Annotated in this window: 90 protein-coding genes, 1 tRNA gene and 1 pseudogene (1 of these 92 running past the window's edge); 39 read left to right on the top strand and 53 right to left on the bottom strand. The window is 41.9% G+C overall.

The window, feature by feature from the left end; all coding sequences use genetic code 11:
* A protein-coding gene (queC, locus tag HWQ43_RS33030) for a 7-cyano-7-deazaguanine synthase QueC (protein WP_292741507.1) crosses the window boundary here: on the top strand, window positions 1-344 show its 3' portion. Its footprint begins 334 nt before the window's first position; only the last 344 of its 678 coding nucleotides appear in the window; the start codon falls outside the window, past its left edge; its stop codon occupies window positions 342-344.
* 44 nt (window positions 345-388) lie between these two features.
* On the opposite strand, the gene HWQ43_RS33025 is transcribed toward queC, so the two are convergent.
* A complete protein-coding gene (locus HWQ43_RS33025; RefSeq protein WP_292741505.1) occupies window positions 389-1,813 on the bottom strand; it encodes a hemolysin family protein in 1,425 nt (474 codons plus the stop codon).
* 100 nt (window positions 1,814-1,913) lie between these two features.
* Entirely contained in the window at window positions 1,914-2,615 is a 702-nt protein-coding gene (locus tag HWQ43_RS33020) for a hypothetical protein (RefSeq protein WP_099102321.1), read from the bottom strand.
* A 299-nt stretch (window positions 2,616-2,914) separates the two neighbouring features.
* Here HWQ43_RS33020 and HWQ43_RS33015 point away from each other — a divergent pair.
* Window positions 2,915-2,987 (top strand) — tRNA-Ile (locus HWQ43_RS33015).
* A gap of 91 nt (window positions 2,988-3,078) precedes the next feature.
* On the opposite strand, the gene HWQ43_RS33010 is transcribed toward HWQ43_RS33015, so the two are convergent.
* Window positions 3,079-3,510: a hypothetical protein gene (locus HWQ43_RS33010; protein WP_292741501.1), complete on the bottom strand. Its 432-nt coding sequence runs from the start codon at window positions 3,508-3,510 to the stop codon at window positions 3,079-3,081.
* A 106-nt stretch (window positions 3,511-3,616) separates the two neighbouring features.
* Here HWQ43_RS33010 and pyrE point away from each other — a divergent pair, with 106 nt between their 5' ends.
* Window positions 3,617-4,240, top strand: a complete 624-nt coding sequence (gene pyrE, locus HWQ43_RS33005; RefSeq protein ID WP_292741498.1) for an orotate phosphoribosyltransferase — start codon at window positions 3,617-3,619, stop codon at window positions 4,238-4,240.
* A 16-nt stretch (window positions 4,241-4,256) separates the two neighbouring features.
* Complete coding sequence (locus tag HWQ43_RS33000; protein WP_292741495.1) at window positions 4,257-4,586, top strand: hypothetical protein; 330 nt, start codon at window positions 4,257-4,259, stop codon at window positions 4,584-4,586.
* Between the two features lie 480 nt (window positions 4,587-5,066).
* On the opposite strand, the gene HWQ43_RS32995 is transcribed toward HWQ43_RS33000, so the two are convergent.
* Window positions 5,067-6,722: a mechanosensitive ion channel gene (locus HWQ43_RS32995; protein ID WP_292741493.1), complete on the bottom strand. Its 1,656-nt coding sequence runs from the start codon at window positions 6,720-6,722 to the stop codon at window positions 5,067-5,069.
* 236 nt (window positions 6,723-6,958) lie between these two features.
* Between HWQ43_RS32995 and HWQ43_RS32990 the strand changes: the two genes are divergently transcribed.
* Window positions 6,959-7,402 (top strand): SRPBCC family protein, encoded by a 444-nt coding sequence (locus HWQ43_RS32990; protein WP_292741490.1) that lies wholly within the window; start codon window positions 6,959-6,961, stop codon window positions 7,400-7,402.
* Between the two features lie 65 nt (window positions 7,403-7,467).
* On the opposite strand, the gene HWQ43_RS32985 is transcribed toward HWQ43_RS32990, so the two are convergent.
* Window positions 7,468-8,292 (bottom strand): SirB1 family protein, encoded by an 825-nt coding sequence (locus HWQ43_RS32985; RefSeq protein WP_292741488.1) that lies wholly within the window; start codon window positions 8,290-8,292, stop codon window positions 7,468-7,470.
* Between the two features lie 1,117 nt (window positions 8,293-9,409).
* Here HWQ43_RS32985 and atpD point away from each other — a divergent pair.
* From atpD to HWQ43_RS32965, 4 genes are all read left to right on the top strand, one after another.
* The gene (gene atpD, locus HWQ43_RS32980) at window positions 9,410-10,858 is read left to right on the top strand and encodes a F0F1 ATP synthase subunit beta (protein WP_114081954.1); all 1,449 of its coding nucleotides are present in this window, start codon (window positions 9,410-9,412) and stop codon (window positions 10,856-10,858) included.
* 177 nt (window positions 10,859-11,035) lie between these two features.
* Window positions 11,036-11,449 (top strand): ATP synthase F1 subunit epsilon, encoded by a 414-nt coding sequence (gene atpC, locus HWQ43_RS32975; RefSeq protein ID WP_292715968.1) that lies wholly within the window; start codon window positions 11,036-11,038, stop codon window positions 11,447-11,449.
* A 276-nt stretch (window positions 11,450-11,725) separates the two neighbouring features.
* Window positions 11,726-13,831 carry a flotillin family protein gene (locus HWQ43_RS32970; protein ID WP_292741485.1) on the top strand — a complete coding sequence of 702 codons (2,106 nt, stop codon included), beginning with the start codon at window positions 11,726-11,728 and terminating at the stop codon, window positions 13,829-13,831.
* 108 nt (window positions 13,832-13,939) lie between these two features.
* Window positions 13,940-15,721, top strand: a complete 1,782-nt coding sequence (locus tag HWQ43_RS32965) for a serine/threonine-protein kinase (RefSeq protein ID WP_292741482.1) — start codon at window positions 13,940-13,942, stop codon at window positions 15,719-15,721.
* 10 nt (window positions 15,722-15,731) lie between these two features.
* Here the strand turns inward: HWQ43_RS32965 and HWQ43_RS32960 are convergent, their stop codons facing one another.
* On the bottom strand, window positions 15,732-16,031 hold the full coding sequence (locus tag HWQ43_RS32960) for a 30S ribosomal protein PSRP-3 (RefSeq protein WP_013190996.1): 300 nt from the start codon (window positions 16,029-16,031) through the stop codon (window positions 15,732-15,734).
* Between the two features lie 136 nt (window positions 16,032-16,167).
* Between HWQ43_RS32960 and HWQ43_RS32955 the strand changes: the two genes are divergently transcribed.
* Both HWQ43_RS32955 and HWQ43_RS32950 read left to right on the top strand, forming a co-directional pair.
* Complete coding sequence (locus tag HWQ43_RS32955) at window positions 16,168-16,638, top strand: DUF29 domain-containing protein (protein WP_292741475.1); 471 nt, start codon at window positions 16,168-16,170, stop codon at window positions 16,636-16,638.
* Window positions 16,639-16,678: 40 nt separating this feature from the next.
* Window positions 16,679-17,482 (top strand): TIGR01548 family HAD-type hydrolase, encoded by an 804-nt coding sequence (locus HWQ43_RS32950; protein ID WP_292741473.1) that lies wholly within the window; start codon window positions 16,679-16,681, stop codon window positions 17,480-17,482.
* Between the two features lie 26 nt (window positions 17,483-17,508).
* Here the strand turns inward: HWQ43_RS32950 and HWQ43_RS32945 are convergent, their stop codons facing one another.
* Both HWQ43_RS32945 and ruvB read right to left on the bottom strand, forming a co-directional pair.
* Window positions 17,509-18,312 (bottom strand): tetratricopeptide repeat protein, encoded by an 804-nt coding sequence (locus HWQ43_RS32945; protein ID WP_292741470.1) that lies wholly within the window; start codon window positions 18,310-18,312, stop codon window positions 17,509-17,511.
* 116 nt (window positions 18,313-18,428) lie between these two features.
* On the bottom strand, window positions 18,429-19,529 hold the full coding sequence (gene ruvB, locus HWQ43_RS32940; RefSeq protein WP_292741467.1) for a Holliday junction branch migration DNA helicase RuvB: 1,101 nt from the start codon (window positions 19,527-19,529) through the stop codon (window positions 18,429-18,431).
* 188 nt (window positions 19,530-19,717) lie between these two features.
* Here ruvB and hisF point away from each other — a divergent pair, with 188 nt between their 5' ends.
* Window positions 19,718-20,491 carry an imidazole glycerol phosphate synthase subunit HisF gene (gene hisF / locus HWQ43_RS32935; RefSeq protein ID WP_292741463.1) on the top strand — a complete coding sequence of 258 codons (774 nt, stop codon included), beginning with the start codon at window positions 19,718-19,720 and terminating at the stop codon, window positions 20,489-20,491.
* 99 nt (window positions 20,492-20,590) lie between these two features.
* Window positions 20,591-20,782 carry a hypothetical protein gene (locus HWQ43_RS32930; protein WP_094348875.1) on the top strand — a complete coding sequence of 64 codons (192 nt, stop codon included), beginning with the start codon at window positions 20,591-20,593 and terminating at the stop codon, window positions 20,780-20,782.
* 464 nt (window positions 20,783-21,246) lie between these two features.
* Here HWQ43_RS32930 and HWQ43_RS32925 read toward each other — a convergent pair whose 3' ends face one another.
* Window positions 21,247-22,728 (bottom strand): GTP-binding protein, encoded by a 1,482-nt coding sequence (locus tag HWQ43_RS32925; protein ID WP_292741460.1) that lies wholly within the window; start codon window positions 22,726-22,728, stop codon window positions 21,247-21,249.
* Between the two features lie 326 nt (window positions 22,729-23,054).
* Here HWQ43_RS32925 and tpiA point away from each other — a divergent pair, with 326 nt between their 5' ends.
* Complete coding sequence (gene tpiA, locus HWQ43_RS32920; RefSeq protein WP_292741560.1) at window positions 23,055-23,786, top strand: triose-phosphate isomerase; 732 nt, start codon at window positions 23,055-23,057, stop codon at window positions 23,784-23,786.
* Window positions 23,787-23,838: 52 nt separating this feature from the next.
* On the top strand, window positions 23,839-24,699 hold the full coding sequence (folP, locus tag HWQ43_RS32915) for a dihydropteroate synthase (protein WP_292741458.1): 861 nt from the start codon (window positions 23,839-23,841) through the stop codon (window positions 24,697-24,699).
* Here folP and HWQ43_RS32910 read toward each other — a convergent pair.
* Together HWQ43_RS32910 and HWQ43_RS32905 are read right to left on the bottom strand one after the other, a co-directional pair.
* On the bottom strand, window positions 24,696-25,538 hold the full coding sequence (locus HWQ43_RS32910; RefSeq protein ID WP_292741455.1) for an SPFH domain-containing protein: 843 nt from the start codon (window positions 25,536-25,538) through the stop codon (window positions 24,696-24,698). The two genes, folP and HWQ43_RS32910, sit on opposite strands and share 4 nt — an antisense overlap.
* Window positions 25,539-25,609: 71 nt before the next feature.
* Window positions 25,610-25,744: a hypothetical protein gene (locus tag HWQ43_RS32905; RefSeq protein ID WP_292741452.1), complete on the bottom strand. Its 135-nt coding sequence runs from the start codon at window positions 25,742-25,744 to the stop codon at window positions 25,610-25,612.
* Between the two features lie 172 nt (window positions 25,745-25,916).
* On the opposite strand from HWQ43_RS32905, the pseudogene HWQ43_RS32900 reads away from it, so the two are divergent.
* Window positions 25,917-26,261, top strand: a pseudogene (locus tag HWQ43_RS32900) (hypothetical protein).
* Between the two features lie 292 nt (window positions 26,262-26,553).
* Window positions 26,554-26,733 carry a 30S ribosomal protein S21 gene (rpsU, locus tag HWQ43_RS32895; protein WP_069073049.1) on the top strand — a complete coding sequence of 60 codons (180 nt, stop codon included), beginning with the start codon at window positions 26,554-26,556 and terminating at the stop codon, window positions 26,731-26,733.
* 291 nt (window positions 26,734-27,024) lie between these two features.
* On the opposite strand, the gene pth is transcribed toward rpsU, so the two are convergent.
* The 3 genes from pth to psbH all read right to left on the bottom strand — a co-directional run bounded on the left by pth (window position 27,025) and on the right by psbH (window position 28,414).
* On the bottom strand, window positions 27,025-27,666 hold the full coding sequence (gene pth / locus HWQ43_RS32890) for an aminoacyl-tRNA hydrolase (RefSeq protein ID WP_292741449.1): 642 nt from the start codon (window positions 27,664-27,666) through the stop codon (window positions 27,025-27,027).
* Window positions 27,667-27,796: 130 nt separating this feature from the next.
* On the bottom strand, window positions 27,797-28,069 hold the full coding sequence (locus tag HWQ43_RS32885; protein ID WP_292741446.1) for a TatA/E family twin arginine-targeting protein translocase: 273 nt from the start codon (window positions 28,067-28,069) through the stop codon (window positions 27,797-27,799).
* Window positions 28,070-28,210: 141 nt separating this feature from the next.
* A complete protein-coding gene (psbH, locus tag HWQ43_RS32880) occupies window positions 28,211-28,414 on the bottom strand; it encodes a photosystem II reaction center protein PsbH (protein ID WP_094348882.1) in 204 nt (67 codons plus the stop codon).
* Between the two features lie 85 nt (window positions 28,415-28,499).
* Between psbH and psbN the strand changes: the two genes are divergently transcribed.
* Both psbN and HWQ43_RS32870 read left to right on the top strand, forming a co-directional pair.
* Window positions 28,500-28,631, top strand: a complete 132-nt coding sequence (gene psbN, locus HWQ43_RS32875) for a photosystem II reaction center protein PsbN (RefSeq protein WP_012410654.1) — start codon at window positions 28,500-28,502, stop codon at window positions 28,629-28,631.
* On the top strand, window positions 28,615-28,845 hold the full coding sequence (locus HWQ43_RS32870) for a hypothetical protein (protein WP_292741442.1): 231 nt from the start codon (window positions 28,615-28,617) through the stop codon (window positions 28,843-28,845). The genes psbN and HWQ43_RS32870 overlap by 17 nt, the downstream gene beginning before the upstream one ends.
* 440 nt (window positions 28,846-29,285) lie before the next feature.
* Here the strand turns inward: HWQ43_RS32870 and HWQ43_RS32865 are convergent, their stop codons facing one another.
* The 20 genes from HWQ43_RS32865 to HWQ43_RS32770 all read right to left on the bottom strand — a co-directional run bounded on the left by HWQ43_RS32865 (window position 29,286) and on the right by HWQ43_RS32770 (window position 60,697).
* Window positions 29,286-30,587 carry a response regulator gene (locus HWQ43_RS32865; RefSeq protein ID WP_292741439.1) on the bottom strand — a complete coding sequence of 434 codons (1,302 nt, stop codon included), beginning with the start codon at window positions 30,585-30,587 and terminating at the stop codon, window positions 29,286-29,288.
* Entirely contained in the window at window positions 30,584-33,439 is a 2,856-nt protein-coding gene (locus HWQ43_RS32860; protein ID WP_292741436.1) for a CHASE2 domain-containing protein, read from the bottom strand. The genes HWQ43_RS32865 and HWQ43_RS32860 overlap by 4 nt, the downstream gene beginning before the upstream one ends.
* Window positions 33,440-33,584: 145 nt before the next feature.
* Window positions 33,585-34,571 carry a DUF928 domain-containing protein gene (locus HWQ43_RS32855; protein WP_292741433.1) on the bottom strand — a complete coding sequence of 329 codons (987 nt, stop codon included), beginning with the start codon at window positions 34,569-34,571 and terminating at the stop codon, window positions 33,585-33,587.
* A 192-nt stretch (window positions 34,572-34,763) separates the two neighbouring features.
* A complete protein-coding gene (locus HWQ43_RS32850; RefSeq protein WP_292741430.1) occupies window positions 34,764-37,328 on the bottom strand; it encodes a CHAT domain-containing protein in 2,565 nt (854 codons plus the stop codon).
* Window positions 37,329-37,385: 57 nt separating this feature from the next.
* A complete protein-coding gene (locus tag HWQ43_RS32845) occupies window positions 37,386-37,610 on the bottom strand; it encodes a hypothetical protein (protein WP_292741427.1) in 225 nt (74 codons plus the stop codon).
* 383 nt (window positions 37,611-37,993) lie between these two features.
* On the bottom strand, window positions 37,994-40,486 hold the full coding sequence (locus HWQ43_RS32840) for an S-layer family protein (RefSeq protein WP_292741424.1): 2,493 nt from the start codon (window positions 40,484-40,486) through the stop codon (window positions 37,994-37,996).
* Window positions 40,487-40,564: 78 nt separating this feature from the next.
* The gene (locus HWQ43_RS32835; protein ID WP_292741422.1) at window positions 40,565-42,346 is read right to left on the bottom strand and encodes a ShlB/FhaC/HecB family hemolysin secretion/activation protein; all 1,782 of its coding nucleotides are present in this window, start codon (window positions 42,344-42,346) and stop codon (window positions 40,565-40,567) included.
* Window positions 42,347-42,982: 636 nt separating this feature from the next.
* On the bottom strand, window positions 42,983-43,150 hold the full coding sequence (locus tag HWQ43_RS32830) for a CopG family transcriptional regulator (RefSeq protein ID WP_094348841.1): 168 nt from the start codon (window positions 43,148-43,150) through the stop codon (window positions 42,983-42,985).
* A 545-nt stretch (window positions 43,151-43,695) separates the two neighbouring features.
* Window positions 43,696-45,036 (bottom strand): DUF4910 domain-containing protein, encoded by a 1,341-nt coding sequence (locus HWQ43_RS32825; RefSeq protein WP_292741420.1) that lies wholly within the window; start codon window positions 45,034-45,036, stop codon window positions 43,696-43,698.
* 26 nt (window positions 45,037-45,062) lie between these two features.
* Entirely contained in the window at window positions 45,063-45,980 is a 918-nt protein-coding gene (locus HWQ43_RS32820) for an NAD(P)-dependent oxidoreductase (RefSeq protein ID WP_292741418.1), read from the bottom strand.
* Between the two features lie 37 nt (window positions 45,981-46,017).
* A complete protein-coding gene (locus HWQ43_RS32815; protein WP_292741416.1) occupies window positions 46,018-46,902 on the bottom strand; it encodes a hypothetical protein in 885 nt (294 codons plus the stop codon).
* Between the two features lie 161 nt (window positions 46,903-47,063).
* Window positions 47,064-47,621: a dTDP-4-dehydrorhamnose 3,5-epimerase gene (gene rfbC, locus HWQ43_RS32810; RefSeq protein ID WP_292741415.1), complete on the bottom strand. Its 558-nt coding sequence runs from the start codon at window positions 47,619-47,621 to the stop codon at window positions 47,064-47,066.
* Window positions 47,622-47,660: 39 nt separating this feature from the next.
* Window positions 47,661-48,314 (bottom strand): PIG-L deacetylase family protein, encoded by a 654-nt coding sequence (locus HWQ43_RS32805; protein ID WP_292741413.1) that lies wholly within the window; start codon window positions 48,312-48,314, stop codon window positions 47,661-47,663.
* The gene (locus HWQ43_RS32800) at window positions 48,311-49,108 is read right to left on the bottom strand and encodes a sugar phosphate nucleotidyltransferase (protein WP_292741411.1); all 798 of its coding nucleotides are present in this window, start codon (window positions 49,106-49,108) and stop codon (window positions 48,311-48,313) included. Before HWQ43_RS32800 ends, HWQ43_RS32805 begins: the two co-directional genes overlap by 4 nt.
* A 39-nt stretch (window positions 49,109-49,147) precedes the next feature.
* Window positions 49,148-50,413, bottom strand: a complete 1,266-nt coding sequence (locus HWQ43_RS32795; RefSeq protein WP_292741409.1) for a class I SAM-dependent methyltransferase — start codon at window positions 50,411-50,413, stop codon at window positions 49,148-49,150.
* A 19-nt stretch (window positions 50,414-50,432) separates the two neighbouring features.
* Entirely contained in the window at window positions 50,433-51,461 is a 1,029-nt protein-coding gene (locus tag HWQ43_RS32790; RefSeq protein WP_292741407.1) for an NAD(P)-dependent oxidoreductase, read from the bottom strand.
* Window positions 51,462-51,464: 3 nt separating this feature from the next.
* Window positions 51,465-53,450, bottom strand: a complete 1,986-nt coding sequence (locus tag HWQ43_RS32785) for a tetratricopeptide repeat protein (protein ID WP_292741405.1) — start codon at window positions 53,448-53,450, stop codon at window positions 51,465-51,467.
* 207 nt (window positions 53,451-53,657) lie between these two features.
* On the bottom strand, window positions 53,658-55,661 hold the full coding sequence (locus HWQ43_RS32780; protein WP_292741403.1) for a tetratricopeptide repeat protein: 2,004 nt from the start codon (window positions 55,659-55,661) through the stop codon (window positions 53,658-53,660).
* A gap of 383 nt (window positions 55,662-56,044) precedes the next feature.
* A complete protein-coding gene (locus tag HWQ43_RS32775) occupies window positions 56,045-57,307 on the bottom strand; it encodes a calcium-binding protein (RefSeq protein ID WP_292741401.1) in 1,263 nt (420 codons plus the stop codon).
* A 297-nt stretch (window positions 57,308-57,604) separates the two neighbouring features.
* Window positions 57,605-60,697: a tetratricopeptide repeat protein gene (locus tag HWQ43_RS32770; protein WP_292741399.1), complete on the bottom strand. Its 3,093-nt coding sequence runs from the start codon at window positions 60,695-60,697 to the stop codon at window positions 57,605-57,607.
* Window positions 60,698-61,249: 552 nt separating this feature from the next.
* Between HWQ43_RS32770 and HWQ43_RS32765 the strand changes: the two genes are divergently transcribed.
* Window positions 61,250-61,459, top strand: a complete 210-nt coding sequence (locus HWQ43_RS32765; RefSeq protein WP_292741397.1) for a hypothetical protein — start codon at window positions 61,250-61,252, stop codon at window positions 61,457-61,459.
* 458 nt (window positions 61,460-61,917) lie between these two features.
* On the opposite strand, the gene HWQ43_RS32760 is transcribed toward HWQ43_RS32765, so the two are convergent.
* The 4 genes from HWQ43_RS32760 to HWQ43_RS32745 form a co-directional block, all read right to left on the bottom strand.
* On the bottom strand, window positions 61,918-62,706 hold the full coding sequence (locus HWQ43_RS32760) for a peptidylprolyl isomerase (protein ID WP_292741395.1): 789 nt from the start codon (window positions 62,704-62,706) through the stop codon (window positions 61,918-61,920).
* Window positions 62,707-62,840: 134 nt separating this feature from the next.
* Entirely contained in the window at window positions 62,841-64,385 is a 1,545-nt protein-coding gene (locus tag HWQ43_RS32755; protein WP_292741393.1) for an HlyD family efflux transporter periplasmic adaptor subunit, read from the bottom strand.
* A 116-nt stretch (window positions 64,386-64,501) separates the two neighbouring features.
* Entirely contained in the window at window positions 64,502-67,588 is a 3,087-nt protein-coding gene (locus tag HWQ43_RS32750) for a peptidase domain-containing ABC transporter (protein ID WP_292741391.1), read from the bottom strand.
* 1,956 nt (window positions 67,589-69,544) lie between these two features.
* Window positions 69,545-69,694 carry a hypothetical protein gene (locus tag HWQ43_RS32745; protein ID WP_292741389.1) on the bottom strand — a complete coding sequence of 50 codons (150 nt, stop codon included), beginning with the start codon at window positions 69,692-69,694 and terminating at the stop codon, window positions 69,545-69,547.
* A 153-nt stretch (window positions 69,695-69,847) separates the two neighbouring features.
* Between HWQ43_RS32745 and HWQ43_RS32740 the strand changes: the two genes are divergently transcribed.
* The gene (locus HWQ43_RS32740; RefSeq protein WP_292741387.1) at window positions 69,848-71,047 is read left to right on the top strand and encodes an acyl-CoA dehydrogenase family protein; all 1,200 of its coding nucleotides are present in this window, start codon (window positions 69,848-69,850) and stop codon (window positions 71,045-71,047) included.
* 107 nt (window positions 71,048-71,154) lie between these two features.
* On the opposite strand, the gene HWQ43_RS32735 is transcribed toward HWQ43_RS32740, so the two are convergent.
* From HWQ43_RS32735 to ssuD, 6 genes are all read right to left on the bottom strand, one after another.
* On the bottom strand, window positions 71,155-72,105 hold the full coding sequence (locus HWQ43_RS32735) for a D-2-hydroxyacid dehydrogenase (protein ID WP_292741385.1): 951 nt from the start codon (window positions 72,103-72,105) through the stop codon (window positions 71,155-71,157).
* 87 nt (window positions 72,106-72,192) lie between these two features.
* Entirely contained in the window at window positions 72,193-73,140 is a 948-nt protein-coding gene (locus HWQ43_RS32730) for a D-2-hydroxyacid dehydrogenase (protein ID WP_292741383.1), read from the bottom strand.
* A gap of 123 nt (window positions 73,141-73,263) precedes the next feature.
* Window positions 73,264-73,767, bottom strand: coding sequence for a GNAT family N-acetyltransferase (locus tag HWQ43_RS32725; protein ID WP_292741381.1), 504 nt, complete (start codon window positions 73,765-73,767; stop codon window positions 73,264-73,266).
* A gap of 246 nt (window positions 73,768-74,013) precedes the next feature.
* The gene (locus tag HWQ43_RS32720; RefSeq protein ID WP_292741379.1) at window positions 74,014-74,784 is read right to left on the bottom strand and encodes an ATP-binding cassette domain-containing protein; all 771 of its coding nucleotides are present in this window, start codon (window positions 74,782-74,784) and stop codon (window positions 74,014-74,016) included.
* A gap of 116 nt (window positions 74,785-74,900) precedes the next feature.
* On the bottom strand, window positions 74,901-75,728 hold the full coding sequence (gene ssuC / locus HWQ43_RS32715; RefSeq protein WP_292741377.1) for an aliphatic sulfonate ABC transporter permease SsuC: 828 nt from the start codon (window positions 75,726-75,728) through the stop codon (window positions 74,901-74,903).
* Window positions 75,729-75,833: 105 nt separating this feature from the next.
* The gene (gene ssuD / locus HWQ43_RS32710) at window positions 75,834-76,982 is read right to left on the bottom strand and encodes an FMNH2-dependent alkanesulfonate monooxygenase (protein ID WP_292741375.1); all 1,149 of its coding nucleotides are present in this window, start codon (window positions 76,980-76,982) and stop codon (window positions 75,834-75,836) included.
* Between the two features lie 1,339 nt (window positions 76,983-78,321).
* Here ssuD and HWQ43_RS32700 point away from each other — a divergent pair.
* The 4 genes from HWQ43_RS32700 (at window position 78,322) to HWQ43_RS32685 (ending at window position 84,021) form a co-directional block, all read left to right on the top strand.
* Complete coding sequence (locus tag HWQ43_RS32700) at window positions 78,322-80,136, top strand: iron uptake porin (protein WP_292741373.1); 1,815 nt, start codon at window positions 78,322-78,324, stop codon at window positions 80,134-80,136.
* A gap of 531 nt (window positions 80,137-80,667) precedes the next feature.
* Window positions 80,668-82,317 (top strand): FAD-binding protein, encoded by a 1,650-nt coding sequence (locus HWQ43_RS32695; RefSeq protein WP_292741372.1) that lies wholly within the window; start codon window positions 80,668-80,670, stop codon window positions 82,315-82,317.
* The gene (locus HWQ43_RS32690; protein WP_292741371.1) at window positions 82,314-82,643 is read left to right on the top strand and encodes a 4Fe-4S binding protein; all 330 of its coding nucleotides are present in this window, start codon (window positions 82,314-82,316) and stop codon (window positions 82,641-82,643) included. The genes HWQ43_RS32695 and HWQ43_RS32690 overlap by 4 nt, the downstream gene beginning before the upstream one ends.
* 325 nt (window positions 82,644-82,968) lie before the next feature.
* Entirely contained in the window at window positions 82,969-84,021 is a 1,053-nt protein-coding gene (locus HWQ43_RS32685; RefSeq protein WP_292741369.1) for an ABC transporter substrate-binding protein, read from the top strand.
* Here HWQ43_RS32685 and HWQ43_RS32680 read toward each other — a convergent pair.
* Window positions 83,992-84,330: a hypothetical protein gene (locus tag HWQ43_RS32680; protein WP_292741367.1), complete on the bottom strand. Its 339-nt coding sequence runs from the start codon at window positions 84,328-84,330 to the stop codon at window positions 83,992-83,994. The two genes, HWQ43_RS32685 and HWQ43_RS32680, sit on opposite strands and share 30 nt — an antisense overlap.
* Window positions 84,331-84,442: 112 nt before the next feature.
* Between HWQ43_RS32680 and HWQ43_RS32675 the strand changes: the two genes are divergently transcribed.
* The 9 genes from HWQ43_RS32675 (at window position 84,443) to HWQ43_RS32635 (ending at window position 95,906) form a co-directional block, all read left to right on the top strand.
* The gene (locus HWQ43_RS32675) at window positions 84,443-85,924 is read left to right on the top strand and encodes an amidohydrolase family protein (RefSeq protein WP_292741366.1); all 1,482 of its coding nucleotides are present in this window, start codon (window positions 84,443-84,445) and stop codon (window positions 85,922-85,924) included.
* A 101-nt stretch (window positions 85,925-86,025) separates the two neighbouring features.
* Entirely contained in the window at window positions 86,026-87,507 is a 1,482-nt protein-coding gene (locus tag HWQ43_RS32670) for an amidohydrolase family protein (RefSeq protein ID WP_292741364.1), read from the top strand.
* A 179-nt stretch (window positions 87,508-87,686) separates the two neighbouring features.
* Window positions 87,687-88,868, top strand: coding sequence for an acyl-CoA dehydrogenase family protein (locus tag HWQ43_RS32665; protein ID WP_292741362.1), 1,182 nt, complete (start codon window positions 87,687-87,689; stop codon window positions 88,866-88,868).
* Window positions 88,869-89,017: 149 nt separating this feature from the next.
* Window positions 89,018-89,839: a class I SAM-dependent methyltransferase gene (locus HWQ43_RS32660; protein ID WP_292741360.1), complete on the top strand. Its 822-nt coding sequence runs from the start codon at window positions 89,018-89,020 to the stop codon at window positions 89,837-89,839.
* Window positions 89,840-90,352: 513 nt separating this feature from the next.
* Complete coding sequence (locus tag HWQ43_RS32655; RefSeq protein WP_292741358.1) at window positions 90,353-91,354, top strand: aliphatic sulfonate ABC transporter substrate-binding protein; 1,002 nt, start codon at window positions 90,353-90,355, stop codon at window positions 91,352-91,354.
* Between the two features lie 161 nt (window positions 91,355-91,515).
* Window positions 91,516-92,622: an aliphatic sulfonate ABC transporter substrate-binding protein gene (locus HWQ43_RS32650; RefSeq protein ID WP_292741356.1), complete on the top strand. Its 1,107-nt coding sequence runs from the start codon at window positions 91,516-91,518 to the stop codon at window positions 92,620-92,622.
* A gap of 37 nt (window positions 92,623-92,659) precedes the next feature.
* Window positions 92,660-93,064 carry a TauD/TfdA family dioxygenase gene (locus tag HWQ43_RS32645; RefSeq protein ID WP_292741354.1) on the top strand — a complete coding sequence of 135 codons (405 nt, stop codon included), beginning with the start codon at window positions 92,660-92,662 and terminating at the stop codon, window positions 93,062-93,064.
* Between the two features lie 499 nt (window positions 93,065-93,563).
* Window positions 93,564-94,652 (top strand): sulfonate ABC transporter substrate-binding protein, encoded by a 1,089-nt coding sequence (locus HWQ43_RS32640; protein ID WP_292741352.1) that lies wholly within the window; start codon window positions 93,564-93,566, stop codon window positions 94,650-94,652.
* Window positions 94,653-94,865: 213 nt separating this feature from the next.
* Window positions 94,866-95,906 (top strand): aliphatic sulfonate ABC transporter substrate-binding protein, encoded by a 1,041-nt coding sequence (locus HWQ43_RS32635; protein ID WP_292741350.1) that lies wholly within the window; start codon window positions 94,866-94,868, stop codon window positions 95,904-95,906.
* A gap of 317 nt (window positions 95,907-96,223) precedes the next feature.
* On the opposite strand, the gene HWQ43_RS32630 is transcribed toward HWQ43_RS32635, so the two are convergent.
* Both HWQ43_RS32630 and HWQ43_RS32625 read right to left on the bottom strand, forming a co-directional pair.
* Entirely contained in the window at window positions 96,224-99,277 is a 3,054-nt protein-coding gene (locus HWQ43_RS32630) for a PAS domain S-box protein (protein WP_292741348.1), read from the bottom strand.
* Window position 99,278: 1 nt separating this feature from the next.
* Entirely contained in the window at window positions 99,279-99,506 is a 228-nt protein-coding gene (locus HWQ43_RS32625; protein WP_292741346.1) for a helix-turn-helix transcriptional regulator, read from the bottom strand.
* 255 nt (window positions 99,507-99,761) lie between these two features.
* Here HWQ43_RS32625 and HWQ43_RS32620 point away from each other — a divergent pair, with 255 nt between their 5' ends.
* Window positions 99,762-100,046, top strand: a complete 285-nt coding sequence (locus tag HWQ43_RS32620) for a hypothetical protein (RefSeq protein ID WP_292741344.1) — start codon at window positions 99,762-99,764, stop codon at window positions 100,044-100,046.
* A 191-nt stretch (window positions 100,047-100,237) separates the two neighbouring features.
* Window positions 100,238-102,445: a CHASE2 domain-containing serine/threonine-protein kinase gene (locus tag HWQ43_RS32615; protein WP_292741342.1), complete on the top strand. Its 2,208-nt coding sequence runs from the start codon at window positions 100,238-100,240 to the stop codon at window positions 102,443-102,445.
* A 172-nt stretch (window positions 102,446-102,617) separates the two neighbouring features.
* Here HWQ43_RS32615 and HWQ43_RS32610 read toward each other — a convergent pair whose 3' ends face one another.
* Window positions 102,618-104,252 (bottom strand): NB-ARC domain-containing protein, encoded by a 1,635-nt coding sequence (locus tag HWQ43_RS32610; RefSeq protein ID WP_292741340.1) that lies wholly within the window; start codon window positions 104,250-104,252, stop codon window positions 102,618-102,620.
* A 209-nt stretch (window positions 104,253-104,461) separates the two neighbouring features.
* Between HWQ43_RS32610 and HWQ43_RS32605 the strand changes: the two genes are divergently transcribed.
* Window positions 104,462-105,016 carry a hypothetical protein gene (locus tag HWQ43_RS32605; protein ID WP_292741338.1) on the top strand — a complete coding sequence of 185 codons (555 nt, stop codon included), beginning with the start codon at window positions 104,462-104,464 and terminating at the stop codon, window positions 105,014-105,016.
* Between the two features lie 442 nt (window positions 105,017-105,458).
* On the opposite strand, the gene HWQ43_RS32600 is transcribed toward HWQ43_RS32605, so the two are convergent.
* The 3 genes from HWQ43_RS32600 to HWQ43_RS32590 all read right to left on the bottom strand — a co-directional run bounded on the left by HWQ43_RS32600 (window position 105,459) and on the right by HWQ43_RS32590 (window position 109,815).
* Window positions 105,459-106,442, bottom strand: a complete 984-nt coding sequence (locus HWQ43_RS32600) for an RNA polymerase sigma factor, RpoD/SigA family (RefSeq protein WP_292741336.1) — start codon at window positions 106,440-106,442, stop codon at window positions 105,459-105,461.
* Between the two features lie 724 nt (window positions 106,443-107,166).
* On the bottom strand, window positions 107,167-108,897 hold the full coding sequence (locus tag HWQ43_RS32595) for an ATP-binding protein (protein WP_292741558.1): 1,731 nt from the start codon (window positions 108,895-108,897) through the stop codon (window positions 107,167-107,169).
* A gap of 123 nt (window positions 108,898-109,020) precedes the next feature.
* Window positions 109,021-109,815, bottom strand: a complete 795-nt coding sequence (locus HWQ43_RS32590) for a glutathione S-transferase family protein (protein WP_292741334.1) — start codon at window positions 109,813-109,815, stop codon at window positions 109,021-109,023.
* A gap of 724 nt (window positions 109,816-110,539) precedes the next feature.
* Here HWQ43_RS32590 and HWQ43_RS32585 point away from each other — a divergent pair.
* Window positions 110,540-111,373, top strand: coding sequence for a fasciclin domain-containing protein (locus tag HWQ43_RS32585; RefSeq protein ID WP_292741332.1), 834 nt, complete (start codon window positions 110,540-110,542; stop codon window positions 111,371-111,373).
* 76 nt (window positions 111,374-111,449) lie between these two features.
* Here the strand turns inward: HWQ43_RS32585 and HWQ43_RS32580 are convergent, their stop codons facing one another.
* Window positions 111,450-112,370 carry a polysaccharide deacetylase family protein gene (locus HWQ43_RS32580; RefSeq protein WP_292741330.1) on the bottom strand — a complete coding sequence of 307 codons (921 nt, stop codon included), beginning with the start codon at window positions 112,368-112,370 and terminating at the stop codon, window positions 111,450-111,452.
* 693 nt (window positions 112,371-113,063) lie between these two features.
* The gene (gene hemL, locus HWQ43_RS32575; protein WP_292741328.1) at window positions 113,064-114,362 is read right to left on the bottom strand and encodes a glutamate-1-semialdehyde 2,1-aminomutase; all 1,299 of its coding nucleotides are present in this window, start codon (window positions 114,360-114,362) and stop codon (window positions 113,064-113,066) included.
* A 229-nt stretch (window positions 114,363-114,591) separates the two neighbouring features.
* On the opposite strand from hemL, the gene hisIE reads away from it, so the two are divergent.
* Window positions 114,592-115,242: a bifunctional phosphoribosyl-AMP cyclohydrolase/phosphoribosyl-ATP diphosphatase HisIE gene (hisIE, locus tag HWQ43_RS32570; protein ID WP_292741326.1), complete on the top strand. Its 651-nt coding sequence runs from the start codon at window positions 114,592-114,594 to the stop codon at window positions 115,240-115,242.
* The last annotated feature ends 101 nt before the right edge of the window (window positions 115,243-115,343 follow it).

Genomic DNA, 115,343 nt, shown 5'->3' with positions numbered 1-115,343 from the left:
CCGAAGCGATCACAGCAGAGCGTGTCTATATCGGCGTTAATGCCCTAGATTACTCAGGATATCCTGATTGTCGCCCCGACTATATCCAAGCAATGCAGGAAGTTTTTCGCTTGGGAACCAAACAAGGGCGTGAGGGACAACCAATTAATATTGTTGCACCCCTAATCAATCTGAAAAAAACCGAAATCATCCAACTGGGGAACCAATTGGGAGTTCCTTGGGAACTAACTTGGTCTTGCTATGCTGGTGGAGATGTCGCCTGTGGTGTGTGTGATTCTTGTCGCTTACGGCTAGCAGCTTTTGCCGAATTGGGACTTGTCGATCCACTGGTGTATGCACAGTAGAGACATTGGGCATTGGGCATTGGGCATTGGGCATTGGGCATTGATTATTTCCCCTCTGCTCCTCTGCTCCTCTGCTCCTCTGCTCTCCCCTCTTCCTCTAACCGTCGCAGTTGAATTTGATGCAGGCGTGGGCCAACAATCGATACCACGGTGAATTCGAGATTTTGATAACAAAAGATTTCGCCTTTGGCAGGAATTTTCTGTAACTCATACAGCAAAAAGCCCCCTAGTGTTTGGTATTCTCTGGTCAGGGGCAAATTGAGATGCAAAACTTCGTTGAGGTCTTCAAGGTTGATTTGTGCTTGCACCAAAAATTTTTGCTCACCTAACATCTGAATCAGTAAGTCTTCACTGCTTTCAAGGTCGCTGGGATCGCCAATAATTTCGGCAATGACATCTTTGATTGTCACTAGTCCCACAGTACCGCCAAATTCATTCACTACCATGACCATAGCGGGTTTCTCTTGCTGCATCATGGGCAAAAGTTCACTCAAGGGCGTGTGTTCTGGAACAAATCGAGCGGGACGCATCCAAGGTTGGATCTGTGTGTCTAAACTGAGCTTTCCTACTGCCAAAGGTTGTGCCAAATCTTTAAAATAAACAATGCCGCGAACATCATCCAAAGATTCACCAATCACGGGATAGCGAGAGTAACCAGTAGAAGCCATTTCCCTGAGTAATGTCTGGAAGCTAGCATCTTTTGGCAGTGTGATAATACTGGTGCGCGGGATCATCACATCTTGGGCCATGACATCCCCAAACTCAAAGACATTATTGAGCAATTCTCGCTCTGCACGCTGTAACCCAGTAGACCCCCATTCTGTAGAGATGATCAGTTGCAATTCTTCGGGAGTTACAGGCGGTCGCCAGCCTTGACCTGTGTATTGGATGCCAAAAATTCGTAATAAAAAACGAGTGGATTGGTTAAGAATCCAGATGAAGGGGCCAAAAAAACGCACGATCGCTTTTACCGGAGGCCCCAAAAACCTTGCTAGCTGTTCTGAGTACAGCATGGCTAAAGATTTGGGACATAATTCTCCGATCACAATTTGCAAATAGGCAATCAAGAAAAAGGCGATAGGAATTGATAGGGAATGGGCGAGGAAGGTAGTCATCCCACTGGGTAGAGGCCAGGATCTTAGCCAGGCATTCACCAGCACAACAATTGTACTTTCGCCAATCCATCCCAGCGCCAAACTAGAGAGGGTAATACCTAACTGGGTGGTAGATAGCAGTCGGTCAATACTGCGTTGTAACATTTCTACAGCGATCGCTGGAATATCCCCAGCCTTAACTAGCTGGTGAATACGCGATCGCCGCACGCTCACCATCGAAAATTCCGCTGTCACAAAAAAGGCATTTATGGCAATCAGTAGTAGCACTGACAACAACCGCAGCGCCACTTCTATCAAACTTAAATTAGGAAAACCACTCACCGCCAAAGCTCGTGTAAAACTCACGCCCTCCATTTAGGGGGAATAGGGAATAGGGAATGGTAAAAAATAACATATAATCACCAATTCTCAATGCCCAATGCCCAATGCCCAATGCCCAATGCCCAATGCCAATCTACCTTTCTACAGGAATATTCGATGCCTCTAGCTTCAATTGTTGAGCGGGATAATCAGTCAGAGCAAGCGATATTTTCTTGACATCATCAAGTAAAGCTGTAGGAATGCTTACTGTACCTGAAAATGCTGGCCCATTTACAGGCAATTCTGTTGGTAAACCCTCTGTACTTGCACTCAGGGTTCGTCCTTTGTCATCGGTAACATCTAAAAAACTATACAGGAAACGCACAGAATCCTTACCTTTGTTCTGCATTTTCACTTTCAGTAGTAAATCACCACCAGAGTAGCGAGCAGATTGCACAGTCATTGTTACACCCTGACTTTGAGCAGTAACCGGAAAACCTGGTAGGGGCTTTTCTTCAACTACTTCTGGGGGTTTTTCCTCTGGCTTCTGCTTGCTGCTATTGGTTTCTTCATCATCTTCTTCTGGCTTTTCCGATTTAGCGGCTTTGGTCTTACCCTCAATTCGCGCCTTGACAATTTTCAGAATTTCTTCCTCTTTTAATAGCACTAGCCCTCCCTGTTGGGAGTTATTTGCCTTATTGCTGGCAAATTTGGTTGTAGGACGCCCATCTGGTGTAGTCACGCCTTTAAGTGCTGAACTCCCCAGTTCAAAGCCCAAAAACGCGCTCACAGAACCTGCTCCCATCATCAGAATTAACAAAATCAAAGTAAGAAGTACAGTAGAATTTATTTTCATCGCTGACAAGCTATCACAATAGAATGCTGGTCTATTTAAGAATAGTGAAGCTTTTGACCTCAATCCTTAAAGGAACTTAATCAATATTAGTTTGCACTATATCTTCTATGATCAAATTATGTAGTATAAAAATCTAGTAACCTATTGTCCAGTATTCACACGTGGTAAATTTGTGCTATATTCATGGAATTGGCTAAACTCAGTGCTTGAGGTATTTTTCTCACTCTAAAATTAGCAAATGAGGTTGGCCTGAGAGTTGAAGTAATTTTCTCTTAGCAACCCACAATCCAAAACAACAAGCGCCTTTGGCCGATTGGGGAGGCAACGAACTCATAATTCGTCTTCAGGCTGGTTCGATTCCAGCAGGGCGCACTGAATCATCAAAAATGGGCACGGGGCACGGGGCATTGGTCATGGTTTATTCTCCTTGTACCTGCATTTTCCCACTCCCCACTCCCCAATCTTACCGAGATGGTAAAGTTTCAAACCTGAATTCTGTTCCTACTTTAAGTTTGTTGCTATAGCGAGGAGACACGAGCAACGATGTGTCATAAGGATTTGGTAAATCAGGAGTACGAATATAAGGATCGTTGCCAACTTGCTGAGTCAGGGCATCATGATATAAAGTATTAACCAAGTTAGCGTCGCGGGCAATTTCATTTTCTGGGAAGGAACCACCGAAACCAGAACCAGATCCGAAAAATGAGTCTAGCTGACGCTTGAGACCGCCATTTTCGTAGAAATTGCGATCGTGACGAAAATAAGCTCGTTCAAATACATCATTCGTAGTTTCAGAATTTGGTGTTGCCGTTTCGGCAGATGCAATAGAGGGAAAAGCAATACCAGCAGCAAGCAGCACCAATAAACCACTAAAGGTTTTAAATTTTATACGCACGTTTCTGACTCCTCAACTTTTGCTTTGGGCGAATCTTAATTTATGCTGAAGTTCAGAACTCTGATGAGTTCAACCTTTGGTGTAGCACAACTTTTAATGTTTTGTAATGACGTATCCTACTGAAACTCTTACCCACTCTGATATTTGGGCAACCACTTCTGATTTGACCGCTTTACGCCACAAGCTACTAGATTTATTTTGCCAACTTGCTTATCAAGAAGGTGATTTTCTCCTATCTTCTGGGCTACGTAGTTCTTATTACGTCAATAAGACACAGGTAACACTCCATCCTCAAGGCGCTTTAGCAGTCGGACGGTTACTATTTCCTTTATTACCTGTAGATACACAGGCTGTAGGTGGTTTAACAATGGGGGCTGACCCAATTGTGACAGCAGTGAGTATAGTTTCTGTTTATGAAAACCGCCCAATACCAGCACTGATTATTCGCAAGGAAGCCAAGGGTTATGGAACAAGAGCTTATATAGAAGGCCCCAGTTTACCAGAGGGCACAAAAGTAGTAGTTTTGGAAGATGTAGTAACAACTGGGCAATCTGCTCTCAAAGCGGTTGAGCGTCTTAAAGATGCAGGTTATACCGTAAATCAAGTAATTTCACTAGTAGATCGACAACAAGGGGGAGGTGAGTTGTACCAGTCAGCGGGGTTGAAGTTTGAAACTTTGTTTTCGATTCAGGAAGTTCAAGAACGCTATCGACAACTTGCAAATTCATGAACAAAAGGAGATAAACATGCAAGCAAAAGTATCCACAGAACTAACACAAGAAAAAGTCGATAAAGCTGTAAGTGCAATTCTTGAAGTACTAGGAAAGCCAGAAAATGATTTACATCACAAAGCGTTAACAGCTTTTCAAGGTGGCGATCATCAAACTGTCAAGAGACTGTCATCTACCAACTTAACTGATTATTATTGCAAAGCTTTGGGATACCTGGGAGGAGCGCTGAAGCTGACTCCAAACACCGATACGATTTTGGCTGAATCGGCTCGTAGTGCAGCTGAATTTGTGAAAGAAAAAGCATTGCAGCACCTTGGTATTCAGATCGCTGATGCTTTAAATTAGGGAACTCCAAGAAATCAATTATCCAATATTGTGGGGTGGCATAGGTGTCAAATTAAGGCAGAAGCCCAAATGTCAAGCGACCTGACGGCATTGCGTCGGTGTCGCTGACTAAGGGCTTTGACAAGCGGTAATTTTGGGAGAATTGATTATTACTGCGATGGACTACGCCCTGCCTTCTTGCGATGTCTACGAAAGGCTGCGCCTAAGCGTCCTTGCTTTATCCCCAGCTTTCCTTAAGACTAAAGAATTTGTCACTTACACCGCTAAAAATGGTGACTGGGAAAATACGATTAAATTGAGCTTTAAAACTCGGAACTTGAGCTTCAGAACTTGACATTACGAGTTCTCTACTCAAACTCCGAGTTTCTAAGCTCTAACTTTTAACCTTTTAGGTAAAATTGCTGATAGATGTTCTGCACAATTGATGCTTACGTCTGCACTTTCCCAGATTTACAGATGAAATTGCGCCTTCATCAATTTTTAGTTTCTACCTTTGAAAGAGTTTAGCCATTCTTGAACTTGCTCTCTTGCAATATCGCGCCCTCCAAGACCAAAGGCTAGGGCAATAGCAACTGCGATCGCACCTAGTAAAAGTCCAAAGGCTAAATTCACAATATCACTGGCAACTCCAATCTGTTGCAGTGCCATTGCAGAAACTAAGGCAATAATTGCAATCCGCGCCACTTGTCCCAAAATCTGGGCTTGGCGTTCGCCGGAACTGGTAATGATGTTAAAAGCCAGATTTGCCAGGAATAAGCCAACGGCAAAAATCACCAATCCTGCCAAAATCCGCCCGAATACGATCACAATACCAGACACTAATGCTGTCAGGGCTGGAATATTCAAGATATTCACCGCCGCCACCGTGGCAAACAGCATAATCCCCACTAAGGCAACAATGCCTACAATTTCCGATGGAGTGCGGGTTGGAATCGGTGGGGTTGCTGATTCTGTTGAGATGACGATTCGTCTGCTGGGTGTTGTCAGACCCAAAATAGTGAAAATGTTATTAAACCCTAAATTGGTGAGGATACTTGTAACCAAGTCCCCAATAAACCGCCCGACGAAATAGGCAACAATCAAAATCGCCACGGCTGTAAAGATGGCAGGTAGAGCGTTGAGAACCTGTTGCAGCATGGCGATTGCAGGTATTGAGATCGCATCAATTCGCAAGGCATTGAGCGCTGCGATCGCCACAGGGATCAAAATCAAAACATAGACAATTGTGCCAATAATACTCGATAGAGGTTGCACTCCCGCACTTGCAGATAATCCCAACCGACTACCTAAATGGTCAAGACCAGTTGTCGCCAGCAAGTTTGTCACAATCCGCCGTACTACATTAGCGATGAACCAGCCAACTACAGCAATCAAGATCGCCGCTAAAATGTTCGGTAGAATTAGCAGAACTTCTGCAATTAGAGCTTGTACTGGTTGTAGAGCCTGCTGTAGTGTGAGAGCCTCCAAAACTGGGGTGAGAAACAGTAAAAATATAAACCAATACAGAGCATTGCCAATTGTCTCACTCAAAGACAGCTGATTAAGGCTGGGCGCTCTGTCTTCTGGTTCTGGATTCAAACGCTCATCCAGATTAAATGCCTGTAATGAGCGCACAGTGATAATCTTCACAATGGTCGCCAAAAACCAGGCTGCTGCCAAAAGGATTCCGGCACCAACCAACTTTGGCAAAAAGCCAATAAGTTGATTGAGAAAATTATTCAGGGGTTGAGAGGCTATTTCCAGATCCAAGGTCTGTAAAACAGCTACCGCAGTTAACAGGATAATGCTCCAAAAGACCAAGCTAGAGAGTAATTTCTCCACTTGGGGAACATCTTGACGACCTGTTATCCCAGCGGCAATGCGGTTATCTATGTTTGTGCGCTTGAGGATTCCTTGCGTCAGTGCCGCTGCGATCGCTGCAATGAGCCAACCTACTAGTAAAATTGCTACCGCCCCTAAAAGACGAGGTGTAAACAAAATCAACTGTTGTACAATACCTTGCACATCAGCGATTCCTTGATTTACTGCTGGTTGTATTGGTTGCAGGCTGGGCGATGATTGTGCCAAAAATTGCTGCACCCTCGTGGACAAAGCAACTCCTATCACCTGGGTTATTCCTTGCCAAGTTGTGTTCATGGTTTTCGGGAATTAAGCTTAAGTATTCACCGCAAACACTGAGTCAGTGTTTTGCCTATAAATTTACCAGTAAAAACATACATATTTACTCATATTTGATTTAATCTATGGGCATTGGGCATAAGAGGCAGAGGGGCAGAGGGGAAAACTTACTCCAACTGCCCCTTGTCTCCTCATCCCCCATTCCCCAAAATTTTGCGTTACTCTAATTGCAGCAACAGCACCAAAGATGTGGAATGTCCCAAGTTTTGGAACAATCGATTCAAATTAATGCTACAGCTACGGTGGTGGAGCGCTGTATTAGCGATTTAGCTCTTATGCACCGTTGGCTCAACCCCGTTCTCCGTTGCGAACCCGTGGGCGAAGCTTGGAGTACCGATGTCGGCAGTAAAAGTCGTTTTATTATTCAAATTCCTCTAATAAAACCCACCTTGAATAGCGTAGTTGTAGAACGACAACCGGGTTTGGTAGTTTGGGAATTTCAGGGATTTTTCCAAGGGCGCGATCGCTGGGAATGTCAACCCACAGAAAAGGGAACCCTTTTACTCAATCGCTTTGAGTACGATATTCCTAACCCCTTAGTGAGTTGGGGCTTCAACACTTTTGCTGCGTCGTGGACGAAAGAAGATATGCAAGCCCAACTGCGCCGCCTCAAAAGAGTCGCAGAAGAACAAAATTAGTCATTAGTCATTAGTCATTAGTCATTTGTCATTGGCTTACTAAAATTTTCCCTGCTTCCCAGTCTCTACTTGCCTTTACCCAGTTCGGTAAGTAGCCGCCGAATCACAGATGCATCCTCGGCATCAGGAACTTTTGCTAAATAATTTTGTAAGTCGTCTACGGCTTGGGGGTAGTAACCGAGTTGATAGTAGATCAAACCGCGATCGCGCAATTCTAAAGTTAAACCAGGAAACAGCAACAAAATTCGTTCAACCGCTGCCAGCGTTTTTTGTAACTCTTGCTGTTTGAGGTAAATAAATTTTAAATTTGTCAACATCCGAGCCAAAAATTGCCGATTACTGACTACAGCTAAAAATTCTGGTTGCAGCGTCACAGGTTGCTGATAAAGTTGAGATAGGCGTTCCTCGCAATCTTGGGCAAATATTATTTCACCGCCATTGAAAGCATCCACAAAAATTTCTATATCGGGAATATTTGGGCGGATCAAGAAATGTCCTGGCATTCCTACACCCACCATCGGAAAATCAATCCGTCGAGCAACTTCCAGGTAAATCAGCGCTAAGGTAATGGGAATCCCCAGTCGGCGATCGATTACATCATTGAAAAAGCTGTTGCGCGGGTCGTAATAGTCAATTTTATTACCAGAAAAATTTAAATCTTCGTAGAGATACTGATTAATACTTTGAACTATCCGCAAAGGATATCTTGAATCAGGCAGGCGTTCTTGAAGCTCCCATGCCATTGTATCAAGGGCGTTGAGATATTCCTCTGGGTCTAGCTTCGGATATTCTTCTTGTGCAATGTACAAAGCTGCCTTTGCTAGGTCAATTTGCTCGTCAGACTGCTGAATCTCCTGGTAAAAATATTGTCGTGCTGACGAGAAATTCATAAGCTGCTGCTCGGTGTAAGTGTGAGGATAAAGCCGCAGATACGCCCAACTCAGGCATCACGGCTTGGCTAAAAGCTGTTTTTGTATCTATACTTCAGGGTAACTGAAACTTTTTGCCGCAGGCTGGACAAAGCAAGTTTCTTCATCTTATGGATATTCAGAAGCTTTGGAAATGTAGTTTATGGATAGCCTTATATATAATATTTATTTATTGCCGAACTTTTAGCAAATGCTGTGTTGGTGATATCTACTACGATCTGCACTCATGCAAAGCATATCGTGTAATACAAAGATGTATTGCGCGATATAAATTCCTATAAATTTATACAACTTTTATATACTTATTAATTTAGTAGTAGCCGTAACATCGGAATCAAAGCTTTATATACTATGCTTTTGGTAATTTTTCTATTTTATAAGAATACAAATTACTATTATAAATTTTTAGCGAATACCAGTAATAATACTTGTTTTTGCAACTCTATTTATCAATAATACTCATGACTATATGATTTAGCTGAAATCAAGTTAATACTGTGCCAGTAGCCTAATAAATACTGCTTGTATGTGCGATCGCAGCGACAGGCTAAATCTTCGCCAGCTATGGCAGATTTTGTTTAATTTTGCTGGCAAATTTGTGTGCATTTAAATACAACGAGGTTAATTAATGAAGACTTATCACGTTTTACAGTCAACACTTACGCTAGCAACTTGTACTTTGTCAGCTTTAGCCATCTTACCTCTAAATTCAAACGCAAGCAAAAGCAGCAAGTTCACTGCTAATAGAATCCTTAATTTATTGAGCAAAAGCTAGGTATCAAAATCTAGCTTTTTTGTTCTAAGTGTAAATATTTAGTAAATTTAACAGAGTGGCATCTTTCGCTACAGCGTAAAGAGCTAGGGCGATCGCATCTAAAAAATGAGATTAGGGATAAACTAGAGCCTATCCCGTCAATCTAGTCAAGATGGGGACTACAACCATAGCCACCAAACACCTTTTTAAGGAATTACTAAGAGAGTTATGTCCCCGTCCGGTGCTAGAGTGAAAGGTGACATTTCTTATTCTTATGTCTTCTCCGACCTTATCTGAAATCTAGCTTCAATCATTAGGCGCAGCATGGTCACAACCGCAGAAAAAACAAACATTGGTTACATTACCCAAATCATTGGCCCAGTTGTAGACGTTAAATTTCCCGGCGGGAAATTGCCACAAATCTACAACGCCTTGAAAATCAAAGGCACCAACGAAGCTGGACAGGAAATCAACATCACCGTTGAAGTACAGCAACTGCTGGGCGACAACCAGGTGCGGACTGTTGCAATGAGTTCCACCGAAGGCTTAGTGCGCGGTTTTGAAGTCAGCGATACAGGCGCTCCCATTACCGTGCCAGTTGGTAAAGCCACTTTGGGCCGGATTTTCAACGTCCTTGGCGAACCTGTGGATAACAGGGGCCCAGTAAATGCTGAGGCAAGTTTACCCATCCACCGCTCTGCTCCTAAATTCACCGACCTGGAAACCAAACCTTCGGTGTTTGAGACTGGGATTAAAGTTGTTGACCTTCTGACTCCCTATCGACGCGGCGGTAAGATTGGTCTATTCGGCGGTGCTGGTGTTGGTAAGACCGTAATCATGATGGAGTTGATTAACAACATCGCTACCCAGCATGGTGGAGTATCTGTATTTGCTGGCGTGGGTGAGCGCACCCGTGAAGGTAATGACCTTTACAACGAAATGATTGAGTCTGGGGTTATCAATAACGAGAACCTCAACGAATCAAAAATTGCTCTAGTCTACGGTCAAATGAACGAACCACCCGGAGCCAGAATGCGGGTTGGTCTTTCGGGATTGACAGTAGCAGAGTACTTCCGGGATGTGAACAAGCAGGACGTGCTGCTGTTTATTGATAATATCTTCCGGTTTGTACAAGCAGGTTCGGAAGTATCGGCGCTATTAGGTCGGATGCCTTCTGCGGTAGGATATCAGCCCACATTGGGAACCGACGTAGGTGAACTACAAGAGCGGATTACCTCGACTACCGAGGGTTCGATTACCTCCATTCAAGCAGTGTACGTACCAGCGGATGACCTCACCGACCCCGCACCTGCTACCACCTTCGCCCACTTGGACGGAACCACAGTACTATCTCGCGGTTTGGCTGCTAAGGGAATTTATCCCGCAGTTGACCCCCTTGGTTCAACTTCCACCATGCTCCAGCCAAACATTGTAGGTGAAGAACACTACAATACTGCTCGTGCAGTGCAATCAACTCTGCAACGTTACAAAGAACTCCAAGACATTATCGCCATTCTTGGTCTAGATGAATTGTCTGAAGAAGACCGTCTCATCGTAGCGCGGGCCCGGAAAGTTGAGCGTTTCTTGTCTCAGCCGTTCTTTGTGGCAGAAGTATTCACCGGTTCTCCTGGTAAGTACGTGAAGTTGGAAGACACCATCAAAGGGTTCCAAAAAATTCTGTCTGGTGAGTTAGATGCTCTACCAGAACAGGCTTTCTACTTGGTTGGCGATATTAACGAAGCGATTGCCAAAGCTGAAAAAATCAAAGGTTAGTCATTAGTCACTTGTACTGAGCGACTCGCCCTGAGCGCAGTCGTTGGCGCAGCCTCTCGTAGAGAAGGGAGCCGAAGTATTGGTCATTGGTCATTAGTCATTAGTTCAACTGCTAATGACTAATGGCAATTACAAAAGACAAAGGACAAAGGACGAAGGACGAAGGACAAAAGACAAATGACATTAACCGTTCGTGTAATTTCTCCAGATAAAACAGTCTGGGATGCTCCAGCTGAAGAAGTCGTTTTGCCTAGCACTACTGGTCAACTAGGTATCCTAACTGGACACGCACCACTTTTGACCGCTCTAGATACTGGTGTCATGCGAGTTCGTGGCGCTAAAAATCAGAATTGGGAAGCGATCGCTCTTTTGGGTGGCTTTGCCGAAGTCGAAGAAAATGAAGTGACAATTCTGGTTAACGGCGCTGAACGTGGCGACAAAATTAACCTTGATGAAGCTCGTACTGCTTACAACCAAGCAGAAGCACGTCTAAGTCAAGTTTCCGCAGATGATCGCCAAGCCCAAATTCAGGCAACCCAAGCCTTCAAACGCGCCCGCGCTCGGTTTCAAGCTGCTGGCGGTTCGGTTTAATTTAAGTTTATATTTCCATTTTGTAGGTTGGGCAATGTTCAACCTACAAAATGTTTATTCAGAAGAACTCAGGAGCTAGGAGTCAACAGTCAGAATTTAACGTGAATTCTGTACGTATGCTAAAACTCCATCCCTTTACGGATAGAGTATTCTGAATTCTAAATTCTGACTCCTTATTTATTAATTTTAAAAAAAATTACGTCAAGTTTAAGAAATCGAGGCAAGCTTTGGTGGAGTGTTAAATTAACTAATTAGTTGCCCTTTTGGGCACAGATTATGAAAAGCCTTTCATCTTTGCTTGGTACTCGTAAACAAAATAAGGTAGCTCGGTTAGCAGCATCTATCGTAGCAACGTTAGCACTTGCTGGTAGTGTTCACTCTGCCAATGCTACTTCTGTCAAAATAACTACTCCAAAAGAAATCACTTCGGCATCAATCCAGCTAAATCAGACCACACTAAATATTGCTCAGTTACAAACTAGCAGGACTCAATATCAAGCTGCTGGAATTAATCCTGTTGTACTGGTTCCCATTCTACTTGTTGGCGGTTTAGTCATATTCGTCCCCCTATTCTTTGGGGGACTAGTAGTTATTGGCGAACGAGAAGTTGGCATTGTAGTGAGGAAATTTACCCTTTCTGGGCGTGGACTACCCGCCGGCAGTTTGATTGCCCTCAACGGCGAAGCTGGTTTGCAGGCAGATACTTTAGCTCCTGGCTGGCACTGGGGCTATTGGCCTTGGCAGTATTCTGTAAAGAAAGAATCGGTAATTGTCGTTCCCCAAGGGGAAATCGCTTTGATTGTGGCAGCAGATGGTCAACCCAACCCACCAGAGCGGATTTTGGGGAAAATCGTGGGTTGTGACAACTTCCAAGATGCTCGAAAATTCCTCATCGAAGGTGGCGAAAAAGGGCGGCAAATGGGTTTTCTTACGGCTGGTACATACCGGATCAACACTGCCCTATTTAAAGTCATCATGGCATCAAATGCCAGCGCTCATGGCATGAATCCAGAACAGTTGCGGGTATATAGTCTGGCATCTGACAAAGTTGGGATTGTTACTACTTTAGATGGTGTACCAATTTCCGCAGGTGAACTCGCAGGCCCGATAATTGACGGACACGACAACTTTCAAAATGGTCAGAAATTTATTAATGGCGGTGGACGGCGAGGTTTACAAGAGCAGACTTTGCTTTCTGGTTCTTGGAACTTGAACCCTTGGTTTGTCCAGGTTGAGCAAGTGCCGATGACGGAAATTCCCATTGGGTATGTTGGCGTGGTAATTTCTTTCGTGGGTAAAGCACATCAAGATGTCAGTGGTGCAGCTTTCACCCACGGTAACTTGGTGAATCAGGGACATAAGGGTGTGTGGGTCGAACCGCTATATCCTGGTAAGCACCCGATTAATTCCCGGATCATGAAGATTGAACTAGTGCCAACGACCAACATCGTCTTAAACTGGTCAGGTCGGACTGAACGCCACAGCTATGATGCTAAACTGGCTTCTTTAACAGTGCGATCGCGTGATGGGTTTGCCTTTGATTTGGAAGTAGCGCAAATTATCCATGTGGGTGCTTTAGATGCTCCAAAGGTAATTTCTCGCGTTGGTGCTATGCAAAATCTCGTAGACCATGTATTAGAACCTACTATCGGTAATTATTTCCGCAACTCAGCCCAAAACTGTACTGTACTAGACTTTCTCACTGCTCGGAGTGAACGACAAACTGAGGCTGCTGAGTATATTAAAACAGCACTGCGGGCTTATGACGTGCAAGCGATCGACACTCTAATTGGTGATATTCAGCCACCAGCGTCGTTAATGCAGACACAGACAGATCGGAAAATTGCCGAAGAAGAACGCAAGACTTATGAAGTCCAGCAAATGGCGCAAACCCAACGACAGCAGCTTGTTAGGGAAACGGCACTGGCTAATATTCAGCAAGAAATGGTGAAATCGGAGCAGAGTGTGCATATAGCTGACCTCAAAGCCCAAGCCCAAATCAAAGAGGCAAACGGTGAGGCTGAAGGTACAAAACTCCGGGCAATTGCTGAGGCTGAAGGTATCCGAGCCACAGGTAATGCCAAAGCTGAAACCTACCGCGCTGGTGTAGAAGCTCTGGGACCACAAGGTTATACAGCAATGCAACTGATGCAGATTATCGGCGATCGCAATGTCCGTTTGATTCCAGATGTCTTAGTTGGCAGTAATGGCAGCAATAACGGCTTAGTGGATGGGCTACTATCCATGATTTTATGGAATCAAACTGGTAAGGGTGAATTGACACCAACACCTTTGCATCCACAACCAATAGTTAACAAAGGACAACCAACCACAGAAAACGGTCTTCCACCGATAGTTGTGAATTTTCCTGTAGATAAGTAACATCAGAAACATGAGGTAGGGGCATAACTTTGTTGTGCCCTTATAAAAAACAAACGGCAATATCTTTCTGATTGTGGGCAAAATGCCCACCTTGTAGGTAGGGGAATTTTGCTTTTACAAGAACGTTATCGTTTAATCAAGCAGATTGGTAAAGGGGGATTCTGTAAAACCTTCCTTGCTGTAGATGAGGGTCAGTTTCCGCCAATTCCTTGCGTTGTTCAAGAAATCTCGCAGGAATACGAGACATTTAAAACTTTTCAGCAAAAGGCGCAACAGCTAGATGAATTAGGAAAGCATCCGCAAATTCCCGCATTATTAAATTATTTTCAGCATAATGGGCATTTTTATTTAGTGCAGGAGTTTATTGCAGGCACTAATTTAGCTCAGGTGGTTGAAGAAGAAGGCGCTTTTAATGAAACTCAGATTTGGCAACTTTTAGAAGATGTGTTGCCAGTTTTCCAGTTTATTAACGATCGCCACATCATCCACCGCGATATTAAACCCCAAAATATCATCCGTAGATCCCCAATTACTAAGAAGGGAGATTTCGTTATAGTCGATTTTACCACTGCGAAAATCGTCACAGAAATTGATCGGCTAATATTTGAAACCAGTATTGGCAGTCCAGAATACGCTGCACCAGAACAAGCAAAGGGAAAAGCCGTTTTTGCTAGTGATTTATATAGCTTGGGTGTAACTTGTATTTACTTACTTACCCAGATTCCTCCCTTTGATTTATATGATATTGCTAACGATTGCTGGGTTTGGCAACAATATCTTACTACTAAGGTTAGCGATGTCTGGCGACAAGACTCAAAGAGTCTACGCTTGGGGCAAATCCTCGACAAGCTGCTGCAAAAGACTATTAACCACCGCTTTCAATCGGCTGATCAAGTTATGCAAGCAATGGGTATGGAATGTAAAACTCAAAATTTTAAATTACCAAATCCTCCTTGGCGATGCTTGCATACCTTAACTGGGCATTCTGGGACATTGAGTAGTGTGAATACCCTTACCATTAGTCCAGACAGTCACACTTTAGCCAGTGGTAGTGATGACAAAAACATCAAATTATGGGATTTAAATACCAAAAAAGTTTTAGCTAGCTTATCAGGACATTCCCAAGCTGTAAAATCAGTTGCCTTCAGTCCAGATGGTCAAATTCTGGCAACTGCTAGCGATGATAAAACTATCAAATTGTGGCAGGTTGAGACATTGGAGGAAATCTGCACCTTGTTAGGACACGCACACGCTGTAAAATCAGTTGCTTTCAGTCCAGATGGGCAGATTCTCGCTAGTGGTAGCTGGGATAAGACAATCAAACTCTGGAATATCAATACTGGTAAAGAAATTTGCACCATAACTGGACACCAATTACAGGTAAATTCAGTAGCATTTAGTCCCCAAGGACAGCTTTTAGCTAGCGCTAGTTATGACAGAACAATTCGCTTGTGGCAGATAGAAGGTTCCCAGAGAGAAATTCAAAACCGCCCATGCTATAGCTTGTTAAGCACCCTTTCGGGTCATGCATGGGCGGTTTTGACAGTCGCTTTTAGTCCCGATGGGAAAACTTTGGCGACGGGTAGTGATGATAACACTATTAAGTTTTGGGAGGTAAACACTGGTCAGCTAATTTGCACACTTGTAGGCCATTCTTGGTCAGTGGTGGCTGTGGCTTTTACTGCCGATGGCAAAACACTCCTAAGTGCAAGTTGCGACAAAACAGTTAAACTTTGGAGGGTAAGCACAGCAGAAGAGATTGTTACTCTCTCTGGTCATGTAGACTCAGTATCTGCTGTTGCTGTGAGCAAAGTTACACAATTAATTGCAAGCGGCAGCCGGGACAAGACTATCAAACTGTGGCAGCTTGTAGAACAGGACAATAGCTAATTTTGTAATATCAAGCGCTACCTGTAAAGGCAACTTCTGGAAATTTCAATTGAGCTTCTGCCATTGGACGGTTTCTGCCTTCCTCTTGCCAGTAGTTAATCACTTCTGTTGCTTTATTAAGCAACTCGACACGATCCACGTCAGTAATCCAATGTTTGGACTCTAATTCCTTTTTTAACTCTTCCCAGGCGTCATTTCTGGGCCAAAAAAAGTACTTAGTCAAGGGACTGGTGCCTTTGCCTACAACTTGATCGACTGCGAGAGCAACGTTCTCGTCTAACCACAGAATTTTCAAAATAAACTTGGTCAATCACACCTCCGGGAATTTCCGGGCATTATTTAACAAGGATAGCGATCGCTTATTTTAACGCAATACCCTATCAAATGACCAAACAGTGATTGGATTGGGCTAGCATAAGGTGTAGTCGGCGCTAACAAAGATGCTTATGACTGCTCAACTGCCCCAATCTCAAACAACATCTGGTTCAGATTTGTATGAGCAAGACTTTTACCTGTGGATTCAAACCACAGCAGAACTGCTCAAGCAAGGTCGGCTCACAGAACTGGATTTGGAGAATTTGATTGATGAAATTGAAACAATGGGCAGGAGTGAAAAGAAAGCACTGAGAAGCAATTTGGAAGTGGTGCTGATGCACCTCTTGAAGTATAAATATCAAGCCGAGAAGCGCTCTGGTAGTTGGCGAGCAACAATTCGTGAGCATCGCAAACACCTCAGAGAAGCTCTAGAAGAAAGTCCTAGCCTCAAACCCTATTTCTCTGAGGTTTTTGGGCTGTGTTATGACGATGCTAGACTCTTGGCTGCTGATAAAACTGAATTGCATCTAGCTACCTTCCCCGAACAATCTCCCTTCACGCCAGAGCAAACCCTCGACCCCGATTTTTTACCTGAGTCATGAGCGCATTATGATGATTTAAAACTCTTTTGCTTCCTACCCCATGACTCAACCAACTTCTGTAAAAGCGATCGTTGTTTTCGATATTGATGGCGTTGTGCGCGATGTTAGCGGTTCCTATCGCCGAGCGATCGCAGATACCGTAGAACATTTTACCACCCAAGCATATCGTCCAACCCCACTGGATATTGACCAGTTGAAGTCTGAAGGCGTGTGGAATAACGATTGGGAAGCATCGCAGGAATTAATTTACCGCTACTTTGAAACCCAAGAACAGAGCCGAGAACAACTGCAACTAGATTACAGTGCGATCGTTGCTTTTTTTCAATCGCGTTACCGCGGCCCAGATCCAAATAATTTTACAGGGTATATCTGTAATGAACCCTTATTATTACAACCTAGCTATTTAGAACAACTTACCCAAGCAGGGATTGCTTGGGGATTTTTTAGCGGTGCAACTCGTGCTTCCGCTAACTATGTCTTAGAAAAACGCCTGGGTTTGGAATCTCCGGTGTTGATTGCGATGGAAGATGCGCCAGGTAAACCAGACCCCACTGGACTTTTTGCTACAGTTCGTGAGTTAGATAATGAAATTGAGCAAAAATTAGCGATTGTATATGTAGGAGATACGGTAGCAGATATGTATACCGTTGAGAAAGCGCGGAGTTTAGATTTTGCTCGTTCTTGGATTGGTGTAGGGGTTTTACCGCCCCATGTACAGGAAACAGCACCGCGTAGTGATGCTTATGGTGAGACACTAATAGCAGCAGGAGCAGCTGTAGTTTTTCGTAATGTGCAAGAATTAACCCCAAGGCAGATTCAAGAATTGGTAAGTTCATCTAATTAATCTGTATTTTTAGATGAATCCAGCAATTACTGGATTTTCAAGAACTTATCCAAAGCTGTAACTAGGCTGGGAGGCCAACGGCGGATATTTTTTACCCAGTCAATATCTTTGTAGCGGCTATCAAGTCCATAAGCTGCTACCCAGTTACTTTCAGCTTCACCTTGTTCTCCATTTACCCAATATGCAGCTGTGAGGGCGGCACGCACATCAGCAAATTTGGAGTATTTACGGGCGATATTTCGCATCTCGCGGATTGCTTGCTCTTTTTGACCAGTTTCATACAGAGCGAGGGCGTAGTTAGCACGGGCGAAGGCAAAATTTGGGGCTATTTCATTAGATTTTTTGTAGTCTGCGATCGCATCTTCCCATTTTCCTAAACCTGCTGTGGCATTGCCGCGATTGTTATACGCCATCGCATCGTTAGGATCGAGTTCTAAAACATGATTATAATCTGCGATCGCATCGTCCCATTTTCCCATCCCTTCTAACGCCGCCCCCCGATTTAAATATGGATCGGTGACATTTGGCGCTAGTTCTATGGCTTTGTTATAATCTGCCAGCGCCTCTGGTAACTTATTCTGACTCACCCGCGAATTTCCCCGGTTACTCCAGGCCCCTGCATTTGTGGGAAATTGCTCAATAATTTTTGTCCAGTAAGTTTCAGCCGTCGCAAAGTCACCTTGATTCGTCGCTATAAACGCTTGATTTGCCCACTCATCACCTTGTTTTAACTGTTCTTGAGTAATGGGCGGCTGAGATTGTGCCATAACTGGTGTACCCCAGCCAAACACAATTAACAGACTGAGAAAAATACCAATCAACTTAATCATCTAGGTTTACCTAATTTGTCATTTGTCATTTGTCATTGAGCAGAGGAATGGAGTTCAAAGACTCATTTACGAGTATCGATGCCCAATGCCCAATGCCCCATACCCCATGCCTATAATTACAATAATGACAACTGTTCATTAGGCGGCGTGAATCCCAAATGCTTATATGCTGCCTTAGTCGCCATCCTGCCGCGATGAGTTCTAGTTAAATACCCAATCTGCATGAGATAAGGTTCGTACACCTCTTCAATTGTTTGAGTATCTTCACCCGTTGCTGCTGCCATTGTTTCCAACCCCACTGGTCCGCCGTTAAATTGTTCAATGATTACACTCAGCATCTGGCGGTCTGTCCAATCTAAACCGCAGGGATCTACTTGGAATAGTTGCAATGCTTCAGATGCGATGCTTTCATTAATCTCCCCAGATATTTTTACTTCCGCATAATCACGCACCCGCTTAAGTAGCCTATTCGCAATACGTGGAGTTCCGCGTGAACGACGGGCAATTTCTGTGGCTCCATCTTCTGTAACAGGGGTTTTGAGTAATTGAGCGGTTCGCAGTATAATTTGAGTCAATTCATCAACTTCGTAAAATCGCAGTTTTTGAATTAAACCGAAGCGATCGCGCAGTGGTGAAGTTAAAGCACCCACACGCGTTGTAGCTCCCACTAGAGTAAACTTTGACAGCGGCAAACTTCTAATGCGAGCGCTGGAACCCTTACCAATAGTAATATCTAAGCGATAATCTTCCATCGCTGGGTAGAGAATTTCCTCTGTCATCCGCGAGAGGCGATGAATTTCATCGACAAATAAAATATCTCCTGGTTTCATGTTCACCAGTAGCCCGACAATATCCCGTGGACGTTCTAGGGCTGGCGCACTGGTAATTTTGTAATTTACCCCCATTTCCGATGCTAAAATCATTGCCATTGTGGTTTTTCCCAATCCCGGCGGCCCATATAGCAACAAGTGATCCAGTACCTCACCACGAGACTTGGCTGCTTTGATGGCAATATCTAGCACATCCTTTAAATCTTTTTGCCCGATGTAATCAGCAAATCGGTGTGGTCGAATACCTTCTTCTTGCTGTTCTTGCTCATCAATAGCAGCTTCAGGCTTCAAAATATTTTCTGTGGATGGTGCTTTCGCCGACTCTCGACGCTGTTTTGGTTCTCCGTTGGGTTCTGGAGGCTGTTTTTTCGATGAAATTATCGCCATAATTCAGCTATCTATTTTTAAGGGACTAGGGAGTGGGGGAGACAGGGGGGGCAGTGGAGGCAGGGGGAGAAAGAAGAACCAATGCCCAATGCCCCATACTCAATACCCATGAAAATTTTAGTTTGAGAATACCCGCGCCAATTTAAAATTTAAATTCCGGTCAATTACCCAGAAGTACAAAATTTATTATGTTATCTAAAAGAATCTTACCGTGCTTAGATGTGAAGGCGGGACGGGTTGTAAAAGGAGTTAACTTTGTTAATCTCCAAGATGCAGGCGATCCGGTAGAACTGGCCAAGGTTTACAACGAAGCCGGTGCTGATGAATTAGTATTTCTGGATATTACAGCTACTCATGAAGATCGAGCTACAATTATAGATGTGGTGTACCGCACTGCTGAACAGGTCTTTATTCCATTGACTGTAGGTGGTGGCATTCAATCCTTAGAAAATGTTAAAGCTTTGTTACGAGCCGGCGCAGATAAGGTTAGTATTAATTCTGCGGCGGTGCGTGATCCAGACTTGATTAATCGGGCTAGCGATCGCTTTGGTAATCAGTGCATAGTTGTTGCTATTGATGCCAGACGCAGAAATAACCCGGAAAATCCAGGTTGGGATGTGTATGTGCGGGGTGGCAGAGAAAATACAGGCTTAGATGCCCTATTGTGGGCACAAGAAGTTGAAAAACGGGGGGCCGGAGAACTGCTAGTCACAAGTATGGATGCTGATGGAACCCAAGCTGGGTATGACATTGAGATCACACGGGCAATTGCCGATGCTGTAGAAATTCCAGTTATTGCTTCTGGTGGTGCAGGTAATTGTGAACATATCTACACTGCCCTAACTGAAGGCAAAGCTGAAGCCGCATTACTCGCATCACTGTTACATTACGGACAATTAAGCGTAGCAGAAATTAAAAGTTACTTGCGCGATCGCAACGTGCCAGTTAGAACATTATCTTGATCCACCATTTCTCATTTAATGACATCCATCTAAGGTTAGACACACTTCCTGAAAAGGGTGTTAATATTATTTTACAAGTATTAACAAATATTAAGAAATATGCTGCTTCCTATTTTACTTTTTGATGTAGCCCTGGTAGCGTGGTCGCTGCACTTAATGGAAAAAGCCTACGAGAGTAAAGAATTTTCTCTAATGTTAGCTGGTACTTTGGTTGCTCTTGCTGCTGCTGCCATGTTAGTAGTCTACTTTTTGATGGGTCATTGTATGACCTATTTGTTGCAAGTATCCTAGAGAGTGCTGAGTACCAGAGGAGATATTTAAAATTTAGTCTCCTATAAAAAGCTTGACAAAGTAATAATAACTAAGCAATTATATATAGTTTATTTTAAGAGGATGTTTTCAAAGTACTAAAAGTATAATTTTTGCCTTCTAGAGTACGGTAAGTGCAACGAAAAACTAAGGTTTTCGCCATATACTTAAATGCTTGGCTGTGCTAATTATCAGAGCAAAAGACCCTTTTAAAACATCCTCTAAGGGCTTATAGCACAGTTGGTAGCGCACCTGTACATTCACAAATTAGATGCCGCAATCGATTTCAGCGTTTGGGTAAGGATTATGAGTTGTACACAAAGCTAAGTGACGCAATAATTTATGGCTCATTGATTCGTCTGATGGTAAAACGAATGGCACTTTCTTTTCTTGACGAATCAGCTAGCTCTAAGGATAAATATGGCTAACCAAAGCTTATTGATGCATCACTTTTTCAGTTTTACTTTGTGGAGTAATTCATCTTTAATCCGGTTAAGAATTGAAGTCTCATCCAAGTTTGCTAAAATCCGATTAATTACTGCTTTCGGCCCATCAGGCCCCCAAGTTGCGCCATTGGCTAAATAAACTTTGGTAACTTGTCCAATACCGTAAGAAGAAACACCAGCGACTCCTCCTTGGGTAATTGCTACCGATATATAAGGGCCTAGTGCAATGCCACCCGTAGCTGTTGCAGAGATCCCAAGTAAAGTTTTTAATCCACTCAAGCCTAAATTTGCTAACAATTCACTAGCACCGATACCGCCCATACTCAAGGCGATTTTTTGTAGCAATTGTACAGCCCCAGCCTCGGTCATAGAGAAGCCATAGAGTTTAGATAAACCCAAAATCAGAGCAATATCAATTACCACACTACTCAGAATATCTACCACAGTTACAGGATTGAGTGCGATCGCTAATGCTTTAGTCATCACAGCCTTCCAAATCAACTGATTGGCATTCTGTTCCCGAATCATCAGTTTTCGTTCTATCAACTGCTCATTTACAATATCGGCATAAAGCATGGTATTTAGGGCAACCAAGGCTTTACCCTCACGATGCAGAATTTCCAATATTTTCAGCTTCAGTTCCTCGACTTGGGCATTTCCTGTACGCAACTGTATGCCCCTAGTACCATCAGGGCGACGAATCGCCGTCTTCACCAATGGCGATGCCGCAGCCATGACAATTTCTAGAGGTGTGAGTAATTCACGTACCCTTTCATCCCGGATTTTGTGATAAATTGCCATCCGGTCTGCTTCTGGATACTGATCTACTTTGTTAAATACCAGAATGATCGGTTTACCTGCTTCTCGCAACTGCGAAAGGGCGGCGTATTCTAACTTTGTCATATCACCAGATATCACAAACAGAATCAAATCTGCTTGTTTGGCAATCTGTTCAGCTAAAGCGGCGCGGGTTGCACCATCTACTTCGTCTAATCCAGGAGTATCAATTAATTCCACCTTAGATTGACCTACACCAGGAAGAGTTACTCGCAAAGCACGTTCAGTTTCCCCAATCATCTCCTCACTAATACTCCAATTAACTGTTTGAGCAGTACGGGTGACACCGTGCAGTGGCCCAGTTTCAAATACCGTTTGCCCAACCAAAGAATTGAGTAGAGAAGACTTCCCACGTCCCACCATGCCAAAAGTCGCAATCTGCACTACCATGCGGTCTAACTTTCCCAGCATGGTTTCCAAATCAGCAATTTCCCTCTCTAACCCGGTTTTTTCCTGGGGAGTAAGGTCGAGATTAGCTACTAAGTTTCGCAACGCTGTTTGTGCTTGTTTATAGTTCAGTTCCGTCTGAATGTCTTCAAAACTAAAAATAGCACTATCCAGTTCTTCCTCCCAGCTGAGAGAATTTGCGTCAGTGTTAGCGGAATCGCTTTGATGAGGTTCAGGCACGGGCAATGTCGAGGTCATATCAATTTGAGATTTGAAATTTGGGATTTTTAAATTAGCCCTGTCTCTTATCCTAGTTATTTTTAACAGAGGTTTGTGGAGATTAGGGAGCAGCGGAGTAGCACTTCTCTACGAGACGCTGCGCGTGAGCTTGCTTCCACGTTCGCGCAGTGTGCCGTAGGCAAGTGGTACGTCTACGCTCAGTGACCGAGGATAAGTTGCAGTAAGTTTTTCCCCTCCGCCTCTTGTGCCCAATGACCAATGACTAATGACCAATGGCTAACAAAAAGTCATAAACTGAAAAATGCATCTAAATATAACGCGTTAGGATCTTGACTAAATTACCTGTGCGGAAAATCGTTATTGCCGGCAACTGGAAAATGTTCAAAACCCAGTCAGAAACCCAGGAGTTTTTACAAGGATTTCTGCCCCACTTAGAGGAAACCCCCGAAGGGCGAGAAGTGATATTGTGTCCTCCTTTCACTGATTTAAGTGTTTTGTCCAAGACCTTGCACGGTAGCCTCATCCAACTGGGGGCACAAAATATCCATTGGGAAGAATATGGAGCCTATACGGGTGAGATTTCTGGCCCGATGCTGACAGAAAGTGGTGTGCGCTTTGTGATTGTCGGTCATAGCGAACGACGGCAATACTTTGGGGAAACGGACGCCACCGTTAATCTGCGCCTCCGAACTGCTCAAAGGTTTGGTTTGACTCCAATTCTCTGTGTTGGCGAAAGTAAACAACAACGAGATGCGGGAGAAGCTGAATCACTGATTGCTCTCCAACTCGACAAAGCCTTGGTAGATATCGATCAGGATAATTTGGTGATTGCCTATGAACCGATTTGGGCCATTGGTACTGGTGACACTTGTGAAGTAGAGGAAGCTAATCGAATAATTGGCTTAATTCGTAGCAAGTTGACTAATCCAAATGTATCAATTCAATATGGCGGTTCAGTCAAGCCGAATAATATTGATGAGATTATGGCTCAACCAGAAATTGATGGTGTCCTCGTGGGAGGAGCAAGTCTAGAACCTGAGAGTTTCGCTCGGATTGTGAATTTTAAGTCAGTGTGATGTGCTTTTTTCTCGTTCCCATGCAGAGCATGGGAATGCCTAATGTAGATTTATGCCAAGGAACTTGATAATTCGAGGACGCTGTTTCGATTGGGGACAGCGGACTTATTTGATGGGCATTTTAAATGTAACGCCTGATAGCTTTAGTGATGGGGGTGAGTTTAACACTTCCTCTGCTGCTTTAGTACAGGCGCAAGCACTGGTGGCTGCTGGTGCTGACATCATCGATGTGGGCGGTCAATCAACTCGACCAGGGGCAAAGCAAATAACTCTGGTGGAGGAACTTGACCGGGTAGTATCGGTATTACAGGTGCTAAGACCAGAGATTTCAGTCCCGATTTCTGTAGATACAACCCGTGCTGCTGTGGCCAAGGCATCTGTAGAAGCTGGAGCGGATATTATTAATGATATTTCTGGCGGCACTTTTGACTCAGAAATGTTGGCAACAGTCGCAGAGTTAGGTGTGCCGATGATTTTAATGCACATCCGGGGAACACCACAGACAATGCAACAACAGACCGATTATCAAGATTTGCTCGGTGAAATTTATAGTTTTTTGGCTCGACAAATTAAGGCAGCAACTGCTGCGGGCATTGACCTGGATAAAATTATTATCGATCCTGGTATTGGTTTTGCTAAAAACTATGAGCAAAATTTAGAAATTTTTCGCAGTTTGCGATCGCTCGCACCACTCAACTGTCCTATCTTGGTAGGAGCATCTCGTAAAAGTTTTATTGGTCGCATTTTAAATCAACCAGATCCCAAAGCACGAGTTTGGGGAACGGCAGCAGCTTGTTGTGCTGCTATTTTTAATGGCGCTGATATCCTCCGAGTTCACGATGTTCAAGAAATGCGCGATGTTTCACTAGTAGCCGATGCCTTATTGAGACAAGCTAGACAGCGTGACTCTTAAGTATTCCGTTCTTCGATTTTTTTGCCGTTACCTTCTTGAGTTACCGACTCGGCTATCAACTCCTGAAACATTTCACTTGAGTTAGCCGGGTCTACAAAGACAATTTTGGCGTTATTGCTCTCACCAAGTTTTTGGCTAGCATCTACATAATCTTGAGCCACGAGATACCGCAGAATGTCTCTACTATCGGGATTGGCACGGAGAGCTTGAGAAATGATTTGCACTGAAGCCATAGTTCCTTCTGCTTTCTTAATCGCAGCTTCCTTTTCCCCTTCTGCTTCGGTAATCAATGCCCGTTTTTTGATGACGGCGGCTTGTTCTTCTTCCCTAGACTTTCGCACACTCTCAGGTAGGGTAATTCTCTGAATATCTAACCGGAGAATCTCAACTCCCCAATCTGCCGTTACATGATTCAACTGATCTAAAATAGCTGAGTCCATCTCTGCTCTAGAGACGTTGGTCTGCTCTAGGGTATTTTGGGCAATGATTTCTCGGAGCGTAGTTGTGGTTATCTGTGTTAATGCCCCTTGCAGATCCTCAATCGCGTAAAAGCTTCTCTCAATATCTCGAATGCGCCAGTATACAATAGCATCCACTTCTACGTAAATATTATCTTGGGTGATCACATTCTGAGGTTTGATGTCTGTATACTGCTCTCGTGTAGTATCTTCCATCACAATCTGATCGACCAAGGGAACAATAAAGTTCAGCCCCGGCTTAAGTTTTCGATGATACCGCCCTAAGCGTTCGACTAAGGCTTCATTTCCTTGATTAATCAGTTTTGCAGAACCTAATGCATAACCTATAAGGGCTAAAACTATAGCAATAATTGGCTCCATGTATGCTCCTATTCAGCTTTGGGGAGAATTTAGTGTCAAAGATATGCTACTAGCTTGTCATATCTTTGAGTTTAATGTTTTGAGTCTGTAATTTTATCAACACCGGCAGCGATGTCGAGTCGCTGCACGTTTTGTACATATTTTGTAAGTAAAACTATTTTGCGGAATGCGATCGCTATTAAAGCACCTTGATAAAACGCTGGCAAGGACTACTTGATGTAATCAACATTACTTGTACTGGCATTTTCAGACAGCCTGGATTTGTTTTAAGTATATTTACTTAAATTGACTAAATCAAGGTAAAATTTGGCAAGATTTTAAAAACTCCACTATAATCGGATAAAAATTGGCTTGGGCCATTAAAAATATCAAAATATTATGGGCAGGTTGTTAATCAAACTTATAGGTTTAATTCTACTTTTCACAGGATTATACTTTTTTGGTCAAAACATCATATTTGTTAGCGGTTACTATTCATATTTTTATCGGAGCTTACCTGCTACAGCTTCAGTTTTGGCAACGATGATAGGTATATTTGCATTAGTCTTTTTTCGGAGAGAAACTGGTAACTTAGGATGAATTTTTCTCGGCATTGGCATAGTATTAATTTTCTTAAGCGGTGGAGTTATTTTAAAGCCAACTAGCCTATGGAATTTCATAATTGCTTTTACAGCATTAGCAACTGGATATAAATTACTAAATGAGGGTAGAATCAACTTTTAAAATCTGTTTTCATTATGTATCTTAGTAACTAAGATTACATTATTTCCCCATTGAGAGTACAGTCAGAAAAATTTAGCATCATAATTTCCCCATCTTCTTTATTGGTTCTGAGAGTGCATTAGGGAACTTAGATTAACTTTTAGTTAAGTAACGATTTCACGATACAAAAGCACACGTAATCCTCGTCAGCCGGACGAATAGCCTCTTAATCATGACTTTAGCTCAGAGGGGTTTTACTAAGGTTGAGGGTAATATTAGAATGGAAACTATTGATGATGAGGAAAAGGGAAGAATGACCCAGGTGGTTCTAGGAGAGAACGAAGGAATAGACTCAGCTTTGCGTCGGTTTAAACGCCAGGTTTCCAAAGCTGGGATATTAGCTGATGTGAAATATCATCGGCACTTTGAAACACCGATAGAAAAACGCAAACGTAAGGCAGTGGCAGCTAGACGCACAAGACGTTTTAAATAAACCAATTTGGTGTGATACCGGCGTTGCTTAAGGTTATGACCGAAAACAAGCAACAGCGCGTAGGCGTAGCCCATCGTAGACATCGCCATTATTCATACAAACATTAAGCAAAGTCTGCCGCACCGCTAATTAGGGTGTAGATGAGTTACTTTTACTATATGTAGAGAGCGTTAGAGGCTTTATCTTGGTTGGATGGAGCAAGCTAAAATCGCTACCCATCAACCAAAATAAGCGCCTTTAAACATCGGTTAGCTTTCTTTAATCAGCTGATAGGACAGTATTCATCCAGCCCTAAGACTCAGAATTATTAATGGTGCGGCTATTACAAACATTCATCGCCTTTTCTACTCCCTGCTTGAGACTTAGTTCAATACACTCAACTATGAACTGAAGTACAAGAGACATCTGCTGATTTTCGGCAGCGGAAAATCGCCCCAGCACATGAGAGACAGCACCGGAATCATCCTTATTAGCTGCATCTTTGGGTTTACCAATACCGATTCGCAAACGGGGAAAGTTTTGGGTATTAAGATGTGCGATCGCACTTTTCATGCCGTTATGTCCCCCAGATGAACCAGATAAACGCAAACGAGTTTTTCCCAAGGGCAAATCCATATCGTCATAAACGATCAACACTGACTCAGGCGGTAATTTATACCAACTTGTCACCGCTTGTATTGCTTGCCCTGAGCGATTCATATAAGTTAACGGCTTTAGCAAGCGAATCTTACCTCCACCTGGGGCTATACCCTCGCCATACTCACCCTGAAACTTCCGGTTTTCTGCTAAGGAAATGCGCCAAGAACGGGAGAGAGTTTCTAAAGCAGCAAAACCGATATTATGGCGTGTTTGGTCATACTTAGCTTCTGGATTCCCTAATCCGACGATTAGTTGGGGAATTACCAAAGCTGGTTGCGTAACAGCTTCTGTCATTTTGCCTAGAGTCAATTGATATGCAGCACTCTTCTATATAGTCTGTCTGATTAATTTTGGGGAGTTCGTAGTAAGCACTTCAGTGCTTAAAATCCAGGACTAGAGTCCTTACTACGAACTTGACAAACTACTAGCTAGGTTGGGAAGAACTAGCGGTATCCTGCTCAGATTTAGCAGGGTGGATTTGCTTAGGTTCCAATTCAGCAGTAGTCTTGACAACTTCTTCTAACTGTTCTACTTCTTTTTGAAACTCGTTTTGAAACTCCTTAGAGGCTTCTTGGAAACTACGAATTGTTTTGCCCACACTCCGACCGATCTCTGGTAGCTTTTTTGGGCCAAAGATTAACAGCGCTACTACCATAATTACAGCCATTTCCGGCAGACCGATACCAAATATATTCATTTTTTGTCTCCTGTAAACTTTAGAACCACTACAGAAACTCACATATATAGTTAGTCTAGTCGGAAATCGCAACTCACAAAAAAACCCGGAAGAACCGGGTGTAACTTAACTTGTTATCCAAACTCACTCGCTGTGTATGCGTTAGCGTCCTAAGCTGCGCCAATCGACAAATACATCCTGAACCAACAGTGATTTATTGTAAAGTTGCAGAATAATCAGCAGAAACACGAAAAATAGCGCCATAAAAACAGCCATCACAGGGGTAGTACCCCAACCTGGAGCCACTTTCCCATACTCAGAGTTCAGTGGTTTCAGGATATCTCCCAATCTAGTCCTTTGTGCCATAGTCCACCTAAGATTACTTGCCAAAGCTTTTTTTAATCTTCTGTAATATTCTATAAGAATAGCACTCATCATCTATCTCTCAATTATGGAACCCGCAATAGTTCTTAGCATTTCTATGGCTGCCGTCGTAGTTGCCATCACTGGAATTTCGATCTATACCTCCTTTGGCCCTCCTAGCAAGGAATTGAACGATCCGTTTGATGACCACGAAGATTAGTGCGATTCGTTGTAAGTCCTACCAGCAAGGTTCATGCTTGACTCTTTATCTGCCCACACCGAGTAAGCTCGATTCTTACAGAGTGAAACTGGGAACAGAGCGCAATAGTACTACTGTTATGGGTGGTAACGGCGCTACCAAGAAAAGTGACCTACAGTGGATGTTGGGGCATATCTTAAACACCCAATATCAGAGTTACCCTGCCGAGTTTTAAAGTGACAGTGGCTAGAACCTGGGGTTCTGATGGTTAAATTGGCACTACCTAACGGAACAAACAATTTACTGAGGAAACTTTTTGTCACTACTACAATAAGTAATTACACAAACCCTCTTGAAAAGTTTTTCAGGAGGGTTTTTGATTTATTTAGAGCGATCGCCTTGCTCTTGCATTGGTTAAGGGACTTCCAAATCAAAAAATATCCAATTAACTCTTGTGGGCTGGGCGTCTCGCCCAACTGTAGCCAAAGGCGGGCTTTTCAGTCCATCTGACAAGATTGGATAATTTATTTGTTGTATACTTCCAAATAATTAATAAAATCAGGTGCAACCTTTATATCTGATTCGTAAAGTAAATCTGGTTTTACTCAGGATAGGCTAAATCAAGTATAGTTATGTTGAGTTGCAGAATTCCTGTTAACAATCATGTATATTCAGTTACATTGGCAGAGTAATAATAAATTTTGTCCCCTCACCAGGTATTGATAAGCAGTTGACTTGTCCGTTGTGTTTGTCAACAATAATTTGGTAGCTAATGGCTAATCCCAGCCCGGTTCCCTTGCCCACAGCCTTGGTTGTGAAAGATTGCTCAAAAATTCGAGATTGCACCTCAGTAAGCATACCGGGGCCATTATCTTGGATACAAATTGTGACAGTTTGTTGTTGAGGATCGAGCGATGTGGTGATGGTGATTATACTCGGGACAGCAGTAATATCTTGATTGGAATTTTTTTGATGGAGTTCATCAAATGCATCAATGGCATTGGCGATGATATTCATGAACACCTGGTTCAGTTGTCCGGGATAGCAACTGATTGGAGGTAACTCACCGTATTGTGTGACAACCTGGATTTTAGTGCGATCGCCATTGCCTTTGAGTCGATGTTTCAACAGCATTAAGGTGCTATCGATTCCTTCGTGAATCTGAAACTTTATCTGAGATGAAATATCTGCGCGAGTAAAAGTTCTCAGAGAGAGACTGATATCTTTCAGACGGGTAATACCTTGGTGCATTGATGCCAGTAGTTTCGGCAGATCCTCTGCCAGATACTCCAAGTCAATTTCTTCAAGAAGCTCTTGAATTTCCGAGTCTGACTGCGTTAGCTTCTCCTGTTGCAGGCTCACCAGGCGAAGCAGATTATTTACATGTTCTTCAATATAAGATAAATTTCCGCCAACGAAACCAACCGGATTATTAATTTCATGACCAATACCTGCAACCAACTGCCCTAATGTGGACATTTTCTCACTCTGGATCATTTGTAGTTGGGTTTGCTGTAACTGTTGTAGAGATTGAGTTAATTCTGCGGTGCGTTCTTGCACACGTTCTTCTAATGTGCGGGTGAGATGGGAAATTTTGAGGTGTAACTTTAAACGGGCAATGACTTCTTCATGTTGAAAGGGTTTGGTAATATAGTCAACCGCACCTATTTCCAGTCCAGCCACCTTGTCTGTAGAATCGGATAGGGCAGTCATGAAAATCACCGGAATATTCTCAGTTATGGTATTGGTTTTCAGTCTCCGACAAGTTTCAAATCCATCAATACCTGCCATCATTACATCCAAGAGTATGAGATCGGGATGAGCATATTCTGTTTGTTCGATCGCTGACTCCCCATCTGTTGCCATCAGGGCTTTCCAGCCACACTTGTGAATCGCTTCCGCTAGCACCTTGAGATTGTTTGGATTGTCATCCACTAATAAAATATGTATGGGTTTCGAGATAGGAACAGCGATCATGGATGTAACTCCGTTTTGACAAATGATTTGAGTAACTTACGGATTTTTCCGGTTTGGAAATTGGCAGTGAGTTTGCTTAACTCTGCCGCGAAGGGAGCTAGTTGATTATTTTGCTCAATTAGTTCTCTTAACATTCCCTCAATCGCCGAGATATCTCCCATCATTGCTAAATGATAGAGTTGTTGCAAAACTTCTTGGGATGGTAGAACCCATTCACTACCAGCGATCTGCTCGCCTTTGGGAGGCGAAGATTCGGCATATATCCATTCCACCCCCAACAGCGATCGCAGTCTATTAAGTAGTTCCTCAATCTGGATAGGTTTGGCTAGAAAGGCTGTTGCCCCTGCTTCTAAACTCCGCTGGCGATTTGACTCAAAAACGCTGGCACTAGAGACAATAATAGGAATAGAACGGGTTTGCGGATTCTCTTGCAGGTGAACCATTAGCTCAAAACCATCCATATTCGGCATGGCTAAATCAAGCAGAATCACATCTGAATTGTGTTCAATTGCCATCTGTAGCCCATGTTTGCCATCGGTCGCTTCTAGGGTTTGACAGCCAATTTCTTGCAGCAGACTGATTAACATAGAACAATGGTTGCGATCGTCATCAACAATCAGAATCTGAGGCGCACTACCCTGAATCCCAGTAATTTTCTGGGGAGTTGGGTTGTAATCTGTCTTAGACATCGCTCCTCCACGCCAATCATGTAGGCGTAGCCCGTCGTAGACATCGAGTGATACTGATACTGTCAAATCCAGCCAAAACAGACTTCCTTCACCCAGGTGGCTTTGCACCTGAATTTGGCTCCCCATCAATGCCGCAATTCTTTGGCTAATGGCCAATCCCAAGCCAGTACCTTCAGATCGTTGTCCTGCTTCACCCACTTGCTCAAAGGGCAAAAAGATTTTCTCAAGTTGGTCTGGTAACATCCCAATACCCGTATCTTCAATTTGAAAACGAATCTTTTGATGTGTCATTTGTCCATTGTCATTGGTGAGCCACTGCGGTCTTGGGGTCTCCCCAAGTGAAGCAAGTGGCGTCGTTTGTTTAGACTCTTCACTAATGACTTCCACTTTGAACGTTACACTACCGCTATCTGTAAATTTGATTGCGTTGCCCAGCAAGTTAATTAACACTTGCCGCAGCCGTTTTTCATCAACTTCAACGGCAAGTGGTAGGCGATCGCTAATTAAGATATTAAATCTAATCCCTTTCTGTTCAGCCCGGATACCACAAATCTCTGTTACACCATGTAAGAAACTGGGCAGATGCACACTAGTGACAACCAAATCCAATTTCCTTGCTTCTATCTTCGAGAGATCGAGAATGTCATTGATCAGCATCAAAAGGTGCGAACCGCATTGGTAGATAATGCTAACCCCTTCTAGGTTTTTAGCTGTCATGTTTGGCGATCCTTCTAGTACCTGGGCAAAACCAAGGATGCCATTAAGAGGTGTGCGTAGTTCGTGGCTCATATTGGCGAGAAACTCACTCTTGGCCTGATTGGCAGCATCGGCAGCTTGCTTTGCCTCAACTAATTCATGAGTTCGTTCTTCGACTTTTGTCTCTAGGGTTTTGGAATAATCCAATAGTTGACTGTTGGCAATTTCCAGTTGGCGATTTGTTTCTTCTAACTTCCGCTGTTTATAGGCATTAGTTGTTGCAATCACACTACCGATAAACGCCGCTAAAGTGGGTGTTACCGGAATTAAAACACCATACAAAAACATCCCATAGCCACCCCATATACAGGCTCCACTGATGCCTACAGTTGCCCAAAGAATTTTGCCGCCGGGAATCCGCAGCTTGCTATTAGATAACAACCAACTGCCTGTAGAACCAATGACAGACGACAAAACAATCCAGAGTGATAAATAAATGCCAGAAACACCGTGCAGACTGGCATTTCCTGTTTTTGCTCCTCGTACTAGTTGATGAGCAATATTGGCGTGAACAACCACACCTGGAGTCGGTTTTTGAGCAGAGATCCAGGAAGAGAAGGGTGTGCTGAAGAAATCATTGGTACTGGAGGCGATTGACCCAATAAATACCATGCGATCGCGCATCAAATCTACCGGAATTTTCCCTGCTAACACATCGCGCATCGCAACTGTCCGAAATGCTGCTTCTGAACCATGCCAATTGAGCAGAATTTGATAGCCTCCTAAATCGGCATCGGTATAACCTGCTTCTTGATTTTGCAGTGGCAGGTAAATTTCTTTGCCCAACTGAAACTTTTGTTTTTGGGGGTCAATGCTTTCTAAGCTAATTTTTTCAGCTTCGAGATACTTTAGGGCTACAAGGGTTGCTAGCCCGGCTTTAATGGTATTTTTCTCTTTGGCATCTTCAGCTGTTAGGAGGGCACGACGTACAAAGCGATCGCCATCCAAGACTAAATCTGCTAATCCTACTTGATCCTTTTTTTTCAATTCCGCTGGAGGATTGACGCGTTCACCAGTAATTTTCTCAACTCCGATTAAATTGGGAGTGTTGCGAAAGACTTGAACAAGTTGATCGTGTCCGTTTCCTTCGGGTAAATCTCGATAGAGATCCAAGCCAATGGCTCTCGGCTGCTGCGCCCGGATTTTTTCTAGTAATCGTGCCAGCGCCCAGTCTGGAACTGGCCATTTACGTACTGATTGGATATCGCGCTCATCAATTGTAACAATCACAATTTCATCAGCGATCGCCTCTGAAGATCGCTGACGAACCCATTCGTCGCGAATTTTCCATTCCGGTAAATTGAAAAGTCCCAACGATTGCCCAACTATAACCGTCAAAGCAACGCTGGGAGTAATAATTAAAACGCTGCGAGTATGTTGGATAAAAGCCTGGAATCTGCGCCACATATTTGTGCCATACAATGGGGGTTGGGATTGGGGAAGGTGGTGCCCCTGAAGGGGATAAGGGATAATTTGGGACTGGGTGGAAGGAAAAAGAGGGGAACAAAGAGAATAATTACTCTTAACCCAATGCCCAATCCCCAAATTGGCATTAGTTAGTAGATGCTAATAAGTTCGCTGTTACAATCTCCTTCAAACTCACTGAGGATAGAAGTTCTTCCCATTGTTTTCGGAGAGTTGCATTGTTAGGTTGAGTGGTATATACCGATGCAAGTGTTGCCACACAGTCATACCAAACACCGTTTTTACCCAAAATAGTAGCCCGCTTCAGAGCATCTTGCTCTTGGATTGCTGTTGCCAACTCTGCGCTGGGCTGGATACGCTGAATCCAACCATCGACGTAAGGCGTACTCGGACTGAGTTGACCATCTACTTTGAGTGCTAGGAACCATTGATAGTTTTTACCAACGGCTAAAGCGGGTGCATTAGCTGGTAATTTGATCGCGATTACTCCAGTTTTCTCTGGAACTGAAATGTTCATTTGATGTTGCATATTGCCAGCTTCATCCTTGAGGCTGAACACTGCTTCTTGGGCATTAGAAGCCGGGATATACACCAATATTGTGGGACGTTCAGACACTGTTGTGCCATAGAAGTTTTGAGGCAAGAGGGCGATTAGCGCTGCTGGTTGCGTTGTATTTGTAATCGATGGATTTAAGTAGTAAGTACCAACGCGAGAAGCACCCGCACTTGCTTGTTGGGGAGCGCCTTTGCCTGCGGCAGGTGTAAAGAGGTTGCCGCGAGAAGCTCCTCCTGTTGCCTGTCTGGGTGTACCTTTCCCGACGACAGGTGTAAAGAGGTTGCCGCGAGAAGCTCCTCCTGTTGCTTGTCTAGGCGTACCTTTCCCGACAGTAGGTGTAAACATACTACCGCGAGAAGCTCCTCCGGTTGCTTGTCTAAGCGCACCTTTCCCAGCAGTCGGTGTAAATATACTACCGCGAGAAGCTCCTCCGGTTGCTTGTCTAGGAGAGCCACTGTTGGCGGGTGGGGTAAATGTAATAGCATAAGCACTAGTCCATGTAGTGCTAGCGATCAGAGCGATGACGCTCAATGTACTAGCTAAATATCGACGTTTCATGATGTTTTCCTTATGTCATTGCAATGTGATACAAACAAAATACGTTTGTTTCGACTATGGTCAGAAGCTCAGAGAATAAGTCTAAGTAACAGTAAAGTCAGGGAACTTCTATTAGCAGTATAGGCGAGCTTGAGCTAAAACCGTGTAAAAAATAGCGTATTTATTGGCAGAATACTCCGTTGTATTACTTAGCTAAATCCAGTTACCGATCAAAACAAAGCCAGACCAAAAGAACGGTTCGTGGAAATCAGTTTGGCGAATTAGGCTAATTTGTGCTTGTCTTAGTGCTTCGGCTTTAGTGATTTTGGGTTGTCGCAGTTGTTCATAGAAGCGAGTCATTAGCATCGCGGCTGCCCGATCTTTGACGGGCCATAGGGTGGCGATAGTTGAGCGAGCGCCAGATTTGACAGCTAAACCTGCTAGTCCCAGGACGGCGCGATCGTCTCCTGCTGCTGTATCACAAGCACTTAGTACCAGCAACTCGATGGCTTTCGATGGATCGCTACCCCGATTTTTCAGGAGTTCAGATAACTCTTTAACATTTACTTGTCCATCCCAAGTGAGCAAGAAGGTATCTTCTAGGCGGGAACTAAACTGTCCGTGGGTTGCTAGGTGGACAATACCTGCACTACTGGATTTCACTTGTTCAGCAAGGGCTTGACTGGTAAATTTCTGGTTTAGCAACACAGAGGACGATACTGACTTGGAAATTTGTTTCACCTCTGATTCCACAGCAGGCAAAGCACTAAAGCCAGCGCGAGATTGGCTAATGCCACCAACGATCGCATTCATCTGGTTTTGATGAAGCGATCGCATCGCCATCAGTTGCAATCCTGGCGAGAGCGCCACAGCATACTTCTCAATCAGATATTGCTTACCGTCAAAAAGAGCTGCAATGGGAATATTCCGCAATCGACCATCCAAAACAAACACCAATGTTTTGGTATCAATCAATGCTTGATCTGCTTCCTCTGGACGAATCAACCAACTATAAATTTGTTGAGACAATCGATCTCTGTTTTGGGAATCGGAAACAGGGTTAAGAGCAACCAAAAAATTGTCTAGAGTCTGCTCAATTTCCGCTTGAGGTTTGTGAGTAACATAGGAACGGAGTGGTTGCCCTGCTTTGGAGAGAATTACTGTTAAACGATCTGGCAGGATGATTGGATAAATGACGGTTGCAGTAGGATCAACCTGATCAATTTGTTGAGTTTTATCTAAACAGGCTTCCCGAAAAAAGTTATCGAGTTCCGCAATTTGAAGTGCCTCAATCAATTCACGAGCTTGTATTAGTTCTGCTTGACTAGGTTGATTCTCTAGAAGTAAATCAACCAGTTCCCGGTAGACAGGCTCCACACTAGTGCGAAAAGAGAACTGGACATCAGGGTTGATAGCCACCAAATCTGCCCGCAGTGCCTTTAAGGCGTTGACTGCTTCTGTATAAGCGGTAATCGCTTTTGAGCGATCGCCTTGTTGTTTATACAACTGTCCCACCTGCCAAGCAGATTGAGCAATGATATCGTTAGCTTGGAGTTGGCGGGCAATGTTGAGGGATTTCTGAGTTAACTCCTGTGCTTCAGATAATTGCTGTGTACGCTGATAGAGTTTTCCCCACTGATTTAGTGCATGAGCTTCGGCTTGAGTATCCTGGATTTGCTGTGCAGATTTGACTGTGACTGCCATCAGTTGCGCCAAATCCTTCAGCGGTAGGATTTGCTCACGATTTGACTGACGATCTAGGGTGGCAACAAAATTGATTGCTGCGTAGAGTGAGGTGTGACTGGGGGGCAGTTCCTGGAGTTGTTGGAGTAGTTGAGGTGCGAGTGGGTTAACAAACTCCAGTTTGTCGTAATTGAGGAAAAGTTTGAACTGAGCTAAACGCGCTTGTAACTGATCGCTTGGGTTAGTTGTTAAGAGTTGAGCCTGTTCAAAGTAATTTAATGCTGATTCTGGATCTTCCAAGTCAACGGCAGTTTGACCGAGGCTTATAAGGATAGAACTCAAATGGGGTTTCGCTGCAATTTTCTGGGCGATCGCTAAACTTTGCTCTAAAATCTGTTGACTTTTACCAGAGTCGCCAATTATTTGCAAGGCTAAACCAAGCGATCGCAGTCCGCTGACTTTGATTTCATTATCCGGCAACCCTTGGAGTTTTTGAGTCAGTGCCTCTAACTGTTGTTTAGAACGGCGGTAAAATCCTAAAGTTTGTAAAGCTTGTGCCTGGTTGATTTGACTACCCAGGCTTCCCATTGTGTCGCCTGCTTGCTCATAAAATTTTTGAGCTTGTTGCCAACTATCGAGGGCGGTTTCGGCATTGCCAGTATGCAATTGCAAATTTGCTTGGGTATTGAGTACTTGTGCCCAGAGAATTGCATCAGCAGAGGGAATGGAGGTTTGCAACAGTTTCAGACTTTGCTCAATAGACTGTTGGGCTGCTTGCCATTGATTAAGCTCCTGTTGTGTCAGTGACAGGTAACTTAAACTTAGAGCTTCGTTGAGGCGATCGCCTTGGGTATGATACTGTTGTGCTGCCGTTTGCCAAATCGTCACTGCTTCTGCAAAGCGTCCTGAATGGTAAAGGTTTCGTCCCTGTTCTAGCCAATTAGTCGGTTGAGAAGTCGATGCTGACACATTCAGGCTAGAAGTTGTTGGTACTGACAGAGACGCTCTAGTAGGTGTAATGGTTATTGCCAAACACAAGCTCAAAATACTCAGACTGATATATAGCCAACGAAGTTGTTTAATTTGGAAAATCATAAGTAATATCACTAAAAAGATTAATTATTTTGTATACTATATCACCTTAAAATTTGATCAACTAATGATGCTACTGCCGCGCCGCAACAAGACAAAATCGCTTGCTTGGAGACCGATGTTACCACGACTACCTCCATTCACTTCGGCTCGCAGGCTGGCTCCATTATCGAGGAAGATATTACGAGCGTTAATATTGAGATTACCCGCATCCCCTGTTCTAGAATTGCTGACGGTAATTTCTGCGCCATCGCGGACACGCAAGCTGTCAGATGTGATATTCACTGACCGAGCAGTAAAGGCATTTGCTCAGGATGCGGTGATGCTACTAGGCAGTATCCCACCATCGGATAAAGGTTGAGAGATGTCCTGCACATCTATGTCATTGACTCGCAGATTGACACTGCCAGCAGAACCCTGACCCAAACTTGATGAGGTGATCTGTCCTCCGTTGAAAACCCGCAGGCGATCGGCTTGTAGGTTAATATTCCCACCCTGACCAACCGCATCCTTAGCTACTGCAACGGTAATACCACTAAACGTCTTGCTAAAACTATCGAATACCGGATTGCTAACTACTACTTTCGTAGACCAAATATTCCCAATAAGTCTACGAATTCTGTGGTTTGGAAGTTAGTGTTACCGAAATGGTATTTTCGCTAACATCATCAACTTTTACGAACGGCAGCACAGGTTAAAGATGGTTGTACATACGCTGGTTTAACCGCAATCAATTCAATTTTACCGTCAGCATTGCGATGCCAGGTTGTGGCTTCGACGAGAACCTTTGAGGATGCTGGAATCTGGACATTTAGATCACCAGTTTTGCGGTAAGCAGACAAATCTCGTATATCATCCCAGGTACGTAAGCGCAGCCCATCGTAGACATCGCTTGTCACCTGATTAGGATTTTGCGGCACACCACCTCGTCCCGTTGCCACAAAGCGGCTGCCTTCACTATCCGCGCAGCCTGTAGCAATTTGCTGGGATGGATCGGTGACATTTGCAGGCAGTTCGACTAAACCCGAATTTGGATCGATACCGATAGTATTAACTTGAACCGTGCCACTTACCCCAAATTGGGAACTGGCGGTGATGTCACTGTCAGGAGTGAGTTGGTTGCGGAACTTCAGCCCAAAGATGCCTTGAGTAGTGATTTGGATATTACCACCTCTGCCTTGTACTGCATTGGCAATAATGTCGCTGTTTTTTAAGCCGATGATGATGGGTGCATTGATGTTTATATTACCTCCATTCCCTGAACCGCCAGCTGTTGAGGTTATCAAACTATTGTCTTGCAGAAGCAACAGATTTTTGGTGGACAATTTAATATTGCCACCATTACCGGAGTCTGTTTGTGCTTGAATAAACCCTTGATTCTTTAATTGGATGGTATCTGCACTAATATTAATATTGCCACCATTTCCACTACCTTGACTGGTGACACTGACTGTCCCGCCATCCATTAGCGTTAAGTTCGGTGTCGTAATGCTCAAAATACCGGCATTCGCTGTTAATATATCTGGCAGACCGAATCGTTTGCGCACTAATGGATCGGGTCGGATTGTGGAGGCGTTAATGCTACTATTAGTTGCTCGACCTTGACCACTGATAACGATCGCTTCAGTAGCATTGATACTCAAATCTCCTCCATTACCTGCAAAAAATGAGGTGGTAGCAACTGCTCCCCCATCCAGAATTTGCAATTTAGCAGTATTCAGAGTCAAGTTTTTGGCACTTCCGGTTGCAAATGTAGTTGAGCTAATGTTGCTGTAAAGTCCAGACGGACTTTCTCCCATCACCGTGGTGTTGGTGTTACGAATCGTCACTTTACCGCTAGAACCACTGCCAAAGGTAGCCGAAGATAGTGAGGCACCGCTTGATACTAGTAGACTATTACCATTGACGAAAACATCACCAGCATTTCCAGCGCCTAGTGTAGTAGTGTTTACCGTGGTGACGTTAGCAGGATTATTGGGTGAAAAGCCAGACAGTTCAATGGCGGTTGCATCAATGTAAATATTGCCACTGGGAGCTGCTCCAAGAGTTGTGCTATTCAACCCCGCTCCCGACTTGATAGTGAAGTTGGGAGTAATAACGCTGATATTCCCACTAGCTCCCATACCCAAAGCATCACTACGCACTCCGCTCTGAATTGTGCCATCAGCTGTTTTGGCAATCAGATTAATGGACTCTGTAGCCTGAAGGCGAATGTCACCACCGGGGAGATTGCCAAAATTTTGCGCCAGTACCAGAGAGCCATCGGTGAATTGAATTTGCCTACCCTGAATTTGAACCCAACCTGCATTCACGCCGCTGATATCTAATAGCGATCGCTGTGCCAGATGAATATCGCCAAAGCTTTGTACATTCCCATATCCCAGTGTATAGCCCTGTGCGGTTGATATCAGGTTTACTAATGCTGTACCGCTTACACTACCCAATTCAACTCGCCCTCTTTCAGCGATCAGGTTTGCCCCATTTAGATGTATGTCGCCACCCACTAAAGCTAGGGTGTTTCCCGGCTTTACCCGCAGTTTTGTAGAACTGGGAATCTGAATCGGGGGAACCAGAGCCAGTCCACTGACATTCCTCAAAGTATGTCCTGTACCTTGAATGTTGATGGGTGCGGGATTGTTACCCAGTTGCAACCCAATGGGAACATTGATGCTTAACAAGGGGGCAGATTCAGAATTAATTACACTAAACTCAGCGCCATCGGCAAATTTAATACTGCTGGCAGTGCTACCAATAAACGAACCCCCAATGTTTAGTTGAGCATTGGCTCCAAAGATTATCCCACTAGGGTTGATCAAGAACAGACTGACGGGGTTGTTGCCGTTAATCGTCTGAATCAAGCCATCAATGCTAGAGATATTACCGCCAGTAACACGGCTGAAGATGGTAGAAATGTTGGGCGTGTTGGTTAAATCAAAAGTAGCCGAACCGTCAGTGGGAACCGAAAACTGCTGGAAACTGTGAAATAAGTTACTGTTGGCGGCACTACCGTTAGTAATGGTAAAATTATTACCACTTTGGGAGACAGCAGTATTGAGGGTGCCATCGGGAGTTAGCTGGGCACTCACAGAGGCACACCAAAGGAGCATCCCACCTGTCAGCATTAAATTAATCAAACCCCAGCAAACAGAAGCTGCTTTCATCGCTCACTTTCTATTAATAATATATATAGGGTTCCCTAAACGGCATTATATTCATAGTCATAGGGATTATTGATTGCCTCAAAACGCTGAATAACTTACTGAGAAGTACAGTCCATTTTCCTGGAGCGATCGCCTTTCACCGTCCACTGAAATCAAAGGAATGCCCCAATCTATGCGGGTCAAGAACTCATCACCCTGTTTCCATAACAGCCCCAACCCAGTACTAACAAGCGTACTTGGTGATGGATTTTCGCCTTTGGTATTCCAGCCTTTACCTACATCAATGAAGGGTGTCAGTTGCAACACTCCGCCAATTTTAGCAGCGCGGACAATTGGTACTCGAAATTCCGCCGAAAATAACATACCATTATCTGTGAGTAATGCATCTTGGCGATAGCCCCGTACACTTAGCTGTCCACCAAGACCAAATTGCTCTAAAGGCACTAAAGAATCTGCTGCCAATTGGAAATCGCCCCTAGCTAAAAATAGAGTGTCCGGTGCTAATTGCCGTACCCACTGCGCCTGCCCCCGCCACGCGAAAAAGCGGCTATCTGGTTCATTATCACTCACATTAGCATCGAACCAATCTACACCAAAACTCAATTGCGATCGCGCCGCAAATACATACTGGTTGCTTCGCTGGATATATTCTTGAAAAAAGCGCAGGGCAGAAATATTGGTTTTTCCGTTCGCATCTGCACCTGGGGAAAGCCGGAACGGCCCAATGTTATCAAGACCTAACTCAGTTTGGCTTGACTGGCGCGAAAACGATAGCCCCACTGCCAACTCTTGGGTTGGTTTTTGCACCAGTGGTTGCCAATAGCTCAATTCGTAAGAGCGAGTATTTGACTGGATATCAAGGACACTGAATGGTTCTTCAATTACATGGTTCCATCCTTGGTTAAAACCGAAGGATACAGTGCCATTGCGGGCATTAATTGGCAGCGTGTAATTGACATTGATTGTATTACTGCCATCGGTATTGGCATATCCTACGCTCAGTATATCGCCCAAACCCAATAAATTGGCTTCTTGCAGATCCACTCCCCGGCGAAAACTGCCCACACTTGGCGATCGCCCATTATCCACGCTTGCTGTCAGCTTAAAAGTTCCTGCTTCTTTAACCTCCACTTGCAACACATTAGTTCCCGGTTGCACGCCTGTCTGCAACTCGGCTGACAGGTTTTGAATCCGCGGATCGAGGCGGAGTAGTTGCAGCTTTTCTATTAAACGCGGTACATTTAGGGGTTTACCTGCACCAAGTTTGATGCGATCGCGAATGTATTGAGTGTGTAATCGCCTATTACCGACAATCTTAATTTCTTCCAAACTACCCTCAATCACCTGAATTTTGATTGTCCCAGCTTCTATTGTCTGTGGTGTAATCAATGCGCCTGTGGTGACATAGCCGTTATCAGTGTAAAGCTTGGTGATGGCATCTTTAACTTGCAACAACTCTGCAAATGTCAGTTCTCGTCCCACAAAGGAATTTGTGACAGCGGCAAACTGTTCTGCTTTGAAAACTGTACTGCCCAAAACTTCAATGCGATCGACCCGAAATTTGGTATTAGGGTCATTCTGCTCCAGAATCGGCTGATTCGGTAGTTTTAGGGATGGAAGCAATTGATTCTCGTCTGGTGGCTTGGGTAGCACATCCGACGGTAACGGGGTGTCAGGAAGATCATCTAACCGACCTGGGGGTAACGTCTGAGGTTCAGGAGTTTGGGCGATTGCATCCTGATAGTTACACAATATTGCGGCGATCGCAAAGCTGATTGTTATAAATCCAGCACAAATCCTGAGTTCGCCCACAGACTTGCTTACCTTTGGCTGATTTTTAACCAAGGTTTTTCTAACCATTATTTGTAATTGAATAAATTAGGGATTAAATTCTTAATACTTTGGCAAGTATAAGTAAATAAGTGGTAAGTATTATATCTAGCTTAAAAATATTCCGAAAAGATCAGTAATATTACTATTTGGCAAAAAGATTCAAGAGCAAAGCTAGAGACAAGAATGTTATTCTACCCGAAAAAATGGATAAATTACTGGTTAAAGACACCCATAAAACTTTAAATTTGGTGCTTTACAAAACGTTTACAAACTTGCTACCGCTACGGATAAGCAAGCTAGTACCGCAAGGCGGAATTAAAAATTAAAAATTAAAAATGAATACAGCATAAGGTTTTCGTTGATTTGGAATGATTGGTTTATTTCCGCCGTGTTGTACTAGTAAGAGCATCTTGATTCTGAATTCTACCTTTTATTCAATTAATTTGATATTTTTAATGATGCAAGTGCATTAGATTGCACCATATCTAAAGCAAAAGTCAGAGCGAAGATTTCCTCGGCTCTGAACTTTGTAAGAGAGTATTCTTATTTCGATTCCCTAACTTTAATTATCGGGATTCACTGTTAGCTGATAACTGTTAAGCAGCATATTTCACTGGCAAATTAAGATGTACTTATCATGATTTGATTTTTTTGCAGTCTGATTCACGAGGTTTCAGAGGCTTTTTCATCTTTAGGATAAAGAGAGCGAATTAACTCCCGAATTACATCAGTTGCTGGTCTCCCCGTTGTTGAACAGTATTGTTCAAGCTTCTGTGCCTCACCTGATGTGAGATTGATTGTGAGTCGTTTAACAGCCCATTTTTTATTCATGTACTAGACAAGCTATGTTTTTAAACTACTTCTCTAATATCAATCATCTAAACTGCTCTTACAATGGTATAAGTAATGACATTTAGTTCAAGTAATCATGAAGCTAAATAGGATATTTTTCCAGGTAATAGTGAAGAGGTGAAGTAGATTCTAGATTATAAAGTTCAGCTACTTAGTGGGCAGTAATTATAAATAGAATGTAAAAATAACATCAAATATATCAATATAATAGCAGTATTATTACATAAGAGTTGAGGATAAGAACATACAAAAAGTTGGCAGTCCTAGCAAATAGAATTTGCGACTACATACATCAAATCCACCTCCCAATACTTCTCGGGTTTTGGGGAAAAGGAAAAAAAATCTTTAACCCAACCCAGCAACCTTTTCCCAAAACCCAATTCAGAATTAAAAATGCCTAACCGAGAAGTATTGCCCCACCTCCAAAGGTTCTAACCCCTTAATTTTCTCTTAAACTGCCCGGTGGTAAGGACTTGCCTACGTTTTTGTCATAGGGAATTTCATTTTTGCAATCTTTTTCAAACTTAGTTGGTTTTAATTGTTAATAAGTCATGTGTTAATAATGTATCGGCAGCAGATTTAATCACATCAAATGACATACCCGACCTTTCTGCAATATCTAATAGAGTATGCTGACCGTCAGATAAATTTAAAACCCACAGGATTGCCATTTCATTTAGCCCGCTATCTTTGCTACCACCAACTGCCCGATATATTCCTCTTTTACCTAACTGTGGCTCACATTTGGGATTTTTGTTGTAGTAGATTTCGTTATTGTTGAGGATATACAACATCGAATTACATTGAAAGAATGACTCGGCAAGATATTGGGGTTGAACGAAATTTAAATCATCTGCCGAGGTATGGTATTCAGGAAAACTACCATGAGGCGATCGCATGAAGCAACCTACAGCTAAATTAAATCCAGGCGAGCAATATTGTCGCTCATCATAGCCATAGGGGAAGAAATCTATAATTTTGTGATCTTGTTTTGAGTTTTTGAGTACATAAGCAGCAACTTTATCGATTTCAGTGTCACCTCTACGGCTTTTTTTGTAGGTAAAGTTGCCTGCATCTCCTAAACAAGTTAATACTAAGCCATGTTTAATGTTATTGACTTTAGCCTCATTGAGAGCCAACCATGTAATTGAGCCAATGGTTCCGGGAATCCAGAGAAATCTATAGGAATATCTTGGTGTAGTTTGACTTAAATATTTAGCGATAAAAGTAGCGATCGCAATTCCTGAAAGATTATCATTACACAGTGAAGGATGACAGGCATGGCAAGAAATCAAGACTTCATCAGTACTGTCTCCGGGAATATAATACTCGCCATAAGTCAAATAACCTGGTTGCAGAGAAGAATCAATACATACTTCATATTCTTCATCATTTAGTTGCAAATACTGATTATGAGTCAGGCAAAAACCCCAACTTTCCTTGTAATATGATGTTCGATAAGGAATCCAATTAGGATAATCCGCAAGTGTAAATAGATGTGATTTAAGTTCTTGAAGAGATATTTTTTGATGTATGGGAATACTATAGTTAACAACGTGCAAATTTGAATTATTAAAATCTACAATCTTTTCACCTTGAGAGTTTTTAATATAGGCATCTTTAATATTCCACTCATGAGGGACTGTCCAATCAAATACCTCTGTTCTTGTTGGCACTTCATGAACTGACAAAGAAATATACTGCTGGAGAATTTTTAAAGTTTCTCTAAAACCATCACCTGTAATACTACGACAAATGGGATATAAATCAGAAATTAGTTGGTAAATTTCTATACTGATATCCTTTAAGTTAAAAGAATTTTTTAGATCGACTAAATTAATATTCTGAAGTCTATCTGCAACCATAAAGCGTCATTTTGAATTTTGAATTGTTAATGATGTTTTGTATACCAATTTACAGTCAATTCCAAGCCCTTCTTTAGAGAAATTGAAGGTTGCCAACCTAGTTTATCGTATGTATAAGCCATATCAGCTACTCTTATTCTTTCCATCGGCCGCTCAGGTAAAGCACCAAATAGTGGCTGGATTTGAGGGTTGACCAGATTAACAAGCTGGGACACAACTGCATGAATGGGTACTAGTTCTCCCGAACCTAAGTCAAATGTATAACCCTCTACATTAGGAACTTGTGTTGCAGCGAGAAGTCCTGCAATTACGTCATCGATATAAATCCAATCAACTTGACGCTTTCCACTACTAAGTTTTGGAGCTTGCCCTTGCAACAAGGAAAGAATAACAGAAGGAACGATCTTAGACACATTTTGCCCTGGTCCATAGGTCATAAAGGGTCTAACAAGAACTACAGGTGTCTGATACAGTCGATGGAACATGCGACCATAAGTACTACTAGCAAATTTAGCAATAGCGTAAGGAGAAGAAGGAACTACTTCAGGACGATCTTGTTCTGGTTCTTCTAAAGAAGCTATTAACACAATGCGATTACAACCAATTTCGGCAGCTATCGTCAATAAGTTAATAGTACTAGTCAGTAAACTGTGAAAGGTAGGCAATATGAACTCTAGATTAGGAACTGCTGTCACAAGACCGGATAAATGGAAGATTAGGTCAGGTTTAATGCTGTAGAAAAGATTTTGAACAAACTTAATGTCTTCCATGTCACCGTGCCACCATCGCAAGCAGCTTATATCAGAAGTATGAAAACTGCGAGAAACAGCATGTACTTCTGCACCATTGTGGCATAAATGACGGACTAAATGAGATCCTAGAAATCCGCTAGCACCTGTAATTAGTATTGTTTGTCCAGACAATTTTTCAACAGAGTTCACCATTTATTGCTCACAGATTGGATGGAAAACAAAAGTTCTTCTACAAAAGATTGTTTGTTGTAGACAACAACAATGTGTCAGTAATCGGGTAGAAGTCAGTGCCTCGTAAAAAGTCGCCTAAAGAAGTTCCTGTACAAGCTGAATCAATATTTGGCGCACCCTTTTGAGCTATGACATCATCAAAATGTACAGTTCTAAAGTCAATACTGAAACGGGTATAGCCTGATGTGTTGGGAATAGTGGAGTGCATCTGCGCTCCTGAAAAGAGAATCATGCCACCGACTTGTGTAATTAACCGCAATTGCGGCTCCATTTCTAAAGTTTCTTCTGCATGGGGTTGCTTGCGTGTATCTGTTTTAATGTGCTGTGCCGCATTTTTGCGACTTTCTTTAATCCACTGAGCGTAGTTATAATCTCTTGAGCTATTCTTAACTGGTTGACTCCAGTAGCGCGGATGGAATGCCATCGCATTCTCTGGGGTAATATCGTAGACAGGAATCCACCAGTTGATCTGGCACAGAGGAGCAGAATACCAGGTGTCACGATGAGGATGGAAAGCGTAAGCAATACCAGCAGTCAGATAGCGATCGCTGGTTGCTGTTCTTAGGCGAGGTACATCGAAATAGGTTTTGTTCAAGTCACATCCACTTTCTTTCAAGATGCCTTGAATGAGTTGTTTAGATTCAGGGTGATGGATAAAAGTTGGCTTGAGTTGTGCTAAAATTTCAACGTATTTCTCTACAGGCAGGCTATGTTGTGCTTCTCTCGGATCTAAAGGGGCAAATGCTTCTTCAACCAGACCACGAGCAAAATCACATAGTGCGATCGCACTGGCGCAAGGAGAAAAGACAAACACTTGTCCATTATAAAGATGCTTGCGTCTGATTTCATCACTAAAAATCGAATCAAAATAAATTGTACTCACTTCGCCCCTCATCTGCTGTAACAAAGTTTGAACACAGTGTTAAGTATGAAAATCAAAATTTAATTTTTCAAATTTTGATTTTCCGTGTCTCTGCGCCTCTGTGCGTTCCTAATCCTATATTTACTCAGCAACTATATATTTTTAAATTGATCTTAAAAGTCTTACATCACCGTAGTCGTTACAATTTTTTTCGATTCAAATAAACTCCAAGCCCGATCTTTATCCGAAATTTCAGTCACAGATAGAGGCCATTCAATACCAAAAGCTGGGTCATCATAGCGATACCCGCCAGCATATTCTGGTGCATAAAAATCACCCATTTGATACATCACCTCCGTCTCATCGCTCAGAGTTTGAAAACCGTGAGCACACCTATCTGGGATATAGAGAGCAAGACGATTTTCAGCAGTTAACTCTATACCAATATGAGATAAATAGCTAGGAGAATCTGGACGCAAATCGATGATTACATCATAAATAGCCCCCCTGATACAACGCACCAATTTTGTTTCCTGAGAAGGAGGCATTTGATAATGCATACCCCGCAATGTTCCTTTTTTATAATTAAAAGATAAATTGCATTGGGCAATAGTAGGTTTTAAGCCACGCTCTTGAAATTCCTGAGTACAGAAACTCCGAGCAAAAAAGCCGCGAATATCTCGGTGCAGTTCTAAATCAACAATAAACGCTTCTTTTATTTTAGTTTCAGTAAATATCATAAATTTACAAACCTGAGATTAAATTCAAATTTTAATTTTTCAGAAAAATATTTTTCTACAGTAAAATGCTTCCGCATATTTACTCGGTGAATTTGATTCAATCCCCCGAATTCTGAGAATTGAACGAAAAGTCTCTTCTGTAAACCACTGCTTATTATTCTGGGTAGCAAACGCATCCAAAATATATTGAATTTTTCGGCGGCAGAGCGTTTCATTTAAATGGACAAAGAAATTAGGAATACCCAAATCACCATCATATTTGGGTATTTCATATTCTAAAATTAAATGATTTCTAAAGGTATTCCAAGTAAAGTCAGAAATTAAGCGATGATCTTGATGGCGATCGTCTCGATGATGAGTAAAGATTATATCTGGTGAAAATTCTTGCTTCAACTGTTCAAAACATTCCTTCACCTCTATCCCTTGAAAAGGTAGAAAGCCATCTCGAAAATTTTTAATGATAATTTTCTTGACTGGGATTTCTTCTAAGAAGAGATTAGCGCTTGTGGTTGCTTCCTCTGCTCTTTGCTCATTGGAACTAAAGACAACCCAATAGATAACAACATCTTGATAATTCTCTATTAGCTTTAAGATTGTGCCTCCACAACCAATCTCGATATCATCACAATGAGAGCCAAGACAAAGAATTTTGTACTCAGATTCTTCTATTTTATTCAAACTAAGTTGGATCATACATGGTCGACTTGTACTTGTTCATCTCCCCAAACTTCCCAAGGTCTTTTACCTTGAGCATACATATCATCCAACTGTTGTTTCTCTTTAAACGTATCCATTACTCCGAAAAAGCCAGTGTATTTATATGCAAAAAGTTCTTCTTTCGCAATCAATCTTTGAAAAGGCTCCATAACCAGTTCTTCACCATAATTTATATGGTCAAAAATCTCTTTTTTAAAAATAAAATATCCTCCATTAATCCAAATATCACATTGCTTTACATCTTGAATATTTTTTACCAAACCATTCTCTTGCATATCAACTAAGTGAAAAGTTTGGCTTGGCCTGACAGATAAAAAACTACCAATCTTATCACGCTGATAAAAATTATTGATATACGTTGGTAAATGTAAGTCTGTCAAACCGTCACTGTAGTTAGCTAAAAATACTTCTTCTCCTTCTAAATATTTTTCTACTGCCTTGAATCTTTGTCCAATATTGGCAGTTAACCCTGTATCTACAAATGTGATATTCCAATCTTGAATATCCCGATTAAATAACTGAATTTGGCTACCATTGGAAAGGCTAAAGTTATTAGAAAGCCATTCATTGTAATTTAAGAAATAACTTTTAATGAGGTCGGCCTTGTAACCAAGACATAAGATAAAATCTTTGTGCCCATAGTGAGCATAGTATTTCATGACGTGCCATAATATTGGTCTATAACCAATATTCACCATTGGCTTAGGAATACTTTCTGAATATTCTCTCATTCTGGCTCCTAAGCCACCGCAAAATAAAACTACTTTCATGTCACTTACCCCTTTTTGACGAGCAAAAATATTAAATACTTAAGAGTAGACATTAACTTCAGGAATTGGTACAACAAATTGACCTCCCCAATCCCGAATGTAAGCCATTTGTATCATAATTTCATTTTTCAGATTCCAGGGCAAAATTAGTATATAGTCAGGCTTTGTTTCGGCAATTTTGTCTGGATGAAAAATCGGAATATGAGTTCCTGGTAAAAATTGACCCTGTTTATAAGGGTTCCGGTCTACTGTATAGTCAAGAAAATCTGTGCGGATACCGCAATAGTTTAAGAGAGTATTTCCCTTACCTGGAGCACCGTAACCAACAATCGATTTTCCCTCTCGCTTAACTTTTATCAAAAAATCTAATAAGTTGCGTTTAGTTTCTTTAACTTGTTCTCCAAAGGAAAAATAGTATTCTAATTGCCTAAAACCAGCTGCTTCTTCTCTATTTTTTAGTTCTGATACTTGGTCGCTAATAGGTTTAGAAGAGTCTTCGTTGTGGCGGGCATAAATCCTCAAAGAACCACCATGAGTGGTTAATTCTTCTACATCAAAAATTGTCAAGCCGTGAGCAGCAAAAATCTTGTCTACAGTAAGAAAGGAAAAATAAGAGAAATGCTCGTGGTAAATAGTATCAAACTGATTTTCCTCGATTAACCGCATCAGGTGAGGAAACTCCATAGTTATTACACCATGCGGTTTGAGGATAATTTTCATTCCTTTGACAAAATCATTGAGATATGGTGTGTGAGCAAGGACATTATTTCCGAGTAATAAATCTGCCTGTTTGCCCTTAGCAACCTGTTCTTGGGCTGTCTCCTGTCCAAAAAATTTGACAACTGTAGGAATACCTTTTTGAATTGCTACCTCAGCAACATTTGCTGCTGGCTCTATTCCCAGCGCCGGGATGCCTTTGGCAACAAAGTATTGCAGCAAGTAGCCATCATTACTAGCAATTTCTATTACCTGACTTTCCTGGTTTAATTGGAAACGTTCTACTACTAAATCAACGTATTTTTTGGCGTGTTGTAACCAGCTATCAGAGTAGGAAGAGAAATAAGCGTAGTCGCTAAAAATATTTTCTGGACTAATGTATTCTTGGAGTTGAACTAAAAAACATTCCTCACAAACATAGACATGCAGAGGATAAAATGGCTCTACTTCATTGAGTTGTTTGAGACTGCGATAACTTTCGCAGGGAGGAGACATACCTAAATCTACAAAGGTATGGTGTAAGCCTGTTCCACAGAATAGACAATTACCAGTTATTAGCTGATTATTTGTTGGCTTTAGTAAATTCATAACTTATTATATAAAATTTTTAAACAGTCTGCCAGAAGAAATCTCGATCGATTTGCTGAGTGCGTATGAGGTATTCCAGTTGTTTCAGGCGAGTAAAGCCTCTAGACTCAAATATTCCTCTATCCATATCAATTTGCTGGAAGACATTATATAGTTGTTGGGCACCGCGTTGGGCATCCCATTCACATTTGAATCCTGGTAAGTTTTGGTTAATTTTATTAAATAAAACCCGATAGCTGCGGTTATCAGGATCATGTTTACCAAAGCTCAATTCACAATCTGTAAAGACATCTGCAACTATTTGAGCAATTTGTTTGACTTGATAATTGCTATTTGTATCACCAACATTGAAAATTTGGTTATGAATTACATCACGCGGAGCTTCTAAGGTACAGATAATTGCTTTGCAGATATCCAATAGATGCACTAGGGGACGCCAAGGTGTACCGTCGCTGTTCATCTTGATTTCTTTAATTGTCCATGCCCAACCGGCTAGATTGTTTAAGACAATATCAAAACGCATTCTTGGAGAAGCGCCATAGGCTGTGGCATTTCGGAGAAAGGTGGGAGAAAAGCTATCATCAGCAAGGAGTTTCACATCCTGTTCGACAAGTGCTTTGCATTTGGCATAAGCTGTTTGAGGATTGATGGTAGACTCTTCGCTAACATAGTCTTCAGTGGCAAAACCATAGACACTGCATGACGAAGTATAGACAAAGCGTTGGATTCCAGCTGCTTTCGCCAGTTTCGCTATATGTACTGAGCCTTTGTGGTTGATATCGTAGGTGATATCAGGGGCTAACTGACCTAAAGGGTCATTAGAGAGTTCTGCCATGTGAACTACTGCTTCTACACCTTGCAGTTCTTCTGTTGTAATGTGGCGGATGTCTTTGTTGAGGGTTTTGGCAGTTACCTTGGTGCCGTTATATAGCCAACCTACTTTATAAAAGCCAGTATCTAAACCAATAACTTCATGACCTTCTTGAATCAACAGGGGAGCTAATAATGAGCCGATATAACCTTCAGTTCCAGTTACAAGTATTTTCATATCCTAAGCTACGATCGCAGTTTGTGGGGATTTTAATTCAGTAGGAGTATTGTCTAGAATATTTTCTCCAGGAATAGCAAGCAACTTGGTAGCAATCTCATTCCGTAAGGGAGCAGCTTCATCTTTAGTCAACCAAGCAAATAACTTGGCAATCGCTTGAGGAGAACAATCGATTTTTAGAGCTTCTTGGAGCATACGCAAAGCACCAGTCAAATTACCAGCTCTTAGAGGAATGATTACCTTACTTTCTAGAAGATATTCAAAGTTATAGCTACGGGCTTTTGCTGTCATCTCTGTACAAAGATCGTCTGGAAGATAGCTCTCTGTAATCTCGATAGCACGGCGAAGAAATACTGCATGATTTCCTGTCAAAAAAAGATCATTGGACATTTTGTTAGTGTACCAACTTGTATCTACGCGATAACAAGCCAAAATTTTTGGTTCATACCAACAATCATAAAAAGTAGCAATCCGTTTACACACTTCCCACCCGTTAAGATCGCTCAACTCAGAACAATATCCCCCTAGTCTTTCATAGGTTTGCCGACGAACAACTATTGCCGAGGGTCTCAACGGATTTGTCACTACAATCTGTAACAGCCAATCTTGAATAATACCTCTGTGCTCTCCATACCAGTCACAAATATCCCCTTTGGAAAGAAATACCCCTTTTTCGTTAATATTATCAAAACCTGTGAAAGCTGTTCCAACACAATCCGAACAATCTTCTAGACTCTGCTTGAGTTGGGAATAAAAACCAGGGAGAACATAATCATCATCGTGAAGTATGTGAATCCATTGCCCTCGACTGAGTGTAATCCCTGTATTATGGTTTCCCGCTAACCCAATATTTTGCGAATTTCGGTAGTAGCTTACTATACCTCTGCCAATAGAATTCACTAGATCGAAGAGTGGCGGCGTACTGGCATTATCCATTACCAGAATTTCCATTTCTTCTTCTCCAGTCCATTGTGCTAAAACACTAGCTAGACATTCGAGAAGATAGTCAGTACGTTTATATGCAGGAATCACCACACTCCAGAATGGCCTCTTTTTTTCACTAGCCACAACGGCTGGAATTTTGGGAAACTTATAGTTTCTCACAATTACTTCCTCTTGAGGAAGCTCCGGTGTAATCGGCACTTCCTCATGTTTGTCGGTTTCTGCATCAGCTACAAACGCTTTGAGGTAGTGGGGATTGGTGAGCTTCAACCCTTGTTGATAGGCAGATATTGCTTCTGGTAATTTGTTTTGATCTTGGTAAATTTTGCCTAATTTGAAGTAAATTTCTCCGTTGTGAGGATAAAGTTCCAATATTTTTTGATAAGAGGCTACTGCCTCTTCAAAATCACCTTGTTGTTGAAGCGCAATTCCCAAATTATAGTGAGCATCAAGCAAATCAGGCTGTAAAGCGATCGCAACTCGATAGTAAGCCACAGCAGTCTTTAAATCTTTTACTTGGTGCCGACTTCTGCCTAACTCATTGTTTAACTTCCCGTATTGAGCCTGTTGTTGGGAAGAAAGCTTTCCTTGGGCGTGCAATGCGTTACCCAAATTCGCGTCAGCTTCAATACAGTTGGGCTGTAACTCTAATGATTTTTGATAGCAAGCAACTGCCTCTTCCCATTTGCCTTGTAGTTGCAAAGTATAGCCAAGGTTATTATAAAGTGGCGCCGAGTCTGTCTTTAGTGCTATGGCTTGCTGATATGCTTCCACCGCTGCTGGTAACTGACCTTGGGCTTGATATAAATTACCTAGACTGAACCAAGCCTTGACGGAGTTGGGCTGAATCTGGAGGAGTTCATTTAAAAACTGTTCAGCATTTTGGAACTGACCGACCTGCTGTGCCAGTATGCCTAACCCATATAAAGCTTCTGGGTGGTTAGGCTCTTTTTCCAAAATCTGACGGTACAGTTGTTCGGCTTTGGTTAAATCATTGGCTCTATGATGTTTAGATGCTATTTGAAGAGATTCAGCAATTGTTGTCATTTTAAGTATTTTTTATTATTTATTACTCCATGTTTGCTCATTTCCTAGAAAGTTATAAAAAGATGGAACGTAAAAATAAAGGTTATAGCGTTTGTCCCAGATTGCGATCGCTATTATCCAAAAAACTTATTTCTACGTCATTTACCAATTTCTCTAACTTCAAAAAAAATGGGCGAACTCCCAGTATTTAGTTAAGGTTTTGACTATCTAATTATTGAGAGGCAAAGAGATCAACCTGAAGGCGATCTCATCCCTCAAAGGAGTGGCAATATCTGTTCTCAGCCAAGCAAATAACTGTGCTAGTGACTCAGCAGACTGATCGATTTTGAGAATCTCTTCAAGTGTGCGAAAAGCGCCAGTCAGATGACCAGCCTTGAGAGGAACTTCTGTATCTGCTAAACAACTAATGAAGTAATGTTTACGTGATTGTGCTGTAATTCCTGCACAAAGATCGGCTGGAAGATAGCTTTCAGAAATTTCAATAGAACGACGGATAGATGCTACCCGATCTCCAGATAAGGAAAGTTCGGTTCTCATACTTTGAGAATGCACGCGATAATGAACCAAAATTTCTGGCTCGTACCACCAATCATAGAAGGTAGCTATCCGTTTATAGAGTTCCCAGTCAAGAGTAGAGGTTAATTCTGGATGATATCCACCTAGCCGTTCATAGGTTGTTCGACGAATCACAACAGCAGGTGGATTCAATGGGTTTGCTACACCAACATATAGTAACAAGTCTGAAACTATACCTTTATCTGTCCCGTATAATTGTTGGCGGAAAGTAATTTCTCCTGTTTCATTGATATTTTCATAACCTGTAAAAGCTGCTCCAACGGAATCTGGACAACCTTCGAGACCTTGCTTGAGGCGAGTATAAAAACCTGGCAACACATAGTCATCATCATGAAGTAAGTGAATCCACAATCCTCGACTATTAGTAACTCCTGCATTCCAAGTTCCCTGCTGTCTGAGATTTTGCGGATTGCGGTAATAGCGTACTATACCTCGCCCGATCGCATTTACTAGTTGATACAGAGGTGGCGTACTTGCATCATCAATCACAATAATTTCCATTTCCTCAATACCTGACCATTGAGCTAGGACGCTGACTAGGGACTCTAGCAGATAGTCAGGACGTTGATATGCAGGAATAACCACACTCCAAAATGGTCGCTTGTCTTCTGTTTCCGATACTGGAGGGATTAGTGGAAAGTAATATTCACCTATTTGCACCTCTCCTTGAGGAAGTAGGGGAGTTGCTGATATCTCATCTTCGTTTTCTTGGGTAGCTGCAAATGCTTTGGCATAATGTGGATTAATCAGCTTTAACCCTTGTTGATAAGCAGAGATCGCCTCTGTTAAATTATTCTGCTGTTGGTAAATTTTGCCTAAATTCAGGTAAACTTCTCCATAGTTGGGATTAAGTTCCAAGAGTTTTTGATATAATGCGATCGCTTCTTCAAACTCTTCTTGTTCTTGCAGCGCTAACCCCAGGTTATAATGAGCTTCTAAGAAATCTGGCTGTAGTGCGATCGCTTGCTTGTGACAAGTAACAGCATTTTTCAAATCCCCTGCTTTTTTCTGGACAACACCCAATTGATTATTTAATTGTGCATAGTACATTTGTTGATTGCTGGAGAGCTTAGCTTGAGCGTGTAACGCATTGCCCAAATTAGCCTCTGCTTCTATAAAGTCTGGCTTTAACTCTAGAGCTTTTTGATAATAGTTAATTGCTTCTTCAAATAATCCTTGTTGTTGCAAAGTATAGCCCAAGTTGTTGTAAATCGGTAGTGAGTTAGGTAATAAAACTAAAGCTTGCCGATAAGCTTTCTCTGCTTCGGAAAACTGTTCCTGAACTAAATACAAATTACCTAAACTGAACCACATTTTAACAGAATCTGGTTTAACTTGTGAAGCCGCACTTAGCCATTGTTCAGCCGTTTGAGGTTGCCCCATCTGCTGCGCCAACATCCCTAAACCATATAAAGCTTCAGGGTTATCAGGTTGTTTTTGCAGAACTTGACTATATAGCTGTTCCGCCTCCAATAAACTATTGTCTCGTTGCTGTTGAGCTGCTAGTTCGAGGATTTCAGCTACTTCTATTTTATCTAGCGATTTAGCTTCATCCTTATCACCTGACTGATGCGTTTGTACCGCAATTTGAATAAGAGATTTAACTTTAGATTCTGAAATATTCGTAGTATCCATAACTATGTAGTATCTATAACTATATTTAATTTGATATTAGATTGTTATAGATTACTATAACTTCAGAAGATAGGTGATAACTATTAATAAAATATTTTACCTGTTTTCGCCTGTTAATAAAGCAAGGCTATTTAATTAAGAGAAGAGAGAGATTTTATCAACAGTATGGACGAGAAATAAGCCTGAAGCTAGCGATCAAAAATTACTAACTCAAGTCATTTCAGTGCGTACACCATAGGGGTTGCTGTTGGCAAAACCTCTCCAGAAAAGGTATAGAAATTTTCTTGTACAATCAGATTTTTTACTCGCCCGATTGTTTTGACTGAGATGCTTGTAAATCAGAGTCTGTTAGTGAATGAAACGAGCAATTAGCTTTAAGCAAATTATATTACCGAGCTGATATCACTTGCACTCACGTTTGAAAATAGTATGCTTTGTTGAGGATTATTACCGAGAGACAAAGAATTACCGAAAGACAAAGGATTTAAGGTGAGAAGAGCGCCACTGCTGGTATCTGTGATGTTACCTCGACTTCCCCAGCCATCTAATACAAGCTTATCAACACCAACCTGGAAATCTTGAATGACATCAAATTCTTTTTTAAACAAGGTATCGCTACGTTTGAAAGTAAACGTGTCATTACCTTCGCCACCAACTAAGACATCATTACCACTACCACCATAGAGTGTATCATTGCCTTTACCGCCATAGAGTGTATCATTGCCATCGCCACCATCTAGCGAATCATTACCTTGTCCGGCGTCGAGGTTATCATTACCTTTTTTTCCAGATAGCTTATCATCCCCCAAGCTGGCATAAAGTTTGTCTGCCCCGTTGGTTCCCGTCAGATTATCCTTCCGAATCGTGCCATAGATAACATCTCTACCCAGATTGCCGATTAAAGTATCTCCTGCCAATTCAACAGAGGTAGTATTAATTTTGACTATAGTTAGGTTGGTATTGCGATTAAAATTCCGTTCATAAGTCCCAACAGCACTACCATCCAAGAAGTCACTACCATTATTGCCATTAATATCAGAATCTTTATCACGACTGTCGATTGTGACATTGCGACTACGACCAAATGTTAGATCCCCGATTTTATCGGAGGAGACTAATTTACCTTGGATGCCAAAATAATCTAAAACTCTGGCCCTGTTAGGATTTGTGGTATCTAATACCAAAAAAGTCGTTGTAGACTGAGCCTTGTTATATTCAACGTCAGGATTTTCAATTTCTTTAGCTGCCAATTCTAAATTTGCTGAAAAATCAAAAGAGAAGCTTTCATTACGACCAACCGCAAAACTAGCAAGTACCTTTGCTTCGCTGTTGGAAGTACCTTCAAACTGACCACTTAATCCAACGACAGCAGACTGAGTGAAAAGTGATGAAAAAGTTGGATCAAAACTTGCTTTAGCCTCAGCAATTGCAGCAGTTACGCCACCTTTAACTAATGTATCTGCCTGGGTAGCAGTTAAAATGCTGGAAGCACCTTCACTATAGTTAGAAAAAGTTGCATCCCCTTCAGCGGTAGCAAAATTAGGACTAGGATCGGGCTTGGGATCGGGTCTATTATTGAGATTAGTTCTACCATTGAAAGAAAGTAACTTTTGGGGTGTCAGTTGTAGACTTACTCTTGATGCCATAAAAAACCTGTGTTTATTTTGTGAGTTAACAAATTTGCGCGTAAATATTCGGGGAGTAATTCTCTCCTAATTTACGAGCTAAATCTCTCGATACACAATGTCATTGCGAGCGAAGCGAAGCAATCGCAAGGGCTGGGATTGCTTCGCTTTGCTCGCAATGACTATAAATATTTTTGTCCGACTACTTAAGTGAGTCATTACCACTGGCTCTCGTTTCAAACTCATAAATTTTACCCCCTTAATTTGAAAGTTTAAGTTTAGATTGATGGCAATTAGCGATCGCGTGAAATAAGCCGTTTAGCCAGAAACTTTTAGTGAGTCAACTTGTGTAAATTCTTGTTGTTGGGTTTGGTAAATCTCTCCTAATTTCATATTGGCTTCCTGGTGTTGAGGATTGAACTCCAAAGCTTTTTGATAGCAAGCGATCGCTTCTTTTAACTCCCCTTGTTCTTGCAGTACCACCCCCAAGTTATAATGGGCTTCTACCAAATCAGGCTGTATTGCGATCGCAGTTCGATAGTAAACAACAGCAGTTTGCCAATCAGCTCCTTCTTGGTGGGCAATGCCCATCTGATAATTCAATTCTGCGTAATAGGCTTGTTTCTCTGGTGAAAGCTTCCCTTGGGCAAACAGCGCATTCGCTAAATTGATTTCTGCTTCTATGCAGTTGGGCTGAAATTCCAGAGCTTTTTGATAAGATGCGATCGCTTCCTCCCACTTATCTTGTTGTTGCAAGGTGTAGCCCAAATTGTTGTAAATTGTCCCTGCATCTGGTCGCAATGCAATAGCTTTTCGGTAAGCGGCTTCAGCTTCTGGTAACTGTCCTTGGCCTTGGAGCAAATTGCCTAAACTAAACCAAATTTTCACAGAGTTAGGCTGAACTTGCGAAGCTGCACTCAAATGCTTCTGAGCTTCCTGCAACTCACCTTTCTGCTGTGCCAGCATCCCTAAACCGTATAATGCTTCTGAATAGTCTGGTTGTTTTTCTATCACCTGACGATATAGCTGTTCGGCTGTGTCTAGGCGATTAGCTCGATGATCTTGAAGTGCAAGTTGAAAGAGTTCAGCAACTTCTTCGGCGTTAAATTGTCTTGGTTTATTAACCAGCTGCAAAATAAAATCTTCCAGCGCTCTGACTGGCTTTAAATCGCCATATAATTTATGTTTATTTTCTGCAACTTGCTGGGAAATATATTGCCGATATTTAGCATCTTTCCCCAGACGGATGGCAATTTGGACGTATTCTGATTTATTTGAAGCGATCGTCTCTTCTATACCCATCATCTGCAAAATTGCCAGAGAATGCCGTCCCCGCATCAATTCTCCTGGTAAAGTGACAACCGGAATATTATGAGCAATAGATTCGAGTGTGGAGTTACATCCAGACCAACCAATACTATCTAAGAAGACATCTGCTAAGGCTGTAGTCCCAGCAAACTTTCTATTATTAAGTTCAGACAAAAATAAACAATGATTTTGATAATCTAACCCTAATGCTGCAAAAGCATGGTTTAAGCGCTGGCGAAATACTTCTGTAGTCTCTTCACTTGAATTTTTAATAAATACAAACTTAGCATTTCCTAACTCTTTAGCAATAGAGGGAAAAACATCATCATGATTAGGCAAATATTTATATAATGACTGACAACACCAAAAGAAAATATCATCCTCTTTTAAACCTATATCTTGTTTCTTAATTTCTTCGGGTTGAATTGATAAAGGTATGTAATAAATAGATAGATTGGGTAATCTAACTAATTTTTCTGTATAATGTTCTTGAGCATTTTCTGGTTCCATTAAATCACTGCTCAAGTAATAGTCAATTGTCGGGAGTCCACTCGTTTCAGGGTGTCCCCAAGATGTCATTTGAATTGGCGCTAATCTCAGACAACCCAGTTTGAGCGTCATTGAGTCCATCCCAAATTCTGGGAAAATCAGGATATGTAATTTATCTTTTGTTATTACCTCACACCATTGTTCAACTGAACGAACACCTTGAACCAATTTATCAAAAGCCTTGGCGGCACTAACTGTTGAATTATCTGTTTTGCCCCCAGTGTAATAACCAAATAATTCAAATTCACTTCGATCTATATTTTCTACCCAACCTTTAATCGGGATTTTCCAATTAGAATGACTAGATAAAAATCCAGAAACGATACCAATACGAACCTTTTGATTTTTATCTAAATCTGGCAAAACAAGCGGCTGGCTATCTTGAGGATAGCAACTCGACATAATCTGGAAAATCATTTCCCCATAAGTTCGCTGTAAATCTCGGTCATTTAAGCCTTGATATGTCAAATAAAAAGGTTGAAATGCTCCCACAGCCTCAGATGCTTTTGCCCGTTCTTCCCGATCGGTTAATTCATAATATTTAGCTAAATTTTGCAAATGCTGTTGATACTGATTTCGCCTAAATGCAATTTCATCAACACTAGAATAGATAATTGGTAGTTGGCAGATACAAGCACCAAATTTAGCCATATCATAGTTTGGCGTTACCTTGACAGCTTGCTCAAATGCTTGGACTGCTGCTTCTGTGTTGTTAATATCTATAAATGCTATTCCTAAGTTGCAATAGATGTAATCAATATCAGAGCGAATTTTAATAGCTTTTTGAAAGGTTTCTATGGCAACATCAAATCTATTCTGTTGCCTGAGAATGTTTCCCAAATTGTTGTAGGTGGTTGCCAAATCAGGTTGAATGCTTAAAGCTTTTTCGTAAGCTTCTATTGCTTCTGCAAATCTTCCTTTTCCCTGGAAAAGATACCCTAAGTTATGATAGGCGTGATGATAGTCTGGTTTAATTTTTAGTGCTTGTTGGTAAGAATCGATAGCATCATTGAATCGTCCTTGATTTTGGAGTACCTCTCCTAAATTAGTATGAGATGATACTAAATCTGGCTGCAATGCAATAGCTTGGCGATAATATAACTCTGCTATCTTGAAATCGCCTGCCTCTTGCCTATTTAAACCAAACTGCTCATTCAACTCTGCGTAGTGGACTTGTTCTTCTGGTGACAGCTTTCCTTGAATGTGGAGAATATTGCTAATATTGATTTGCACTTCTATGCTCTCAGGGAGAATTTCCAGTGCTTTTTCATAACAGGTGATCGCTTCTTCTAGCTTACCCTGTTGTTGCAGAGTAAACCCCAAGCTGTTGTATATTGCCCCTACTTCTGGCTGTAATTGCAAGGCTGCTTGAAAAAATTGTTCTGCATTTTGATATTGTCCCCGTTGCTGCGCCAGCAGACCTAATCCATAGAATGCCTCTGACTGCTTGGGATCTACATCTATAATTTGACGATAAATCTCTTCGGCTTGGGCGAAGCGCTTGGTTTGGTGATATTGACTTGCGAGTTGGAGAGCATCAGGAATTGTGGTCACGTCGCTTTGCTCCAAATTCAAAATTAAGAATCTGCATAAATAAATTTAGGAGCTTATATCCTTTTATTTATGGGCTATAATTTATACAATCTTTTTTAGTTAAAATGTCTTTTGTTCCTATATCTGCAAGGAACTCAAGCTTTTGAAACTTATAACTGATACCGATTTATATCATGTCTGCTTGATTACTTCCCAAACTTAATTAAAAGTAATTTTACTCTTCTCTACCTTTCGGGGGTCTACGAGAAGCTTAAGGTCACGGTAAAGTGTTCCTCTTATGACTATTAGCCCAGAATTTTAATTCAGGGCGGGCAAACAACACAGACTGCAAACTGCGCTGAGGATTAAATGTTGTAAGTTGTAAAATTTTATTGCGAAAACAGTTATTTAAGACCAAAAGATGTATTTTTGGTAAAAGCCGAAGGCTCAAATGAGCAAAGAGCCTTCGGCAATTTATCAATATACTAAGCTTTCGAGCCTAACTCTACTTGCAGAAGTTAATACTTTTTGTGAGTAGAGTTTAATTATTACTACTTGTAAGAAGTAGAAGCTATGCTTACTGACGAAGCAGTAGCACTATTCTTAGTGGTGGTAGCGTTAGTTTCGGTGAAAGCTGAATTGTTGACGCCGCCGGTTGCAGAAGCATTTGCTACTGCTTGTGCAAAGTTGGTGTATTTAACAGGCTTGATGGGTTTGATTACTATTATTACTGGCTTGCTGTTACCACCACCAATAATTTCTTCTGAGGTATTTTCCAAGTAGTTCAGATCAGAAATGATCATTTGAGTTCTCCTAATTTTTGTAACTATTGTTGGGAATATTTGGTGTAACCAACTTGTTTCATTTGGCTATACATCTAATATACTTTATTCTTCCAAAAAGTCAATGCTTTTCGGAAGAATTTATGATTTGAAAAACTAATGTATTTATGTTTGAAAATCATTATTATGTAGTCCTATTTAAAGTTAGAAAAAACTGCATGAAAAATTTAGGCAGAAATGAAAATAATTGCTGCCTAGCAAGAGTTATAACGATTTAATTTAATTTTTAAATAACGCAAAAAAAGCACTTTGTAGATGTATTCACAAAACACTAAAAAAGAAAAGCGATTAAGTTTTAAAGTAGATCAAAACTGTATCTGCAACATTTTTGGATACTAGAGGAATTTATCCTAAGTTAGAGTAGATACTTAGCGACAAAAACATTTTAAATTTCCTAAATTATTTAGTCTTGGTGAATAACATATCTTTTAATTCCTCTTGTGAACCGTCTGAGTCTATTTGAGTAACTATTTTCATCGCGTTGATTTGTTGCTTTAACCAATCAGAGAAGGATTCTGTAATGATTTTTTGGCGCAACTGTTCATCTAATTTGGGTTGAATGACTTCTTCCACCCAAATTAAATACACTCCCTTGGGAGTCGTTATCGGTTTGAGAGCTTCTGGTGGTGCAGCAGCAAAGACAGCAGCTGCAATCTCTGGACGAAAATCTTTGCGGTATCGGAGTCCTCTGTATCCATAAGCACGACGGGCTTCTGGTTCTGAGATATATAGACGAGCAATGTCTGGAAAACTGATTTCGCCTTCTTCTAGGGCATAAAAAAGCTCTAAAGCCAAGTCTCGATCCTCGAAGACAACTTCGTAGGTAACGGCGGCGATATAATCTAGCTGATGTTCGTAAAAGTGCTTTTCCAGTTGATTGGAAAATAGATGATTCGCTAACTTCCGCGAAAGGACGTTGTTATAGGCTAATTCTTCAAACTGAACCACAGAGAGGTGGTGTTTTTCTAGCCATGACCAGGTGTCTTTAGCTTTGACAAGCTTCTTGGCGAACCTTAAGTTATCTCCTTCTTGCTGTAGTTCTTCTGGCGTGACTGTAATTCCTGCCGCTTGAGCTGCTTCGGCAATAATACTTTGCGATGCGATCGCTTCCACAACAGCAGGTATCTGACAGGAGAGTTTAAGACTGTGAATGATATCTGAGGTGGAAATAGTCAGATTGTGGGGCATAACATGATATCTCCAATTAATTAAGCGGATTGGGATTGGGCATCGCTTTGGCTTTGCTGAGGGCAAGTGCGCATGGGGCATTATATTATTTCTCCAATCTCCCTTGTCCTATTTCCTGATTCCGATACCTTTAACTACATCTCCAAACCGCCCTTTTTCAGTTTTTTGAACGGATCTAGAACAAAGTCAATTACTCGCCGTTGACGAATGATGACTTCAGCATTTGCTGTCTGACCCGCACCTAATGGAATACGTTTGTTGCCATTTTGGACATACTGCTGGTCTAAGGTGATTTCTAATTCATAGGTTTCGATGTTGCCTTGGGGTGTTTGGCTAACTTTCGAGTCAGGCGAGATCCAAGTAACTTTTCCTTGCACGATGCCATACTCTTGGAAAGGATAGGCATCAAACTTGACTTTTACTGGCATTCCTAACTTCAAGAAACCGCTATCCTGATTAGGCATATTTGCTCTGAGTACGAAGTCTGTTTTCGTGGGTGCAATTTGGGCAATCCTTTGACCGATTTGTACCACTGCTCCTGGTTTCGTGGTGGGTAATTCAAAAATCACCCCATTAATTGGCGATCGCACCACGCGCTGCTGAATTTGCAATCTTGTAGATATAAGCTGGCTTTTAGTCTGAGCGATTTCTGATTGCGTTGCTGTTATTTGTGCCTGTATATCTTTTAGCTGCTCCTGATTTTTCATTACAGCTAGTTGTCCGGCTTGCACGGCACTTTTATAACTACTTTGTTCTTCTTGCAGTCGGAGTTTTGCTTGTTTGATATCAGACTCCAAGGTTTTGATAGTTACTTGATAATTATTTACCTCTTGGGCCAAACGCAATTCGGCTTGTTTAATATCTGATAGAGACTTGTTATAAACTCGTTGGCTTTCTTGCTCTTGTTTTTTGCTTTCCTCTAATTGGATTTCAGCAACTACCTTCTTGTCAACAAGTTGGCTATAACGTTCAGTTTGCTTAGAATTTATACTCAAAAGTTTTTTAGCCGATTCCCAATCGTCACGACTGGTGGAAATTTGCTCCTCTGCTTGTTTAACTAATGATTGCTTTTCTAACTTTTGCAGGTTATAGCTACTCAGTTTGGCATCCAGGTTTTGCTGCACCTGGTTAAGTTGAGCCATTTTTTCTAATTCTTGGGATTTATTTTGTTGTTCTAAAAGACTCGTTGACATTAAGAGTTGATTTTTCAGCAGTTCCAGTTGGGATTGCCTATTTTGTAGCCCTTGCAATTTGCTCTGGACTTGTTGCAGTTCCGTTTGCAGCAACTCAGAATCCAGTTCCAGTAAAACCTGGCCGGCTCTAACTATATCTCCTTCTTTGACCGTAACTGCTTTGACACTTCCAGCAGCTTGAGCGTCTAATTTTTGAGTTGCGCCTTTAGGTTCTATACGCCCTCTGGCGCTACCAGTTTCATCGACTTTCGAGAGGGTTGCCCAAGGCAAGAATAGACCAGCAAAGCCGATGAGCGTATACAACAAACCACGAGTCCAAATTCGAGGTAAGGCATTGAGTAGTTTTTCTGTACCGTAGTACAAATCTTGACTTTCATTTTCTGCCTCTGTCTGCTCGTCAAATACCGATTCCTCTTGCTGTTTGTAATCTTGATATTTATCTTGCTCATCTGGGGGAAGTGGGGACGATCTATTGGGATGTGGCATGGTTTTATTTCCAATAACAGTAGATGGGTAGTGCGGGAGAAATCAATTCAAAATTCAAAATTCAAAATTGTTTACGCAGAGTCTCGTCGAGAATAAAAAGACTGCCCAATGCCCCATCAACTAACTTGAGACATCTGTTGTTGATTCAGGTAGTAATAATGACCTTTTTTAGCGATTAATTCGTCGTGGGTACCGCTTTCTACCAAAATACCTTGATCTAAAACCAGGATTAAGTCCGCGTTGCGGACTGTAGAGAGGCGATGGGCAATAATTACACTTGTGCGTCCTTTAAGAATTGTTTTGAGGTTGTTTTGAATAATCCGTTCTGATTCTGAATCTAGGTGACTAGTGGCTTCATCAAACAGTAATAACCGAGGATTTCCAAGCAAAGCACGAGCAATTGCTAGGCGTTGGCGCTGTCCACCAGAAAGCATTCCGCCGCTTTCACCAATTTCTGATTCGTAACCTATCGGTAATTTTTGAATAAATTCATCGGCTCCAGCATATTTTGCTGCTTGGATAATTTCTTCTAAAGAAGCATTTGGATTAGCGATCGCAATGTTTTCGCGAACAGTTCCACCAAACAGAAAAGTATCTTGGTCTACAACGCCGATTTGGGAACGGAGCGATCGCATAGATACACTGGTGATATCATTACCATCAATGAGTATTTTCCCATCTGTCGGTGGGTATAAACCCAAAATCAATTTACTGAGAGTTGTTTTTCCAGAACCGCTGCGCCCTACGACTGCAACCATCTGTTCCGGCTTAATTTCAAAGTTGAGATTTTCTAATACGTTAGTGTCACTTTCTGGGTGATAACGAAAGGTAACATTCTGAAAACAAATGTTACCGCGGAGTTTACCCAACGATTTGCGGGGTTTAGTTTCTAAGTCTTCTTCTGGTTCCGCCTCCAACACATCATTAATGCGTTCGGTAGAAATCACGATTTCCTGTAATTCATTCCACAGCAAAGCCAGTCTCTGGAAAGGACTCAAGACGTTACCCACCAACATATTGAAAGCAACTAATTGTCCAATAGTTAGTTCGCCATTAATTACCTGGGTCGCTCCATACCACAGCAATGAAGTATTTACAAAGGTGTGGATGACGCCACTGATAATTTGCAAGCGATTGTCAATTATTTGGGCATTAAAATCTTTTTTGATTAAATCATTCAGCAGTTCCTCCCAGCGCCAACGTACTGTCTGTTCAATTGCTAATGAACGGACGGTACGAATTCCGCTTAGGGATTCTATGAGATAGCTTTGTTCTTTGGTAGCTGCATTAAAAATATCTCTGGAGATGCGGCGCAAGATACTTGTGCTGGCCAGCGCCAAGATAAAAAATGGCGGTACAGTACACAGCACGAATAATGCCATTCGCCAGCTATAGGAGAACATCAAAGCCAGATAAACCACTAATGTCAGCATATCCAACACAATGGAGAGTGTCTGACCAGTCAGGAAGTGCTGAATTTTCTGGTTTTCTTGGATGCGCGAGATTATATCTCCAACGAAACGCGACTCGAAATAAGCAAGGGGTAAACGGAACGTATGTTTGATGAAGCCTACGAGTAAGGCGATACTAATGCGGTTAGCAGTGTGAAATAAGAGATATTGCCGTACACCGTTGACAGCAACACCAAACAACCCAAAAACAATCATTCCCAAACCAATGGCGTTTAAGGTTGGAACACTGCGTTGCACAAGTACTCTGTCGAGCAACAACTGAGTAAATACTGGCGTTACTAATCCAAATAATTGAATGACTATCGAAGCTATGAAAATTTCTAGCAGTGTTCGATAGTGAGGTTTGACTAACTCAAAAAATTTCCAGAAGCTTCTACTTTCGTCCTTAGCACTTTTTAGTAGAGCTGTAGGTTGTAGTAACAATGCATAACCAGTCCAACCTGCTTGAAATTCAGCTTTTGTCAGACTGCGTTGACCAAGAGCCGGATCACATACAATCACCCGCTTTTTGGTGATTTCATAGACAACAATAAAGTGTTTACCTTCCCAGTGAGCAATTGCAGGTAAAGGTTGTTCTGCTAATTTATCAAGAGTAGCTTTCACTGGACGGGTGGCAAAACCCAGATATTCTGCTGTTGCTGCCATAGCCTTTAGGGATGCACCGTTGCGAGTGACATTGGTCATATCCCGTAGGCGATTGATACTAAAATGTTTGCCCCAATAGTTACCAATCATCACCAAGCAAGCAGAGCCACAATCAGCTGCACTTTGTTGGGCATAGAAGGGATAGCTCTTGGTGATGCGTTTCCACCAATGCCCCACTTGTACTTTCGGACTGGGAAAGTAAAAACGTGATTTTTTCGTTGGCTGTTGTTGTGACTGCTTCTCTCTTTGGGGAAAAGGAATAATTTTAGATTTTGGAGATTGAAAAGTTTTTTCTTTAGTACCCAGTCCCCAGTCCTCAGCCTCCAATCCCGTTCCGCTGACGCTCATGGCAAAAGCCCACTCCCCCAACTCCGGGAAGTATTCTAGTGCTGTTTGCATCTGGTCGTTTTTCAGAATGTAAGCAATCGTTGGTTGCGTTGTTTGCCAATCTCCTTGTTTTGGTTGAGCAAAGATTGTACCTGGTGTCAAAGAATGGCCTTCAGAATGCCGCAGCTGACCTTTGTACAATAGCCACAACTGTGAATCTTGGGATATTTGTGGACTTACAGAGCCAGTTTCTAACTGGTGTCGCTCAAACAAAGATAAGGCTTTGAGCATTCCTGAAACTTGTGATGTATGGCGTGGGAATTGTGATAATTGGCGACATAACAACAACAAATCCCAAAGTTCTGCACGGGCAAATAGGCGATCGCGAATGTTAGGATACTTGTCTATCAACTTTTGCAATGCTTCTTGCCTGAAGTAGCCAAGTTTCAAGCTTGTCGAAGCTCTAACTGCATAAGGACTAAAGTTAGCTTCGGGAAACAAGGTCAATTCACCAAAAACAGACCATGCACCAAAGGTAGTAATTAAATTCTCAGAGCTATCTAATAGTCGGATTTTACCTGTAAGAATAATGTATATACCAAGATTCGTTTGTGCAGATTGCCAGAATTGCTTTGCTGATGGTGGCTCCACAATCTCCATTTCTGCCAAGAAGTTCTCTAATTCTTTTTCTGAAAGTTTTGTACCCAAGGTGTACAAAATTCTTTCACCCACATGTTGCTCAGAAAGCACTGGTGGCATTTTTTAATCTCCACAAAAAAATTTAGTTAGTTATCAGTCGAAATCCAATTCAAAACTTCATTAAAAATATTATTTAATCCCGTATTTTCACCGAGGAAACTCTAAGCTTGACTAGAGTAGAGTTTAGAAGAGAAATAGTCTGCTAGTAAAGCATCTATCTTTTATATGCAAGGTATTTTTCTTGAGTGGACAATCTACTTGTTGCAGTAAGTTCTCGATGTGGCAATAACTAGTGTAAATGCCATAATATCTAGCTAGAGCTTTGTTTACCGACATTTAGCTTCAACAGCAACTAACTGCATTGATGACTCCACACAAATAAGGATTGCTTATTTTTGCAATCAGCAGTGCTTGTAAGTAATGATTAAGAGGAATTATTTTTGGAGCATAATTTGCTATATGCAGCAATAGCTATTCAAAGTATTTCATTTCTCAATCAATCACAAACTCTCGAAGTTTTTTCTAGTTCGGAACAATGTTATGGCTGAAAGTTAGCTTTCATCCTCTTGAATAAGACTTGAATCGGAAGAATTCTTAAAAGAATGTTTTCAGACATTCCTAACTTGTTAACAGCCTTGTCTTGACTTAAATGGTGTGACATAATTGTAGTTAGAAATTGCATTGAGTCGTAAATTGTGGAAAAACATAATTCATTGCAGTTGTGTGATCAAAGCCTGACAGCAAAAAAACCACAACTACAAATCTGACTAACGTTGTAGTGTTAATCAGAAATTTATACAATGTGCAATTAGGTTCCGGCATATTCCCTAGTGCTTTGTGAGTCTAGGGGATAGTCTCCGGGATAGCTTCATCCTTATCGTGCAACCTGGAACAAAAGAGGATTTTGAGTAGGCTACAGGAAACAGAAGACTATAAAAACTGTAAAGCTATAAAAGCACATCGTAATTTTCGTTTAAGTAGTATTTTACCCATTAAGCAAAACTCCACTTAAACAAATATTGCTTAAGTTGGCTTTAAGATTCCAGAATGGATCTTTTCTTAGCACTGCTTAGTATCTTTAAGGTAGCATCTAGCAAGTTATTTAACGTTTGTATTATACCTCCTCTAGTGTAATAAATGCAAGTGAGCAAAAGAGACTGCGAACATCATCATATTTACATACAAACATGATATTTACACAATTAGCTTACACTCCTTAGCTCTTAAATTTAGATATTTTAGTAGTTTCTTAATGTAAATTTTCTGACAAGTCACCTAATAGATGATAATTAACAAAAAAAATATATTTCACAACCATTTATACATTAAATCTTTAAATAGCGAGGCGGCATAACATGATGCTAGTCATAACGGCGACTATTGTTTGCTCAAAGGTGATATTTAAGTTGTTTAAATTAGCTGTGAGGTAAAACACGTTAATGTTGTGATCGGGCACACACACTAGTTAAATACGGCAATCTTAGCATTTTTCCCATCAAGGGTATAGCAGTAATACATATTACAGCTTGATAGAAGTTGAGAAATAACCATCATGTTTAAATGAGTCTATAGTTAAAAAAATGACAATAAGTAGTAAATTCATCTTTTAAAACCTAAGATTGCGATGCGATCAAGTCAAGTAATAAATGGATAAATTGAATGGTGGTTATAGAGCCAGTGCCCTGACGAAATTGTGACACCATAGATTTGGTTAAATATAGGAAATCATCCATAGCGGTTCTCAATCAAATAAAGTACATCCTCAAAGTTGAAAAAATTTATCTATGAAGTCTAGTTATACCTCAGTTGCAGAGGAACCGCTATAAAAGCAACTAATATCACCTTAGTTGCGATCGCCAATGTTGTTGCTGTATATTTATCCATTGGAAAATCTACTTGATGAGGAAATTATCCCTGTGTTATCTAGGGATCTTTATATTACTCTCAACAGAGAATATTTAAACGCTTGTTTCTTCGTGCTTAGTTCCAAATGCGGAGATTTAATTTGAATGACGATTAGCTTAAAAGACCAGTAGGGAATTCAGTTCCTAAGTTGTGGGGCGATCGCTGAATTCTCTGCTTGGCTTGCTCTATGAAAGTAGTTTGTGTCATAATTACAGAAATAATAATTACTAAATCTCGGTCGATTTTAAGTAGTATTTTCACAAGCGCTAGAAGTAATACAGTTAGGGCAATGAGGATTGGGGATTGAGGGAGACTGGTATCGTGCGAAAAATTGATGTTCCTGCAAACTTGAGATGCTTCCATATTGAAAAACATCTCTGATTTAGTAGTACAGTGAATTACGAAGGAGTATTTATGTCACAGTTGGAGCAAGCAGTGCCAGACACCTTTGTAGCGCAAGGCTTAGAAACTCTCCCCAATATTTTCGACCGAGTTGAGGCTCTGGCCAAAGATTTTGCCACCCGTGCAGGGGTACACGATAGAGATGCTTCCTTTCCTTTCGAGAATTTTACAGCTTTGCATGAAGCAGGATTGCTCAACCTCACCATTCCACTTGAATTCGGTGGCCGGGATTTGGGGTTGGCAATTATCTGCCGGGTAATTGAAGGGATAGCACGTGGCGATGCTTCGACCGCATTAGTACTGACAATGCACTATCTTCAACATGCTCATGCAGCCCGTAGCCGTCGCTGGCATCCAGAAGTATATAAGCGGCTGTGTCGTGAATCAATTGAAGGCATTGCCCTGCTGAATGCTGCCCGTGTTGAACCAGAGCTAGGAACGCCAGCGAGAGGCGGATTGCCAGCGACAATTGCCGAACGAACAGCAGAGGGCTGGCGTTTAACAGGACATAAGCAATACACCACAGGCAGTCCTATCCTCAGCTATTTTGTTGTTTGGGCACGGACAACTGAAGATGAACCACAAGTTGGGAATTTTCTAGTTCCGCGCGATCTGCCAGGTTTGCGAATTGTCGAAACCTGGGATCATTTGGGGATGAGAGCTACGGGCAGCCATGATCTCATTTTAGAGAATGTATTAATTCCTTCAGAGTATGCTCTAAATATCAATCCCATATCTGCTGCGCCATCTTTTGATCCACTGATTTCCACTTGGGGCAGTTTGACAGTAAGTGCCTTATATCTCGGTGTTGCGAGTAGTGCGCGAGACTGGCTTGTTAAATATCTTTGGGAGCGATCGCCTTCTAATCTCCAAGAGCCACTGGCAACTCTGCCACGCTTCCAAACAGCCGTGGGTGAGATAGAAGCACTGCTGTTTGCTAATAATAGATTGATTTATAGTTTGGCTCAAGATATTGACAAGGGCGAATATGAGCCTAACGTAGGATTACAGGCACAGGCTGTTAAATACCTCACCACAACCAACTCGATTCGTTCTGTAGAAATTGCCTTAGAACTAACTGGCAATCCTGGTTTATTAAAAAGAAATCCTTTAGAGCGTCACTACCGTGACGTTTTGTGCAGCCGTATACATACGCCGCAAAATGATGTTATTTGCCAATCTTTAGGGAAGTCGGTGCTGAAAGTTAAGTGATGGGTATGGGGGATGGGGCATGGGGCATGGAGGAAGACTTGTTGCAAGTTCTCATTGGAGTCACATTGTCTCTCTCATCCCAATGCCCAACGCCCACTGCCCAATATTTAGTATCCTGCTTGCTTATCTACAACATTCCGCAAGGGCTGACCGTTTTGGTAGCGTTGAAGATTGTCGATAAATAGTTGTGCTATGCGCTCTCTCAGGCGTGGCGACAAGGCTGAACAATGGGGAGTGATAAAAGCATTCGGTAGCGACCATAAGGGACTTTCTGACGGCAGAGGTTCGGTTGCAACAGTGTCTAATCCAGCACCTGCAATCCATCCCTCACGTAGTGCGGTGAGTAATGCAGCTTCATCCACGATCGCACCACGAGCAATGTTAATTAGGTAAGCAGACTGACGCATAGAATGCAATGCAGTTTCATCGATCAAGCCTTTAGTTTCTGGGGTTAATGGTGTCGCAATAACTACATAGTCTGCGGCTGGGAGGAGCGATCGCCACTCATCAGCACCCACCACTTTGTCAAAATTTGGTAGGGGTTCGGGATGGCGGCGACTACCCCAAACTGTAACTCCAAAAGCTTTGGCACGAGATGCGATCGCTTGACCGATATTTCCTGTGCCGAGAATTAATAAAGTTGCGTCTGCCAGTTCTTCAAGAAACACTCCTCTTACCCAAGTGTGTTCATCCTGCAAAGTTTGCAATTTCCGCAGATTCTTGGCGTGATAGAGCATAAATGCCAGTACAAATTCCGAAATTGGAATTGCATGAACCCCTGCACCATTCGTGAGGATAATGTCCTTTTGCAAAAAAGTTGGCGTGAGGATGTGATTTACGCCAGCACTTGGTGACTGTTGCCAACGCAACGCGGGTGCTGCTGTTAGTACTTTGTCAAGAGTAGAGGTTTTCAGGTAAAATCCATTGACATAAATCTCTGCATCACTGACATCACCATCGAGATTACCTTCACTATCCACCTCTACAACATCTATATTAGATGGTAGGTGTGGCTCTATATCTGCAATGAGATGATCGGGTAAAATTAGTTTCACCATTAGCTACTCCCTATTTCCATTTTGGATTTGGATTTTGGATTGTGCAACCCAATTGGCAGCACCTCTTTATTTTTAATTTTTAATTGTTTAGTATCCTGCTTCTTTATCTACTACATTTCGTAACGGCTGACCAGCTTGGTAACGCTTTAGATTGTCGATAAATAGGGCTATTGAACGCTGTTTACTCTTTGGTGAATGACCAGAAGTATGAGGTGTAATAAAGATGTTAGGGAGTGACCACAAAGGACTTTCTGATGGTAAAGGTTCGGAATTAACTGTGTCTAATGCTGCACCTGCAATCCAACCTTCTGTGAGCGCTTTTATTAATGCTGATTCATCGACTACGCCACCGCGAGCAATATTAATTAGGTAGGCATGATTTGGGAGCGATCGCAATACAGATTCATCAATAAATTCTTTGGTTTCGGGAGTTAAGGGTGTTGCAATAACTACATAATCTACCTCTGGCAGGAGCGATCGCCATTCATCAGCACCCACTACTTTATCAAAATTTGCTAGCTCTTGGGGATGACGGCGACTGCCAATAATTCTTAAGCCGAAGGGTTTAGCACGGGCGGCGATTTCTTGACCAATACCACCAGCACCAATAATTAGCAAGGTTGCATCTGTTAATTCTTGGATAGCAAAGCCTCTTTTCCAGTGACGTTCAGCCTGTAAAGCATATAATTCTGGCAGGTGTTTGGCATGAGCCAGTATATAAGTAATTACAAATTCTGCGATCGGAATTCCATGCACTCCAGCCCCATTTGTGAGGATAATATCTCTTTGCAAATAAGTTGGTGTCAGGATGTGATTCACCCCTGCATTTGGTGCATGATGCCAACGTAGTGCTGGTGCTGCTTCTAGTATTTTATGCAGTATAGGACTTCTCGATAAAAACCAACTGAAATAAACTTCAGCATCGCTAGCATCCCCATCTAAATTTCCTTCAACATCTACTCCTACAATCTGTGTATTGGCTGGTAGATGTGGCTCAATGTCAGCAACCAGATCGAGCGGCAAAATGAGCTTCATTGTAGATTACCTCTTCTTTATTTACAAGGCTATTTCTGGAAATTGCCTATATGTGACAAAAAAATGAGTGCCATTTTTTCTTGGCACAAATTATGATGATGTTTACTAATATTTCATGGATGATTATTTAATATGTAAACACATAAACTCTAAATCAAAACATTGGTTATTATATTTATACGCTCTTTTCTCTGTTCCATATATTTGAAACCCCAATGATAAATAAAGTGGTTTTGCTAAAAAGTTACTCTTAACAATATCAAGTAATAATATTTCTACATATTTAATAGTTTTTGCTCTTTCAATTAATTCATTTAGTAATAATTTACCTACACCTTTTCCCCTATACTCTTGTTGAACATACATGCTACTAATATATGCTTTATGCCGGAGTTTGATTCTTGATTCTTGCTGAAATGCGACTATTCCAATTAAATTTTTATCCTCAAAACATCCCAAAATAAAGTTATTATTATCTACTGGAATTCTAGCCCGAAATTGTTCTATCGTCTTAATTGCTTCTTCTTGATAGGTTGTGCCAAATGAATCTGGATTTTTATCTAAAGCTTCTAATCTGATCTGTCTATAATCTTCTGCATCATACTTTGTTAATTTTTTGACGATCATTAGATATTTATTATTTTTTTCAATCAAGCGATATAGATTATTATATTTTAGTTTATCTAGATCGTGAATATAGAAAAAATCACCTAGACTAGCAAAGAGCAAGCCTGAGAGATATTTTGATTGTTCATTAATAATTTTTTATTGCTATAGATAGCTGTTTTTTAAGAGCAAGTTTTAATCTCGAAGTAGCCTATTTACCGCAGCTACCTCAAGTTTTATATTGATTGACTACAAAAAGCTTAAATTTCAACTGCTCAGCTGTAATAACTGGTTGTTTGCCTGAGTATTATCATTGCTCATTACTCGTTCTAAAACAGCTTCTCTGATATTGATAAACACTTCGCTACTTCGATCTCGCGGGCGTGAAAGTCTCACAGGTAAATCCATAGAAATCTTTCCTTGATCAATCACTATCACTCGGTCTGCCAACGCTACAGCCTCTTCCACATCGTGAGTAACCAAAAACGCTGTAAATCTTCGCTCTTGCCACAAGTTTTCAATCAAATGCTGCATTTCTTGGCGAGTTAGAGCATCCAATGCTCCCAAAGGTTCATCTAGCAACAACAAACGGGGCTGACTGGCTAACGCTCTGGCCAATGATACCCGTTGCCGTTGTCCTCCAGACAAAACATAAGGCCACTCATCAGCTCTATCTTTGAGTCCGACTTTATTGAGTACCCACAAAGCTTTTTCACGCCAATTACCTTCTAAGCCCAACCCCACGTTCTGAATAACGCGCTTCCACGGCAACAAGCGCGGATCTTGAAACATTACTGTTACAGAGCGGCTGAGTCTATGTAGTGGTTCTCCATCCAGTAGTATTCCACCTGAAGTTGCTCTATCTAATCCTGATACAAGACGCAATAAGGTACTTTTACCACAACCACTTCGTCCGACAATAGCGACAAACTCACCTGCTTCAACTTCTAAATTCAGCGAGTTTAAAACAGTTTTATTGCCAAAAGATTTCGTTAAATCCAAAATACTTAGTTGTGTACCCTGTACATTTGAACTCACTTGCAAAACCTCCTTTTGAGAACAATTATAATTTAATTATTTGATGAGATATTGAAGAAAGGAAACCATATTTGAAATCAAGATTTTTCAACCTTTGATTCTGGTGAACTTAGCATTTATGACTTTTGATAATTGGGGTTCCAAGCCAAGAATTTTGTTTCTAATCCTCTGGCAACAGCATCTGCTAATTTACCTAGTAGTGCATAGATTACAATACTCAAAACCACAACATCGGTTTGCATAAACTCACGAGCATTCATTGCCATATAACCAAGACCGGAATCTGCTGCGATCGTTTCTGCCACAATTAGTGTCAGCCACATAATCCCCAACGAAAAGCGAACACCAACGAGAATTGAAGACAAAGCTCCTGGAAAAATGATTTGCCACAGAAGTTGTGGTGTTTTTAATCCATAGACTTTTCCCATTTCAATCAGTCCAGGGTCAACACTACGGATACCATGAAATGTATTGAGATATAACGGAAAAAATACCCCCATAGATACTAGAAATAATCTAGCTTGATCGCCAATACCAAACCAGAGAATTACGAGCGGAATTAATGCCAAATTAGGGATAGTACGGAGCATTTGCAAGGAACTATCCAATAACTTTTCTGCGATTCGGGAAAAGCCATTGAGCAATCCCAAACCGAAGCCAATACTGCCACCAACTATAAAACCAGATATCGCCCGCCCAGCACTAATTCCTATATGTTGGAACAGTTCTCCAGTTGAGCCTAGTTTAATTGCTGTAGCGATTACACCACTTGGTGCTGGTAAAATCCTGGTTGAAAGTAGACCAGTTCTAGAAGCAAGTTCCCAAAGAATTAATATGGTAACAGGCACAATCCAAGGAACTATTTTCTCGATTTGCGGGTTGTCTAATACCTCGCTCAGGGATATCTTGTTTTTGCTTTTGGTGCTTTTAAAGGTAATAGTCATGGAATTTGGGATTTTAGATTGTTCCAAAGGATGAATCTATAAGCATCACCAACATAATTAGTAATTTGCTCTTTAATTACTAATTACTAATTACTAATTATTAGGTCATGAAGCACTTGTGAGTTGTTTCGCAAATTTTTCATTGACGACGATTTCGCCAACAGAACTCAAGACTGGTGGTGTTAAAGGTGTAGGTTCGCTTTGCAAAGGTAGGCGGGGAAATAATAATTCAGCGGTGCGATACGCTTCTTCTAAATGGGGATATCCAGAGAAAACGAATGTTTCTATCCCCAAATTGCGATATTCCAGCATCCTAGCGGCAACGGTGTCAGGATCTCCGACTAAGGCCGTACCAGCACCACCTCGCACCAATCCAATTCCTGTCCAGAGGTTGGGGCTAATCTCTAAAACTTCTCGACTACCACTATGTAGTTGACTCATACGCCGCTGTCCTTCAGAATCAGATTGAGCTAAGTCTTTCTGAGCTTTAGCGATCGCATCCTCATCCACATACTTAATTAGCTCATTGGCAGCATCCCAAGCAGCTGACTCGGTTTCTCGCACAATTACATGCAAGCGAATCCCAAAACGGACTGTTCTGCCCTGTTCAGCTGCCAATTTCCTAACTTCGGCAATCTTTTGGGCCACTTGTTGTGGAGGTTCACCCCAAGTCAGGTAAACATCTATATGTTTAGCAGCAACCCGCTTGGCGGCAGCAGATGAGCCACCAAACCACAAAGGTGGATAGGGTTTTTGAACTGGTGGAAATAAGAGCTTACCACCTTTAATATCCAGGTATTTTCCTTTAAAATCGACTGTTTCCCCACTGACGATACCCCGCCAAACTCTGAGAAATTCATCGGTTAAATCATAGCGATCGTCATGACTAAGATGCAAGCCATCCCCAGCCAGCTGCACCGGATCTCCGCCTGTCACCACATTAATCAACAATCTTCCTTTAGAAATTCGGTCAAATGTTGCTGCCATCCGTGCAGCAGCACCTGGGGAAGTAATCCCTGGACGAATTGCCACCAGAAATTTCATCTGCTTGGTGACAGATATGAAAGCGGCGGCAGTTATCCAAGCATCTTCGCAAGAACTTCCTGTGGGTAACAATGCGCCCGTATAGCCTAGACTATCCACAGCTTGGGCAATTTGTTGTAAATAATCAGGTGTGACAACACGAGAGCCAATATCTGTGCCTAAATAGCGTCCGTCATGAGATCCAGTAGGAATAAACCAAAGAATTTGCATTTGTGTCAGACAGGGTACAAGTATATATCCTACGGCAGATCGATCGAATTACCGGAGTTTATAGTCAGCATTTTACAGGAAATTATTTAAAACGCCAGTGATAAATTAACGATTCATAAAGAATAACTGCCCACAAGATTGACGTTTTCACGCACAATCCCAATAATCATGACACTTTTTTTGCAACAATAGCTGTCGTGAAGAATACAAGTTTTATGTCAATTACCAACATTTTTGCAACTTTGAAGTGTTCACTTCTAGTTTCATCGACAGAAACCTTGCTAACTTGCACTTTCTAAGTCTGTGTTTGGATAAAGGTTACGATCTCTGTGTTCTTGGGTTGGCTTTCAGCAAACAGCAATTCGGTTTGAGCGCAACCCCCGTTTGGTTGGGGAAGTTAAATACACTTTTAGCAAATCCTTAGCTCTTGCTATCAATTATCTAGTGTAGTGTCCTTTTCAATAGTGCCACCGTGGTTATCAACCTACTTAGGCTTAGTAGCAGCGAAAGCTTTATTAAGCTGTTGTGCATACAAGTTGCACAATTTAAATTGTGGGTAAGAACTTCAAACCCTCTCCCCTGCGATCTCAACGTGTAAATTAAGTACTTAACAGCTTAGTCTTGTATCGGCGTCTTTTTGTCCGCTATTCGCCTTTAACCGGGTTTACGATTATTTTGATGGCAATTTTCTGCCTCGGATCTGTGCAGTTAGTTCAGTGTTGGCATTTGAGGCGAATATATAGGGCGCATCTACGAAGAAAAAGTACTAGGTCTTGCATTGTACCAAGCTCTATGCAAAGATAATCCTACAAATGTACGGCAAGTCGATAGAACTATCGTACTTAGCTAACAATTGATGCTGTCAAAATATAGCTGATTAGAAAATAGTGTTTTCAATTAATGTTAATTGGCAAATAATCACTTGAATCTAAATCAAGCTTGAGTCGATGTCAGTAGCCATTGGTGAACTTTGTACAGCATAACCCAAAAAACGGATTTTAGGATGTCTCAGAAGTGTTAGTTCATATAGTGTGTGGTTGAGTTTCCCTTAAAAGTAGAGAAGTCTTTGCTAAAGCAGTTATTGTCTGATTCCAGACGTTTTTAGGATTTTTTTAAACGTCAAAATTCCTAATTGGCTGCGAATTTTGAATTGGACATTCAACTACTTAGTACCGATTTCGATATTTATCAGAATTTTGTGCTTTTTTCAGCGGCTAAAGCTTTGGTGGAGCTATGTTCTAATCGTTTGCTAGAAACATTAGAACAATGATTTGTCTTGTCTTTTAGTTCCAATGAAGGGCTAATTTATTCATCTTTAAGGTTGAGGAGTTAAGGAGTCATGTCGAAATTTCGCTGGAATTATAGATCCATAGTGTTTCTGCTTTCGATGCTAGATATTCTAGCTATCCTGGTAATTCATCCAGCTAAAAGCCAGGCTGAATTACCTAAATCTGATGTATCTACTATTGAAGTAGAAAAGAACAAAGCTCCAGAAGCAGTTGTCAATCAAACAGTAGATACTTCAGTTGCACCAGTCACTCTTAAAAAAGCTCCAAACGATCTCCGAGATCGAGTGACACCTGTCTCGCAATTGTTGCAAGTTGCACCACCGACTAACCAAAAAGCTCCAAATAATGGAGCAGGGCAAGTGACATCCGTCTCGCAACTATCAGATATTAAGCCTACAGATTGGGCATTTCAAGCATTACAGTCTCTAGTTGAGCGCTACGGTGTAATTGCAGGATATACAGATGGTACATTTAAAGGCGATCGCTCCCTAACGCGCTATGAATTTGCAGCTGGGTTGAATGCAGCTTTAGATCGCCTCAATGAACTAATAGCGACTTCGACAACAGATTTAGTCAAACGTGAAGACTTGGATACCATCAAAAAACTACAAGAACAATTTTCTCCAGAACTCGCTCAACTTCGGGGACGCGTAGATAGCCTGGAAGCACGAAGTGCGAAGTTAGAATCAACTCAGTTTACGACCACAACCAAACTTATAGGTCGATCTCAGATTGTCCTTGGCGAAGTTATAGCAGGTAATAACGTCGTCACCAAGAGACCAGCACCTCACAATGCCACACTTCAAGGTTCAACTTCTTTACGGTTAAACACCAGTTTTAACGGTAAAGATTCGTTAGGTATAACAATAGGAGGTGGAAATATTGAATCACTGGGACAAACAAGAGCTGGATTATTGGGAACTTATGAGGGGAGAACTGCTGATAACTCCAGTATTACTTTTGCACGCAACACTATTATTCTCAGTGGTGTCCGCTATCGGTTTCTACCTTTTCCACAGACCCAAGTCAACATTTATCCCTTGTCCGATGGAGCTAGTGAGATAGGTCTTTCTGGGCCCATTAACCCATATTTTGAATCGTCTTCTGCGACTGGTGCTAATGGGATTTCACGATTTTCACGACGGTCTTTGGTCTATAACTATGGAGATAGTGGCCCTGGAATTGCTATACTCCAGGGATTAGGCAAACAGGTTCAATTCGGGATAGCGTACAGCGCACCAAATGGTGGTAATCCCACAACTAATAACGGCTTATTTACAGGCAGATATTTAGCTTTAGCACAGTTAATATACTACTCCGGTAATAGGAATTTTCGGGTGGCTGCAACTTACGTTAATACCTATAGCCCACCAAATACTCTAGGTTTTAGTGGAACAAATTTCGGGCCAGCAGTCGGGAGTAACCTGGTAAACAGCACCGTGCCTGGAGTAGCAACTCTAGGCAACCTTTATGGTCTACAGGCGTTCTATCAAGTTAATTCCAAGTTGGCAATCAATGCCTGGGTAAGTTATGGGGTACACCGTTATTTAGGACGCGGAGATGCTGAAGCTATGGATTGGGCCGTAGGACTGGCATTCCCGGATCTTTTTAGTGAAGGTGCTTTAGGGGGGATTTTAGTTGGTATGGAGCCAAAACTCATCAGTCTTAGTAATAATGTAAATTTGGGAAAAGGTCTAGGACAAGCGGACAGAGATACTTCTCTGCACGTTGAGGCATTCTACCAATATAAAATCGGAGATCATATTGAGGTTACGCCAGGTTTGATCTGGATTACTGCACCTGATTCGGATGCCAGCAATCCTGATAGTTTATTTGCTTGGGTTCGTACTGTTTTTAGGTTTTAACCTTTGACACTCCCCGGACTGATTAAACTTTGCTTATACTCGTTTAATCAAAAGTCCGGGGATTCTTGAGTCTTAAGGGAGCGGCTTCACTCGCAAGTAGAGACACATTAGCGCCGCAAGACAAAGCCCAATCCAATTTTGCGTCTCTACTATCTAGACAAAACCGATTAGAAAATTTTATTTAACTACGGTAAGCTTATTGAAATTAAGTATTTTGTGAATAAAAATTGGAAAATCTCACAAAAGACGGTAAAAAGCAAGTTCTTGAGGAAGATAACTCAATTGATTTTACATAAATTTACATTTAAAGTTGTTTGGTAAAATGCTTGCTTTTTGTCGAAAACTGTGAAAAGCTTTATCTATACTTTAAACTACGGTTCACCGATCAAGATAAAGTATTTATGTGGTATCAAGCAAGTGAGAACTTGTATTAAGGGATTCACAATTTCTAGATTTTTAAATATTTATTTTGCAGCATGGATGGGGCGAAAACTTGATGCTTAAGACTTTATAGATGGGGGGAAATGGTAGATGCTGAAGACGTTAACAAACGATTTTGAACTCGACTTAGAAGCAGATGTGCTTGTGATTGGAGGTGGGCCAGCGGGAACTTGGGCGGCATGGAGTGCTGCATCAAATGGAGCTAGAGCGATCCTTGTAGATAAAGGGTATTGCGGCACAACTGGATGCGCTGCTGCATCTGGAAATGGTGTATGGTATGTACCACCCGATCCAGAAGCACGGGAAACTGCAAAGGCGAGTCGGGAATCGTTGGGGGGGTTTTTAGCCGATCGCAATTGGATGGATCGGGTACTGAATCAGACTTATGCAAACGTTAATCAGTTAGCAGAGTGGGGTTATCCCTTCCCTACCGACGATGAAGGCAAACCCTATCGGCGATCGCTGCAAGGTCCTGAGTATATGCGGCTGATGCGGCGGCAAATTCAACGTGCTGGAGTCAAGATTTTAGACAATAGTCCCGCCTTAGAATTACTGGTTGATGACGATGGTGCTGTTGCTGGTGCAACAGGTGTGAACCGTCAGACTGGTGAGAAATGGATAGTGCGATCGCAGTCCACAATTATCGCAACTGGTGGCTGTGCGTTTCTCAGTAAAGCGTTAGGATGCAACGTCCTGACGGGGGATGGTTATCTGATGGCGGCAGAAGCAGGAGCCGAGATGTCAGGTATGGAATTCTCCAATGCTTACGGCATCTCTCCCGCCTTTTCTTCAGTTACCAAAACCCTGTTTTATAATTGGGCAACTTTCACCTACGAAGACGGTACTGTAATTCCAGGGGCAAGTTCTCATAGACGGTCAATAATTGCCCAGACATTACTGCAACAGCCAGTTTACGCCATCATAGACAAAGCGGCGGAATCGATGCGGCCATCTATGCGTTTAGCACAGCCCAACTTCTTTTTACCGTTTGACCGTGCAGGTATCGATCCATTTACTCAACGTTTCCCTGTGACTCTGCGCCTAGAAGGAACTGTGCGCGGTACGGGAGGAATTCGGATTGTAGATGAGACTTGTGCCAGTTCTGTACGGGGACTTTATGCAGCAGGAGATGCCGCTACACGGGAACTGATTTGTGGCGGATTTACTGGCGGTGGTAGCCATAACGCGGCTTGGGCAATATCTTCTGGCTATTGGTCAGGGAAATCGGCTGCTGAATATAGCCGCAGTTTGGGAGAATACAAAACTCAACGCCATGTTAAGGGTGTTGGAGAGGTAGGATTACAAAGTGGGAGCGATCGCTCTCAAACCTTAGCAACTGATGAAATTATTCAAGCAGTCCAAGCTGAAGTATTCCCTTACGAAAAGAACTATTTCCGTACAGAACAAGGCTTAACCGAGTCTTTGAGTAAGCTAAATCATCTTTGGCAAGAACTCCGCAGTAGCCAGGTAACATCAGAGAAAGAGCTAATCCGGGCGCGAGAAGCTACAGCGATGGTAGCCACAGCACGATGGATGTACAGCAGTGCTATTGAACGTAAAGAAACTCGTGGTATGCACAAACATCAAGATTATCCAGAACTTGATGTTAACCAGCAACATCACTTGATTAGTGGCGGATTAGATCAGGTTTGGGTAAAGAGTCAGCCGCTACTAAATACAGAAGATATTTCGCAATCCAAAATCGAAAATCCAAAATCCAAAATAGGGGTGGCAGTGTGATTGAGTTGGTCAGCGAGTCGCGGTGCATAGAATGTAATATCTGCGTGAATATTTGTCCAACCAACGTGTTTGATAGAGTACTTAATGCACCGCCAACCATTGCCCGACAGAGTGACTGCCAAACCTGTTATATGTGCGAATTGTATTGTCCAGTTGATGCCCTTTATGTCGCACCAGAAAGCGATGTGACGACTTCAGTCAACGAAGCAGAATTGGCAGAAGTTGGGCTACTGGGTAGTTACCGGGAAAACATCGGTTGGGGACACAAACGTACTTCAACAGCAAAAGCGGATCAAACATTCCAAATTTTGAAGCAGATGAAATAGTAACGCGATGTGCAACTTATTCTTAGAACCTTACCTCCATTCCTCTCCCCTACAGGGCTACGGTGTTACACAACTCGAATTACCCCCCTTAATCCCCCCTTGTAAAGGGGGGAAATAGGAAATCTAGTTCCCTCCCCTTTCCAAGGGGAGGGTTAGGGTGGGGTAAAATCCAGATTCATCAAGTATTTCAGACTTGTGTATACACCACAGCCCCCACAGGGAGAGAGGCTTTGATTCCTGCTCCCCTTCCCTTGTAGGGAAGGGGTTGGGGGTTAGGTCTAAGAGAAAGTTTCACACGGCGTATAGTACAGCGGAGAAAAAAGTCATGCTGTCGTTCAAAGTAGTAACAGGTTCTATCAGTAAAAATAAATTTACTTCCAGATTATCAACCTCAGTGGCTTGTGTCCTACTGCTAGTAACTACAGCATGTAGCCAAGGCGAAACTAAATCTGCTCAATCTATTGAGGCTGTTAATGTCAATAACACTGTTGCTGCATCCAATAATATTTCTACGCTGCGTATAGGTTATGTAGGTAGTTCAGAACCTACAGGGGCACTTGGTTGGGCAAAGAAAAAAGGAATTTTAAATCGTGAGTTGCAAAAAGCAGGATTTAAAAACATTACTTTTGCGCGATTTCCTAACGGGCCGGATCTAAATGAGGCGCTTGTCGCCGGACAATTAGATGTTGGTTCTTTAGGCGATACACCAGCGATAGTTTTGAAAGCTAGGGGTCAGGAAACCCGACTGTTGCGGATCAGCCAATTTAATACAACCGCCTGGTTAGTAGCGAAAAAGAATGGCCCGCGATCGCTTGCTGAACTTAAGGGTCAGAAAATAGCTACCCAAAAAGGCTCTTATATGCACCGATACCTGTTGGGTCTATTAGCTGAAGCTAAAATTGCCAAGGATGTAAAAGTTGTTCACTTGATGACTACTGAGGCAAAAGCGGCTTTAGAACGTGGTGATGTAGCAGCTTATGCAACCTCTAGCGATCTGGGGCCTTTTCTGAAATCACAAGGGTTCCCAGTGATTGATTCTTCTGCGAATCATAAAGGTCTTTCAGGGACATCATTAGTTGTAGCAACTGAAAGTTTTTTGGCAAAACAGCCTGATTTCCCACAGAAATTTAATGCAATTCTCACAGAAGCAGCGAAGGATTTAAAAGCTAATTCTGAAGAATATTATCAGTATCATGCTCAAACTACTAAATATCCCATCGATATTATAAAAGTATCGTTCCCACTCAAACAGGTATCAGAAGAACCATTACCAGCCGAGGGAGTGAAACTTTTAGAGGGAACAAAGAAATTTTTAGTCTCGCAGGGTTTAGCAAAGTCGGACTTTAAATTAACAGATTGGGTTGCTGAAGAAAAATAGGAAATGGGGAGTGGGGAGTGGGGGAGATGAGGAAGATGAGGAGGCAGAAATCAGTAACTTTTCTGAGCAAGAAAAACAAATTTCTGTAATTAAGTCTTTTAAAGGAGCAACTTTCAGGCTCAAAGGTGCAACTCCCAGGTTCAAAGGCTCAACTTCCAGGCTCAAAGGTGCAACTTCCAGGCTCAAAGGCTCAACTTCCAGGCTCAAAGGCTCAACTTCCAGGTTCAGAGGCTCAACTTGCAGGTTCAAAGGCTCAACTTCCAGACTTATAAACTTAGGACTTACGCAATAACTCTCTAAAACTCTCATTCCTTCGTGTCCTTTGCGCCTTTGCGGTTCGTTTTTCCATTATTTTGCGTAAGTCCTGTAACTTTCCGCTTCCCTCTTGACCAATACATTTGAAAATCTAGGTAAAATGACCATGACTATTGCACTAGACCGTCCACATAAAACCAAGTCTGCTCAAATCCGCGAAAAACTTGGTTATCCGATCATTGATACTGATGTACATACTCAAGAATTTCCCCCAGCATTCTTAGACTATTTAGAGCAAGTTGCTGGAACTGCGATCGCAGAGCGTTTTCAAGAGCATTTACCCGGTGCATCTCGCTCTAAATGGTTTAAACAATCTTGGGATGAACGTCGCACTTACCGCACCGCCCGCCCTCCTTTTTGGACTTGTCCCACTAACGATCCCCTAAATTTGGCTACCATTAGCTTGCCAAAGTTGTTGCACGAACGCTTACAAGAAGCTGGTACAGACTTTGCCGTTGTGTACCCCAACTTGGCAACGATGGCCCCACACATCGGTCATGAAGAAATGCGGCGGGCTGTTTGTCGTGCAGCTAATACTTACCACGCTGATATTTTCCGTCCTTATAGCGATCGCTTAACACCCATTGCTTCCATCCCCATGAATACGCCCGAAGAGGCGATCGCAGAATTGGAATATGCGGTGAAAGTGCTGGGACTTAAAGCAATTCAAATCCCCGGACATATCCGCCGCCCGATTCCCGCCTTCGAGAAGTATGGCGAAGAAGTAGCCAACGAAGCCATCTGGATTGACACCTTTGGTTTGGATAGTAAATATGATTACGATCCCTTCTGGGCAAAGTGCGTAGAACTGAAAGTTGTACCCACCACCCACTCTTCCGGTATGGGCTGGATCAATCGGCGTTCCATTAGCAATTACCAATACAACCATATTGGTCACTTTGCATCGGCTGCGGAAGCACTATGTAAATCTCTGTTCTTTGGTGGCGTAACTCACCGCTTCCCCACACTCAAGTTTGCCTTTTTAGAAGGAGGTGCAGCTTGGGGTGCTAGTTTGTACACCGATTTGATTTGGCATTGGGATACCCGCAATAAAGACCATTTGGTGGAAAACAACAATCCAGCCAATATCGATCGCGAAGAACTGTTAGAACTCTATACCCGTTATGGTGGCGAATTAGTACATGGTCGCTTGGATCAACTAGGTAGTGGTTTAGGTTTCCACGCTGAGTTATTATCTCCTCTAGAACCAGGTGATTTAGATGAATTCGCCGTTGCAGGAGTTACCAAGCCAGAAGATATTCGCGATCGCTTTTTGAATCACTTCTACTTCGGGACAGAATCAGATGATACCCGTGTAGCTCAAGCCTTTAACCGGAAAGCTAACCCTTATGGCGATCGCGTTAAAGCATTCTTGGGTTCCGATTCCGGTCATTGGGACGTACCTGATATTACTGCGATCGCTGCTAATACCTATTCAATGGTAGAACGCAAGATTATCACCGAAGAAGATTTGCAATATTTCCTGTCAATTCATCCCTTGGAGTTGTACACCAGCTTAAATCGTGACTTCTTCAAAGGTACGGCTGTGGAAAAAACCGCAGATGAATTTTTGGCTAGCAAGGTTTAAAAATCATTGTTCGTAGTAAGCACTTTAGTGCTGAAGAAAGCGCTGAAGCGCTTACTACATACCCAAATACCAAACATTTGAATAATTTAGGGTAAACTATCATGACGATCGCTCTTGACCGCCCACAAAAAACCAGGTCTGCTCAAATTCGGGAAAAACTTGGTTATCCCATCATTGATACCGATGTACATACCCAAGAATTTGAACCAGCAGTCTTGGATTATTTAGAACAAGTTGGTGGAACTGAACTTGTCGAACGTTTCAAAGAAAATTTACCAGGATCTTCGCGTTTTAAGTGGTACAAGCAAAGTTGGGAAGAACGTTTTGCTTATCGCACCAATCGCCCTAACTGGTGGGGTCGTCCCACAAAAAATACTTTGAATTTGGCTACTATTAGTTTGCCCAAGTTGCTGCATGAGCGCTTGCAAGAAGCAGGTACAGACTTTGCCGTTGTGTACCCTAACTTGGCAACAATGGCCCCGAATATCGGCAACGAAGAAATGCGGCGGGCTGTTTGTCGGGCAGTTAACACCTACCATGCAGATATTTTCCGCCCTTATAGCGATCGCTTAACACCCATTGCGGCAATTCCCTTGCACACTCCCGAAGAAGGGATTGAAGAATTGGAATATGCAGTGAATGTTCTGGGACTCAAAGCAATTCAAATTCCTGGTTACGTCCGTCGTCCAATTCCCGCCTTTGAGAAATATGGCAAAGAAGTAGCTAACGAAGTGGTTTGGATTGATAACTTTGGCTTAGATAGTGAGTATGATTACGATCCATTCTGGGCTAAATGCGTAGAACTGAAAGTTGTACCCACAACTCACGCTTCTAGCCAAGGTTGGACAACTCAGCGTTCTGTCACCAACGCCCAGTACAATCACATTAATCACTTTGCCTTTGCAGCCGAAGCATTATGCAAATCGCTGTTCTTTGGTGGAGTTACTCGCCGCTTCCCACAATTAAAGTTTGCCTTTTTAGAAGGCGGTTCAGCTTGGGGTGCTAGTCTCTACGCTGATATTATTTGGCATTGGGAAACCCGCAACAAACAACATTTGTTGACAAATAACAATCCTGCCATTATCGACAAGGAAGCACTTGTTGAGTTGTACACTCGTTACGGTGGCGAACTTGTAGATGGACGCTTAGATAAAATTGGTGACGGTTTAGGATTCCACCATCAATTATTGGCTCCAGAAAATCCAGGCGAACTCGACGAATTTGAACTAGCAGGAATTGAGAAGCCAGAAGATGTGCGCGATCGCTTCTTGAATCATTTCTACTTCGGTACGGAATCAGACGATACCCGTGTAAGCCAAGCATTTAATCGTGCAGCTAATCCCTTTGGCGATAGAGTTAAAGCCTTCTTGGGTTCAGACTCCGGTCACTGGGATGTGCCTGATATCACCGCCGTTACAGCCAACGCCTACTCAATGGCAGAACGCGAAATCATTACCGAAGAAGACCTCCGCTACTTCCTCTCAATCCATCCCTTGGAATTGTACACCAGTCTCAATCAAGACTTCTTCAAGGGTACAGGTGTTGAGAAAGCCGCAAACGAATATTTGGCGGCTAAGAAATAACTGTCATTGGTCATTAGTCATTTGTAAAGGACTAATGACCAATGACAATCACAACGTTCCATGTTCCATTTCCTCTGTTCACTTGTAGCGTGGGTCTTGCCCACTCTACATTTCTCTTAAATAACGTTTATTTGGATAATTTATTGGTTGGAAATCCCTAAAAGGATGATTTGTTGATTATGGTACTAGATATTACAAAACCAAAGGATTACGTTGACCTAGCAACTTCTCTATCCAAGGAACTTGCTCAATCCGCAGTTGAACGAGATGCTAAAGCTGGAGTTCCAGAAGAGGAAATTAATAAACTACGTGAAAGTGGACTGCTACCACTGATTGTACCCAAGCAATATGGTGGCATTGGCGCAACTTGGATTGATGCCTTAAAAATTGTTAGAAAACTATCAAAAGTAGATGGTTCAATTGGTCAGTTATATGGTAATCATCTCAATTTGACGGCTTTGGGTCACGTTTCCGGCACACCAGCCCAAAAGGAAAAATATTATAGAGAAACTGCTAAGAAAAACTTATTTTGGGCAAATGCCATTAATACAAAGGATAGTAGGCTGAAAATTAACCCGGAAGGTGAGAATTTTCGGGTTAATGGTGTTAAAAGCTTTGGTACAGGTATTTCCGTTGCAGACTATCGGGTATTCTCGGCTTTAGAAGATGGTGTAGAATTGCCCTTCATATTTATAATTCCCAAAGATAGAGAAGGGTTAGTTTCTAATCAAGATTGGGATAATATTGGGCAACGTCGCACTGATAGCGGTAGTTATACATTTAACAATGTCTTAGTAGAAAAAGATGAGATTTTGGGGCCACCAAATCCCCATGATAGTGCCTTCTCAACTTTTCTTGGTATTATTGCCCAGCTAACAAAAACTAACGTTTATCTAGGAATTACTAAAGGAGCCTTCATTGCTGCTCGTGAATATACTAAAACTACTACTCAACCGTGGATTACATCAGGGGTAGATAGTGCGACTCAAGACCCATATATTCTGCATCATTACGGAGACTTTTGGGTGGAAATTCAGGCTGCGATCGCTCTAGCCGACCAAGCAGCCGAGAAGGTACAAGCAGCCTGGGAAAAGGATGTATCGCTGACTCATCAAGAAAGGGGAGAAGTTGCGATCGCAGTTTCCGCAGCCAAGGCATTAGCTACCCGTGTAGGTATAGATATAACCAACCGCATCTTTGAAGTTACGGGAACTCGCGCTACAGCAACCAAATATGGATTTGACCGTTACTGGCGGGATTTGCGAACCTTTACCCTGCACGATCCTGTGGATTACAAATTGCGTGCGATCGGCGATTGGGTACTCAACGATCAGCTACCCGTAATCACCCAATATTCTTAGGGAATAGGGAGATGAGGAGGATAAACAATGCCCAATGCCTAATGCCCAATATTTAAGCTGTCTACTCGCTGTCTTGTAGGGTGGGCATTCTTTAATCTCCACCTTACTTACCTAAATCTAAAATCCAAAATCCAAAATCTAAAATTGATATGACTCAACTAAAAACACTTCCTACCTACGACCCAAGTTTATTTGAGGGAGCTGCTGAGGGCTACGCTCAATATAGAACCAAATACCCACCTGTTGTATTTGACAAACTAGCCGAAATATTTAATCTCAATGGTCAAGGACGACTCCTTGATTTAGGTACTGGCCCAGGATTAATTTCAATTCCTCTACGAACCCGATTTGAAGAAGTTGTGGCGATTGATCCCGATCCAGAAATGATTGCAGAAGCTAAACGACAAGCAGCAGCAGTCGGAGCAAATAATATTACTTGGTTAGAACAAGGAGCAGAGTTAATCGACTCTAGTTTAGGGAAATTTAAGTTAACCACTATTGGTAGAGCCTTCCATTGGATGGAACGCGAATTAGTGCTTGAACGCCTTTATGAATTGCTAACTGATAATGGTGCATTAGCACTGCTTAACACTGGTGACAACCCTTGGGAAAGCAATCTACCTTGGAAACAAGCTGCTGTTGGAGTAGTGAAAAAATGGTTAGGTGAAGAACGGCGGACTGGACAACGAGGACAAGGCACTCGTAAACCACTCAATCCTCCCCATGAAGTCGTAATTGGCAATTCGGCTTTTGCTCGTCAAGAAAACTATGAAGTGCCATTTGAAAAATCTTGGACTGTCGATAGCTATCTAGGCTATTTATACACTACAGCCTTCTCTCTGAAAATTTTCTATGGCGATAACGCTCCAGCATTTGAAAAGGATCTTAGAGAAGCGCTACTAGCAGTTGAGCCGTCTGGACATTTTACAGAAGAACTCAAAGCTACAATTTTAGTTGCTTGGAAGCACTAGCAAAATTGAACACGATTGAAGAAGAATTCAGAAGTCAGAATGGGCTACGCCCCGCTGCGCTAACAGGAGTCAGAATCAAAACGCCACAAATTTAAATCTTCCACTAGCACCCTCATGGAGTGGGCACTACTCACTCCACTTCCTAAATTTTTCCCTCTCAACTCTTAAATTCTCAATTCCTCGAGTCGTTATAGGGTGGGTAATACCCACTCTCTTTTCTATTTAAAAAATTCCCAAAAATTATTTTTATTTATTAAAAAAATGTTCTCCATGACACGTAAACATGATAAAAATGGTTTTTATAAAAGTGGTCAGAGTATCTATAACCAAATACATTCACATAAGCAAAATACCTTTATAGAGACGCGATTTATCGCATTGTGAAATATAAATTGTCTACTTTTTCAATCTGAATTACCAATAAAATTCAGTCTAAAAAAATCAAAACTAAAAATATCCACTTACCTCAAGAAATTACATTTAATCATGCTCATAAGCTACAGAAAGTCATGGTTGCCTGCGAATATAGCTCGTTATTTTTTGCTGGCGTTTACGACTTTTCTGTTAGTTACAGGCTGTAGCTCTCCAAGCACTCAAAGCAATAGTCCCCAAGTTGAGCCAACTACTGCAAGCTCAAAAAAACTAGAGGTTATCAACATTGGTCATCAGAGTGGTACACCAGGTCTAAACCTACTCAAAGCTCAGGGCTATTTGGAAAAGCGCTTTGCTGCTGATGGCATTGCTATCAAGTGGATAGAATTTCGAGGCGGCCCGCCAATGATGGAAGCAATGGCTGCAAACAGTGTTGATATTGGCAACGTTGGAAATCTACCACCGATTTTTGCTCAAGCTGGTGATAATCCAATTGTTTATGTTGCTGCAACTGGTTCCAACGCAGGCGCTCAAGCAGTTATTGTCCGTAAGGATTCACCAATCAAAACTCTTGCGGAACTCAAGGGTAAGAAAGTTGCGATCCAAAAAGGAACAGCTCTGCAATATTTGCTTTTGAAAGCTATAGCAAGTACCGGATTAACTCTCAATGATATTCAACCTGTTTACCTGACTATTCCAGAAAGTCAGGTTGCTTTTGAAAGTGCCAGGGTTGATGTTTTACCTACTAGCGATCCGTTTTATGCTCGGAAAGAGCGAGCAAATGAAATACGAGTCCTAGCCAAAGGTTCTGATGTCGCTCCTCAAAGAGCATACTATATCGCTACACGCAATTTTGCTGAAAATCACCCCGACTTAGTGAAGGTAATTTTGGAAGAACAAAGAAAAGTAGAAGAATGGGCTAAAGCTAATCCCAATGAAGTTGCTAATTTATTGGCAGCGCAAACTAGACAAGAACCAGGAGTCTGGAAATGGGCTTTAGAAAGGCGACCGATCTTAGGGGTATTTGATATAACTGATGAATTTGTCGCCGAACAACAGCAGGTAGTTGAACTTTTCTACAGTCAAAAGCTGATTCCTAAAACTTTTCAAATCAAAGATGCAGTATGGAAACCTAAAAGTTGATTTATTAAAAGAGAATTCAGAATGGGCTACGCCCCACTGCGCTAACAGAATTCAGGATTAACCAAGCTCTTCTCTCTTCTTATGAGAGTTCTTGTGATTATTTCATTCGGAATTAATCATAATCGTTTCAACCACCGATCGAGGAATAAAAATAACAACCCATGCCAGCTTTAAAAGGAAAGTTTGAATTCAGGAAAAACCAGAGAACAACGCGTCGTTCGTTGTTGTTTGCTTTGGGCTACTGCTTAATGCTATCGACAGTCTTATCGAGTTGTGGTGAAGCCAAAAATAACACTCAGCAGTCATCAGCTTCCCCTGAGTCTGTAGCTGCATCTAGCACTACACAGAAGTCAACTGAGAAGCAAGTAGTACGGATTGTACGTTCAAAACAACTTTCTGCTTTAGCAGTTTTAGAAAAACAGGGTTCCTTAGAAAAGCGATTAGAGCCTCTGGGTTTTAAAGTACAGTGGCCTGAGTTTGCGGCTGGGCCACAACAGCTAGAAGCATTGAATGCCAATGGACTGGATATCGCATCTACAGCCGAATCGCCTCCTGTATTTTCACAAGCAGCCGGAGCGCCTCTTGTTTATCTAGCTACTACACGCCCCAGTGGTAAAGCTATTTCACTTTTAGTTCCTGTCAACTCTCCGATTAAAAGTGTTGCCGATTTGAAAGGTAAAAAAGTAGCTTTCCAGAAAGCTTCTATCGGCCACTACTTATTAGTTAAAGCGTTAGAAGATGCAGGACTAAAACTGAGCGATGTCCAATCAGTTTTTTTAGCGCCGCCAGATGCAAATGCGGCATTTAGTCAGAACAAGGTGGATGCTTGGTATATTTGGGAGCCATTCGCTACCAGAAATGTACAAAATAAAATAGCTCGTGTTTTAGCCGATGGTGGGAAGTTACGGGATACTGGCAATTTTTATTCAACTTCACGCCAATTTTATCAGGCTCATCCTGATGTTATCAAAGTGTTTCTAGAGGAACTTGAAAAGGCAGAAATCTGGACTAAGGATCATCCCAAAGAAGTAGCACAACTACTTGCTCCTGTAACTCAACTAGATCCACCAACTCTAGAAATAATGCATAAAAAATATGACTATGGGTTGCTACCAATCACTGATAAAACTATTACTAAGCAACAGGAAGTTGCAGATAAGTGGTACAGCTTAGGTCTTATTCCTAAGAAGGTGAATGTTAAGGACGGGTTTTTGACACCCGAAGAATACGCCAAAATTACTCCTTCAGAGGTTTTAGCGAATAAGTAGTCATCCCCAAGAAGAAACTAAAACATAGGAGAATATTATGTCTACCTCGACTTTGACAAAAGTTAAAATTAGGTCTATTGATGCTCCTTTGGGAGCCATAGTTACCGATCTGGATGCTAGTCAACCGATCGCACCTGAAGTCATATTACAACTTAAAGAAGCTCTGCGCGATCGCCATATCTTAATTTTCAAAGACCAAAAGCTCTCCGATGAACAACTTTTGAACTTTTCTCTATATTTTGGCGCACTCTTTGTACCATCTGATGAAACTCCAGTATTGGCTTCTAAACCAGGAGAAACTCCGGTGGTGATTCCGATTTCCAATGTTGATGGTGGCTATACCGGTACTGGAGAATTAACTTTCCATTCCGATCACAAATGGACTCCTACCCCATCTAGTGGTTCGCTTCTTTATGCTTTGGAAATACCAACTCATGTTTGATTCTATATATTCTTAAGGCAGTCAAGAGTCAAGAGTTATTCTAGATTCTTGACTGATTAAACTTGTCTAAATATCATAGTATATGCTGATAAACAGAAATCATAAAAATCTTTCTTTTTTATTTAAAACAAGTGTTTATGAATACTTTATTTCAAAATTAACTTTGATAATATCTAAACTGAAATTGAGAGTTAATAGCACTCATTAAAAGCGCTACAACGAAAATTATTAAATTTAAATAGAAAAAATATTATGGCAATTTTCCAATTTTTGCAAAGTCTCATTTTGTCTATCAATAAGCCGCAACAATCAAAAACAAGCAAGACAAAGATAGTATATAAGCATAGCCTAAATACTAAACCTATAAAAGCAAAATATAAAATTGACAATAAACATATATCTAAGACGTTCTCTTCGAGACGCTGCGCGTAGCTTGCTTCTCTGTAAGAGTATGCTGATGTTTTTATATGAGTAGTTAATTAAAAATTGAGGTGCAAAAATGTTTAATAATTTTGTGAAACCTAAGACAACAATAATCAGTAAGATAGCCTTATTTGTAATACCTGGTTTTGTAGCTTTATCTACTACTTTAGTAAGTTGTACGTCAACTGTATCTAACACAAATACAGGAACTGAACCGAAAGCAGAACCAGCAGGGGCTAAGACTATAACTTTTAAAACAAAATTACTGCGAATAGGATATCAAAGCTCTGGTGATTTAGTTAGAGTCAGAGGAGTTTTAGAAAAACGTTTGGAGCCTTTGGGCTTAAAAGTAGAGTGGTCACAATTTGCTCAAGGACCACAACTTATGGAGGCGATGAATGTGGGCAAAATTGACATTGGCTCAGTTGGAGAAACGCCTCCGATCTTTGCCCAAGCTGCGGGTGCAAAAATCATCTACTTAGCTGGGAGAAGACTTGGCCCTAATTCTGGTAAAGGTAGTGCGATCGCAGTTCCGAAAGGTTCTCCAATTAAGACTTTAGCTGATATCAAAGGTCAAAAAGTAGTCTTTCAAAAAGGTTCTGCTTCTCACTATTTTATCATCCAAGCCTTAAAAGAAGTAGGTTTAAAATATAGTGATATTCAAGTTTTGAGTATGCCCAATGTCGAAGCCCGTGGTGCATTTATTCAGGGCACTATTCCAGTTTGGGTAACTGGCGATCCTCATTTAGCTTTGGTAGAAAAACTCCACGGTGCGCGTGTGCTGAGAGATGCAACCAATATAGGTACTCCCGGCGGATACTATGTAGGAACACGAGAATTTGCTAAGGAAAATCCCGAATTAGTTCGCATCATTTTAGAAGAAATTGATAAAAATGGTCAATGGGCAGAAGCGAATCGTAAAGAAGTCGCCAAACTCATAGCACCTGTACTCAAAATTGATTTACCCATTCAGGAAGTAATTTCTAGCCGTGCTACTTATCGCTTAAGAGGAATTACCCCAGAACTAATGCAAGCCCAGCAAAGCGTTGCTGATTTGTTCTATAACGAAAAAATCTTACCCAAAAAGATTGATGTTAAAGAAGCATTGCTCACGCCTCAAGAATATGCAGCTATTACTCCACCGACACTGATAAGTGAAAAGTAGAGAATAATCAAACATGAAGTTTGTTTTTTTAAACAAACTAGAATACCAATTTACTAAATGCACTAGGAGATTTGTTGAATTAGCATAATCTCAATTTTTCACCATAATTTGGTGTTCTAGGAGGTTTAAATCATAGCTTCCTATAATCTTACTTGCTTTTGAAAGTAAGACTGACAACCTAAAAGCTAAAACTTCCGAGGAAAATCATAACTGATGAACAAGTCATTTCAACCACAACGCCGTACAGTCTTAAAGCGTATTTTCCAATATTCAGCATTGGGACTGTTTACTTTATTATCTCCCTTTGCAGGTAGCCTTGTGCAAACCACCCAAGCGCTGCCAAATGCTAAAGTAATTAACTTAGCTTATCAAAGTTCTGGCGATCTTGTAAAATCCAAAAAAGCTGTTGAGCCGCGTTTCAAAGCATTGGGTGTAACCGTGAATTGGGTTGGGCCATTTGCAGCAGGGCCGCAATTGATAGATGCGCTGAATAAAGGCCAGGTGGATATCGGTAATGTCGGAGAGACACCTCCAATATTTGACCAAGCTGCACGCCCAGGTATCATTCCTGAAGTTGTCTATCTGACTGGACGCACGCCCAGCGATGGTAGCAACCAAGGTATTGTGGTGAAAGCTAATTCTCCCATTAAGAAAGTAGCGGATCTTAAAGGCAAGAAAATTGCTTTTCAAGTAGGTTCTAATGCACAGTATTTACTAGCGAAAGCTTTGAAAGAGGTAGGGTTAAAAGTTAGCGATATTCAAGTCGTTGCTTTGACTCCACCTCAAGCCCGTGACGCCTTTATTCAAAACAAAGCTGACGCCTGGGTGGGTAGCGATCCCCTTTTAGCTGCTGTGGAAAAAGATATCCCGATTCGGATTCTGAGAAATGCAGCAAGAATTAACACTCTTGGTGGATTTTATATTGGCAGGCGGGGATTTATCACCCAAAATCCGCAATTGGTGCGAGTGTTTTTAGAGGAAGCACAGAAGGTAGGTGAGCAGGCTGAAAAAAACCCAAGCGATTATGCCAAAATTTTAGTTGATGAACAGAAATTAGATCCATCAGTTGCACAAAAGGTGGCAAGCCGTCGTACTTATAAATTGAGAAGACTGACACCTGCTATCATTGCCGAACAGCAGAGCGTTGCTGATTTTTATTTTCAAGAAAGAATCATCCCGGTTAAGATTGATGTCAAACAAGCAATTCTTGCTCCTCTAGTATATAAAGCTATCCTTCCTGACAATATCAAGTAACGGTAAGCAGGTAGAGGCAGATTTATTCAGCTTTTAACTTGGCTGGCTCTATTGGTTTGGCAAGATGCTTGTGAAATCATGCTGAAAATATTTTTTTCCGTTAATTTCTCCAGCATTTGGATGAAAGTAACTAATACACTGTAGCAGAAGTTTGCCTAACTTTAACAAGGGGCTTAACAAGTTGCTCAACCAACTTGTTAAGCCTATTGTCTGGTTAATTGAGATGGATGGTAGGTGGATTAGCAAAAACAGAGGAAGGAACAAGCGATCGCAAATATTTTTACAGATATGATTTAGAACTGAAGGTAGAGGCAGGTTTATTCAGCGATTAAGTTGGCGATCGCATCTATTAATTCGCTTGGCTCAACTGGTTTAGCAATATGTTTGTTAAATCCGGCTCTTAGTACCTGTTGAGCGTTCATTTCTCCAGCATAGGCGGTAAGTGCGATCGCGCGAATTTGACCTCCCTGCTCTGCTGGCAGTGTTCTCAACTGTCGCATAAACATACATCCATCCACTTCTGGCATTCCAATATCACTTAAAAGTATATCTGGCAAGGATTGGGCTAAAGTAGCTAAGGCTTCATTGGCTGATGTTACTGCTGTCACATTTGCCCCATACTGCTCTAGTAAGAAGACAATAAATTCTCGCGTATCTGTATCATCATCCACTACTAAAATTTTGACACCATTCAAATTTGAAGATGGCTCAGAATTGCTACTATCTTGTTTAATCTCTAATTGATTTGGGATTAACGGTAATCTTACAGTAAAAGTTGCCCCCCGATCTTCGCCCTCACTTTCTACCTGGACTGTGCCGCCATGCAGTTCGACTAAGTGACGAACGATCGCTAATCCTAACCCCAATCCACCAAATTTTCTGGTGGTGCTGCTATTCTCTTGGCGAAAATATTCAAACACATAAGGCAGAAAATTAGGGTCGATGCCTTTCCCTGTGTCGCTGACTTGAATCAGTGCTGAGTTATGAGTGCTGGGTGCTGAGTTAAAATTAGAACATAATGATAGTCGAATATCAACCCGTCCGCCTTCTGGTGTAAATTTAACCGCGTTTGAGAGCAGGTTCCAAACGATTTGCTGCAATCGGTTGGAGTCTCCCAAAACTTGTCCCAAATTTGGTTCCAGGGTGATGTGCATCTCTATTGATTTAGCTTCTGCTGATAGCCGCACTGTCTCCATTGCTGCCGAAATCACAGATGTCAGATCAACTGGGTAGATATTCAAGCTGATTTTACCTTGTAAAATCCGGGAGATATCCAGTAAATCTTCAATCAGTTGAGCCTGTAACTTCGCATTTCGCTCAATAGTCTTCAGCGCTTGAGGAATCGTCTTTTCATCAAGTTTTTTGGTTTGGAGTAACTTTGACCAACCTAAAATTGGATTAAGTGGCGATCGCAATTCATGAGAAAGTACTGCCAGAAACTCATCTTTTATCCGGTTGGCGTTTTCTGCTGCTTTTCGGGCGGTTTGCTCTGCCTCGTATAAACGGGCACGTTCCATCGCTTGAGCGCACTGCTGTGCTAGTGCCAGCATAAAGGCTCGATCGTCTTGATTAAACTGCTGAATTTCGGTAAAAGCTAGAGACATTCCACCTATAGCTCGTCCCTCGATGATCAATGGAATCGAAATCCAAGCGCCATAGTTGGACTGAGCGTATTCTTTGGCAAGATTTGCGTAACCAGCAATCCTCGCTGTTGTCGGCTCTTGCCAAATAGGCTGCTTAGTTCTTACTGCTTCTGCCAGTGGTGCAGAAGCATTAATCGAGAATCGACGCCAGGAATCTACTATTTCTTTTTGCCCGCCAACAGTTTGGACAATTTCTAATTCAGTGCCGCTTTGAGTCAGTAGGGCGACAAAAACAGAACTAGCTCCCAATGCTGCCATACCTTGCTCTACAATTACTTCAGCAACTTGTGTCGGAGTTAGAGATTCAGAAAGTGCAGCGGTAATCGCTTGCAGACGGGTAGTGCGAGATGCTGCGTGTAAAGCCGCCTGTTGAGATTGCTGTGCTTCTTTGTAGAGTCGGGCATTATCAACGGCTACGGCAGCACGACAAGCCAACTCCTCAGCTAACATCAGGCTTTTGGTGTTGTAGCGACGACCGGAACAAGAGACTAAAGTCATCGCTCCCAACACCCGTCCCCGAACTATCAGCGGTACACTCATGCCAGATGTCGGATTTAGTTCTTGCAGGATTTTGAAGTGACTGGCGTTGTGGGTTAACCCTTGCATCTGTTCATCAGAAACAAAATGAGTAATTTGTGATTTGCCCGTCCGTATTACCTTCGCAACACCTGCTGTTTGTGCCAAATCAGGCGGATAATTTTGTAACTGTTCTACCAATTCTTGTTTCGCTGGATTGGCATGGGCTGCTGCAAGTCGGCGAACTAATTGATTCTCACTAATAATATCAACTAAGCACCAATCAGCTATTTCCGGCACTGCTAAACGCGTCAAACCTGCTAGGGTTGTCTCGTAATCCAATGATGCAGCCAAAATCCCACTAGCCTCAGCTAAGAAACGCTGCTCCTCTTCCACCTGTTTGCGCTTAGTAATATCTCGCGAAGACGCTTGCATTTCTAAAATTTCTTGAGTTTGGCGATCGCGAATAGCTCGAACAGTTGTTTCCAACCAGATATAATGTCCCTTTTGGTGACGGGCACGGTGAGTAATGGTATAAATATCTGGTAAATCGGCATTAACTGGGTAATTCTTGGCAATCTGTACCAAATCGTCAGGGTGAACTAACTCCTGGCTGGGATGACCAACTAGCTCCTCTGGTTGATATCCCAGCACTGTGTAGCAAGCTGGTGAAACGTACAGAAAAATTCCATCTACTCTAAGGCGGGAAATAATATCAGTTGAATTTTCAGCCAGCAGCCGAAAACACGCCTCACTGTCGCGCAATTTGGCTTCAGCTTGTTTGCGATCGGTAATATCGACGCACATTCCCACCCATTCGCGGATTTCGCCTATTTCATCGAGTATCGGCACACCGCGTATATTCATATAACGGTATTCGCCGTCATGCCGTAGAACACGATACTCAGCAACTGCAACACTGCGTGTAGGAAACGCCTGTTGCCAAATTTCCACCATCGATGAACGATCTTCTGGGTGCAGTGCCTCAATCCAACCCCATCCTTTATATTGTTCGAGACTTTGCCCTGTGAAGGCCTCCCAAGTTGGAATATCATCAACAACATTGCCCCAAGGTGCTGCCCTCCAGACAATGGATGCGCTGGCCTCTGCCAGTGAACGGTAGCGTGCTTCACTATCGCGCAGCGCAACTTGCTGTTCGCTCAAATATTGCTGCAAATCAGTAACCTCTTGAGCTTTCAGGTTCTCACTCATTTTAAAAGTATTTGGCTAAAAGCGACTCACCGGGTTCTCCCATCTGCTGTAATAGTTCTGCAATTTGTTTCATCGCCAGTGGCGAAGGTTGTGTATGTCGATTTTCCCATCGATTTATGGTGTGGAAGCAAACCCCTAATATCATAGCCAGTTTTACCTGTGTCAATTTAAGACGTTGCCGAGTTTCACGAACCAACTGTGCAATTCTTGGCTGTTCGATTGCTGGCATAAGCTAAATATATTTTGATTTTTCTCATGCAATATAGCAGATGCTATAGCTCTAGCTGCACCCATCTAAGGTTATAAGAAGAGGCAGGGGAGCAATGGGAAGAAGATCGCCTATAAGGGGCGGGGCTTATACCGAAAATCATTTTTCTCCTCTGCCCCTCTGCATTCTTGTAAGTTGGTGATTATGTATTACATCAACTATTATGCAAGCTATTTAAGCTAGTAATAGAATTGTTTCAATTCAGGGGATAAAGATATGAAGGTTTGGCTTGCCTGTTTTTTGGTGCTGTTTGCCTTAGCGGAACTGTTTGACTGGTTGCAAGAATTTAATCTGCCATTACCTATCTATATTTTGGGTGGCGCTTTTTTAGCTGTTGCTTCTAACTATGATAAAATTGTTGGTTCCTATTTTGATGATTCAAGCATTGAAGCATCACTTGAACAACCTCAGTTAGATTCACTAACTCAATCTACTAATCCGATTTCTTTCCCAATTACCAATTCTGTTGAAGATGTTCAAACATCTCAAACAGATGATTAGTGCTTGTCTGATTCTATGGTTGACGCTGGACGTAAGCTTGCTTTAAAAGTAGGAATACGTCAAAGTCTCTAAATAGCAAGTAAATTGCTACATTAATAGGAGCTTCAAGTTAACTAGCTTTTAACCTAGATTCTGAAAATTGACTTCTGCGCCTGCAACATCTACCCAATCCGGGCTACCACCTCAACGCCGTGTTTAGTGGACTATTAGAAAAACTCCGTGTACCTTTTGTCAAAGTTCAGGATTCCCATGTAACTTCTAAGAGCAAAAGCTGGTTGCAAATTATTTTTGTTACCAGTATAGGAGTCACCGCCTTTATCTGGGGAGTTCGGGAACTCAAATGGTTACAGCCTTGGGAGTTAAGAGTTTATGACCAGATGTTGCGATCGCGGAAAGCGGAAGCACCCGATCGGCGGATTTTGCTAGTTAAAATTACTGATAAAGATATCAAACGCGAGAAATGGCCTTTATCAGATCGGACAATCAACCAGCTATTAAAGAAAATAGAGTCTTATCAACCGCGAATTGTTGGTTTATATCTTTTCCGACCAGAAGACAATAATTTGGTGGCTAATCTCCAAAATCAAGATAACATTGTCACTACCTGTTTGTTCAGCAGCTTGGGTAGAGATGAAATTCCCCCGCCGCCGAATGCCCCTATAGATAATGTTGGCTTTAGCGATGTGGTTGCTGATAATGAAAACGACCAAATTCTCCGCCGCACTTTATTATTTGCTAACTCTACAGACAAGAAATGTACAACATCATTTGCATTTGGTGCATTAATTGCAATTAATTATCTAGAAAAACAAGGTATTAAATACGATTTCACTAACAAAGGAGATTTTCTGTTAGGTAAAACCCTGTTTGCGCCTTTACAACCTAATTCTGCTGGCTACCAACATTTGGATGCACAGGGCTATCAAATATTATTAAATTACCGTCACCCTAATAGCCTCGCCAACCAAGTAAGCCTCACAGATGTTCTTAGTGGGCAAGTCAACCCCAGTTTATTCAAAGACCGTCTGGTAATTATTGGCACTACAGCGGCTAATATCCCTCCAGGTGGCTTTTATACGCCCTACAGCGCTTTGCCAGATCAACCAGCCAGAATGCCTGCTCTATTTATTCATGCACAGATAGCAAGTCAACTCATCAGTACAGTGTTGGATGGGCGACCCTTGATTTGGTATTGGCCAAACTGGGCGGAACTTATTTGGATATGGGGCTGGTCGCTATTAGGTGGTGTTTTAGTATGGCGGTGGCAAAATCCGCTGCTTTTGCTAGTGGTGGGAGCGATAACTCTATTTGGCTTAGTAGTAATCTGCGTTGCTTTGTTTTTGCAAGCTGGATGGGTGCCGTTAATCCCTTCTGCTCTTGCTTTGGTGATTAGTAGTATCTGTGTAATTGCTTATACTAGCTACCAAAATCAACAGCAAACTCAAGTGATTGTTCTGCAAGTTGAAAAACAACAAGAAGCGATCGCCCAATTAAATGTACTCTTAGAAGATAAAACAGCAATTCCCGACTCGTCTGTTGACTTTCCTCTCCCAATTGATTCACCAGAAATAAAATCAGGTGATTTGCTTTTGAGTGGACGCTACAAAATCTCTAAAACTCTTGGTGCAGGTGGATTTGGTCAGACTTATTTAGCACAGGATACTCAACGACCCGGTAATCCTACTTGTGTAGTTAAAAAGTTAATGCCAGCCCGTCAAGATACACGATTTTTGCAAGTCGCTCGTAGGTTGTTTCATAGTGAAGCTGAAATTTTAGAAATTTTGGGTAAACATCATCAGATTCCTGAACTACTTGCTTATTTTGAAGATAACCAAGAATTTTATTTAATTCAACAATATATTGAGGGACATACCCTAAGCGAAGAATTACCACCTGTACAAAATGTGCAAAACGAATTATTTGTGATGGAAATGCTCAAACAAGTTTTAGAAGTCCTAGAATTTGTTCATCAACATCGAGTGATTCATCGCGATCTCAAACCGACTAATATTATTAGATGCGCTCAAAATAGTCGCTTGGTATTGATTGACTTTGGTGCTGTCAAATTGATGCAACCGCCGAGTAGTGAGCAAACAGAATTAGCCACAGTAGCCATCGGAACTCGAGGTTATGCACCTCCAGAACAATTTGCCGGTCATCCCCGTTTATGCAGTGACATTTATGCTTTAGGAATGATTGCTATTCAAGCCATAACTGGGATACCACCGCAAGAACTCTACCCACATCTAGAAACAGGGAATGTGATGTGGCGGCAAACTGTGCAAGTGAGTGAAGAATTAGGGGCAATTTTAGATAAGATGGTTTGCTATCATTTTAGCGATCGCTATCAATCAGCCACCGCAGTTTTACAAGATTTGAAACGTTTTTCAACTAAGTGAACTGGTAACTGGGGATTAGGCACTGGGACACATACAGTAGATTTCAAGTTGGTGAGGTACACACTCCTGAATTCTCAATTCTGAATTCTGCTGTATCAATTTACTTCTAGCGCTCCTAAAGTTTTTAAAGTTACTACCTCTGCTTCAGTCAACCCTGTCACCCTAGTAATAATCATGCCTTCATAAGTGCGGCTGGTTTCAACGTTTGTTGAGAATCTGGACTCACCGCAACTGCCCAAACACTGTTTGAGTATGCCTTGTTCCCGCGCCCTCTTATCTCTTTATCCCATTCCCCATGCCTAAAAACTTCATCCTCTTGTGGATGGGGTTTTTCATTTTGGAGCTTTCTAACTAGTCTGCCAAGTTTATCCTCAAGCTGATCGGCAGAGCCAAGAGTTATTCGTAGTTGATTTAAGATAGGTCTTATAATCAGATGAATTTGACTATCGTGGATGTAGTCTTTTGCTTGGGCTTGCATCGAAGCATAAGTCAGGAGATATTGCGGTGATTCTGTTACGATTTCCTCGCAGACTTGCTCAATCAAGCACTTTGTCATATATTCCATCACCACAGGTTGCTGTGTGAACCCTCCAGTATTGCTTTCTATCAAGCTACGCCAGCGTAAAGATTCGAGGACTGAGATTAACTTAGGCTTAGGCAATATTGGTGTAAAAGCTGTTTGCAATTCTGTCGAGGAAAGCTTGCCCCGATTAATTGCCAGCCAGTACATCACTTGCTGCTCAGACATGGAGAGTCTTTTGAATTGTTGTTCTAGAAGATTGCCAATCCCCTGAAATACGGTTGTGCCTTCAGCAAAGAAGCAGGCGATGTTACCTTCATGTAAGTCCCGAATGGAAGTGGCGGCAATTTTCAAAGCTAGGGGATTACCACCGTAACATTCAACCAGTTTGCGGGTTTCGTCCTCGGAGCCTGATAGCCCTTTGAGTTTCAGAATTGTTTGCCCGGCTGCGACTTCTAATCCTGATAAAGCAAGGGTACGGACTGGCAAACCATCACCTTCCAAGGCAGCGACTTCAGTAGGTTTTTCCCGGCTGGTGAGCAGGACAGAGCTTTGATGCCCAGTTTCTCCTAATCGCCACAGAAGTTCACCGTAGGGTTCGTAGCCCTCACGATAACAGCCTGTCCCTTTACCTTGCTCCAATAATGTGTCGAAATTATCCAGAATCAGCAAGCATCGATATTTGCGGAGATACTCGATTAAACAAGTAATTTGCTCATAGGGGGAAGCAGGCAATGTGGTAACTTGTTGACGAGAAAGGATTTTGATGCACTCCGTCACCTTGTCGTAAAAAAAAGGTGCGTGTCGGAGCGATCGCCAAATCACATATTCAAATTCTCCCTGCAATTGTTCTGCTAACTTCACCGAGAGCGCGGTTTTGCCCATACCACCCATACCTAATAGTGTGACTACACGAGCGCGATCTCTCACAATCCATTGGCTGAGGGTTTCTAATTCTGTAGTACGTCCATAGAACTGGGAAACGTCGATTGCTTCCCCCCAATTTGTATAGTTGGTAAAGGGTTGAAAGTGTTGTCGCTGTGCGGTTCGCTTCAGCACTCCTTGCAGGTTATTTTTGGTAACTTTTTCGCCCAAAGCTTGAGAGAGCGATCGCCATAATTCCGAGCCAACGTCTTTGATGTGACCGGGGTCATAAGTGACTGCTCGCGCCATTTCTAGATAAGTTTTCCCTTCCCAAGCGTAGCGAAATACAATCTCTTGCGCTCTCGTTAAGCGTCCTCGTTCCAATAATTGCTCAACTATTGCGATCGCTTCTTCAACCGTCATGTCTTTCGGTAGTAATACAGGCTCACTACAATATTCACACTATAAACTTGATTTTTTGTCAAAAGTTTACGTAAATCTACGAAAAAGAACCCGACCTTTTCCCGATCTTTTCCCGACCTTTTCCGACCGACAAACTTGATACTAGCCCTTTAGTATCTATGTAAGATCAAAGCGATCGAGAATGTAACCAAATTATTGAGGGCAAAGACATGGCTTTTTATTTCGGCACAAGTGGAAATGATTATCAAAACTACACTGGTTCAGAAAGTTATTTTGCCTATGCTTATGAGGGAAATGATACCATCTATGGCAATACTAACAATGATTACCTCTATGGCTATAGTGGCAATGACTACCTATATGGTTACACAGGTAACGACGTTTTATACGGGGACTCTGGTAGTGACAATTTATATGGCGGATCTGGTAGCGATACTTTATACGGTTCTAGCTCAACTGCCTACAACAGTTATGAATATGATGTCTTAAGTGGTGGCGATGGCTACGATAGGTTTGTTTTAGGTACATCCTATGGTGGAAACTATTATCAGGGAAGTGGCTACGCTACGATACAAGACTACAATCCTGCGAATGACTATATCCAACTAAAAGGAAGTGCAAGTTCTTTTTATCTTGGTACTGGAGATTATGAGGGAACTAGTGACCTTGATACACTTATATATCAGAATGATGGTGACTTGTTAGCAGTAGTTCAAGATAAGACTGGTATAGAGTTAACCAGCTATTATTTTAGCTTTGTCTAGTTCTCCTACAGTTGGGAAATAACTCTACAGTTACAAATCTTTGATGACTTTAGAGCAACGCAATTTTAGCTCGCTCTTCAGCTTTATTTATCTGAATTTACACTCTTGTATTTACAACCAAGGAAGTTAAAAATCCACTTGCCAGGGGAGCATTCCAATTGTAGAAAAAAGTTTGATCACTCTCATTCTCTAATCCAGTCTCCTAAGAGGGTGTTTGAAAAGTATCATTGCTCACATCTGAGCCTCAAAAACCTAACCTCCCTAGCCCCCATTCCCTACTAGTGAATGGGGGTTTCAAATTCAAAGCCTTTTGACATTTAAAAATTTGCCTACGGGGAAGCAAGCACACATTTTTCTGGTTTTCAGTATAAAAAATCGCCCCCTGAATTCAGGAGGCGGATCACCAAGGTGGTCTAGAGACGCGAACTTCGCGTCTCTTGTTTTAACTAGCAACGTATTCTTTGACATTGGCACGACGGCGACGCAGATGAGCCAAAGCTTGATGCTCTAACTGACGAACACGTTCGCGGCTGAGATTCAATCTCTCACCGACTTTCGCCAATGACATTTCATTACCATCTTCTAAACCAAAGCGCAGGGCTACAACTTCTCGCTGTTGCGGGGTTAGTTCTGCTAGCAGATTGTTCAAGTCTTGGCGTAAAAATTCCTGGTTGGTGTAATACTCTGGTGATGGGCCATCATCTTCGAGCATTTCTTGCAACTCAGTATCCTGGTTTTCACCAACTCGCACATCCAAAGAAACTGGTTGACGAGCCATATTCAGGTACTCACGAATCTGAGCAGGTTCTAGTTCCAGTGCTTTGGCAATTTCGGCTGGAGTCGGCGATCGCCCCAAGGTTTGAGCCAACTCGCGCTGCACTTTTTTGATTTTGTTCAGTTTCTCGGTAATGTGAATCGGTAAGCGGATGGTACGACCTTGTTGAGCGATCGCACGAGTAATTGCTTGGCGAATCCACCAGTAAGCGTAAGTTGAGAACTTATAACCCCTCATCGGGTCAAATTTCTCCACACCCCGCTCTAATCCCAGTGTTCCTTCCTGGATTAAATCCAGAAACTCCATATTCCGCTTTTGATACTTTTTAGCAATAGCAACAACCAAGCGCAAATTCGCTTCGATCATTTTTTGCTTTGCCCGCTTACCTTGCGCCACTGTTTGTTGCACATCGGTTTCCGATTGTTGAACGTGAGCGGCCCACTCTGAAATATCTGGTTCGCGTTGCAACTTCTTCGCCAAAGCTTCCTTGGCGTCGATGAGTGTCATCATTTGTTGCACTTGCTTTCCAAAGACAATTTCTTGTTCGCGGGTTAGCAGTGGTACACGACCAATTTCTCGCAGATAGGTTCGCACCATATCAGCCGTGAATTTGGTGTTGAGGTTTTCGGTTTGGGTATTGACAGTAGGCATTGGTGCGATGTCCTCTACTTCGTAAAGATAATGTATGTTTTATTACTAAAATGGATGGGAAAAAGTAGTACATCTATCACGAAATGTAGGGAGCTACCAAAAGAAATTAATTGATACAGCCGTTGTCAAGACGGTCAGCCCCCAATGATAGGTTCCCCTACCTTCCCTAAATTTTCAATCTTTTATAAGCACGCTGGTTATTTTTGAGAATTATTCTCTTGGACAGTTACTAACACCGAGCGGTAAATCCGAAGTCGGTATGAGTTCTACTTAACTTATGATACGATAAATCAGGCAAATAGTAAACTATCTTAAGATAAAACCTATCATTATAATTTAAAAGCAGCCGTTATAGAAAAAAATTTTAAATTTCCTTGAAATTACTGACTACATCTATAGTGACGCCAAAAACCCTTCTTCTGTTGCCAAAAACTAGCCGGATAACCGAACTTAATTTGCTGTGACAATGGAGGGATGTCAACCCCTTCTCTGCGAGACGCTACGCGAACGGGGAATTCAAAATTCAAAATTCAAAATTAATAATCCCCATAAATAAATTTAGAGGCTTGTATCATAAGTGTTCTTCGGTCACGAATTAGTCATTAGTTACTTGTACTGAGCGTAGTCATTGGCAGAGCCTCTCCAAGAGTTGTATTGGTCATTTGCAAAGGACATAGACGCACCAGCGGCTTCCCGCAGGGTAGGACAAATGACAAATGACAATCTAAAATCCAAGGTCAGCTTTGGCTAGTTCAGCAGCGGCGAATACTTCTGCGTCAGGTTTTTCTTCCCAGGCTGGCTCACCAATTTCTGCATAAAAAGTTGCGTCGTAAGGTCGGGTACGTACTACTACTGGCATAGGCACAGCATGACCCAATATTAAAGCTTGTTGTTTCGAGTCTAGCTTTGCCAATACTGATCGCAGTCCGCTACCACCAGATACACCTGTAAAAATCGCGTCAATGTCTTTTTCATCATTCAGCAAAGCAGTAATACGAGTCCCAATTTGCGACATAACTTCATTATCTATCCCTGACGGGCGTTGATCAACTACCAAAAGTGTGACAAAATACTTTCGCAGTTCGCGGGCAATAGTCCCAAAGATAGTACTTTGTACAATAGCCGGGTCAAGGAAACGGTGCGCCTCTTCAATGGTAATCATCAATGGCGTTGGGCGATCGCAAGGATTTTTGCTTTGCAGAAATTTGTCTGCTTTTTTGACGTAATGCTCATGAATACGTCGGGTGATCATATTCGTCACCAGCATATAAGAGAGCATATTAGACTGGGAACCAAATTCTATCACAACATTCTTCCCAGATTCCAGGCATTGCACAATTTTACTAATATAATTCTGGGGGCAAACTGCTCGCATATACTTCAAGCTATCCATCCGCAAGAGTTTGCGCTGCAATGCCATAATCGAGCCTTTATGTCCGCGCTTCTCGTCGCAGAACATCTCGATTTCTTCGTTAGTCATATTCAACAACTGGACAATCCAAGACTTGCCAAACTCGCTATACAGAATATTGGCGTTATCTAAGGCTGCGTCAGAGAGTCCTAAATCTCGGCTACATAACTTAATATCTTCAACTTCTATTTGCTCATAGCTCAAATAAAGTTCTTGAGCATCACGCACACCACGGCGCTTTGTCGATTCTGGGTCGAGGGTGTAAACTTCCACTTTACTAGGAAAAAGTTGTTTTAAACCTTTAACCGTATTGACGTTCTTACCTTCTGCAACGGCTTCCCATCCATACTCGGAGTGCATATCAAAAATCAAGTTAACTGCCGCATTTTTACGGATAACGCCAGCTAAAAGTAACCGTGTGAGAAAGGATTTCCCAGTACCAGATTTCCCAAAAACCCCATTACTCCGTTCCACGAAACGATTCAAATCGATGCAAACCGGCACATCCATATCCAAAGGTTTGCCGATGGAAAAGTTACGCCTTTGGGGGTCATCTTCCCAACCAAATACCCGGCGAAAATCGTCAACACTTGCTTCGTAAACTTGACTAAAGTGACTAGGAATAGTTTTAACAGGCAACAATTCCATTGTCGTGCTGGTTTGTGGCACAAATGAAGCTAAACCCGTCACCGATGGGAGGAAAGGATTTGCCGATTTGCCATTTGTTGGGGAGAAAGATTCTTCAGTTTCGGGAGTGAACATCAACATCGGTGCGAGGTTGATAGTACCGTAAGTACCACTTCCGGCTAAAACATCTCGTAAAAAAGTGTCTTCCCAACTGGGGGGATTAGCAATAATTCGCGCATTAGCAGCTCCCAATGCTACATCTGTCAGCATACAAAAAAAACGCGATCGCATCCCTTGCACAACAAGAAACTTACCCACCCGCATATCTTCTACAGAAATGTCAGGATGCAATCGGACTTCTAAACCTTCAGTTAGAGAACCTTGAATGACCGAACCTAATGGCTGTGCCGAATTCATCTGATTAGTCATTTGTCATGTGTCATGTGTCATGTGTCATTGGTCATTGGTCATTGGTCATTTGTCATTTGTTTTTCTTCTCCATCCCCTATGCCCTATGCCCAATTCCCCATGTCCAATTATCTAATCAATCTGAATCGAAGTTGGCGCACTTCCCGTTGATGGAGTGGTACTAATTAAAGGTTTGCGGAATTGGGCGTAAAGGCGATCGCGCCAGGTGAAGAATGGCTCATAATCTATATTCTCGGCAAAGATTGGCAATCCTTTGCCTCTAATAGAAGCTGGTAAATCTAGATAGGGGCCAGAAGGGAACTTGAGTAATATCGATAATCCAGCCACCGCTAAGTCAGCTAAAGTCGGCTCATCTCCTGTTAAATAGGGACTATCTGCCAATAATAACGTTAAGGCTTCCAAGTCTTGTTTTAAAGATGCGATCGCTGACTGTATCACATCTGGGCTGTAACCTACCCCAAAACCCAATACCGTCAGTAAGTCAGTAGGTACTCCTTGCACCAGACTTTTAAATATATCTGGTGTTGAGGTGGGTAATAAAGACTTACGGAAATTTTGATCTTGACTTACGGCTGCAAATAGTGCTTTGCGACCTTTGATGCCTATGGACTCATCCGCCCATTCTTCTATTAATAAAGTTAAACCCCGTTGTTTAGAATCTTGCGGTATTATGGGGCGATCGGGATACTCTAAGTCTAAATACTTAGCTATTTCCGTAGAATCCGCAATATATTTATTACGATCCTTTAATACAGGCACTTGTCTTTGACCAGTCAGCCGGAACAGTTCCACTTGTCCAATCCCAGGCGTAACCTCTATTTTGCGGTAATCTAGTCCTTTAAAATCTAGAATTAGGCGCACTTTCTCTGAGTATTGAGAGAGTTCCCATTGGTATAATTCCAGCATGTGTTCTATCTCTTGTAACTGGTCAACTTATTAACTTTACAATTGTATCTTTAGTTTAAGTAATTTTTATTGGTATTAGTTGGTTAGCTGTCTATTTAATTGACATTAGGGTTTAATCGATGCCTGATTTTTGACAAAATTATCGATTAAAAAAATATTGTTTTCTGATTGATGATAATCTCAAATAATTAAGTAATTTAATTCAGGATATAAATAAACTCAACCCCTCATTCCTGGATCTACAACAGTTACTTCAATTTTTGTCAGCCTTAGTCTACGTTAAAAGATTTCGGTAATGAATTTCTCTGCTTTTTCTGAATAATCAATGGTTAATTCTGAAATATAGCTTTCTTCTCTATGTAATTCAGGATTCATGAATCAACTATTATTTTACGTACAAGCTTGTATATAAATTGTCTTTATAAGTATAATTTTTCTCCACTCATAACTTGTAGAGGTGAGATGTTCACACTTCCTGAGAATTTATGTTACACGGAGTGGGATTTTTAAATTTTCGTGTGATGGAGAAAATTTGCTCAATTTACATGAAATATATGGTAGATATATTTCATACTTATCAGCGTGAATCGAGGTTAAATATTTTACCTCACTAGCACAAACTCTTCTAGATAAAAATCTTACTTCCCTCTTGAGTTAGATTTTGTGCATAGCAAAATGTTATAAATCTTTATGTAATGTGTGGACAAAAAGAAAAACAAAATTTATGAAGACAAATTACAGCAAATTGCTGACCACGTTGGCAGGCATAGCAGGATTTACTAGTTTCAGCGTCCTCATTACTTTACCATCTGATGCGAAAGAGGTACTAAATCCTAACCCCAGTATTTTCAACGAAGCTCCCTATAACCAAGGTCAACGCCTTCAAGCAAACACTGAATACACACCTGCCGAAACCGTTTCCCAAATAGAAAAGGGCAATACCAAACGCAAACCAGTAGCACAGAAAAGTGGTGGAACGGTAAATCCCAGACCAAGTATTTTCAACGAGCCTCCCTATAACCGTGGTGGTGGTAGTGTTACACCTAGTGAACCTACACCCGTCACCCCAGGTACTACCCCAGAAACTCAACCTACCAAACCATCTACAACTCCACCCGGGCCAGGGGCTAGTGACAATCAAGGCAAAAACTTGTTAGCGTTGGCAGAGTCAAACGCTTCCTTTACCACCTTGACCAAGGCTTTGAAAGCAGCAGGATTGACCGGAGCTTTGCAAGGCAAAGATAACTTAACTATTTTCGCACCTACAGATGCAGCTTTTGCTAAGTTACCAGCAGATGCTTTGCAAGAATTGTTAAAGCCAGCTAACAAAGAAGTATTGCTCAAGATTTTAACTTATCATGTGGTGGCTGGTAAGGTATTGTCTACTGACTTAAAGTCTGGCGAAGTTAAAAGTCTCGAAGGTGGCGCAATAAACGTTAAAGTCGATCCTGCTACTGGTGTAACTGTCAATGATGCTAAAGTGACACAGGCAGATATCACAGGTAGTAACGGCGTAATCCACGCAATCGATCAGGTGATTTTACCTCCTGACTTGTAGTTGTAAGGTATCAGCACAACTGGCAACATAACTAGATTGGCATAAAATATTAATACGTTAAAATTCCGTTCAGATGTTAGTTTTGGACGGTTTTTTTGTTTGCAGTCAGCTTTTGATCTTTATCTTGCATTTCTAAAAGTTCAGGAATAGTAACAAACCTATAGCCCTGTTTCCGAAAGTTGGCAATAATTTCTGGTAAAGCTTGCACAGTTTTAGAGCGATTACCACCACCATCATGCATTAGCACAATTCCACCTGGCTTGGCCCTCCTAAACACATTATTAATTAATTTTGGTACAGCAGGACGTGAGTAGTCTACAGAGTCAGATGACCAGCGAATGATGGCATATTTGCTATTTCTAGCGTAACTAGCCACCCCATTGTGCATGATTCCTCCTGGTGGTCGAAATAAATTTGTTTTAATGCCTGTCACTTGATAAATCAAGTCTGCTGTGTGATCAATCTCATAGGCAGCTGCTTGTGGATTTAAGAATTGATACCAATGATGCCAAGTGTGATTACCAATTACGTGACCCTCAGCAATTTCCCGCTTTACTAAGGCTGGATAATTCTTTACGTTTTGTCCAATGAGAAAAAATGTCCCTTTGATCTGATTTTTTTTGAGAATATCAAGTACTTGTCCGGTACTTTCAGGCCATGGCCCATCATCAAAGGTGAGCGCAATTACTTTCTGTTGGGGAGTCAATTTTGCCGCATCAACTATTGCCCCTTGAAAACGTAGTGGCACAGTATATGAAAAACCTTTTGTTTGTACTTGTTGCTGCCAACTTCTAAGCATCGTCGCTTTTAGTTCTTCAATCTGCTGCTGAATTCCAACTTTGCTTGGTTGATTGTTTACATTTATATTCTCTGTACTTTGAGCATTAGAGGAGCTTGACTTAATAAGCATTATCGTGCTAAAAATCACACTCCCACTCAAGACAAGCAACGTAACTAATATTTTTTGCAGACCAAAAAATGACTTATTGTCGTCCACTTCATAGCTCCTTCCATGTCAAACCGTCTTTTTTTTCACAATACTTATCGCAGCTTTTTCTACTCTGTAAGCCTTGCCATACAAGCTACAGTTATGATTGGTATCTTTTTTTTAGTTAGCTCCAACCGTGACTCTGAAAAAATACCTTACCCGATGAATAATCTAATATCTATAAGCAAAATCCTCACCCTAAAGGTGAGAACCTTCTTAAGCATTAATTTTTGTAATCTATGGGGTATGAGGGGAATTTCGAGAACTGCAAAAGGCAAGTAAAATAATTTGTAATTAAGTTAAGTTTTGCAACGGATATCCAGACAAGAGCCACAAAACTTGACACTTCTTAGTTGCCAGGGACTTACCCCCTATAATTTATTAATCCTGCCTCATTTAACTATGAATCTTAATGTAGGCTAAATATTGCATATTCTCTTGACGAAGCCATTGCGAAATAATGACGAAGATGTGACCTTTCTTGAGTAATGACGGTAGAGAACAAACAAACCTGTTAAAAAATTTCTTTTATCCCCAACAGCGTCAGAGGATTGAACACCATTAACTGCTGAAAATTCTGCACGCTTGTTTCTGTCTCAAAAAAGGGACTTCCTATAAATCATCCATTTTGTGGGGCAAGATGCCTACCCCACAAGAGATAACAGGATACTTTTTATTTGGAAATCCCTTACCCTTAACAGGTTACAGGCTAGACATTACATCCCGTGCAACTGCTAAAGTCTGCTCAATGTCTTCTTCTGTGTGAGCAAAAGATGTAAACCCAGCTTCAAATTGAGAAGGTGCTAAGTAAACACCGCGCTCTAACATCCCGCGATGGAAGCGTCCGAATTTGGCTGTATCAGACTTTTTCGCATCTTCGTAGTTATGAACTGGCCCAGCGGTAAAGAATAAGCCGAACATGGCGCTGATTTGACCGCCACAAGCTGCATGACCAGTTTCTTTGGCAATTTGCAGCAAACCATCTGCTAGCTTTTTAGTAATCCGCTCAAGAGACTCGTAAGTACCTGGCTTTTGCAGCAATTCTAAAGTCTTAATACCAGCAGTCATCGCTAAAGGATTACCAGAAAGAGTCCCAGCTTGATATACGGGGCCGGCGGGCGCAACCATTGACATAATATCTCGACGACCACCATAAGCCCCTACTGGCAAACCACCACCAATCACCTTACCCAAGGTTGTTAAATCGGGAGTGACGCCAAATTTTTCTTGAGCGCCACCGTAAGCAATGCGGAAGCCTGTCATCACTTCGTCAAATACCAATAACGCTCCATACTCGTGAGTTAGTTCCCGTAACCCTTCTAGGAAGCCAGCGTCAGGCGCAATAAATCCAGCATTGCCGACGACTGGCTCAAGAATAACACCGGCAATCTCGTCGCGGTTTTCTTCAAATAAAGCTTTAACGGCTTCTAAGTCATTGAAAGGCGCAGTTAGAGTGGTGCTAGTTGCTAATTTAGGTACTCCTGGTGAGTCTGGCAAACCAAGTGTAGCAACACCAGAACCCGCTTTTACTAGAAACGCATCGGCGTGTCCGTGGTAGCAACCTTCAAACTTGATGATTTTCTCCCGGTTGGTGAAAGCCCGCATCAGTCGCAAAACTCCCATACAGGCTTCAGTTCCAGAGTTGACAAATCTGACCATTTCGATGCTAGGAACGGCATCAATGACCATTTCTGCCAAAACATTTTCTAGGACTGAGGGAGCGCCGAAACTGGTGCCTTTTTCTAAAGCTTCATGCAACGCTGCAATTACTTCTGGATGAGCATGACCACAAATAGCTGGGCCCCAAGTGCCTACATAGTCTATGTATTTATTGCCATCTACATCCCAAATATACGCGCCTTTGACACGATCAAAAACGATGGGTTGTCCGCCCACAGATTTAAAGGCACGAACTGGAGAACTGACTCCTCCGGGCATGAGATTTTGAGCAGCGGCGAAGACTTCTTGTGATTTTGTTGTTTTAATTGTGGTATTTACCAAAGTTCTCTCCTAACAGTGGGCAATAAAACGCTCTATCTTAGAATAGGGTCAAACACTGCTTAGAATTTCTATCGTATAAAATTAGCGGAACCAAAAAAATAACATTATGTTATGCAAGTCCAATGAAGACTTGACTTGAGATATTTAATTCAAAAAAACATACCAGCTGCCCTATTCTGAATGGTATCGTGAATCCATAAATTATTCTCATTAGAGCAAACTAGCTGGTATGTCTTCTAACGATTCGCGATCGCTGCATTACACCATCCCGGTTGAGAAAATTCGCTACGATGAACGGGGTCTGGTGCCTGCAATAGTCCAAGACTATCTAGATGGTACTGTCCTGATGATGGCGTGGATGAATCAGGAGTCGTTACAAAAGACTTTAGAAACTGAAGAAACTTGGTTTTGGAGCCGTTCTCGGCAAGAATTGTGGCACAAGGGGGCGACTTCTGGGCATATCCAAAAGGTGCAAAGTATCCGTTATGACTGTGATAGTGATGCGCTGCTCATTGGCGTAGAACAATTAGGAGATGTTGCCTGCCATACTGGAGAGCGCAGTTGTTTTCACCAAATAGAAGGTAAAATCGTTGCACCACCAGGAGATACATTGTCGCAATTGTTTCAAATAATATGCGATCGCCGCGATCATCCTACTGAAAGTTCTTATACTTGTAAACTATTCGCAGGTGGCGATAACAAAATTTTGAAAAAGATTGGTGAGGAAACCGCTGAGGTGGTAATGGCTTTTAAGGATGATGAAGCAGATGCGATCGCAGGTGAAGTGGCTGATTTGCTATATCATACTTTGGTCGCCTTAGCTCACCATCAAGTGGATTTAAAATCCGTATATCGCAAGCTCCAAGAACGTCGGCAATAGAGCCAAAAAACAAGTCATCTTACCGTGGAACCTATCCCACTAATACCGAAATATGGTAATCTACTTCTCGTATGAGAGGGGTGTATCTGTGTATGGCTGGG

Source organism: Nostoc sp. JL31, from assembly GCF_017114965.1.
In the GTDB taxonomy this organism is placed as follows: Bacteria; Cyanobacteriota; Cyanobacteriia; order Cyanobacteriales; family Nostocaceae; genus Nostoc; species Nostoc punctiforme_A.
The sequence above is the reverse complement of the archived record's forward strand: the minus strand, read 5'-3'. Positions and strand labels throughout refer to the sequence as shown.

Coding starts and splice junctions, on each gene's coding strand:
- HWQ43_RS32605 (WP_292741338.1), top strand. CDS start 104,462: ATGGCTTTTTATTTCGGCACAAGTGGAAATGATTATCAAAACTACACT.
- HWQ43_RS32645 (WP_292741354.1), top strand. CDS start 92,660: ATGTCTACCTCGACTTTGACAAAAGTTAAAATTAGGTCTATTGATGCT.
- HWQ43_RS32995 (WP_292741493.1), bottom strand. CDS start 6,722: ATGAACACAACTTGGCAAGGAATAACCCAGGTGATAGGAGTTGCTTTG.
- HWQ43_RS32675 (WP_292741366.1), top strand. CDS start 84,443: ATGACTATTGCACTAGACCGTCCACATAAAACCAAGTCTGCTCAAATC.
- psbN (WP_012410654.1), top strand. CDS start 28,500: ATGGAACCCGCAATAGTTCTTAGCATTTCTATGGCTGCCGTCGTAGTT.
- HWQ43_RS32950 (WP_292741473.1), top strand. CDS start 16,679: ATGACTCAACCAACTTCTGTAAAAGCGATCGTTGTTTTCGATATTGAT.
- HWQ43_RS32930 (WP_094348875.1), top strand. CDS start 20,591: ATGCTGCTTCCTATTTTACTTTTTGATGTAGCCCTGGTAGCGTGGTCG.
- HWQ43_RS32825 (WP_292741420.1), bottom strand. CDS start 45,036: ATGGTTGCAGATAGACTTCAGAATATTAATTTAGTCGATCTAAAAAAT.
- HWQ43_RS32985 (WP_292741488.1), bottom strand. CDS start 8,292: ATGAATTTCTCGTCAGCACGACAATATTTTTACCAGGAGATTCAGCAG.
- HWQ43_RS32840 (WP_292741424.1), bottom strand. CDS start 40,486: ATGAAAGCAGCTTCTGTTTGCTGGGGTTTGATTAATTTAATGCTGACA.
- HWQ43_RS32925 (WP_292741460.1), bottom strand. CDS start 22,728: ATGACCTCGACATTGCCCGTGCCTGAACCTCATCAAAGCGATTCCGCT.
- ssuD (WP_292741375.1), bottom strand. CDS start 76,982: ATGCAAATTCTTTGGTTTATTCCTACTGGATCTCATGACGGACGCTAT.
- HWQ43_RS33000 (WP_292741495.1), top strand. CDS start 4,257: ATGCAAGCAAAAGTATCCACAGAACTAACACAAGAAAAAGTCGATAAA.
- HWQ43_RS32835 (WP_292741422.1), bottom strand. CDS start 42,346: ATGGTTAGAAAAACCTTGGTTAAAAATCAGCCAAAGGTAAGCAAGTCT.
- HWQ43_RS32760 (WP_292741395.1), bottom strand. CDS start 62,706: ATGCCCCACAATCTGACTATTTCCACCTCAGATATCATTCACAGTCTT.
- HWQ43_RS32865 (WP_292741439.1), bottom strand. CDS start 30,587: ATGATCGCTGTTCCTATCTCGAAACCCATACATATTTTATTAGTGGAT.
- HWQ43_RS32660 (WP_292741360.1), top strand. CDS start 89,018: ATGACTCAACTAAAAACACTTCCTACCTACGACCCAAGTTTATTTGAG.
- HWQ43_RS32945 (WP_292741470.1), bottom strand. CDS start 18,312: ATGATTAAGTTGATTGGTATTTTTCTCAGTCTGTTAATTGTGTTTGGC.
- HWQ43_RS32585 (WP_292741332.1), top strand. CDS start 110,540: ATGAAGACAAATTACAGCAAATTGCTGACCACGTTGGCAGGCATAGCA.
- HWQ43_RS32785 (WP_292741405.1), bottom strand. CDS start 53,450: ATGACAACAATTGCTGAATCTCTTCAAATAGCATCTAAACATCATAGA.
- HWQ43_RS32830 (WP_094348841.1), bottom strand. CDS start 43,150: ATGAATAAAAAATGGGCTGTTAAACGACTCACAATCAATCTCACATCA.
- HWQ43_RS32730 (WP_292741383.1), bottom strand. CDS start 73,140: ATGAAGCTCATTTTGCCGCTCGATCTGGTTGCTGACATTGAGCCACAT.
- HWQ43_RS32620 (WP_292741344.1), top strand. CDS start 99,762: ATGAAGGTTTGGCTTGCCTGTTTTTTGGTGCTGTTTGCCTTAGCGGAA.
- HWQ43_RS32640 (WP_292741352.1), top strand. CDS start 93,564: ATGTTTAATAATTTTGTGAAACCTAAGACAACAATAATCAGTAAGATA.
- HWQ43_RS32650 (WP_292741356.1), top strand. CDS start 91,516: ATGCCAGCTTTAAAAGGAAAGTTTGAATTCAGGAAAAACCAGAGAACA.
- HWQ43_RS32765 (WP_292741397.1), top strand. CDS start 61,250: ATGCTTACTGACGAAGCAGTAGCACTATTCTTAGTGGTGGTAGCGTTA.
- folP (WP_292741458.1), top strand. CDS start 23,839: ATGCCAAGGAACTTGATAATTCGAGGACGCTGTTTCGATTGGGGACAG.
- HWQ43_RS33025 (WP_292741505.1), bottom strand. CDS start 1,813: ATGGAGGGCGTGAGTTTTACACGAGCTTTGGCGGTGAGTGGTTTTCCT.
- HWQ43_RS32625 (WP_292741346.1), bottom strand. CDS start 99,506: ATGCCAGCAATCGAACAGCCAAGAATTGCACAGTTGGTTCGTGAAACT.
- HWQ43_RS32630 (WP_292741348.1), bottom strand. CDS start 99,277: ATGAGTGAGAACCTGAAAGCTCAAGAGGTTACTGATTTGCAGCAATAT.
- HWQ43_RS32635 (WP_292741350.1), top strand. CDS start 94,866: ATGAACAAGTCATTTCAACCACAACGCCGTACAGTCTTAAAGCGTATT.
- hisIE (WP_292741326.1), top strand. CDS start 114,592: ATGTCTTCTAACGATTCGCGATCGCTGCATTACACCATCCCGGTTGAG.
- pyrE (WP_292741498.1), top strand. CDS start 3,617: ATGACGTATCCTACTGAAACTCTTACCCACTCTGATATTTGGGCAACC.
- HWQ43_RS32860 (WP_292741436.1), bottom strand. CDS start 33,439: ATGTGGCGCAGATTCCAGGCTTTTATCCAACATACTCGCAGCGTTTTA.
- HWQ43_RS32970 (WP_292741485.1), top strand. CDS start 11,726: ATGAAAAGCCTTTCATCTTTGCTTGGTACTCGTAAACAAAATAAGGTA.
- HWQ43_RS32595 (WP_292741558.1), bottom strand. CDS start 108,897: ATGAATTCGGCACAGCCATTAGGTTCGGTCATTCAAGGTTCTCTAACT.
- HWQ43_RS32610 (WP_292741340.1), bottom strand. CDS start 104,252: ATGACGGTTGAAGAAGCGATCGCAATAGTTGAGCAATTATTGGAACGA.
- HWQ43_RS32955 (WP_292741475.1), top strand. CDS start 16,168: ATGACTGCTCAACTGCCCCAATCTCAAACAACATCTGGTTCAGATTTG.
- HWQ43_RS32735 (WP_292741385.1), bottom strand. CDS start 72,105: ATGGTGAAACTAATTTTACCCGATCATCTCATTGCAGATATAGAGCCA.
- HWQ43_RS33020 (WP_099102321.1), bottom strand. CDS start 2,615: ATGAAAATAAATTCTACTGTACTTCTTACTTTGATTTTGTTAATTCTG.
- HWQ43_RS32680 (WP_292741367.1), bottom strand. CDS start 84,330: ATGAGAGTTTTAGAGAGTTATTGCGTAAGTCCTAAGTTTATAAGTCTG.
- rfbC (WP_292741415.1), bottom strand. CDS start 47,621: ATGATATTTACTGAAACTAAAATAAAAGAAGCGTTTATTGTTGATTTA.
- HWQ43_RS32685 (WP_292741369.1), top strand. CDS start 82,969: ATGCTGTCGTTCAAAGTAGTAACAGGTTCTATCAGTAAAAATAAATTT.
- HWQ43_RS32870 (WP_292741442.1), top strand. CDS start 28,615: ATGACCACGAAGATTAGTGCGATTCGTTGTAAGTCCTACCAGCAAGGT.
- HWQ43_RS32805 (WP_292741413.1), bottom strand. CDS start 48,314: ATGATCCAACTTAGTTTGAATAAAATAGAAGAATCTGAGTACAAAATT.
- atpD (WP_114081954.1), top strand. CDS start 9,410: ATGGTCACAACCGCAGAAAAAACAAACATTGGTTACATTACCCAAATC.
- HWQ43_RS32910 (WP_292741455.1), bottom strand. CDS start 25,538: ATGGAGCCAATTATTGCTATAGTTTTAGCCCTTATAGGTTATGCATTA.
- HWQ43_RS32700 (WP_292741373.1), top strand. CDS start 78,322: ATGTCGAAATTTCGCTGGAATTATAGATCCATAGTGTTTCTGCTTTCG.
- HWQ43_RS32885 (WP_292741446.1), bottom strand. CDS start 28,069: ATGAATATATTTGGTATCGGTCTGCCGGAAATGGCTGTAATTATGGTA.
- HWQ43_RS32775 (WP_292741401.1), bottom strand. CDS start 57,307: ATGGCATCAAGAGTAAGTCTACAACTGACACCCCAAAAGTTACTTTCT.
- HWQ43_RS32800 (WP_292741411.1), bottom strand. CDS start 49,108: ATGAAAGTAGTTTTATTTTGCGGTGGCTTAGGAGCCAGAATGAGAGAA.
- HWQ43_RS32795 (WP_292741409.1), bottom strand. CDS start 50,413: ATGAATTTACTAAAGCCAACAAATAATCAGCTAATAACTGGTAATTGT.
- HWQ43_RS32855 (WP_292741433.1), bottom strand. CDS start 34,571: ATGAAACGTCGATATTTAGCTAGTACATTGAGCGTCATCGCTCTGATC.
- HWQ43_RS32590 (WP_292741334.1), bottom strand. CDS start 109,815: ATGCTGGAATTATACCAATGGGAACTCTCTCAATACTCAGAGAAAGTG.
- HWQ43_RS32750 (WP_292741391.1), bottom strand. CDS start 67,588: ATGCCACCAGTGCTTTCTGAGCAACATGTGGGTGAAAGAATTTTGTAC.
- HWQ43_RS32695 (WP_292741372.1), top strand. CDS start 80,668: ATGCTGAAGACGTTAACAAACGATTTTGAACTCGACTTAGAAGCAGAT.
- HWQ43_RS32740 (WP_292741387.1), top strand. CDS start 69,848: ATGTCACAGTTGGAGCAAGCAGTGCCAGACACCTTTGTAGCGCAAGGC.
- HWQ43_RS32780 (WP_292741403.1), bottom strand. CDS start 55,661: ATGGATACTACGAATATTTCAGAATCTAAAGTTAAATCTCTTATTCAA.
- HWQ43_RS32725 (WP_292741381.1), bottom strand. CDS start 73,767: ATGATCGTCAAAAAATTAACAAAGTATGATGCAGAAGATTATAGACAG.
- HWQ43_RS32790 (WP_292741407.1), bottom strand. CDS start 51,461: ATGAAAATACTTGTAACTGGAACTGAAGGTTATATCGGCTCATTATTA.
- HWQ43_RS32850 (WP_292741430.1), bottom strand. CDS start 37,328: ATGATTTTCCAAATTAAACAACTTCGTTGGCTATATATCAGTCTGAGT.
- HWQ43_RS32820 (WP_292741418.1), bottom strand. CDS start 45,980: ATGGTGAACTCTGTTGAAAAATTGTCTGGACAAACAATACTAATTACA.
- HWQ43_RS32665 (WP_292741362.1), top strand. CDS start 87,687: ATGGTACTAGATATTACAAAACCAAAGGATTACGTTGACCTAGCAACT.
- hisF (WP_292741463.1), top strand. CDS start 19,718: ATGTTATCTAAAAGAATCTTACCGTGCTTAGATGTGAAGGCGGGACGG.
- ruvB (WP_292741467.1), bottom strand. CDS start 19,529: ATGGCGATAATTTCATCGAAAAAACAGCCTCCAGAACCCAACGGAGAA.
- HWQ43_RS32755 (WP_292741393.1), bottom strand. CDS start 64,385: ATGCCACATCCCAATAGATCGTCCCCACTTCCCCCAGATGAGCAAGAT.
- HWQ43_RS32670 (WP_292741364.1), top strand. CDS start 86,026: ATGACGATCGCTCTTGACCGCCCACAAAAAACCAGGTCTGCTCAAATT.
- HWQ43_RS32990 (WP_292741490.1), top strand. CDS start 6,959: ATGTCCCAAGTTTTGGAACAATCGATTCAAATTAATGCTACAGCTACG.
- atpC (WP_292715968.1), top strand. CDS start 11,036: ATGACATTAACCGTTCGTGTAATTTCTCCAGATAAAACAGTCTGGGAT.
- rpsU (WP_069073049.1), top strand. CDS start 26,554: ATGACCCAGGTGGTTCTAGGAGAGAACGAAGGAATAGACTCAGCTTTG.
- psbH (WP_094348882.1), bottom strand. CDS start 28,414: ATGGCACAAAGGACTAGATTGGGAGATATCCTGAAACCACTGAACTCT.
- HWQ43_RS32600 (WP_292741336.1), bottom strand. CDS start 106,442: ATGCCTACTGTCAATACCCAAACCGAAAACCTCAACACCAAATTCACG.
- ssuC (WP_292741377.1), bottom strand. CDS start 75,728: ATGACTATTACCTTTAAAAGCACCAAAAGCAAAAACAAGATATCCCTG.
- pth (WP_292741449.1), bottom strand. CDS start 27,666: ATGACAGAAGCTGTTACGCAACCAGCTTTGGTAATTCCCCAACTAATC.